A 114,759-nucleotide genomic window follows, 5' to 3' on the forward strand; every position below is an offset into this window, starting at 1 on the left:
GCCATCGACTGTAGGTCTCGCCAATTAAGGACTTGTTAATGCTAGATCTTGATTTGTCGTGGAGGCAGCACGCCGCCGCATCGAGCGTGGGCGGATCCGCCGGATTGCATTTAAGACGCAGATGGTTAAGGCCTTGTTACACCCGCAAAACGGGTGCTGTCGCGATCGGCCGGTCTCACGGCACCCCATAGCGGGCAAAGGCTTCGCCGATTCCAGGGTCGATCCTCCTGGCCGCCAAGATATCGCTTTGGCTATCATCCGTATCGCCGAGCTTGGCTCTGGCAACCCCTCGCCCGTAGAGCGCGCTCGCCAGCTTGGGCGCGAACCGCAGCGCTGAGTTGTAGTCGTCCACGGCTGCGGAGAATTGCCCCATTTTCAGATTTATGAGGGCGCGCGAGTCGTACGTCGCGGCGTTGCCCGCTCCCGATCGAAGCGCCATGTCGCAATCTTCCAGCGCGGTCTGCAAGGCACCCAGAACGGCTCGGGCCCAACAACGTCCGCTCCACACCGCCTCCAGCTTCGGATCAAGGCGAATTGCCTGGTCATAGTCGTGCACTGCACGCTCGTACGCATTCTTCTTCAAGTAGGCTGCCGCGCGGTTGGCAAAAGCAGCGCCATAATTGGGATTGAGCCTGAGCGCCTCCTCAAATGCGCCGAGAGCAAGGTCGAGGGCGCCCGTTCTCAGATAGGCCACGCCGAGGTTATTGAAGGCTTTCGCATAATTCGGGTTGAGCTTGGTCGCTTCGACGAAATCCCCGATCGCGCGTTCGTAATCGGCATGAGCGCTATAGGCATTGCCCCTGTTGTTGTGGGCGACGGCGAAGCCGTTCGCGCTCCCCTCGCCGGCATCGATAAACGCCGTGCAACCTTCGATCCGGGCTTCGGGCAACAAGCGATCCGAGCCGTTACACAGTTCAACATTCTTGAGCGAACTGCTCTTCTTTGGCTTCTGCGCGAGGCTCGACGAGCAGGACAGTACGATGATGAGAATGAACATCACTGCGTTGATGACACCGGCTCTTGCGGTCATTTTCACACCGTGCGTCAGACTCCGAGACTGAAGCAGATCTAGTCCAAGTCTGTCTGTGCGGCCCAATTTGCGCGGGCATCACAGGCGAGTTCGGCCGAGCAAACTTCTCAGCATCCACGACAGATATTGAGCCGGCGGTTGCGGCTTCGATCGGGCTCCGCCGCCGCGGCAGCCCGTGGCTTCTTCAGGAGCTTGCTTTTGCCCTCTTCGATCAGCGTCGAAAATTTGACTGACCCATCATCTGAAATTTCGATATGCGGCGTTGTGCCCCGGATCCCCAGCGTGGCGACGGGAGTGTCGACCTTCATGTCCCCGGTCTTTGCGACATTGCCCGCAACAAAAGTGAACGTTCCTTTGGCGAGACTGAATAGAGTCGCATTGGCCTTGCCCTCCGGCTCATACACATAATGATCCAACGCCATACGGGCGTTGCTCGACAGGTTGAACGAGGTTCCGTCGGTAAAGTTGATCCCGACGCGACCGTCGGCCCCGGTCAGCACGACATCGCCAAGATATACGGGATCACCCGTCTTTGCCCGGTCGGGCTCGTTCGAGACATTGGCCTGAACGACCACTGCCCCCACATGTTCGATCGTGACCGAGCCTGTGACCGCCGTCACCTTCCCGATCGGTTTTGACGGCGTGCTCGCGACGGCAAGTTTGGCGGAATCGGTTTGCGCTCGAACCACGCTCGGCGAGAAATTGGTAAGCGCCAAAACAACGTAGGTCGCCAAAGTCGCTATTGCTGGTCTGCACATGATCCCCCCTTTCTGAGAAGATCTCGCTATCGGTGGCCCGCTTTCGAACCGCGTAGCGCCGCCACAATAAATAATAAGTGTTGTTTAATTCTATTTATCATTCTAATTTATATCCAGCGCTATGGAAGCGCCACAAATTAAATACGACTCGTTTGTCAATTTAGTCACATTGGCGGGAGGGGCACGGCGGAATGGCGGATACGCGGCGCCGTCCCGCGCGCAATGCGTCTCTCTCGATCAAACTTGATTATTTCGGCGGGCAAGCCTTCGGGCTGCCAGCGCTCAGGAAATTTTTCCCTTGGCGAGGGCCCGAGCAATATTATGGCAGCACGCCGAGCCTGAATCGATCACCCAGGCGAGGTTTGAGCCATGTTAGCTACATCCGACATCCAGGTTGGCACCGGGGCTCACACGGCCCTGCCCGTCGAACGCATCGGCCATATTCATACAGTGACCGGCTGCGTTGCGCTCACCCAGGCGAGCGGCGTCGCCGCACAGGCGGTAGCCGGTGCGCCTATCTGCCGCGGAGACGTGCTGGAGACCGATGCCGACGGACAGATCACGCTGCACTTCATCGACGGCACTCTGTTCAACATCTTCTGCGACGCTCACGTAGCGCTGAGCGAATTCATCTTCGCAGTCGAAGGCAGGACACCGACAGCCCTGTTCGACGTGACCCGTGGGAGCTTCAGTTTCGCACCCGGCCGGCTGACGGAAGCCGGATCGCTCCAGCTGAATACGCCAATCGCTGGCATTCGCACCAGGAGCCACGCTGGCGGTTTTGGGATGCTGACGCTTGCGGCATTGACCTTCTCGGTCGCGCAAGATGCCGAAGCCGCAGATCCGGATGTCACATTTCTGGATGACGACTCCATCACCTACAAGGACCTTGCGCACGGTGCATTTGAGCTCGTGACCAAGGAGCGGATCCCGCGACACATCATCGTCGAAGATCCCGGCGAGACAATCGTCCTCAAGAAGGTGGGATCGACGATCAGTGTCAATCAGGTCGCGAACACAGCTGGTCGCATGGAGGAGCTGCGTGCCGCGCAACAGGACGTGCTCGCCAATCTAGGAGAACAAGGGCCGCGTGGCTCGAGCACGCCTTTCTTCGTCAAATCCCAGCCACTGCAGCCGATCAATTTCATTCAGCCGGAGGCGCCCGCGCTGCAGATCTTGCCGAACACGTCGCCACTCATCACTTTCGCGCTGGTGGACCCTGTACCGCCGATTCTCAGCACCGGGGCTGGGCCAACCGAGCTCGACACGGTCGTGTTTGACACATTCACGGCGACGACGGGAACCTTCAGTGCCAGTAGCACCAGCGGCGGTGGCCAGCTGAGCTTCGGCGTCGTCGGGGCAAATCCTGGCAATACGGTCGTGGGCGGAGTGACGTACGATCTGTCGAAGGCGAGCCCCTACGGGGTGCTCTACGTCAACAGCACGAGCGGCGCCTACACGTTCGTGCCTGACAGCGCAGCAATCAACGCGCTGAAGGCGCCCACGACGGAGGGCTTCGTCATCACTGCCTCCGACGGACTAACCTCTGTCAATCAGACGTTTACGGTCATCATTAACGGTGTCAACGACGCCGCAATCATCGCTGGCACCACGACCGGCTCGACCATCGAGGCTGGCGGCATCGCCAACGGAACGCCCGGCATGCCGCTGGCGACCGGCACCCTCACCGACAACGATGTCGACGATCCGCCCAATACGTTCACCGCCGTGAGCTCGCCAACCGCGAGCACCAATGGCTATGGTACCTTCACGATGACCGCTGCCGGCGTGTGGAGCTACACTTTGGACAACGCCAATGCGGCCGTACAGGCACTCAATGCCGGCGAGACGCTGACCGACAGCTTTACGGTGACCTCCATCGGAGGCACCCCCCAGGTGGTGACAATCACCATCCACGGGACCAGCGACGCGGCGATCATCTCCGGCGAGACGACCGGCACCGTGATCGAAGCTGGCGGCACCGCCAATGCAAACCCCGGCACGCCGACCACGACTGGCACGCTCACCGACGTTGACGTCGACACCACCGCAAACACCTTTACGCCCGTCAGCTTGCCCAAGGCAAGCGAGGCGGGCTATGGCACTTTCACCATGACGGCAGCGGGCGTGTGGATCTATACGCTCGACAACGTCAACGGGGCAGTGCAGGCGCTCAATGCAGACGAGATACTGACCGACAGTTTTACGGTGACCACGCTGGACGGCACCGCTCAAGTGGTGACGGTCACCATCCACGGCACCAACGACGCTGCCGTCATTTCCGGCATGACCACCGGCTCGGTGACCGAAGCCGGAGGCGTTTCCAATGCGACACCCGGCGCTCCGAGCGCAAGCGGCACGCTCCTCGCGGCTGACCTCGATAATCCTTCCAATACCTTCACGGCAGTAACGTCGCCCAAGGCCAGCATCAGCGGTTATGGCACTTTTACGATAACCGCCGCCGGCGTGTGGACCTACACGCTGGACAACGCCAGTGGCGCGGTGCAGGCACTCAATGTCCGCGACACGCTCACCGACAGTTTTACGGTGACAACCGTCGACGGCACGCCGCAGGTGGTAACGGTCACCATCAACGGCACCAATGACGCAGCCATCATTTCCGGCGCCACGACCGGCTCGGTGAACGAGGCAGGAACTTTCTCACCCGGCACCCCCATCGCGACCGGCACGCTCACCGATACAGACGTCGATAACTCGCCGAATACTTTCACCGCGGTCTCTTCGCCGACGGCCAGCGACGACGGATACGGCACCTTCACGATGACCGCGAGCGGCGTATGGACTTACACGCTCGACAACAACAATAGCGTGGTTCAGGCACTCGAGCCCGGTGACACGTTGACCGACACTTTCACCGTGACTTCGATCGATGGCACGACGCAGGCGGTGACCATCGCCATTCATGGTGCCAGCGACGCAGATCCCAACGATTTCGATAATTTGGCTACCGGATCCGCCGTGATTTCCGATCCTCCCTACGTGTATGGAACGCCGGGAAGCGAAACCATCGCGGGCGGCGGCGACACAGGTCAGATCATCTACGCGGGAGCCGGCAGCGATGTCGTTAACGGCACCGGCAAAGGCGACGTTCTCTACAGCGGATCAGGCAATGACACCATCAAAGGCAACGATGGGGACGACACGATCTTCGGCGGCTCGGGCAACGATACAATCAACGGCAACAACGGCGCCGACACCATAACCGGTGGATTTGGTGCGGACCAGCTCACTGGCAGCAATGGGAACGACCGTTTCGCTTATTTGTTCGTCGCGGATTCCAACACAAACCAATTCGACACCATCACCGACTTCGCATCGGGAGCGGACAAGATCGACTTGACCGCGTTTGGCGCGCTCGGGTTCGCCATCCTGGCGTTGAGCTCAACCAGCACCGCGGTGCCGGCACATACGATTGCCTGGTTCTATGACAGCGCGGCGAATGAAACGATCGTGTACGTCAATCCAACGGACCAGACCCTGCACGTCGGCGATTCCAGTCTGCTCGAAATCCATTTGCAGGGCATCGCAACCATCGACGCGTCGGACTTCATCCTGGCGCCGGCGGCACCACCTGTCATGGCGGCTGCCAGCGAGCTCATCGACCCCACCGCAACCGTGCAGAGTGATGCGGCTGCTGTGATGACCGACATATCCGGGACCTCGTCCGATTCGGGAACCGGCGCCAGCACGCTCCTTGCCGACGCGAGTTTGCCCATTGAGGCAAGCGAGCCGGCCCACAGCCTGGACCCAAGCTGGGACATGATCGAACAAACTGAATATTCGAGCCTCTCCAGTTCAGCCGCGGTGCAAACGCCAACGACCGAAGCGCAGCACACTGATCCGGCAACGGCCTCGGCCAGCGGCCTGTCTGCGATCTCGCAACATACCGCCGCACCGGCGGATGTCCACTTCGTCTTCGACCACTTGACGGTACTCGACACAGCCTCGACGGCTGGCAAGGACGGCGCGGTTGCCGGCAGCGGCCAGCTGGCTGACATCGCGATCTCTGCGCTGAATTTTGGCCACGTTGTCGCCGAACAGCACGTCGGGCACGGACTTGCGCTGGGGAGCGAGGCCGGAAGCCACGACGTCCCGCCACCGGGAATCGCCTACCAGGCGGGCGCGCCTCGTGCCCACGGTCGCAGCAGCGATGAAACGGCAGACACGACGTCCAATCCAAGCCTTGTGAAGTCATCGACCGGAGGTGCCAGCCATACGCTTGCAGGCGAGACGCTACCGTTGGGCGAGTCATTTCATTTCAAGGATGATGCTTCGCAGGGCTCACAGCACAGCACGGTGCTGGATCATCTCTCAGACTTCGTCGGTCATCACGACCAGGCCGGGGAATTGCATGGGTCCGAGGCGGCGTTCATGGCTGAAACATCGCCGCCCAATATCGATCATCTTCATGGGGCGAGTACAGCTCACGGCCATGTGTCGCACGATCTGATCGTGTGACAGCCTCGAGCCGATGGCGTCTTCAATGTTTGCTTGCCGGCGCTTTCCGGCGCCGAGGAGCTTGCTTCGTCGAGAGAAGATTGATCATCGTCACCGCCGTCGCCTTCCGGCGGCGCGGCATGCTGATGGTTGAGGGCGGAGATCCATGCGGATGTCATCGCCGCGATGAGCAGCCGGTTGACGGCGTCGATGACGCACGCTGCTGCGGACGAGTAGTTCATGGCCTCCTCCTGCGCTGCCGATTGCGGATGGCCAAAGCGTAGGACCGTGCCTTGAGCGCCACTGTACGCCACTTCACACCTGCGCGCGTCAACTCATCGCAGTCCCAGAGGATGCCGCCAGTTTCGACTTCATCCGGCACGGGAGTTTGATCCGCCGCCTTGACGAGTTGCCGAGAGAGAGCGCACGCACAACCTTCGGGGCGTTGCGGTTCGCGCGCGACTCTGAATCAGATGTCTCGGCGATGCGAATCGCATTGGTTAGCTTTGGGGGTAATCAACGAGCGGAGAAGCCGGTTGCATTGTGTGTAGCAGCGCAAGAGCGGTCGTAGCGATCGTTCCGATCGCCAGAGGATATGCCCTGAAGACGTATGAATGCTCCTGTTGCCACAGCACCCTGCAGCTGTACTCGCGTCACGAAGGCAGCGCTGATCAAGCAGCAGGTCGATACCCTTTCCCGGGGTGCATAAGCAGTTGCGCCCGTCTGTTGTCGGGGCGCAGCAGGCCTTGGCAAACTAGCACGCTAGGACCTTGCCAAACTCCAACTGAACGACCACGCGGCAACGCGCAAGCACGCTTCGCCGCGAGCCATCAATTCGGCTTTTGCGTCGGCTTGCCCTCGATCTTGGGAAGATCGCCGGCCGAGGCCGACTGATCGCCGCCGCCATTGGCGCGGCGGGCCATCTCGACGGTCAGCCGCTCGGCGGCCTCCGACGACATCAGCCCCAGGATGTCCGACATCTTGCGTGGCGCGATGGCCGAGGCGATCTCGATCAGCACGCCCATCTCGAGCCGGTCGAACACCCGCGCGGCATCCTTGGGCTTCATCCCCTCGTACATGGTCACGAGGCCCTTCATGCGCTGGGCTTCGGCGGCCTTCTGCTCGGCCTGCGTTGCGGAGATGCGGGTTTCCACCGCCTTCATCTCCTCGACCTTGTTCTCGATGCGCTTCTCGGCCGACTTGAGCAGGCTTTCGCGAATGTCGATCTCGCGCTGGCGAGCCTCGATCTCCTGCCGCCGCGCCTGCAACCGTTCCAGGATCGCACGCTCCGAGGCCGAAACTTGCGGCTGGCCTTCCTCGATCTTGACCACGGTGCCCTCGGGCTTGGTCTCGGGCGCGGCAGGCTTCGGCGCCTCCTTCGGCGCACCATGGGTCGAGCCGGTGATGTCGGAGTCCTCGCGGCCGGTCGGGAAATTCAGGTTCTCCTCCGCCCAGGATTTCTTGCCCTGGTTCGGCTTGTACTCGAAGACGTAGCCGCCGTTGATCGCGAGGCCCGCCACCTTCAGCGTGGCAAGGCCTGCGACGGCGACCAGGACGACCGGAATGACGCGGATGTTACGAAAGGACTTCATGCCCGGGCTTCATGCGGCAAGGCCGTTGGATCGTCGGCGCTCGGAAAAGGCTTCGGCCGCCGCCGCGACCGCTTTTGCCGACGAGGGCTTGGCCGCAGGCGCAGCAACAGTCTCGGGGTTTGTCACCGGACGCGCGGCGCTCGCGATCTTGGACAGGCGCCGCACCACATTGTCGGCCTCGCCAAGCTGCTTGTAGAGCTGATCCGACATCTGCGTCGCGGCGGCGAGCTGGCTGCCCAGGTTCTCGTTGACGTCGCGCACGGCGAGCTTCAGCCCGCCGATCGCGCGCTCGGCGATCTCCGTCGCTGTGATCAGCTCGCCGATGACCGCCTTCAGCGAATGCTCGTCCGCCTTCAGTCGCGTCAGCCTTTTGTTGAGCATGACGCAGTAGACGATCGTCAGCATCAGCAGGATAGCCACCAGCGTCTCGATCGCCATTCCCAGGGAGTGGTTCATGGGGCCTCCATCATCTTGTTCTGCTCGTCGACCTTCTCGAACATCGCAAGTGTCGTACTTGGCTTGCGCAAGGGTTTCGTCACGCGGATCGCGACGCGGTCGCCGACCCGGCCCATCCGCCCCTCGGTCAGCGTGACGTCGCCGCAGCGCACGGTGACGTTGGCGTCGGCGCGCATGTCCAACGGCAGCGTGTCGCCGACCTTGAGCCGCATCAGCTGCTTGAGCGGAATGTCGGCCTCATAGAGCACCGCATCGACGGCGATCTCGGCCTGCACGATCTCGGTGGCGAAATGGCCCTCCCAGACCGGGTCGCGGCCGAACTTTTCGCCCATGAACATCTGGAGCAGGACGCCCCGGATCGGCTCGATGGTCGCGTAAGGCAGCAGCAGCTCGATATTGCCGCCGCGGTCTTCCATGTCGATGCGCAGGCGGACCAGGATCGCGGCGTTGGCGGGACGGCTTATCGCGGCGAAACGCGGGTTGGTCTCGAGCCGGTCGATCGTGAAGGTCACCGGCGACAGCGGCCGGAATGCCTGCTCGGCATCGGCCAGCACCACCTCGACCAGCCGCTTGACCAGCTCGGTCTCGATCGTGGTGTAGGGCCGGCCCTCGATGCGGAGCTGGCTGGTGCCGCGGCGGCCGCCGAGCAGCACGTCGATCATCGAATAGATCAGGTTGGAATCGACCGTCGCCATGCCGAAGTTCTCCCACTCCTCGGCCTTGAAGACAGTGAGGACGGCGGGCAGCGGGATCGAATTCATGTAGTCGCCGAAGCGCACCGAGGTAATGCGGTCGAGCGAGACTTCGACGTTGTCCGAGGTGAAGTTGCGCAAAGACGTCGTCATCAGCCGCACCAGGCGGTCGAAGACGATTTCGAGCATCGGCAGACGCTCGTAGGAGACCATCGCCGAATCGATGATCGCGCGAATGCCGGAATGGTCGTCGAGCGTGACGTCGCCGACAGTGAAGCCGAGGAGATTGTCGATCTCCTCCTGCGACAGCACCCGCTCGCCGGAGTTCTTGCCGGTGCCGAGATCGCGGCTGCCGTCCTCGACCATGGCCGCCCATTGCAGCGCCATGGTTTCCGACAGCTCGTTCTCGGCGGCAGCCTTCGCGGCCTCGGCGGGATCCTCGGAATCGAGCGAGGCCTCCCACTGGGCGGCAATTGCATCCTGGTCGACCTGGTCGTTGCCCGCCATGATCCCTAGTCCGCCATGCTCACTGGACCACGACTTCCTTGAACAGCACCGCGCTGACCTGGATCGGGGCGACCGCCGCGTTGACGCGCTTGGTCAGCTCCTCCTTGAGGCGGAAGATGCCGGCGGAGCCGTTGAGGTCGGAGGGGCGCAGTTCGCGCACATAGGTCTGGAAGATGTCGGTGACGCGCGGCATCGTCGGCTTGATCGCCTCGATCTGCTTCTCTTCCTTCAGCTCCAGCACGATCTTCAGCCGCAGATATTGCACGCGCTCGCCGGGCGAGCCGGCGAGGTTGACCATCAGGTCGGGGACGTCGACAAAGGCCGGCGGCTTCGGCGGCGGCGCGGCCTCGGCATGGTGCTCGCCCTCGCCGTGACGGAAGAAGAAGAACCAGGTCGCCGCACCGCCTCCGAGGACGGCGAGCAGACCGACGGCCATGATGATGAGCTTGAGCTTGTTCTTCGGCGGAGCGGCTTCCGTGCCGTCGGCGGCTGCGCCGCCTTCCTCATTCTCTGCCATGATTGCCGCGCTCGTTCATCTCTCAAAGGGGTCGAAAGAGCGAAGTCTCCTGGCAGACAGTGACGCGATACAAATGCCCCAGCGCAATGCGCTCCTCTTATGCGCAAACGCTACGGTAATAATGGTTAACGGAACCTTTCGATTGGGCCTCCGCTAGGAAAAATCTGCCGGGCAAACATGGCTAACAGAACCTTTCTGCCGCCCTCCCGCGCCCATCAAAAATCGACAACAAGCTGAAACTACTTGGTTTTTTGAGTTGGCACGGCTTTCGCTGGGAGAAGGCCGAGACCTCACGGTTTGGGAGAACCTGATGTCTCGTTCACGGGATCCGCCAAGACGCTTGGGAGAGCGAGATGGCTGATCTCACTCAGGGGAGATTTCCGATGCAGAACGCGCTTCTGATCGGCTTGTCACGGCAGATGACGCTGGAACGGCAGATGGACGTCATCGCCAACAACGTCGCCAATGCCAACACCAACGGCTTCAAGGCCGACCATTCGCTGTTCGAGGAGTATCTCAACTCGAACGCACGTCATGACAATTTCATCGGTCGCGACCGCCGGATCTCCTATGTGCAGGATCGCGGCACCTTCCGCGACGTCGGCCAGGGGCCGATGGAGGCGACCAACAACCCGCTCGACATGGCGATCAACGGCACCGCCTATTTCGCGGTGCAGGCCAATGGCGGCGAGCTCTATACCCGCGACGGCAAGTTCTCGCTCAACAGCACCGGCCAGCTCGTCACCGCGAGCGGCAATCTCGTGCTCGGCAATGCCGGCCCGATTACCTTCCAGCCGACCGACCACGACATCAATGTCGCGCCCGACGGTACCGTCACGGTGCTCGAGGGGACGGCGCGCACCGACTCGATCCGCGGCAAGATCCGCATGGTGTCGTTCGACGATCCGGCCAAGCTGACCAAGCTCGGCGGCAACCTCTATGGCGCCGGCTCGGCCAACCAGCAGCCCGACACCAGGTCCACCCTGCAGCAGGGCTACGTCGAGAAGTCGAACGTGAATGCGGTCGGCGAGATGACCCGCATGGTCGAGGTGATGCGCAGCTACACCGCGATCGCCAGCCTGCTCCAGCAGCAGAGCGACCTGCACAAATCGGCGATCGACAAGCTCGCCGACGTTCCGGCCTGATTGAAGGAGAACTGACATGCAGGCGCTTCACACCGCTGCGACCGGAATGGCGGCACAGGAACTCAACGTTCAGGTAATCTCCAACAACATCGCCAACCTGCGCACCACCGGCTTCAAGAAGCAGACCGCGGCGTTCCAGGACCTGATCTATGAGCACGTCCGCCGCGTTGGCGCCCAGTCGTCCGACCAGGGCACCATCCTGCCGGTCGGCGTCGATATCGGCGGCGGCGTCAAGACCGTCGGCACCCCGCGCAGCATGACGCAGGGAACGCTCTCGCAGACCGGCAACGATCTCGATCTCGCGATCTCGGGCGAGGGATTCTTCAAGATCCTGATGCCCGACGGGACCTACCAGTACACCCGCGACGGCACCTTCCAGATGGACAATCAGGGCCGCGTCGTCACCGCACAGGGCAACCCGGTGCAGCCGACCATCACCATTCCGAACAACGCCTCGGGGATCTCCGTCAGCGAGCAGGGCCAGGTCTCGGTGACGCTACCGGGTTCAACGACATCGTCGATCATCGGCCAGATCGGCGTCACCCGCTTCATCAACAAGGCGGGCCTTCAGCCCGTCGGCAACAACCAATTCATCGAAACCCCCTCCTCCGGCGCGCCGCAGGACGGCACCGCCAACTCCGAGGGCTACGGCAAGCTCACACAGGGCAGCCTGGAGCAGGCCAATATCGACGTCGTCTCGGAGATGAGCGATCTGATCGCCGCGCAGCGCGCCTACGAGATGAACGCCAAGGTCATCAGCGCGGCCGACCAGATGATGCAGTCGACCACGGCGCTGTTCCGCTGAGGTGATGACGATGATCCGCACCACGCTCGCCTCGATCTCCACCCTTCTCGCGCTGGCATTGCCGGCAGTGGCCGCCGACGAATTCATCCCGCCACCGACGCTGCGCGCAAGCGTCACCGTCACCTCGGACGTGGTGCGGATCGGCGATCTCATCGACAATGCCGGATCAGCCGCGTCGATTCCGGTCTACCGCTCGCCCGATCTCGGCACCACCGGCACGCTGACGGTCGGCCAAGTGCTCTCGGTGCTGCGGGCAAAACAGGTGATCGGCGTCATGACCTCCGATCTCAAGGAGGTCCAGGTCACCCGCCTCGCCCGCACACTCGCGAGCAAGGATATCCAGAACGCGGTCACCGCTGCACTCGAGCGCCGCTTCGGGCTCGGAGAAGCCGCCAACATCACCGTCACGTTCGACCGCGGCGTCGCCGAGATGCGGCTCGATGCCTCCAACACCGGCGCGCTCGAGCCGGTCGCAACCCGCTACGACGCCCGCAGCGGCCGCTTCGACATCGCCTTCGAGATTGCCAACGACAGCAACTCTGCGCCGACCAAGCTGCGCTTCACCGGCACTGCGATCGAGACGGTTGAAGTGGCCGTGCTGACCCGCGACATCGACCGCGCCGAGCTTCTGAAATCCTCCGACGTCTCGCTGGAGCGCCGGCCGAAGGCCGAGGTCACCGGGGAACCGGCGGCGCGCGACCGCAGCATCGGCATGCAGCTGCGCCGGCCGATGCGCGCAGGCACGCCGCTCCGCATGGCCGACATCGTCAAGCCCGACTTCGTGCTGCGCGACCAGGCCGTCACCATCATCTACCAGGTGCCCGGCCTCTATCTCACCACGCGCGGCAAGGCGATCGAGAACGGCGCCGAGGGCGACACCGTCAGCGTGCTGAATTTACAGTCCAAGCGCACGCTGACCGGCGTCATCACCGGCCGCGGCCAGGTGACGGTCCAGGGCGCAAGTCAGTCCGCACCGATGACGCCTGCGGTCGAGCAGACCTCGTCGATCAAGCGTGACGACGTGCCGCCGGCCGCAGCCCTGGCGCAGAGCCTGATCCAGACACCCGCGTCTGCGGCCCAGATCGCCCAGGCACAGATCCCGCAGGCCCAGATTCCGCAAGTTCGCCTCTCGCAAGCTCCAGCCAAGTCAGAGTAAGTCATGTCCACGTTCAGTTCGGCTTTCCGCCTTCGTCGCATCGCGATCTCTGCCCTGCTGCTGGCAACTTGTACGCTGGCGAGCGGCTGCTCCTCGATCGACCGCCTGTCGCAGATCGGCGAGCAGCCGAAGCTGTCGGCGATCGACAATCCGACGACGCAGCCCGGCTACAAGCCGGTGCAGATGCCGATGCCGAAGCCGGAAGTTGCCTCCTACAATCCGAACTCGCTGTGGCGCAACGGCAGCCGCGCCTTCTTCAAGGACCAGCGCGCCCGCCAGGTCGGCGACCTCCTGACCGTGACCGTGAACATCACGGATAAGGCCAACATCGAGAACGATACTTCGCGCAGCCGCACCAACAAGGAAGATTCAGGAATCACCAACTTCATTGGTGCCCAAACAATCACCCAGGCCAACAAGATCCTGCCCGGCCGTATCCTGACCGCCGACTCGACCTCGACAAGCGAGGGCAAGGGCAGCGTCGACCGCAAGGAAGCCCTGCAAACCAACGTCGCCGCCGTGGTGACCCAGGTGCTGCCGAACGGCAACCTGGTCGTCGAAGGCAAGCAGGAGATCCGCGTCAACTTCGAGATTCGCGAGCTGATCGTGGCCGGCATCGTGCGCCCCGAGGACATCCAGAGCGACAACACCATCGACTCCACCAAGATTGCCCAGGCCCGCATCGCCTATGGCGGCCGCGGCCAGATCACCGACGTGCAGCAACCGCGCTACGGCCAGCAGGTCATGGACGTGCTGCTGCCCTTCTAACCTTCTTCAAGAGCTCCCACATCGTGTTCGCGAACCTAGGCGCGAGCGACGATGTACTACGCGGCCCTCGCTAGCTCCCCTGGCGAGGGCCGCACGTATTTTGGCAAACGGGCACTTGCGTGCAGCGTGTCGGGTCCGCGCATCTATTGCGATGCCGCCGTCTCAAACCCGCGTCATTGCGGGCGATCCAAACTGCCACCGCGGAGAGATTCTGGATCGCTTCGCGCGCGATGACGGCACGGAAGGGCTACGTAAACTCCGCCTCCACCGCGCCGAGCCCGTCCAGCTTCATCCGCACCTTGTCGCCGGCTTTCAGCCACAGCGTCTTGACCAGGCTGCCCGTCAGCACGAGCTGCCCCGCATGCAGTCCCTTGCCCTCGGCAGCGAGATGATTGGCGAGCCAGGCGAGGGCGTTGTGGGGATGGCCGAGCACGTCGGCGCCGGTACCCTGGCTCACCTCCTCGCCGTTGACGATGGCGCGGCCCTTGACCGCCTTCAGGTCCGGAACCGACGAGCGCGGCACCGAAGGTCCCAGCACGCAGCCGGCGGCGAAGAAATCGTCGGCGATCAAGGTGGGAGCGCCCATCGTTTCCCACTTCACGTAGCGATCGTCGACGATCTCGATCGCGGGATGATAGGCCTCGACGGCTTCGCCGACCCATTCGGCCGTGAACGGCGCCTCGCCGGCGGCGAGGTCGCGCTTGAGCCGCACCGCGATCTCGCATTCGACACCGACCCGGACATAATTGGAGGTGGCGAGCTTGGCGCCGCTGTCATGGACGCCCTTCTGGAACACGCCGCCGCCGCAGGGGTGCGGGATGCCGATATACTCCTGCATCACCTGGCTGGTGCAGCCGATCTTGTAGCCGACGAGCGGGCCGAGATGCGGCAGCAGGAGATCGTGCACGCCGCGCTGGACTTGATAGCCCTCGGCTTCATCGGCCGGAGGGCGCTCCAGCGTCGCAAGCGGCGCATGATTGCGCCGCGCCAGCGCGATCGCCTTTGCGGCTTGGAGAATCCTGTCCATCGGCGCCGCCTCCCACGCTACGCATTCGAAGGCGGCACTTGAGCATCCCGGCCCGCGCGTGACAAGCCAGGGGCAACCTCACGCCGTGACCAGGCCGAGCCGGATCAGGCTCTCGGCGGTCGCAAGGATTGCCTCGTGGTTGGAACGGGGCTCCCAGCCGAGCAGCGACCTCGCTTTGGCGCTGGTGGAATGCCGCACCCTGCCGAGCATCGGCACGACCGCACGCAGCAGGGGAATCCGGGTCGCGGCCAGTCGCACCAGCCAGTCGGGTGCCTGAAGCCGGGGAACCCGGCGTGCAGACGGCCCGAGTTCCCGCCGCAGCAGGTGTGCGATGTCGAGGATCGACATCGTTTCACCGGAGACCGCGATGAAGCGCTCGCCCTTGGCCTCGGGCGCCGTCATCGCCCGCAGGTGCAGATCGGCGACATCGCGCACGTCGACCACGCCGAAATAAACCCGCGGCACCGCCGGCATGGCGCCGTCGAGCAGCGATTTGACGATCTCGATCGAGCCGGAGAAGTCCGGTCCCACCACGGGACCAAAAATGCCGGCGGGATTGACCACCGACAGTTCGAGGCCATTGCCCTCGCGCGCGATGAAATCCCAGGCCGCCCGCTCGGCCAGCGCCTTGGATTTGATGTAGGGCTGCACGTCGGCACCATCGAGATTGGTCCAGTCGGTCTCGTCGAACGGCTTTTCACGCGGCTGATGGCCGTAGCTGATCGCGCCCAGCGATGAGGTGATGACGACGCGCCTGACGCCGGCCTCGCGGGCGGCACGCAGCACCCGCAGCGTGCCGTCGCGGGCCGGGACGATCATCTCGTTCTCATCGTTGGGCACGCTGGTCGACAGCGGCGAGGCGACGTGCAGGACGTAGTCGCACCCGGCGATCGCCTCGCGCCAGCCCGCGTCGGCCGTGAGGTCCGCCGTGAAGAAGGTCACAGTTTCCGGGGAAGCCGCCCCGCCCTCGCTCAGCATCGCCAGCACGTCGTCCCGACGATCAGGCCGGCGTACCGTCGTCCGCACGGCATGGCCCGCGGCCAGAAGTTGCAGGACGACATGAATACCGACGAAGCCCGACCCGCCGGTGACCAGAACAGTGCTCATTGCCAAATTCCCCTCGATGCGGGGGCCGGCGGATCGATCCCGCCGCGGCCCTGCTCAAGGCGGCATCTGGTCACTATCTCCAAGGGGACAAGTAGAATGGATTTCGAGACCGGTATGGAAAACCTGACCACCAACTGCGACGGCGACTGCGATTGCAGCCCGGATCCTGCCCTGCTCGGCGACTTCAAGCGGGCCATCCACGCCCTCGGCGGCAAGTGGAAACTGGAGATTCTGTTTACGCTGATGAACGGTGCGGTTCGCTTCGGTGCCTTGCGGCGATCGATCGGCGGCATCACCCAGCACATGCTGACCACGCAGCTTCGCGAGCTCGAGCAGGATGGCCTCGTATCGCGCATCGTCCTCGCGGAGAAACCCTTGAGGGTCGCGTACGAGCTGACCGATGCGGCTTACGGCCTCCTGCCGGCATTTAAGGAAATATTGAGCTGGTCCAGGCTTTATGGTGATGCGCGCCTCCTGGCGGCGCGGCAGACCTGATGGCAGCGATGCTGGATGCAGCTGGATCGGCGTCTCACCATTCGAGCCGATGTCGTTGACGCGACTCGCAAAACTCGCCCCACCTGAAGTGAAGGCTGTATCTCATCCGAACTCACGTGAGCTCGGAGAGAACGAGTATAGCCCATTGATCGTGATTCACTTTTCGCGATCACGCCTGCTCGTTGCCGCACACGGCTGCAGGCGACGGGCAAAATAGTGGTCGCGGCGCCGAACGGCACCTTGCGTCGCAAAAACAAAGAGCCGCACTTGGCGGCTCGGGCTCTATTCGTCGCGATAAACCTTCTCGCGTTTTTCGTGGCGCTCCTGCGCTTCCACCGAGAGCGTCGCGATGGGCCGGGCTTCGAGCCTCTTCAACGAGATCGGCTCGCCGGTCTCCTCGCAATAACCGTAGGTGTTGTCCTCGATGCGCTGGAGCGCGGCGTCGATCTTGGCGATCAACTTGCGCTGGCGGTCGCGGGCGCGGAGTTCGATGGCACGGTCAGTTTCGGACGATGCCCGATCGGCGAGATCGGGGTGGTTCACGTTCTCCTCCTGCAAAGCTTGCAGGGTGAGCTTGGACTCTTTGAGGATCTCATCCTTCCAGGCGAGGAGCTTCAAACGGAAGTACTCCTTCTGCCGGTCGTTCATGAAAGGCTCTTTGTCGGTCGGTCGGTAGTTTTTCAACTTTTCCAAGGGAGGCCTATCTTCTTAAGCAACGACTCGGGAACGGAACGGGGTCCGTTGAGCCGGCGGTTATATAGTGGCCTCCCGTGACAGACAATATTTCCCTGCCGCGCCAGTCGTCGCCTCCAAGCCCTTGCACAGGAAGGTTTATCCTTGAGGGCTCGGAGGCGGGTCGACCGCTTAATAGCCGACCGTGAAGCGCTGCTTCGGATGGGCGGGCCGTTCGATCTCGTCGGCGAGCGCGATGGCGTAGTCGGCGAAGGTGATCCAGCTCCTGCCGTTCGCATCTGCGAGAAGCTGGTCGGCCCCAAGCCGGAACTTGCCCGTGCGTTCCCCCTCGACGAACAAGGCCGACGGCGAGATGAAAGTCCAATTCAGGTGCTTTTCCTGCCGCAGCAGGTCGAGGAAGGCCGAGCCCGCCTCCGCCTCAGCCTTATATTCGGCAGGGAAATTGGGAGTTGTGACCAGCTTCACACCAGGGGCAACCTCGAGGCTGCCAGCGCCGCCGACCACGAGATAACGACCGACCTTGGAGTCCTTCGCCGCACCGATCAGCTTGAGTGGGTCACTGACCAGGAAGTGCACGGAACTGACGGCGACGTCGTGCCCGGCCCACAGCTTGGCGAGGCCGGCCTGGTCGAGCACATCCCCCTTGGTCGGGGTGACGTTGGGGAGGGCTGCGATCTTCTCGGGGTTCCGGGCGATGGCTGTGACGGCGTGGCCGCGGCGGGATAGTTCCCTGGTGATCTCCGACCCGGCCCGGCCCGAAGCGCCGGCGACTGCGATTTTCATGGAAGGCTCCTTTGCTCTATAGTAACCAATGGTGACTAGATATCGCAAAGAATGCTGGTGTTAAGAGAGCACTTTGTGCTTACCTGATTACGCAACGGTAACCTGGACGCGCAACCGATCACGCACAGCTGGCGTGCGCACCGCCAGCGGCGGAAATGAGGACCGACGATGAAACCGGACGTCTATGCAGCGAACTGCCCCACCCGTCAGATCCTCGATCGCGTCGGCGACAAATGGGCGGTGCTGATCCTCCTGTTGCTGCGCGAGGAGCCGATGCGCTTCAATCAGTTGCGCCGCACGATTGAAGGCATCTCGCAGAAGATGCTGAGCCAGGTCCTCAAGTCCCTAGAACGCGACGGCCTGATCAGGCGCCATGCCATCGCGACCGTGCCCGTGACGGTGGAGTATTCGATCACGCAGCTCGGTCTGACGCTGGCCGCGGCGGTCGATCCTCTGCGCGATTGGGCCGAGCAGAACCTGAAAGACGTGCTCGCTGCCCAGCGTCGCTATGACGCGCAGCAGAAGGCGGAAGCGGCGTAACGGGACGAGGAGCAGACCCGTCACCGTGAGATACGGATGACTATCAAGCCTGCCCGGCCTTGGCGAGCTCGACCTCGACGCGCAGCTCGATCTCGGAAAGCACCGTATCGAGACCTGGATCTCCCGAGGACGATTTCAGGTCCGCCGCAGCGTCCCGCAGGCGCATCACGGTCGACGCATCGAGATTGCCGGACAGCAGTCCCATCTTGAGATCGTCGAGCACGTCGAGTGCAGTCCTGCCGCGGGCGACCGAGCGCTTGCGGCGCTCGACCGGATCCTCCTCGACGCCCTGCAATGCCAGCAGCGCATCGATGTTGGCGGTGGCCTTCGGCGCGGAGGCGCTCCGCATCTCCTGCGCCAATGAGGTGTCGGGCAGCACGAAGGTGCCGGTGCCCGTCCGCCTGGCCTGACTGGCCGGCGCTCCAAGCGTGGTGCCGTTCGGTCCGTAGATGCGCATCGGAAGAATCCGGATGATCGATGCTCTCACCTTCGCCGTCTTATGGTTAACGGCGCGTAAACAGCCCGGCAAAATCTGCCGACAGGCGGCAGTTTCGCTCCTCAGGCACAACACCGGCTGACATCGGTCCAAACAGATTTATTCAACCTATTCAGCGACCTATCCGGAAGCCCCGGATTGGCACAGCGCTCGCAAGGAAAGCGCCGGACCAGCTCGTCATGGGAGTGTCGTGCAGGTCCGTCCGATTTGAGGAGCCTTTCTAGGAGCCTTGGGGAGCAGAGGATGCCAGGCGTTCGTTGGGTGAGGATTGTTGGGGTGGTGGCCTGCGCCGCGCTGTCAGCGCTGGCGCTCTCGGTCACGTCAGCGGCTGCGACCTCGCGCATCAAGGATCTCGCCAACATCGAAGGCGTGCGGCAAAACCAGCTCATCGGCTACGGCCTCGTCGTCGGCCTCAACGGCACCGGCGACACGCTCAACAACATCCCCTTCACCAAGCAATCGCTGCAAGCGATGCTCGAGCGCATGGGGGTCAACATTCGCGGCGCCACCATCCGCACCGGCAACGTCGCCGCAGTGATGGTCACAGGCAACCTGCCGGCCTTCGCCACCCAGGGCACGCGCATGGACGTCACCGTCTCCGCGCTCGGCGACGCCAAGAATCTCCAGGGCGGCACCCTGCTCGTGACCCCCCTGCTGGGCGCCGACGGCAATGTCTATGCGGTGGCGCAGGGTTCGCTCGCGATCTCCGGCTTCCAGGCCGAGGGCGAGGCGGCCAAGATCGTCCGCGGCGTTCCGACCGTGGGACGCATCGCCAACGGCGCCATCATCGAGCGCGAGATCGAGTTCGCGCTCAACCGGTTGCCGAACGTACGCCTGGCGCTGCGCAACGCCGATTTCACCACGGCCAAGCGGATCGCGGCTGCGGTCAACGACTATCTCGGCGTCAAGACCGCCGAGCCGATCGACCCCTCGACGGTGCAGCTGTCGGTCCCGCCGGAGTTCAAGGGCAACGTCGTCGCATTCCTCACGGAGATCGAACAGCTCCAGGTCGATCCCGATCTCGCCGCGAAGATCATCATCGACGAACGCAGCGGCATCATCGTGATGGGCCGCGACGTCCGCGTCGCCACCGTCGCTGTGGCGCAGGGCAACCTCACCGTCACCATCTCCGAAAGCCCGCAGGTCAGTCAGCCCAACCCGCTGTCGCGCGGCCGCACCGTGGTCGCGCCGCGCACCAGTGTCACCGTCACCGAGGACGGCAAGAAGCTGGCCGTCGTCAAGGACGGCGTCTCGCTCCAGCAGCTCGTCGACGGCCTCAACGGCCTCGGCATAGGTCCCCGGGACATGATCAGCATCCTCCAGGCGATCAAGGCCGCCGGCGCGATCGAAGCCGACATCGAGGTGATGTGATGCAGGCAGGCTCGATCAACACCCCGCGCGTCGCCACCTATTCGGCTTTCTCGGTGGAGAGCCGCAATGGCCGGCCGGACTTCGAGCTTGCCGCCGCGCTGCAGAAAGTCTCGCCGCAGCAGCAGGCCAAGGCGCAGAAGACCGCCACCGATTTCGAGGCGATGTTCCTCAACAGCATGTTCTCGCAGATGACCTCGAGCCTGAAGGGCGAAGGTCCGTTCGGCGATACGCCCGGCACCGGCGTGTGGCGCTCGATGCTGACCGAGCAATATTCCAAGAACTTCGCCCAGGCCGGCGGCGTCGGCGTCGCCAGCGATGTCTACCGTACCCTGATCCTGCAGCAGGCGAAAACGATCCGCACGGCATAAGGTCAAACGAGATGAACCATTTCAACGCCTCACGTCAGCCGATGCAAGCCCAGCGTCCGAACACCGCGCCCGGCAGTAGCGAGGCGCGCAAGCTTGCCGAAGGCCTGATGGACGCGATGAGCGCCCTGCTCGGACTGATCGAGCGCGAGACCGAGCTCGTTCGCGCCGGCAAGGTCCGCGAGGCGATGACGCTCGAGAGCAAGAAGCAGGAGCTGTCGCGCAACTACGTCGGCGCCGTCAGCCAGTTGAACGCGAACCAGGCCCAGCTCGCGAAATCCGCGCCGGAGTTGCTCTCCACGCTGCATCGCCATCACGATGCGTTTCGCGCGATGCTCCAGGTCAATCTCACCGTGCTCGCGACCGCGCACGCGGTTTCCGAGAGCGTCGTGCGCGGCGTCAACGCCGAGATCCAGAAGCGCAACGTGCCGAACACCTATACGGCCGCGGGGCGCCGCGCCGCGCCGGGTCCGCGCCACATCACCCCGCTCGCGGTCAGCCGCTCGCTCTGAGCGCGCAGGAACACGCGATAACTTTACGAAAATTTGCGCGGCGATATCGTCGCGCGATTAGGCACGTTTCCTTACCAGGTCTTCAAACCTGGTGTTCCATGGTTGCGCTATTGGAGGGGTTGGGATTTGACTCACGTAAGGCAACCAGGAGGCTGCCATGAGTACAGATTTCAGCATCAGGCCGGTGGGGATCCCGGCTCCCACGCAAATCGTACCGACGTCCAACGCGGCGGCGAACGAGGCTGTGCAAACCGATCTTCCGGTGAGCCAGACAGTCGCTGCGAGCGATACCGGCGCACCTGTGCGCAATGATTTGCCGAACCACGAGAACGTTTCGCGCCAGGTCGTGTTCGACCAGGCAGCCGCGTCCTTCGTCTTCCAGGTCGTCAACGCCAAGACCGACGTGGTGGTGAACCAATTCCCCGATGAGGCGATGCTGCGCCGGCGCGCCTATTTCCATGCGCTGGATATGCAGTCTGAGCCCTCGCGTCCGCTCAGCACCGACGTCAGCGCCTGACGGCCAGCTGTCGACCGTCACGGATCGGCAACAGCAGACCGGTCGCAAGTTCGGTGGCGTTGTCATTGATCCGGCCCCACCGGCATCCGTCAGCGTGAACCTGGTCCACGGAGGATGCTCGACCGCGATGGCTCTCCGTCACGGCCGTCCGGACAGACCCGCAGCGATATTGCGGTTGATCTCGATCAGCGGGCGGAAATGATCGAACTGCGGGCTCATCTGGAGCGCGGCAGTCTGGCTCAGCACGAACACGCTGATGTTGGCGATCTTCTGCCGGACGTCGATCGGCTGCGGATTGGTGTCACGCATCGCCTCGCTCAGGAAGATGGTCCAGAGCTTGCGGTTGAACATCAGGGCCTGCGTCGTCTGCTCGCTGAACGGATCGGCACTGTTGATCGCATCCTGAAGCTTGTTGGCGGCCTTGAGCAGGGTCTGCGCCTCGATGTCGCGAGGAGATGCGGTGGTCGTTGCGACACGCGCATAAGCCGAGGCAGCGGAATTCGACATCAATCACACCCTGGACGTTACCCAGCGCGTTGCACGCGCTTAAGGATTTCTTTCCCAACCCTAGGCAGCACCGCTTAAGATTTGCTTACGTGTGTGCTTGGAAGCGCTCCGGACAATTACGGGGCGCGGAGCTCTTCGTCAGCGCAACGCTAGATGCACGCACACACGATGTAAACTCGCCTCGCGTCATGCATGTCGATCTCAGCTAATCTTGTCTTAGCGATCTCCCTTAAAAGAACGGCGGAGCGTTAGCCCCGCCGCGAAATCTCGAGTAGCGAACCTGCGCTGCGAAATTAGCGGAGCAGCTGCAGCACGCTCTGTTGCGACTGGTTGGCCAGCGACAGCGCGGAGACCGCGATCGACTGGCGCGTCGAAAGCGCCTGGCTATTCGCTGCTTCCTCATTGGTGTCGGCGAGCGTCAGGTTGGCCGAGCCGGTCTGCAGCACATTGATCAGGTTCTTGGAGAAGTCCTGACGCACCTGCACGATCGACAAATTCGAACCGAGGGTGGATCCTTCCGAGCGCAACGTACTCGAGGCTGCGTTCAGGCTGGCCAGCACCTTGTTGGTGGCGCCGTTGTCGATGAAGTCGACACCGTTGACGAGATTGCTGAGACCGAGGCCCGCCGCATTGAACACCACGCCGTTGATGCTCAGCGTGGAGCTGCCGGTTTCGTTGAAGACGAGCTTCAGCGTGTCGCCATTGAGCAGGTTGACGCCGTTGAAGGAGGAGTCCTGCGACGTCGTATCGATCTGCGCCAGAATGTTGTTGAACTGGTTGACCAGGTTGGAGCGCGCGGTCTGCGCCACGGGATCCTGGACCGGCGGCTGCGCGGTGGTGAAGGCCAGCACGCCGGTGATCGTGCCGCCGACTGCGCCGCCCGCGAGGGTCGAACCGAGCGTCGAGGAGGCGTATTCGTTGACCGTGGTCACAGTGAGCACGCCGTTGGCATCGATCGTCGCCGTCAGGTGGTTGGCCTGCAGCTGCGCGTTGAGCTGGTCCAGCGTCTTGACGGTGCCGTTGGTGCCGTCGCCGAAGGTGACGTTCACCGGCGTGCCGCCGTTGAACGAGGTGAAGGTCAGCGTCTTGCCGCTGATGCCGCCGACGCCGGACGTGCGGGCCGCAGTGAAGGCGGTCGCCGTTCCCGTGTTGCCGCTGAGACCGAATGCACTGAGGGCATTGCCGGTGCCGGTGATCGAGAGATCGGCGTTGATGCCGGTGGAGAGCGCAAGCTGGCCGCTGCTGTTGACCGACGACGGGATCTGGCCCGCCGTGGTCGACAGCGTCGCCGCGCCGTTGAAGATGCTTGCGGTCTTGACGCCGGTCGCGAGGTCGACGGCATTGAGCAGGTCGCTCAGCGTCGCGCTCTGGATGTAGACGGTCGAGTTGCCGTTGCCGTCCGTGACGACGTTGCCGCTGACGCCACCCGACGTGACGCTCGCCGCCGATTGCGGCGTTTGCGCGTTCTTGAAGGTGATGGTGTGGCCGTCGATGTTCAGCGTCGAGCCGTCCTGAACCAGCGTGCCGAGCGAACCTGCGGTGGTCGACCGGGCCGCAGTGACGTTGGCATTGCCGGCGCCGGTTGCGGCCGTCAGACCGAGCGCCTTGAGGAAGTCGGCCTTTCCGGTCACGCTGAGATCGGCACCGGTCGAACTCTTCAGCGTGACCTGGCCGCCCGTGATGGACGATGCCACCTGCAGCGTGCCGACGGGACCGGCAGAGCCGCTGACCGAGATGGTCGCGGCGCCGGCGCTGATCGTCGCGCTCTTGACGCCGCTGGCCAGATCGATCGCACTCAACAGGTCGTTGACGGTACCGGTGGGCGCGGCGGCCGTCCCCATGTAGACGATCGAATTGCCGTTGCCGTCGGTGGCGATGTGGCCGCTGGCATCCAGACCCCAGCCGGTCGGCTGCGTCGCGGGCGCAGCGCCGGTCCGGAAGGTAATGGTCTTGCCGTTGACGGTGATCGAATCCCCGTCGGCAGGCGACGAGCCGAGGGTGCTGGCTGCCGTGGTGCCGATCAGCGTCGCGGTGCCGGTCAGTGCAGTGGTGCCGTCGGCGGCATTGGTGACGGCGCCGAGCAACGTGCCCGCGGTCGAGCCCAACGATGCACCGAGAGCGGCGGCGGCAGTCACCGGCGTCACGCCCCCGGGCGCACCGGTATAGAGCACGTTGCTGTTGGCGGTTGCGCTTGCATACGACGTCGTCCCGCGCAGATCGGCCGGCGTCGCACCGGGAATCGTGGTCGAGACGTTCGACTTGGTGGAATAGCCGACGGTGGTCTGCAGCGCCTGGTTGGCGATCGATTTCGCGCTGTCGATCAGCTTTTGCAGCGAGGTGATGCCGGTGTTGGCGGCCTGGAGCACCTGCACGCCGTTGTTGATGCCGTCGAGCAGGTTGCTGATGTCGCTCGCCCGGTTGTCCAACCCCTGCGCCGTGAAGAAGTTGGTGGGATTGTCGAGCGCCGTATTGACCTTTTTGCCGGTCGACAGCCGCTCCTGCGTCGTGGCCAGCAAGTCGGCCGTCGACTGCAGCGACAACAGGTTCTGGCGAACGGACGCCGAGAGAACGATGTTGGACATTGGCGAGTCTTCCTCTTGAACCGGATACGAATCGGCCGCGCCGTCTGCAAAGCGGGGCTTTGGTCCAGTTTTAGAAGGTGTCCTTTAAAGTATGGTTAACGCCGGTTTAAGGGATAGGGTTAATGGCGGGTGAAAGCCCCTGCCCGCCTCCAACTGCAAAAAGAGCGGCGGGGCAAATGGCCCCGCCGCTCGATTTTACCTTTTAATTTCAGCTGCTTACTAGCGGAGCAGCTGAAGCACGCTCTGCTGCGATTGGTTGGCCAGCGATAGCGCGGAGACCGCGATCGACTGGCGGGTCGAGAGCGCCTGGCTGTTGGCCGCTTCGACATTGGTGTCGGCCAGGGTGAGGTTGGACGAGCCGGTCTGCAGCACGTTGATCAGGTTCTTGTTGAAGTCCTGACGGATCTGCACCACCGAGAGGTTCGAGCCGAGGCTCGAAGCCTCCGAGCGCAGCGTGCTCGAGGCGGCGTTCAGATTGGTCAGCACCCTGTTGGCGGCGGCGTTGTCGATGAAGTCGACGCCGACGGTCAGCGCGGCGAGACCGAGGCCCTTCGAGTTGTAGGTCACCCCGGTGATGTTCAGGCTCGACTTGCCGGTCTCGTCGAACACCAGCTTGAGCTGGTCGCCGTTCAGGAGGTTGACGCCGTTGAACGAGGAGTCCTGCGCGGTCGTGTCGATCTGGTTCAGGATGTTGTTGTACTGAGATACCAGGTTCGCACGGGCCGTCTGTGCGACCGCGTCCTGAACGGGCGTGGAAGCCGTCGAGAAGGTCAGCGCCGAGGTCAGCGTGCCGCCGATCGCACCGCCCGCTGCGGTCGAGCCGAGCGTCGAGGAGGCATAGTCATTGGACGCCGTGATCGTCAGCAGGCCATTGGCGTCGATCGTCGCGGACAGGTTGTTGGCCTGAAGCTTCGAGTTGAGCTGGTCGAGCGTCTTGACCGTGCCGTTGGTGCCGTCGCCGAAGGTGACGTCGACCGCCGTGCCGCCGTTGAAGGAGGTGAAGGTCAGGCTCTTGCCGCTGATGCCGCCGATGCCGGAGGTGCGCGCCGCCGAGAACGCCGTCGCGTTGCCGGTGTTACCCGAAAGACCAAACACCGCCAGGGCATTGCCGGTGCCGGTGATCGACAGGTCGGCGTTGATGCCGGTCGAGAGCTGGAGCTGGCCGCTGGTGTTGATCGACGACTTGCTCTGGCCGGTTGCGGTATTCAGTGTCGCCGCACCGTTGGCGGCAATCGACGCGGTCTGCACGCCGGTGGCGAGGTCGATCGCGTTGAGCACGTCGGCGACGGTGCCGGCCTGCAGGTAGACCGTCGAGTTGCCGTTGCCGTCGGTGATCACGTTGCCGCTCTTGCCGAAGCCGGCTGGAATGGCCGGCGCACCTGTTGAGCCCGGAACTGGGGCGTTCTTGAAGGTAATGACGTGGCCGTCGACATTCAGGGATGCGCCATCGGAAATCAGCGATCCCAGCGAGCTCGCGGTCGTGGTCCGGTTGACGCTCAGCGACGCATTGCCGCCGCCCGTTGCGCCGGAGAGGCCCAGCGCCTTGAGCAGGTCGGCCTTGCCGGTCAAGGACAGATCCGCACCCGTCGAGCTCTTCAGCGCCACGATACCCGCGGCAATCGAGGAGGGTGTCTGGCCCGCGCTGTTCGCGATCGTCGCCAACCCGCTTGCTATGACCGAGGTGTTCACGCCGCTGGCGAGGTCGATCGCGGTCAGGAGGTCGTCGACGGTCGCGGCCGGGGTGCCGGCGGTGCCGAGATAGACGGTGGTGTTGCCGTTGCCGTCGGTCACGAGGTTGCCGCTGAGGCCCGAGCCGGCCGGGACGGCGGCCGCCAAGGGAGCCGAGCCGGAGCGGAAGGTGATGGTCTTGCCGTTCACCGTCAGCGTGTCGCCGTCGGCCGGAGCCGAACCGATCTTGGTGGCGGCGGTGGTGCCGATCAGGGTCATCGTGCCCGTCACAGCGGTCGTGCCGTCGGCGGCGTTCACGGCAACCGTGTTCGAGAACGTGCCCTGGGTCGCGCCGAGGGTGGTGGTTGCGACGGCCGCGGTAACGCCGCCCGCCGTGCCGTTATACAGCACGTTGCTGTAGGCGGTCGCGCTGGCATAGGAGGTCGTGCCGCGCAGATCGGCAGCGGTTGCGCCCGCGATCGTCGTGGAGACATTGGACTTGGTGGAGTAGCCGACGGTGGTCTGCAGCGCCTGGTTGGCGATCGACTTGGCGCTGTCGATCAGCTTCTGCAGCGAGGTCAGGCCGGTGTTCGCGGCCTGCAGCACCTGCACACCGTTGGCGATGCCGTCGAGCAGATTGTTGATGTCGCTGGCGCGGTTGTCGAGCGACTGGGCCGTGAAGAAGTTGGTGGGATTGTCCAGAGCCGAGTTGACGCTCTTGCCGGTCGACAGACGGTTCTGCGTGGTGGCGAGGAGGTCGGCGGTGGACTGGAGAGAGAGCAGGTTCTGACGAACCGATGCGGAGAGAACAATACCGGACATGACTCTTACCCTTCTGGCTTACGCGTCTTCGTTCGATCGCTTCGGATCGAGTGACGGGCACAGCCTGCGCGGACATGGCTAACAAAGAGTGAAACGGATCTCGCCGGCATAAGCCGCGGTTCACCATAAGCTGCCGGAAGGCGCGGATGGCATCGACAACCCGTCTGAAATAATTGGCGTTTCTCTGCGCTTACGCTCCATTAACCATAACCGCTGGTTACTATTCAGAGCGTCTCCTGGTTTCTCGAAAGGTCGAACGACATACGAAAAAGCGGCGGGGCCGAAGCCCCGCCGCCGGATCCTGCTTGCGATGTGGTCCGCGACTTAGCGGAGCAGCTGGAGCACGCTCTGCTGCGACTGGTTGGCCAGCGACAGCGCGGAGACCGCGATCGACTGGCGGGTCGACAGCGCCTGGCTGTTGGCCGCCTCGACGTTGGTGTCGGCCAGCGTCAGGTTGGACGAGCCGGTCTGCAGCACGTTGATCAGGTTCTTGTTGAAGTCCTGACGCACCTGCACGATGGTCAGATTCGAACCCAGAGCGGAGGCTTCCGAGCGCAGCGTGCTCGACGCAGCGTTCAGGTTGGTCAGCACCTTGTTGGTGGCCGCGTTGTCGATGAAGTCGACACCGCTGGTCAGCGCAGCAAGGCCCAGACCCTTGGAGTTGTAGGTCACACCGGTGATGCTCAGGCTCGACTTGGCGGTCTCGTCGAACACCAGCTTGAGCTGATCGCCGTTGAGCAGGTTGACACCGTTGAACGAGGAGTCCTGCGCGGTCGAGTCGATCTGCTGGAGGATGTTGTTGTACTGGTTGACCAGGTTGGCACGCGAGGTCTGCGCGACGACGTCCTGGACGGGGGTGGAAGCCGTCGAGAAGGTGAGCGACGAGGTCAGCGTACCGCCGATCGCACCACCTGCGGTGCTCGATCCGATGGTCGAGGACGCGTAGTCGTTGGTGGTCGAGATCGTCAGCAGGCCGTTGGCGTCGATCGTCGCGGACAGGTTGTTGGCCTGAAGCTTCGAGTTGAGCTGATCCAGCGTCTTGACCGTGCCGTTGGTGCCGTCGCCGAAGGTGACGTCAACCGCGGTGCCGCCGTTGAAGGAGGTGAAGGTCAGGGTCTTGCCGCTGATGCCGCCGATGCCGGAGGTGCGGGCCGCCGAGAATGCGCTGGCGGTGCCGGTGTTGCCGGCGAGGCCAAGCGCATTCAGCGCATTGCCGGTGCCGGTGATCGACAGGTCGGCATTGATGCCGGTCGAGAGCTTGAGCTGGCCGGAGGCGTTGATCGACGAGGCGATCTGGCCCGAGGCGGCCGCAAACGTCGCGGTGCCGTTGGCGGCAATGGTGGCGGTCTGCACGCCGGTGGCAAGGTCGATCGCGTTGAGCACGTCGGAGACATTGCCGGTCTGGAGATAGACCGTCGAGTTGCCGTTGCCGTCGGTGAGGACGTTACCGCTGACGCCGAAGCCGGTCGGGATCGCCGGGGCGTTGGCCGAGCCCGGGACCGGCGCGTTCTTGAAGGTGATGACCTTACCGTCGACATTCAGCGTCGAACCGTCCGTGATCAGAGCGCCCAGCGAGGTCGAGCTGGTCGTGCGGGTCGCCGTCGCCGTGGCGTTGCCGCCACCCGTCGCGGTGGTCAGGCCAAACGCCTTGAGCAGGTCGGCCTTGCCGGTCACGGACACGTCCGCACCCGCCGAGCTCTTCAGCGTCACGATGCCTGCGGCAATCGACGACGGCGTCGCAGCGGAGGCGGCGCCGATGGTCGCAGCACCGTTGGTGATCGTCGAGGTCTGCACGCCGCTGGCGAGGTCGATCGCCGTCAGCACGTCGTTGACGGTCGCAGCCGGGGTGCCGGCGGTGCCGAGGTAAACGGTCGTATTGCCGCTGCCGTCGGTCACGAGATTGCCGCTGACGCCCGAGCCGGTCGGGACCGCGGCCGCGAGCGGAGCCGAGCCGGCGCGGAAGGTGATGGTCTTGCCGTTGACGGTCAGCGTGTCGCCATCAGCGGGAGCCGTGCCGATCTTGGTGGCGGCGGTGGTGCCGATCAGGGTCATCGTGCCCGTCACAGCGGTGGTGCCGTCGGCGGCGTTCACGGCAACCGTGTTCGAGAACGTGCCCTGGGTCGCACCGAGAGTCGTCGTGCCCGTCGCAGCCGTCGTGCCGCCGGCAGCGCCGCTGTACAGCACGCTGCTGAGCGCCGTGTTGCTGGCATACGACGTCGTGCCGCGCAGGTCCGCCGCGGTCGCACCCGAGATCGTCGTGGAGACGTTGGACTTGGTGGAGTAGCCGACCGTGGTCTGCAGCGCCTGGTTGGCGATCGACTTGGCGCTGTCGATCAGCTTCTGCAGCGAGGTGATGCCGGTGTTGGCAGCCTGCAGCACCTGCACGCCATTGGCGATGCCGTCGAGCAAATTGTTGATGTCGCTGGCGCGGTTGTCGAGCGACTGGGCGGTGAAGAAGTTGGTGGGATTGTCCAGGGCCGAGTTGACGCTCTTGCCGGTCGACAGACGGCTTTGCGTGGTGGCGAGAAGGTCAGCGGTGGACTGGAGAGAGAGCAGGTTCTGACGAACCGACGCGGAGAGAACGATACCGGACATTGAGTGTTACCCTTCTGGTACGCAACGCAACAAAACTTCGATTAGGATTAATCGATGCCCGGGACGGTGAACGCAGACGGCTAACAAAGCATAAAGCGTGTCGCGCCAAACCTCGCGCGGGTTCACCATATGGCAGCGCGACGCCCGGTCGAGCTCGCACATATCGCTCTGATAAGACGGCGCTTTCTTGCCCAATGGGAAGGCATTTGCCACTCGTCAACCATAACTAAGAGTACGCAATTGGCTGCATTCAATGGGCGGCCTCCGTCTTGGCGAGCGGCATTCAGATGCCGACGCAAAAACAAAGCGGCGGGGCCAAAGCCCCGCCGCCGGATCCTGCTTGCGATGTGGTCCGCGACTTAGCGGAGCAGCTGGAGCACGCTCTGCTGCGACTGGTTGGCCAGCGACAGCGCGGAGACCGCGATCGACTGGCGGGTCGACAGCGCCTGGCTGTTGGCCGCCTCGACGTTGGTGTCGGCCAGCGTCAGGTTGGACGAACCGGTCTGCAGCACGTTGATCAGGCTCTTGTTGAAGTCCTGACGCACCTGCACCACCGAGAGGTTCGAACCGAGGCTCGAGGCCTCCGAGCGCAGCGTGCTCGACGCAGCGTTCAGGTTGGTCAGCACCTTGTTGGTGGCAGCGTTGTCGATGAAGTCGACACCGCTGGTCAGCGCAGCAAGGCCCAGACCCTTGGAGTTGTAGGTCACGCCGGTGATGCTCAGGTTCGACTTGCCGGTCTCGTCGAATACCAGCTTGAGCTGATCGCCGTTCAAGAGGTTGACGCCGTTGAACGAGGAGTCCTGCGCGGTCGTGTCGATCTGGTTCAGGATGTTGTTGTACTGAGACACCAGGTTGGCACGCGAGGTCTGCGCGACGACGTCCTGGACGGGGGTGGAAGCCGTCGAGAAGGTGAGCGACGAGGTCAGCGTGCCGCCGATCGCACCACCCGCGGCGCTCGATCCGATGGTCGAGGACGCGTAGTCGTTGGTGGTCGAGATCGTCAGCAGGCCGTTGGCGTCGATCGTCGCGGACAGGTTGTTGGCCTGAAGCTTCGAGTTGAGCTGGTCCAGCGTCTTGACCGTGCCGTTGGTGCCGTCGCCGAAGGTGACGTCAACCGCGGTGCCGCCGTTGAAGGAGGTGAAGGTCAGGGTCTTGCCGCTGATGCCGCCGATGCCGGAGGTGCGGGCCGCCGAGAATGCGCTGGCGGTGCCGGTGTTGCCGGCGAGGCCAAGCGCATTCAGCGCATTGCCGGTGCCGGTGATCGACAGGTCGGCATTGATGCCGGTCGAGAGCTTGAGCTGGCCGGAGGCGTTGATCGACGAGGCGATCTGGCCCGAGGCGGCCGCAAACGTCGCGGTGCCGTTGGCGGCAATGGTGGCGGTCTGCACGCCGGTGGCAAGGTCGATCGCGTTGAGCACGTCGGAGACATTGCCGGTCTGGAGATAGACCGTCGAGTTGCCGTTGCCGTCGGTGAGGACGTTACCGCTGACGCCGAAGCCGGTCGGGATCGCCGGGGCGTTGGCCGAGCCCGGGACCGGCGCGTTCTTGAAGGTGATGACCTTACCGTTGACGTTCAGCGTCGAACCGTCCGTGATCAGAGCGCCCAGCGAGGTCGAACTGGTCGTGCGGGTCGCCGTCGCCGTGGCGTTGCCGCCACCCGTCGCGGTGGTCAGGCCAAACGCCTTGAGCAGGTCGGCCTTGCCGGTCACGGACACGTCCGCACCCGCCGAGCTCTTCAGCGTCACGATGCCTGCGGCAATCGACGACGGCGTCGCAGCGGAGGCGGCGCCGATGGTCGCAGCACCGTTGGTGATCGTCGAGGTCTGCACGCCGCTGGCGAGGTCGATCGCCGTCAGCACGTCGTTGACGGTCGCAGCCGGGGTGCCGGCGGTGCCGAGGTAAACGGTCGTATTGCCGCTGCCGTCGGTCACGAGATTGCCGCTGACGCCCGAGCCGGTCGGGACCGCGGCCGCGAGCGGAGCCGAGCCGGCGCGGAAGGTGATGGTCTTGCCGTTGACGGTCAGCGTGTCGCCGTCGGCGGGAGCCGTGCCGATCTTGGTGGCGGCGGTGGTGCCGATCAGGGTCATCGTGCCCGTCACAGCGGTGGTGCCGTCGGCGGCGTTCACGGCAACCGTGTTCGAGAACGTGCCCTGGGTCGCACCGAGAGTCGTCGTGCCCGTCGCAGCCGTCGTGCCGCCGGCAGCGCCGCTGTACAGCACGCTGCTGAGCGCCGTGTTGCTGGCATACGACGTCGTGCCGCGCAGGTCCGCCGCGGTCGCACCCGAGATCGTGGTCGAGACGTTGGACTTGGTGGAGTAGCCGACCGTGGTCTGCAGCGCCTGGTTGGCGATCGACTTGGCGCTGTCGATCAGCTTCTGCAGCGAGGTGATGCCGGTGTTGGCAGCCTGCAGCACCTGCACGCCGTTGGCGATGCCGTCGAGCAAATTGTTGATGTCGCTGGCGCGGTTGTCGAGCGACTGGGCGGTGAAGAAGTTGGTGGGATTGTCCAGGGCCGAGTTGACGCTCTTGCCGGTCGACAGACGATTCTGCGTGGTGGCGAGGAGGTCAGCGGTGGACTGGAGGGAGAGCAGGTTCTGACGAACCGACGCGGAGAGAACGATACCGGACATGACTCTGTTACCTTTCTGGTAAACGACGCTACTGTTACGCGTCTGCTTGGATCGAGATTGACCCAGCGACCGGCGGACCGTGGCGCCGAGATTTCTAACGAAGCATGAAATGAAATCCGCGCTTTTGCCGGGTCACGCGTGATTCGGGGCGTGAAGCCGCGCACGCCGCGACACGGCCGCGCAGACATGACATTGGGAAGATTGAGCTTTTTCTTGCGAATGCCGGAGATTTACAGCTCGTTAACTATTTCCGGGCGAGAATCAGGCCTTGATGAGCCGCAACGAACGCTCGGTTACGAAAGCGTTGATGGAGAACAGGCATGGCCCTCAAGGTCGAGCTCAGACCGCACGAACGCATCATCGTCGGTAACTGCGTGATTACCAACACGGACCAGCGCGCCCGCCTCCTGATCGACGGCGACAACGTGCCGATCCTGCGCGAGCGCGACATCCTCACGCCGGAGACCGCCAACACGCCCGCCAAGCTCGTCTATCTCGCGGTCCAGCTCATGTACATCTCGCCGGATCCGCAGACCCAGCACGGCACCTATTTCAACCTGGTGCGCGACATCGTCACTGCGGTGCCGAGCTCCTGGCCGATCATCGAAGGCATCAACAACAACATCCTCAATGGCGACCTCTACCGCGCGCTGAAGGACGCCCGCAAGCTGATTGCCTATGAAGAGAAGCTGCGGGATCAGTACGCGGCCGCGCATCCCAAGGCCGAAGCGGACAAGGCCGACGTGAGCTCTGCCGCCTGACCACACGCTTTCGCGTCGCCCAAGCTGCCAACGACGACGGCCCCGGATCATCTCCGGGGCCGTCGTCGTTTCAGGCACGCATCGATGCTACTGCGCCGCGAGCGGCGGCGCCTCGACCTCGATCAGTTTGCCACGGCTCCGCCGTCCGCCGAACTCCAGCACGGCCGCGACCAGCGCATCGATGTCCGCCTCCTCGGTGCGGTGATTGACGATTGCGGCGCGGATCGCGAGCCTGCCATCAAGCGTCGTGCTCGACGGCGCTGCGACGCCGGACTCCTGGACATCGGCGACGATCTCGCGATTGACCGCATCATCGGCACGGTAGCGGAAGCAGACGATGTTGAGATTGACCGGCGCCAGCAATTCCAGCCGAGGTTCGGCCAACACGCGCGCCTCCAGATATTTCGCCAGCGCACAGCTTCGCGCAATCGCCGCACCAAGCCGATCGGTGCCGAACGTCTTGAGCGTGAACCACGTCTTCAGCGCACGGAAGCCGCGCGACAGATCGGGGCCGAGATCGCAGGGCCAGACCGCGCCCGCCGCAAGCCCCCTCGCCTCGCGGCGCAGATAGGCCGCCGGCTGCGCAAAGGCCTGCCGATGCTGCTCGCCGTCGCGCACCAGCAGGAAGCCTGCGTCGTAGGGCACCTGTCCCCATTTGTGGAAGTCGAGTGCGATGGAATCCGCGAACTCGATGCCGCCGAGCAGCGGCGCGAGCTCGGGCGACAGGATCGCCAGCGCACCAAAAGCGCCGTCGACGTGAAACCAGATTCCTTCCTCGCGGCACAGCTCGGCGATCGCCCTGAGATCGTCGATCGCGCCGATATCGACGGTGCCGGCGGACGCGACCACAAGGAACGGCTTGAAGCCGACCTCGCGATCAACAGCAATCTGCGCACGCAGCGCGGCAACGTCGATGCGATGTTCGGCATCGACAACGATCCTGCGCAACGCATCGGTGCCGAGCCCGGCAACGTCCATCGCCCTGGAGACGCAGCCATGCGCCGCCTGCGACGTGTAGGCCGTGAGCAGCGCACCGTCATTGCCGATGCCGTGCTGCCGCGCCAGAGTGCCGAGCATACTCGTGCGCGCCACCAGCACCGCCATCAGATTGGCCATTGACGTGCCCGTGACGAAGATACCGCTCGCGCTGTCGGGGAAGGCGAACAGGCGGCGCATCCAGTCGACGATCTGGCGCTCGACTTCGATCGGCATGTGATCGCGGCCGCCGAGATTGGCGTTGAGGCCTGCCGCAAGCATTTCCGCGAGCATGCCGACCGCGGTGCCGCCACCATGCACCCAGCCCATGAAGCCGGGATGGACGTTGCCGGTCGCATAGGGCGCGACATGCTCGGCGTATTCGCGATAGACCTCGGCGAGATCGCTCGCCTCGCGCGGCAGGTCGGCCCTGAATGCTGCACGAACGTCTTCTGGAATCGGCTGCCAGACGGGCCGCGCCCGAACGTTGGCGATGCCGTCGATCGTCTCGTCCAGCATGCGATGGGCCAGCGCGCGAAATTCGCTCCAGTCCTGCGGATCGAGCGAGGTGCCCGTGACGGACCTCTGCGTGTTGCGGATGATCTCGTTCATGTTGCGCTCTCCCTGCCCGCCTTTGCGTTCCGCGACAGCATGGCCGTGAACGCGGCAAAGATCTTGCGCATCTGCGGCGGCTTGTAGGGAAACACGGCTGGCGAATCCATGTTGTGCACGACGGCGGTGTTGTCGGCCTCGAACACCAGGAGCTCGCGCCTCTCGTTCTCGGCGCAATCGACGATGAAATAATCGAGGCCGACGCGGCGGCTCATCTCGTCGAGCGCGCTTCTGTGGCGCGCGGCGAAGTCGCGGTCGAAGTCGCGCATGAAGACGGCTTCTTCGGCCCGCTTCTCCTCGCTGAACGCCATGTAGGCGTTGAGATACCAGATGTCCCAGCGGTCGGCGATCGCCATGTGGCAGGCGTAGGGTTTGCCGTCGATCATGGCGAGGCGATATTTGCGGTAGAGCCCGTCGGGACTGACATAATCGACGAAGCGTGCGACAAAGAAGTTCTGCTCCTTCCGTTCGGCGAGATAAGCCGCGAGCGCCGCCGCATCGTCGAGCTTCGCGAGCCCGACACCGGCGTGCGAGCCGCGCGGCCGCGCGATGATCGGAAAGTGCAATCCGCCCGCGATGTCCTCACAGGCAATCCGGCTCAGGGCGAGATCGGACAATTGCGCACGCGTCGCATGGATGGTCGCGGGAATGTCCAGACCCGGCACATCGGCGAGCAGCCGATGCAGCTTGTCACGATCGAGATTGCCGATGCGATCGGGGCGATTGAGCAGCGGCCGCGGCCAGGCCGGTGCGGCCTTCTCGATCAGCGCGAGCGCCTCACGGCATTCCTCGGAATCGGACGCGACCACGATGGCGACGTCGTGCTCGGGCAAGGCTTCCGGCAGACCGACGCCCTTGACCACATAAAGTGTCAGCAACTCGATGTCGGAGCCTTCGAGCAGGAAATCGATCGGCGTGTTGCCGCCCATGTCGATGTCGGCCGCAAGCGCGAGTACGCGCAGGCCCGGCTGCGGGGCCGCGCCGGGCGTTCGGAACAATTGATGGAAGGCCAGCACCTCGGATTGGATCGCAAGCCCCTGATCCTTGTCGCCCAGAAGCTGGGTGACCAAGGACAGATCCAGCCCTTCGCCTGCCAGCGCGGTCCCCGCCGCGATCCGCGCCACGAGCTGGTCGCGCAGCGGATGTAGATCGACGCCCTCGAAGGCCTGGCGTGTCAGCTGCGCAAAGCCGATGCGGTCGGCATAGTTCGCCGCTGTCAAGCCGATCGGCGCGGAAACTGGATGCTGCATTTCACACCTCGGACGCGGACTTGACCGGCACGGCCGCGGCTGCACCACGGTCGAGCAGCAGCTCGATCTTGACCAGGACATGGGCGATGCGGTCGAGAACCTGCTGCACATTGCGTCGCGCCTTCGCCATGTCCGGCGACCAGGCTTCCGTCACGAGCCGTGCGCCGACGCAGAGGCGCAGCACGGCCTGCGGCGTCTCGTCCTGCCGCTCCAGCCGGACCGGCTGGCCGATCAGGCTGCGCTGCGCGGCAACGTCTCGGTCCGCCGTGCTCCCGCTGATCTCTTTGCTCATGTCACGCGCCAGCGCACGATGAACGGCCCGGGTCTCCGCGATCGAGACCGGCTTGCCGTCGCGCAGCAGCGTGAACGGAAAGATCGTGGCCCGAGCGAATTCCTCGTCGTCGGCGTCGTCGTCGGCGTCGGCCAAGTTGACCGCGGTTGGAACGGAGCGCAACGACGGCGACAAGGCGAGCATGCCATCGATGCCGGCGGCGAGCTCGGCGAGCATCTCGGCGCGGAAAACCGCGGGCACGGCGTAGTAGCTGCCGATCTCGGCCAGCGCCGCCTCCCAGCGCAGCCATTGACCGAAATTCGGGCGGCGCTCGAAGCGCGAACGCAGCGCCGTCCAGGCCACCGGCCAATCGCAACGGCCGGCGTAGTCGAAGATGCCGGGCGCGATCTCCTTGCCTCGGTCGAGCGAGCGCGAAAGACCCTTCGGCACCAGCAGCGCACCGCTGAAGGCAGGCCCGCCGAAAAATTTCGAGCCGGTGATCAGCACCATATAGCCGCGGTCGAGATAGGAGCGCAGCCGGCGGCGCCCGAGCCTGGCCTGGCAGGCATCGACGACGATCTGGACCTGGCGCGGCCAGCGCCGCGCGATCTCGTCGAGGCAGGCCGCACTCGGCGCACGCCATCCGAGCTTCGAGCAATCCATGATCTGGAGCAGCACGGGCGCGCCTTGCGCGATCGTAGCCTCGAGCGCATGCAGCACCGCGGCATCGGCGTCCGCGCGCATCGCGATCCCGGGGGCGGCCTCGCGCAGCGGCAGCGCAACACTGGTACCGGCGAGGCCCGGAACCGCGCCGTCCTTGCGAACCGCAACGCCGCTCGCCGTCATGGAGCTGAAATGGTGTCCGCGGGCGGTATGGGTCGTCCCGCTTCCGGTCTGGTCGGCGCCGACCACGATCGTCACCGGCCGCGCGCCGAGGATCGTGCGCGCCAGGAGCAGGGCGTGGAGCTGGGAGTCTGTGCCGGACGGCGAGAACACCACGTCGACGCGCGGCGAGAGCTGCAGATGGCCGCGCAGCTCGTCGCGCATGTCCTCACAGCGTGCGTCGAAGGCGACCTCGACCTCGTCGAACAGGCACTTGTGCATCAGCTCTTCGCGCGCCAGCGCAGCACGGTCATAGGCCGCCCGCGAGATCGTCGATGCCGTCGCGGAGGCGAAATTCCAGATCTCCGGCTCCGGCGAGGCCGCGCAGCCATAGGCGTTGACGCGGTCCTCGGGATCGAGCGCGAGCCGCGGATCTCCGCCGGAGCCGAGCAGCGTGTCGAGCGGCGTGAAGAGATCGCGCAGGCGATAGCGCGACCCGCCGTCGGACGCCCGTTCCCGTTCTGACCAGCGGGACGCGCCGCCGCTCATGCCGCAAACCTCACGCCGCGGCATCGGCCGCCGCCGCAGGCACGGCTGCGAATTGCGAGGCGATGTCGCCGTGGAACACCGAGGGCCCGACGTGATCGAGCGAGCTCTGGATATCGGCCCAGATCTCGCCGCCGATATCGGTCCAGCGCTTGCAGAAGGCGAAGTCCTCGGAAAGATAAGTGCCCGTCGCCGGATCGATCATGCATTCGAACAGCGCGAACCGGTTCCGGCTCGCCGCCAGCGTGTCGTGTGAATGCTCGCGAAAGAATTGCAGGCTCGCATAGTCCGGGTGACGACACATCGCCTCCAGCACGTGGCGCCGGATCATCAGGAAGCCGGTACCGGCATAGCGCACGCGGGTGAAGCCGTTGACCACGACGATGCGGTCGGGATCCTCGATCTCGAGCACGTAATCGAGCGAGGCGGCCGGCACGTCGGTCCGACCGGACTGGATCGCACGCGCGGCCTTGTCCCAGTTGACCCGCTTGATCGGATAGCAGCCGGCCACGACGTCCGCGCCGCATTCCATCAGCCGGAACACCTGCTCCGGCTTGAACCCGATATCGGCATCGATGAACAGGAAATGCGTCGCCTTGGGGTCGTCCAGGAACATCGCGACCAAATTGGCGCGCGCGCGGGTGATCAGCGCGTCGCCGTCGCGCAGGAGCACCTTGAGCTCGAGATTGGACATGCCGTGCACGGCGCGCTGCAGCGCGAAGATCGAGCTCGCATAGATGCTCGACACCTGCCCGCCGAAGCACGGCGTTGCCACCACCAGCTGCATCCTGTCCGACATCGACCGCCCCGCCCGCTCCAATCCTCACCAAGAGGTAAACAGGCATGGTTAACGGCGCCTTAACGCCCTCTTACAGGAACTTGACGAGCGACAGCTGCGCGAGGTTCGACGTCACCTGGTAGGACGCCTGGAGGGCGTTCTGGAGCGCCAGGATCTCGCTCGCGACCTGATCCGGCGAGGCCGATTCCGCCTGGTCGATGATGCCCTGGAGCTGCGCCTTGGCCTGAGTCTGGCGCGTGGTCGCGTCCTTCATCGTGTTCTGGGCCATCGCGATGTCGGTCTGGATGTCCTCGATCCGCTGCTGGCCGGGCTGCTGCGTCAGCGCCTGCGTCACCCGCAGGCTCAGCGCCGACACCTGCCCGCCCGAATACTGGCCGGTCGGCGAAGTCGAGAAGGTCCCGAACACCGCGATCGCCTGCAATTGCCGGCGGATCGCATCCTCGTTCGCCTGGGCGCCATATTGCACCGTGACGGCATCGTCGACCCGCGCCGTCGCCGTGGAGCGCGGCGACCCGGGACCGTCATTGCCCAGGTACCACTTCACGGTTGTGGCCGAGCCGTTCACCAGCGTCGTCGCCGAACTCGCGGGCGAAGAGCCGACGCGCAGCGGCGGTTGCGTGGCGGTCACGGGCGTCGCGCTGAAGCCGAGTGAACTCAGCGCTCCCGTATTCGAGGTCGTGATGTTGAGGCTTGCCGCATCGTCGGTGTTGATCGTGATCGAACCGCCATGGACCGTCGAGGGCTTCGACGTTCCCGTGATCTGGTCGATCTTGCTCAGCAGGGTCTGGATGCTGTCGGTGACGTTGAGCTGGTTGCCGGTCGCGCCCGAGGCCACGAAGGTCAACGTGGTGCCGTTGACGGTGATGGTGTCGCCGGCGACGAAGCCCGGCGAGATCGAGTCCGAGGGGCTCGCGCCCGATAGCGCCGTCGCGCCGGTCACGGGTGCCGGCGGTGCCGCCTGGTTGTTGACCGGCGCGCCGATCGCAGAGCTCGCAGTGTTGAAGAAGTTGTCGCCGGCGACGACCGCCGATGCCGCCACCAGCGAGGTGTTGGCGAGCTTGGTGATCGCGGTGTTCAGCGCGGCGTTGAGGTTGGTCGCGGTGTTGTTCGGATTGACAGGGGTGCTCGCATCGATGGCGAAGCTGCCGAGCGGCGTCGGCGTCGCCGTCGAGGCGGTCAGGTCGATCTGCTCTGTGGTGCCATCCGGCAGCGTGAACTGAATGCTGAGCTTGTCACCGTTGTTCGGATTGACGCCGTTGAGATCGACCGAGAACGACACCGGCGAGCCGCTCGGGCCGGAAACGGTCGCGCCCGTGAGCGTCGAGGACACCGCCTTGATCTTGAGCCCGAACGGCGAGCCGGCAACGTCCTCCGACACCTGCACGGAGCTCGGCGTCGGCTGCGTCTGCACCAGCCGCCCCATCCCGTTGGCCCCTAAGTCGGCGGCCTGGCGCTCCGCCATGACGGTCTTGAAGCCGGCCTGCGTCGTGGTGCCGTTGATGATGTCGCCGGCATCCGCAACCGATTGCGTGTTGACGGCCGTCCCGGAGAACAGATAGCGGCTGCCCGTCTGCGTGTTGAGGACGCCGACCATCGAGCCGAACTGGGCGGCGGCGGTGTTCTGCGCGATCGTCTGGCCGTTGACGTTGAGGTCCTGCGCCGTGTTGGCCGAGCCCGTTTGCACCGTGTTGCGGATCTTCGTCAGCGACTGCAGCGCGGTGTTGGCGAGATTGATGCTGACGTTGACGTTGGTGATCGTGTCGGTATAGCCGGCGATGTTGGAGAGCTGCGCGCGCCCTGCGATCGCAAAACCCTCGTTGGTGCCCATGCCGGCATAGTTCTGCGACAGCTTGCCGGTCGAAAGCTGGGTCGACAGGTCGGTGAGCTGCTGGTTGATGTTGCGGATCTGTGCGCCGAGAATCGACGAAGAATAGTTGATGCTGCTGATCGACATCTTTCAGAGCCCTGTTACTTGCTACACTTGAGCCTGGAGCAACGTGTTCATCATGCTCTGCACCACCGACATGACGTGGGCGTTGGCGGCATAGGCATTCTGAAGCTGGATCAGGTTCGACATCTCCGAGTCCAGATTGACGCTGGAGGTCGAGTCGAACTTGGCCTGTAGCGTCGAGACGACGACGCTCTGGCCCTGCTGGAGCTGGGTCGCCTGGGTGGCGGCGTTGGCCTGGACGCTCAGGAACTGCTGGAGGTAGTTCGAGACGCTGCCGGTGAAAGGCTGGTTCGCCGAGCCGAGGCCGGTCTGCGGTGAATAGGAGAACACCGCATTGGTGAGCTGCGAATAGAGATAGTCCGAACGCGTGGTGTCGCCCGCGGGCGTCACCGGCGAAGTGTTGTAGACCGACAGTCGGCTCGGATCGGAAACCAGCTGCGTGTTCACCGCGATGCGCCCGGCAAGGCCGGTCATCTGCGAGCCGGATGCCGTGATCGCGCCGGTGTAGAGCGCCTGGCCGCCGTCGGTGAACAGCGGCAATTGCGGATTGCCGGAGGTCAGCGACGAGATCGTCTTTGTAGTCGACGCCGAGCTCACCTTGGCAAGGCCGGTGTTGTCGTCGGTCACCCGCAACGTCGTGGCGGTCGCCGGCGCCGGGGCGGCGGAGAACGACAGATGCGTGCCCGACAGCGCGGTGTTGAGCGCGGAGGCGATCGCTCCCATGCCGCCGGAGAAGTTGACGCCGATCCGCATCGGGTTGGCGTTCGTCGCGTTCTGAAGCGGCAGCGCGGCGGGATCGGTCACGTTGATCAGCGTGATCTGGCGCTGCGTGTTGGTCGCCGTGTCCGTGTACGTGATGTTGACGGTGTTGCCCGGCAACGCGCCGGCAAGTTCCAGGTCGAAACCAGCAGGCGGGCCGGTGACCGTGCTTCCGGCCGTGGTCTTGTCGGACAGCGCGCTCGCCATCGTGGCGGCGAGCTGGTCGATCTGGTCCTGCGCCTGCACCAGGGTCTGGTCGCGCAGCTTCAGGTCGGCCGCGATCTGGCCGGACGACACCACGTTGTTGGCGACGACGTCGACCTGCGAGCCGTTCGGCAGCTTGATGTTGAACGCGCCAACGCCGGACTTGGCCGGGTCGATGTTGTAAAGCGAGGTCGCCGACAGTGCGCCGGCGGAGGCAAAGGAGAATTCCGAGGCGAGCCCGGCGCCGACCAGCTGAATGCCCGTCGTGGTGTAGATGTTGGTCTGGTTCGAACCGTCGGTGGTGACGCGGACGTCGACATATTTCGACAGCGTGTTGATGGCCTGGTCACGCTGATCCATCAGCGTGGCGGCCGAGGGATCGTTGGGCGACAGGCCCTGGAGCCTGGTGTTGATGTCGGCGATCTGCTGCATCGCCGCGTTGGCGGCTCGCGCCGAGTTGCCGAGATCCTGCTCGACGTTGGAGCGGAGCGACTGGATGCCGTTGGTGGTGATGTTGAGCTGCTGCGCCAGGGCCTGTGCCGCCCCGAGCGCGACGGTCTGCGCCGACGACGCCCCGGAACTGGTCGAGAGCGCCTGAAGCGCCGTGGTGAATTTGTTCAGCGCAGTTTCGAGCGTGCCGCTGTTGCCGGGCGTGCCATAGACATTCTGAAGCTGCTTCAGGATGTTGGCCATCTGGTCGGCGTAGCCGCTGCCGCCGACCTCCGTGCGCAACTGGTTCAGCACATAGGTGTCGAGTTGGCGGCTGACGCCGGTCGTCATCGCCGTCGAGCCGAAGTCGCCGGTGGTGACTTCGATCTGGTTCGGCGTCTGGACGACGTAGCCGGGCGTCTGCGAATTCGCGACGTTCGACGAGACGATCGAGAGCGCGGCCTGGTTGGCACGCAGGCCGCTCATCGCACTGGCGAGGGCTGAACTCAAACCCATGTTACTTGCCGCCTTTAGTTACGTTACGCGCCGATCAGCGCAACACGTTCAAGAGGTCCTGCACCATCGAATTCGCGGTCGTGATGACCTTGGTGTTGGCAGAATAGGCCTGCTGGGTCACGATCAGCTTGGTGAATTCGTCGGCGATGTCGGTGTTTGATCCCTCCAGGGACGAGCCGCTGATGGTGCCCGAGGCGCCGTCGATGGCGTCTCCCGACTGTTCAGTCGCGGCGTAGGCGCCGCCATCGAGCGCCTTCAGATAGTTGGTGCCGTTGAAATGCGACAGCTGCACCTGGGCGAGATTGAGGTTTTGGCCGTTCGAGAAGGTGCCGACCACGACGCCATTGTTGTTGACGGCAACCGAGCGGAGCTGACCGGCGGCGTAGCCGTTCTGCGTGATGGTGTTGATGGTCACCGCGCCGCTCGTGCTGGCATATTGCGTCAGCCCGCCCGAGGAGATGTTGAAGGCAACCGAGCCGAGCGACTGGCCGCTGACGGTGACGTTGTTGATGGTGATGCCCGAGCCGCTCGGCGAGGTCAGCGAGCCGTCGGCCGCGAAAGTGAAGGTCTGACCGGTGTTGACCCAGCCGACGGTCGTGCCGGTTGCGTTCGGATCGGTCTGGTAGAACAGGTTCCAGCTGTCCGAATGACCCGCGCCCAGCGAGGCACTGTCGGTCTTGGCCCAGCGCAATTGCAGGTTCACAGGCGTGCCGGCGGCGTTGTAGGCGGTCACCGCGCCACCGCTGATCGATTCCTTGGTGAAGGTGGCGATGTCGTTGCCGATCACGCCGCCGGTGCCGGCGGTGCCGCCGCCGTCACGATTCTTGGTGATCGTCGAGGTGAAGCCGAGCGCCGAGAATGCAGCGCTGTTGGAGCTGGACACCGAGAGGTTGGAGACGGTGCCGGTGTTCAGCGTGATAACGCCACCGCTGCTGACCGACGACCCCGAGGCGCCGGAGAGCGCGTCGATCTTGCCGAGCAGGGTCGTGACGTTGTCGGTGATGTTGATCTGGTTCGGTCCCGACGCACCCGAGTTCATGAAGGTCAGCGTCTGACCATTGACGGTGATGGTATCGCCCGCGGAGAAGCCGGATGTGAGCACCTGGGCACCGCCGGCGGTCGCAGTGCCGCTCAGCACTGTCGCGCCCGAGATCGCGGGCGAGGACAGCACGTTGCCGCCGCGCGTCACGCTGCTGATGCCGAGCGCGGTGGCGGCCGTGCCGCTGCCGATCGCCACGTCAGTGCCGGTGCCGGTCGAGATCTGGATATTGCCGCTGACCGAGAGCGAAGCGGTGACGCCGGCGCCGCCGGCAGTCTGGATCGCATTCAGGATGTCGGCCACGGTCGCCGTCGTGCCCGCACCGAGACCAATCGTCGTATTGCTGCCGACGGTCGAGACCGTGGTGCCGCCGTTGAACGTGACGGTGTTGCCGTTGATGGTCAGCGTCTGGCCGCTCAAGGCGGTCAGAATGCTGGAGGCGAGATGGGTGCCGGCGGTGTTGTCGAGCGACGTGGTTGTCGAGGCGACCGCCGACGAATTGTTCTGGAGCGCAACCGTGCCCGTCGCCGTCGTCGACGAATAGGCCGAGCGGATGTTGCCGGTTGCTGCCGCGCCTGACACCGTCGCGTTGGCATAGGGCGCCGGCGGCGTGCCGACCGGCAGCGGGTTGGCGGCGAAATCGGACGGATTGAGCCCACCGGCCGCCAGCAACGTACCGGTCGACGCCGTGGTTTTCGCGACCGTGTTCGGCTGGGTCGGCAGGTTCGCCGCGTACTGGATCGAGGTGGTCGCCTGCGCCGGGATGAAGTTGTTCTGGAACTGCAGCACGTTCGCCACGCTGCCGGTCGGATTGCCGGTCTTCGGGTCGACCGTGACGCCCATCAGGTAATAGCCGGCGCCGTTGACCAGATTGCCGTTGGCATTGAGCTGGAAGTCGCCGCGCCGCGTGTAATAGGTGACGCCGGTGAACACCGGCACGTTGTCGACGACGCCGCTCGCCTTCTGGATCGAGAAGAAGCCGTCACCGGTGATCGCCATGTTGGTGGCGACGGTGGAGGATGAGATCGTGCCCTGCGTGGTGATGGTGGCCTTCGCGTTGGCCTGCACGCCGCCTGCGACCTGCTTGCTCGGAACGGATGAGTCGGGAATGAGGTCGACGAAGCTGGTGCCGATGCCCTTGTAACCGGTGGTGGATGAGTTCGCGATGTTGCCGGAAATGTTCTGAAGCGCGAAGGACTGCGCCTGCAGGCCACCCACCGAGGTGTTCATTGCATCGAAGATACCCATAACTTTGTCTCCAAATCCGATCCCGGCGGCCGGTCGACCATGGCCGCAGTCGGGGGAGACAGTCGCAAAGGCTATGCCAATGCCGGTATTCTCAGAAAATCAATGACTTAATGAAAAAGCCCCGGCCTGACGACCGGGGCACATTTGCCGGGACCGGCAACAATTGCCGGGACGTGACGTCGTTCCGGGGCGAGGCGAAGCATCGAGCCCGGAACCTCGAGATTCCGGATTCGATGCTGCGCATCGCTCCGGAATGACTCTAGAAAGACCTACGTCGCCGACGCCGCCGCGGGATGGAAGACCAGCCCGAAACCATCGATGCAGTAGCGCAAGCCGGTCGGCTTCGGACCGTCGTCGAAGACGTGGCCGAGATGGCCGCCGCAGCGGCGGCAATGCACCTCGGTGCGGACCATGCCGTAGGTGCGGTCCTCTGTCTTGCCGACATTGCCCTCGATCGGCTGGTAGAAGCTCGGCCATCCCGTGCCGCTCTCGAACTTGGTTTCGGACGCAAACAGCGGCAGGTCGCAGCCGGCGCAGGCGAAGATGCCCTTGCGGTGCTCCTTCAGCAGCGGGCTTGAGCCGGGCCGCTCGGTACCGTGATTGCGCAGGATCTCGTATTGCTGCGGCGTGAGCTGGGCACGCCATTCGGCCTCCGTCTTCACAATCTCGAACTTTTCCGCGGCCTTCTCGCCGGCCTCGGCGGGGGATGCTCTCAGCCAGCGAAAGGCCGAAAGGCCAAACAGGCCGGCGACAGTCGTCAACAGGATGCGGCGGTCAACCATCTCATTCTCCGTGCGCGGGGAGTCCACGCCCTGAGATACGGGCTCTAACGGCCGACGTTACACTTCCGGGCGGGATTTTTCTCGGGTTTATCGCGAGATGCCGGCTTCGTGAGGAGCCGGTTCCGTGTCCTGTTCTAAGTTGCCTGTTCTGTGTCCTGCGCTGTGTCTTGCGCCGTGTCTTGGGTCGCGGGTTTCGGCGGCGGGGCCGGCCGCGGCCGAACGCCGGACGGTGGACGGCGCGGGCCGGTGCCGGCGGCTCGGTTGGCCTTGGCGAGGCGGGCCTCGCGTTCCCTGTCCTTGACTCTGGCACGTTCGCGATAGCGGGCGAGCGCGCCTGCCGCGGCGGAACTCGCCCTGCTCCAGATCCCGACCAGCTGGCCCGCGACGCGGCCCGTGGCGCCGCCCGCCCAGACCAGCTCGAACGGCGAGAACAGCCGCCAGCGCTGATCCCCCCGGAGAATGCTGCGTGCGATCATCTGTCCGGCCATGGCGGAAGTGTTCATACCCTGGCGGCCGAACCCGCTCGCCACCCACAGGCCTTTGCGCAACTCGCCGATCTGCGGCATGCCGTGCACGGTCTGGCCGGTGACGCCGGCGAACGTGTCGGCGATCTCGACTTTGCCGAGCTCGGGAAAAATCGTGCGGATCCGCCGCCTGACGGCGCCCGCGAAGCGCTGTGGACGCGCCGCCCAGGTGGTCTCCGGGCTCTCCCACATCAGCCGGTTGCCCTCGACGATCCTGAAATGATCGACGCCGTCGGAATCCATCACCGATCCCTTGAAGGCGATGATCTCATGAAGACGTTCGCCGAGCGGCCCGGTGACGCCGGCATAGCGCCAGACCGGCAGCAGCGTCTCCGAAAGGCGTTTCAGGGGCGCGCCGAGATGAATGTTGCCGGCGAGCACGATGTGGGTTGCGCGCAGCCGTGCCGAGGGCGTCACGATGCGTTTGCGAATGCCGGAATGATCGATGCTGACGACCGGCGTGTCCTCGAATATGCGGGCGCCTGACCGCCGCGCCAGCGCCGCAAGGCCGTGCACATATTTCCGGCCGTCGACCTGGAACGCCTTGGGATAGTACACGCCGTGGAAGTAGCGGTCGGTCTTGAGCAGCCCGCGAACGCGATCGGCCTGCCAGCCCTCGACCTCGGTATCAAAATCCTCGTTCAGCATCTGCAACCGGCTGATCAGCCGGTCGCCGGTATCGACGTTGGAGACCTCCAGCACGCCATCGCTGAGGCCGATTCCCGGCATGTTCTCTTCCGTGGCATTGGCGCGGACGAACTCGGCGCCTTCCTTCGACAGGGCCCACAACTCGCGCGCGTCCTCGAAGCCGATGCGCTCGATCAGGTCGGCGAGCGGCAGCGCGAAGCCTGGCATCACGGTGCCGAGCTGGTTGCCGGAGGCGTTCCAGCCGATATGACGGCCCTCCAGCACCGCGACGCTGGCCCCGAGCCGGGCCGCCTCCAGCGCGATGGAAAGGCCGGCAAGGCCCGCTCCGATGACGCAGATGTCGGCATCGAGATCGAACGTCAGCCGCTCGCGATCGCGAAAGCCGGCTTCTTCCTGGGATGCACTTGTGAAGGTCTCACTCATGTCGTTTTCTTAAAGGACCGATCCGGCGCTTGTCACCTTGTCCTCAACCCGCGCCCGTAGATTATTCTGGACACACAACGATTCGAGAATGCCATGCGCCGTTTGATGCTGCTGCGTCACGCCAAGACCGAGACCGACGCGCCGAGCGGCCGTGACCAGGACCGCCGGCTCGACGAGCGCGGCCACAAGGATGCTGCGCGGATGGGCGACTGGATCGCCGCCCATCCACCCTTCCCCGATACCGTGCTGGTATCGCACGCCGTGCGGGCCCGGCAGACCTGGGACATCGCCTGGGAGGCGATGAAGGACCGCGTCCCCGTGCCGCAGGTCGAGGTCCTGCCGGAACTCTACGGCGCCGATTCCGCGGAGATCCTGGAGGCCATTCGCACTGCAACCGCCCCGGCCGACCCAAAGCGGTTGCTGCTGATCGGGCACAATCCCGGCATGCATGAGGTCGCCCTGATGCTGATCGGCGGCGGCGATCCTGATGGCGCCAGGGCCCTCGCCCACAACCTGCCCACGGCGGGGCTTGCGATCTTCGACTTTGACGTCAAGGATTGGGGGGACGTGGCCTACCGCCGCGGCAAGCTGGTGCTGTTCGTCAGCCCCAAGCTGCTTCGATCGGAGTGATCGCGCGACGTACCAGCAAGACGTGCTGACCGAAAGATTTGGAGGCGCAGATGTTCAAGTCCATCCTCGTGCCCATCGACCTCGCCGACACCGATCTCGCCAAGCCGGCGATCGCAACGGCGGCGACGCTGTCGCAGACCTGGAGCGGCACGGTGCGCCTGCTCAACGTGCTGCCGATGACGCCGGTGATGCTGGCCGAATACGTCCCGGCCGATTTCGACGAGCAGCAGCGCCAGACTTCGGAGGAAGCCCTCGCCATCGTCGCGCGCGAGTCCGGCATCGAGCCGAGCCGCATCTCCAGCGTGGTGCGCCAGGGCGGCATCTACCACGAGATCCTGGAGGAAGCCGCGAATATGAAGGCCGACCTGATCGTGATGACCTCGCACCGGCCGGCGATGCGCACCTATTTCCTCGGCTCCAACGCCGGACACGTCGTGCGCTACGCGAAGTGCTCGGTGCTGGTCGTCAGGCACTGAACGGCGCACTGGGCTCCATTCGTAGCCCGGGTGAGCGAAGCGACACCCGGCACCTTCGTACCCGCTTGCACCGGTCCCGGATTACGCTTGCGCTCCATCCGGGCTACGAGAGTACGCGACTTCAAACTTCTCGGCGTAAATTCGTAAGAGGCTGCCCGTGGAAGACGTCTCCAGTTGATAGCAGCGCAGCATAGCCAGCGACACGCCGAGCGGCCTCCATCGATCTCGAATTGAGGTTAAGCCCGGATCATCTTCAATCATGGAGGCATTGAGAATTTGCTCTTCGGCGATGATGCCGAAGTTCATCTCGGCTGTCACGGCATAACAGTCGCGAAACAACAGTGTTGCACGGCCGCCGTCGGGCCATATAACTTGAAGGCGAACTTCGTCGCGCGTCCCGGGATTACGTCGATCAATCATCAGCTCCAGCAATACCGCATCATGCCACGGCAAAGAATTAAAGCTTTCGGCCATCCAAACCTCGAATACTTGTCTGCTTGGCCCTCGATTTAGCCTCGTAGCCCGGATGGAGCGAAGCGAAATCCGGGACCAGCGTGTCCGCCGGCACGAACCCCCGGATTACGCTTCGCTCCATCCGGGCTACCAGAGCTTGCGTTGCCCGACAGGCAAAACACGCGAGCCCTGGGTCAACGCGCCGCGGCGAAAATATTCCGCTTTCCCGAAATTCGGAAATCGCGTATGTGTCGGGCAACCCGGCCCAAGGAAGAGGGGCGTATCGCGATCGTCACGAACGCGGGCCGGGCGGCGGTGGACGCTGATGGCGTTGGCGCGAAAGGGTTTGCAGGGCGGAGAGCCGTGAGCAAAGACCTCGCGCATACGACCGGTGTCATCTGCGTACGGCAAAATCGTGTGGTCCTGGCGCCCGGGGTCTGTGCGCCAAGTCTTGCGGTGACGTGGTTGCCCGACCGGGCGATGCACATCAGCCGTCCGCAAGGCGACGGGGGCAATAGTGCATCGCTCCCCGGGGAGAGCACGACATAAGCCGTAAAGCCACTGCGCAGGGAAGGCCGGATGTTTGGCTTCACCTGTATGCCGCTGTGCAAATTCTTCGTTGCCACCTTTCGCACAGTGGACCGTGGGTGCCCGGCCGGCACCCGGTCTTCCCTGCGCCCTCTTCACAGAGGGCGAAGCCACCAGGCAAAGCTCGGGCGAGATGCGCCGCGAGGATGCGGCAGCGCGCCTGCGAGTGAGATGCGAATTGAAGAGCCGATGCCGTCGCAACACATTCCGTCATTGCGAGGAGCCCTTGCGACGAAGCAATCCAGAGCCTTTCCGCGGAAAGACTCTGGATTGCTTCGCTGCGCTCGCAATGATGACGCGGAAACGGTTGCGCCCGAAAAACTCCGCTCTCGTGCCCCGGACGCAGCGCAGCGTCTCTTCGACGATGCGCTGCAGAGCCGGGGCCCAGGCGTAAGTGCGATCCGCTGAGTCCCGGCTCTGCGCAGCGGCGTTCCACGCTGCAGCGCGTCCGGGACACGGAGTGATCACAGATATCGTGTCAACTCGGCCTTGAACTGCCCGTACACCGCATCCTCGATCTGGCTGCGCGTGATGCCGATGTCGCGCAGGGCGCGGTCGTCGAGCTCGTTCAGCGTCTTGACGGCGGAGCGGCGCTCGATGCGATCGAACAGCGCAGAGACACCGTGGGCGAGCGTGCTGAAAAATCCGCCCGACGAGGATGGGCGTAAACTCCGCCCGGCAGTTTGCGAAATCGTGGTCATTTTCTTTCTCCGGCGTGTCGTTCCGCGGCGAAGCCGATGCCGTTGGCGCGGACGCTGTCAGCGCCTGCACCTCATTTGCCGTCGGATTGCTCTCGCTCTCCTCGGCTCAATCGCGGATCTTGATGGAACTTAAATGCTCCGGTACATTCCTCGGAGCAAGAAAAACATTGCTCTCGGTGCAATAATGTCCAAGTTCGAGTACGTGAAGCTTGCCGATGCCATTGCGGCCGATATCACTAACGGCACGTTAAGGCCCGGCGATCGGCTGCCGCCGCAGCGCAATTTTGCCTATGACCGTGGCATCGCGGTCTCGACCGCGAGCCGGGTTTATACGGAATTGCTCCGCCGCGGCCTCGTGGTCGGCGAGGTCGGCCGCGGCACCTTCATCTCCGGCGACATCAGGCGCCAGGTCGAGACGACGCGCGAGCCGGCCGAGGCGCGCATCAATTTCGAGGTCAATTATCCGCTGCTGCCCCAGCAATGGGCGATGATCGCCAAGAGCCTTGCAGGGCTGGAGCGCGTCGACGCGCTGGAGTCCGCGCTGCGCGTTTCGACCAGCACCGGCACCAGGAGCGCGCGCGTTGCTGCCGCCGCCTATCTCGCACGCAAGGATTTTACGCCGCAGGCGGACCAGATCTTCTTCACCGCCAACGGCAAGCAATCGCTCGCGGCCGCGCTTGCGGCGCTCGTTCCCACCGGGGGCCGCTGCGGCGTCGAGGCGCTGACCTATCCATACGTCAAGAGCATCGCCGCGCGGCTGGGTGTGACGCTGGTCCCGATTGCGATGGACGAACACGGCGCGCGGCCGGACGCGATCCAGAAGGCGCATCGCGAGGCGCACCTGTCGGCCCTGTATCTCCAGCCCATCATCCAGAATCCGCTCGGCGTCACCATGAGCGCGACGCGGCGCGCCGACATCATGCGCGTCGCCGAAAAGCTCGATCTTCCCATCATCGAGGACGCCGTCTACGGCTTCCTCGCCGACGACACGCCGCTGGCCGCGCTCGGGCCGGACCGCTGCGTCGTGATCGACAGCCTGTCGAAGAAGGTCGCGCCCGGCCTCGCGCTCGGCATTCTGGTCGCGCCGCCTCACTTGCGCGAAAGCGTCATGAGCGCGGTCCGCACCGGCGGCTGGATCGCCTCCGGCCACGCGCTGGCGGCCGGGCAGCGGCTCATGGCCGACGGCACCGTCGCCGAGCTGACGCGCCTGAAGCGCATCGACGCGGCGCGCCGCCAGCAGACCGCCGCAAGGCTGCTCGCCGGCTACCAGCTCGCCGCGGACGCGCGCTCCTATCATCTCTGGCTGACGCTGCCGCCGCACTGGCGTTCGCAAACCTTCGTCGCCGCGGCGGCAAGGCGCGGCATCGCGCTGACGCCGTCCTCGACCTTCGCGATCGCGCATGGTCATGCACCAAACGCGGTGCGGCTCGCCCTCGCCCCGCCTTCACCCGAGCAGCTCGATGCCGGCCTGCGCACGATCGCCTCGCTGCTCGGCACCAAGGAGGAGGATTTCGACTCGACGGAGTAGCGCTCCATCTAAGGCAGCAGAGCCTTCGGCACGCGATCGAAACTGTAGCTCCGCGGCTTGTTGCGCCACACGAAGCCGCCCACCTGCCAGGCGAACAGCGCAGCGAAGCCGACGATGAACAGCGCGCCGGCGAACTCACCGATCAGAAGCGCGCGGATCAACAGCCCCGCCATCGCCACCGTCAGCACCGCCAGGAAAACCAGCGCCGCCGCATAGGTCTTGCGGCCAAGGCCGGCGGTCAATTCGGCCCGGCTGCCGGCCTGCGCCATTCGCGCATGCAGCGCGAGAATGAAATCGCGGAAGCCGCTGTCCTGCGGCGCCATCAGCGCCGCGGTCTGCCAGCTCGTCGAGAGGATCGCGATGCGCCCGCCGCCGGTGCGGCTGACATCGGCACGAAAGCGGTGCTGCTGCATCGAAACAGGGCGGAACGACAGCCGGATCGCCGAGATCTCGTCGTAACGCCACAGGCCGGAGCGTCCCGCGATGTGCCAGGACAGCCCCTGCTCCGTCAGTTCGAAACGATGCGCCGAGCCGATCAGCGAGGCCTTGTAGGCGTAGCTCGTGGCCGAACCGGCTTCAGCTCCCCGCATCTCGATCATCGATCCCATTCGCGATCGGCTTGCGCGATCGCCCTCGCCCATCCTACAAGCGGGGCATGGCTGAGACGACGTTTTTTCCGCGCCGGCTGATTCTCGGCGCCGCTATGATCTCCGGCGTGCTGCTCGCGCTCGCGGTGCACATGCTGGGCGCGCGCTATGGTCTCGATCTCGGCGGCCTCTGGCGCTCCGACACCCGTGAGTTCATGCCCGCGGGAGCGGCGATCGCCTGGTGGCTGATCGCCACGGTCGGCTTCTCCGGCGGCTATTTCACGGCGAGCCTGATGCAGAGCGCCGCCTCCGGACAGATCCCGCAGCGGATGCGGCAATTCCTGATCGCGGTCGGTGTGTTGCTGCTTGCGGGAGCGGGCCAGGCGGCCTCGGCGCCGAGCCCGATCCCGACCGTCTCGGGCGTGCTGGCCGGGCTCGCCGCGCTCTGCCTCGGTGCCGTGATGGCGTTTTGCGGTGCGCATTTCGCACTGCGCCGCGGCTGACGTGCTGCGCAGGCGCGCTCATAGCGCCGAATGATGCACGTGACAGGAAAGCGCCGCGCGTTGGCGCGCGGCGCTTTCTGGCTGCACTGTTGTTGCTAGCTCGCCGCGCGCAGATTCACCTTGCTCTCGGCGAGCGTCGTCAGCTTCTTATCGGTCGCCTTTTCCTCCTCGAGCGTCTTGGCGAGCACTGCCGCGCAGTCGTTGCGGCCGAGCTGCTTGGCCCAGGCGATCAGGCTGCCGTAGCGCACGATCTCGTAATGTTCGGCGGCCTGCGCCGCGTTGATCAGCGCGGCGTCGAGCACCGCCTTGTCGGCGACTTCGCCGGCGGTCTCGTCGGCTTCCTCGATGATGCCGTCGATGGCTGGGCAATCGACCGCCTTCACGGCGACGCCGTGCATCTTGAACACCTCCTCAAGTCGTGTGACGTGCTGCCTGGTTTCCTCGAGGTGCGTCAAAAAGCCCTGTTTCAGCTGCGGATCGGTGGCCTTGCTTGCCATCTTCGGCAGCGCCTTGGTGAGCTGCTGCTCGGCGTAATAGATGTCCTGGAGCTGATGCACGAACAGGTCGTTCATGGTCTTGATGTCTTTTGTGAACAGTCCCATCGTTCCGATCCTCTCGGGTTTCGGGGAACACGGAGGCGCCGGCTTGCACGAGAAATGCCGCTTATTCCGCCCATGTTCGATTGCTGATGGATGCTAACGAGCACGCAGCGTCGACGTTCCAAAAATGCCGATACCGCTTGCGCTGGAACAATGCGGACCGCGCCAGGATTTGAAATCATGTCGGTGCACCAAGCGCGCGAGCGGAGCCGGTTTCACGACTCATATGCTTAACGCGCATCCGATATGAACCGCGTATGACAGAAGTGGCCGGTCCAGCGCAGAACCTATTGTTGTCAAGGGCTGCACAAGCCGCTGATTTTGCCTTAAATGAGCTTGATCATGCCTAGCGATCGATGCCTGCCTTTGGCCATGATCGCGCCCGACCGGCCAAGCCTGGCTCGGCCGGTGTTGCCCCCGCCGGGAGGATGAATGCACGGACTGCTGCCCGCGTTGAAGCGCGGCTTCAAGAGATGGATCGGCTGGCGACGGCTGGGAATTGCCGCGAGCATCTTCATCATCGCCTTCGCGATCACCACGCTGGTGCGGACCCTCAAGGGCATCGATACCGGGGTCATCCTGACCGCGTTGACCGAGATCCCGCGCGGCAGCATCGGGCTGGCGGCGATCTGCGTCTTCTTCGCGTTCTGCACGCTGACCTTCTACGACTTTTTTGCGCTGCGAACGATCGGCAAGAAGCACGTGCCCTATCGCATCGCGGCGCTCTCGAGCTTCACGTCCTATTCGATCGGCCACAACATCGGCGCGACGGTATTCACCGGCGGTGCGATCCGTTTCCGGATCTATTCGGACTACGGGCTGAACGCCATCGACGTCGCCAAGATCTGCTTCCTGTCGGGTCTGACCTTCTGGCTCGGTAACATCTTCGTGCTCTCGATCGGCATGGCCATCCATCCGGATGCGGCCTCCTCGATGGATCAGCTCCCCTCGTCGCTCAACCGGTTGATCGCCCTCGGCGGCCTCGCCTCGATCGGCGCCTATCTGGTCTGGCTCTGCATGGGCGAGAAGCGCCGCGAGCTCGGCCAAAAGGGCTGGAAGGTGGTGCTGCCATCGGCACCGCTGACCCTGGTGCAGATCCTGATCGGCGTGGTCGATCTCGGCTTCTGCGCCACGGCCATGTACCTGTTGATGCCGACCAGCCCATCGATCGACTTCATGTCGCTCGCCGTCGTGTTCATTCTGGCGACCCTGATCGGCTTTGCCAGCCACGCGCCAGGCTCGATCGGCGTGTTCGATGCTGCCATGCTGGTGGCGCTGCCCCAGTTCGGCCGCGAGGAGCTTCTGGCCACGCTGCTGGTGTTCCGCATTCTCTATTTCGTGATCCCGTTCGGCCTCGCCATCTCCATCATGGGCACGCGCGAGCTCTGGATGAACGTGGTCGAGCCTTGGCAGGAGCGGCGGCGGCTGGCGGAGGCCTGCGCGCAGGCCAACCTGCCCAAGCAGGTGACACCGATGGAGCGGGAGCGGTTGCTGCGGCAGGCCAACAAGCGCTAAGGCAGCTGGCGCAGACAAACGTTGCGGGCGGCGGAGCAATGCTCTCTTATTTCCGCCTCAACTTTGCCGTTCAAGACCCGGGCCATGATCCCTTTATCCCTTCGTACTCTCGCCGCGGGCGCTCTGCTGCTCTCCGGGCTCTTGACCGCCTTGCCGTCCGAGCGCGCCGCCGGGCAGGATGCCGGCACCATGCAAATCGATTGGGAGGTGCGTAACCGCTTCCGGCTGTTCCGCGAGGAGCGCGACTTCCTGCTCCATGTCGAGAACGCGCGCAACCGCAGCATCCTCGCCGCCGAGCAATCGCTGGAGCTCCAGAGCGAAGGCCGCGGCTGGGCCCGCAACATGGTCAACCGGCTCTGCATCGACCTCCAGGGCCGGGTCAACCAGCCCTGTACCCGCGACAATGTCAAAGAGAACTACATCACTCCGATCGACCATCCGGTGACGGTACGTCTGACCGGCGCGGTGCCGGTAGGCGCCACCTGCGCCTGGTCGTTCGACGACGGGGACGGGCCGCAACAATCGACCTTCGACTGCGCCGAGCCGATCAATTTGCGAGTCCGCTACGGCAAGCAGACGGTCGCAACCGTCGATGTCTCGGCCGGCTCGGATCCGACCCAGCGCGTCCAGACCGAGATCCAGGTCCGCGACATTTTCGTCGCTGGCCTCGGGGACAGCATCGCCTCCGGCGAGGGCAATCCGGACCGGCCGCTGGCACTCTCGGACGAAGGATTTTGCTTCCGCTCCTATCTCGGTACCGCAGGTGCGCAGTACTACCGGCCGAGCCGCCACGGCTTCAAGGGAGGCCGCGCCTGCGAGGCGCCGGATACCCTCGCCAACTGGCAGCGCTACAGCGCGCTCTGGTTCAACGCACCCTGCCACCGCTCGCTCTACAGTTATCAAGCCCGCACCGCGCTGGCGCTCGCCGTGCGCTACACCCATATCGCCGTGACCTTCCTGCCGCTCGCCTGCACCGGCGCCAGCATTGCCGACGGACTGCTTGGCTCGCAGCGCGCCCGCGAATGCCCGCCCGGCAAGTCCGGCGTCTGCAACACCAGCGTGAACGCGCAGGTCGCCGAGCTGCGCGAAGCGCTCACCGCGGCGAAGAAGCGCCAGCCCGATCGGACGCTTGACCTCGTGCTGCTTTCGGTCGGCGCCAACGACGTCTACTTCTCCGGCCTCGTCGCCGACGTCATCGTCGACACCGCGACCGAGCGGACGCTGTTCCGCCGCTCCGGCGTGATGGCGAGCGTCGATGATTCCCGCGATGCGCTGACGCGTGAGCTGCCGCAAAGCTTCGTCAAGCTGCGCGAGGCGCTGAAGCCGCTCGTCGGCGGCGACCTCTCGCGCGTCGTCTATGTCTCCTACGCCAATCCTGCGCTCGCGGACGGCGGCGTGCCCTGTCGCGGCGGCCGCGCCGGGTTCGACATCCATCCGTCCTTCAACGCCGATCCGCAGCGGCTCGCCCGCGTCTCCACCTTCGTCGACACCGAATTCCTGCCGCAGCTGAAAGGGCTCGCCACCTGCACCCGCGGCGCGCTGTGCCGCGACCCCGAAGCCGACCGCATGACCTTCGTCGACGCGCACCAGGCCGCGTTCGCCGATCACGGCTTCTGCGCCCATTCGGGCAATGACCCCGAATTCGACCGGACCTGCTTTGCCGAGAACGGCCAGAGCTTCAATCCAGACATTGTCAGCGCAGCGAGCCAGCCCATGCTGTGCGGCCGCGGCGCCTCGGAATACCGCGCCTACCTGCCCCGCGCGCGCTGGATCCGCGACGCCAATGACAGCTACTTCGCTGCGATGACCTATCCGCAAGGCCTGCCGGCCGCGAGCCAGCCGACCGACATTCACGATGCCACCTGGGGCGTGCTCTCCGCCGTCTATGGCGGCGCCGTGCATCCGAGCGCCGAAGGCCACGCCGCGATGGCGGATGCGGCGCTGCCGGCCGCGAGCGCCGTGCTTGGTCTCGATGCCGTGCCGCCAAGCGTGACGCGCGGATTCTTGCCGCAGCTGCTGCCGAGCGCAAGTCAGTAGAAGCGAGAGCGAGCTCTCCACACCGTCATTGCGCCCTTGGGGTTGGCGTCCCGCCTTCCTCACAATCGTTCCCCCAACCTGCCGTCCCATCGATCCAAAGACGGCATCGATCGATACTCCCTTGAACTTGGACACTTTGCCGCGCGCGCCTCTAGGACTCGCCTCGAGGAAATGTTCGAGTTCTAAGGAGGCGCGTCATGAGCGCAATGGTGTCCGCAGCGGACGTGAGGAGGTCTCGCGTCAGGCTGTTCATCGTGACCATGTTGTTCCTGGTCACGACAGTCAATTATGCCGACCGCGCCACGCTCTCGATCGCAGGCCCGGCGCTCTCCAGGGAGCTGCATCTCGATCCCGTTGCCATGGGCTACATCTTCTCGGCCTTTGGCTGGTCCTATGTGATCGCCCAGGTGCCGGGCGGCTGGCTGCTCGACCGCTATGGTTCGCGCCTCGTCTATGCCTTCAGCATCATCGTCTGGTCGATCTTCACGATGTTGCAGGGCTGGGTCGGCTTCTTCAGCGCCGGCACCGCGGTCATCGTGCTGTTCGGCTTGCGCTTCCTGGTCGGCATTGCCGAGGCGCCCTCCTTCCCAGCCAACGCCCGCATCGTCGCGGCCTGGTTTCCGGGCAATGAGCGCGGCACCGCGTCGGCCTTCTTCAATTCGGGGCAGTACTTCGCGACCGTGATCTTCGCGCCGCTGATGGGCTGGATCGCGCACGCCTATGGCTGGCGCTTCGTGTTCTTGGTGATGGGTGCGCTCGGCATCGTCATGGGTCTCGCCTGGATCAAGACCGTCTACGGCCCGAAGGAGCATCCTTCGATTAACGAGGCCGAGTTCGACTACATCAAGGACGGCGGCGCGCTGGTCGATCTCGATGCGTCCAGGGACGATCTGAAGCAGAAGCGTGCACCGCAATCCGGCTCCGGGTGGGACCACATCCGCCAGCTTCTCTCCAACCGCATGATGCTCGGCGTCTATCTCGGCCAGTACTGCATCAACACGCTGACCTATTTCTTCCTGACCTGGTTTCCGGTCTACCTCGTCAAGGAACGGGGGCTGTCGATCCTGCAGGCCGGCTTCGTCGCGACGCTCCCCGCGCTATGCGGCTTCATCGGCGGCGTGCTCGGCGGCATCATCTCCGATGCGATCCTGCGCCGGACCGGCTCGCTGACCATGGCGCGCAAGATCCCGATCGTCGGCGGCATGCTGCTGTCGATGTCGATCATTGCCTGCAACTATGTCGACGGCCAGGCGCTCGTGGTGGGCTTCATGGCGCTCGCCTTCTTCGGCAAGGGCATCGGCGCGCTCGGCTGGGCCGTCGTCTCCGACACTTCGCCGAAGGAAGCCGGCGGCGTCTCCGGCGGCCTGTTCAACACCTTCGGCAATCTCTCCTCGATCACCACTCCGATCGTGATCGGCTACATCCTGGCTGCGACCGGCTCGTTCAACGGCGCGCTGGTTTTCGTCGGCCTCAACGCGCTGGTGGCGGCGTTCGCCTATCTCGTCATCGTCGGCAAGATCGAGCGGGTCGTGCTCGAACGTTCCTCCTGAGGGCTCCCACGGGAGCTTGACCAGGCAACTTACGGCGGCTCACCAGCCGCCGTCTTTGTATTGGTGGTGATCGATGTTAGAAGTGCCGGGGAAACGCCTTATCCATCTAAGGCATGTATCGATGTTCGACCTCAACCAGCTCCGCTGCTTCGTGACGGTGGCGGAGGAACTGCATTTCGGCCGCGCCGCCGCGCGGCTGAACATGACCCAGCCGCCGTTGTCCCGGCAGATCCAGGTGCTCGAGCACATCATCGATGCGCCGCTGCTGGAACGCACCAGCCGATCGGTACGCCTCACCCCTGCGGGGCGCAGCTTCCTGCCGGAGGCGCGGCGGATCCTCAAGCTTGCGGAAAGCGCCTCGCAGGTCGCCCGCCGCATCGCGCTCGGCAAGACCGGCTCGCTCAAGATCGGCTTCACCGCGGCCGCGGCCTACGGTTTCCTTCCCGAACTCGTCGCCGCCTGCCGCGCCAAGCTGCCCGAGGTCGATTTCTCGCTGAAGGAGATGGTGTCCGGCGACCAGTTCGAGGCGCTGACCTCCGGCCAGATCGACACCGGCCTGCTGAGGCCGCCGATCGCACGTCCCGAACTTGCCAGCCGCCGGGTCGTCGCCGAGCCGCTGCTCGCGGCGATCCCGAAGAAGCATCCGCTGGCCAGCGCCGACAGCATCACCATCAAGGATTTCGACGACCAGCCCTTCGTGATGTACTCGCCCTATGAGAGCCGCTACTTCCACGACCTCCTGGTGGCGCTGTTCACCCGCGCCGACGTGCTGCCACGTTACGTCCAGCACCTCAGCCAGATCCACTCGATCCTCGCGATGGTGCGCGCCGGCCTCGGCCTTGCCATCGTGCCGGCCGCAGCCGCCAGCCTGAAGATCTCCGACGTGCGCCTGCGTCCCCTGAAGCTGCGCACTCGCGTGCCCGTCGAACTGTTCATGGTGTGGCGCCGCGAGGACGAGAATCCGCTGCTGTCGGCGCTGGTCAAAATCGCCGGCGAATTGTCCTCCGCGGAGCCGACAGAGGATTGATGCTCAATCCGCATCGGTCGATATAGGCTTTGGCTTGGACGCGCATCGAACGGTCTTCTAAACCACGGCGCATGGACGCGCAGGCTTGCGTCCTCCGCAGCACGCACGAAGGGAGCAGCGCCCGTGAGCAAGATGACCCCGCAGGAAATGGCCCGAACGATCGGATCCGGCCTCCTGTCTTTCCCCGTCACGCCGTTCAGGGCTGACTACTCCTTCGACGAGGCGATCTACCGCGCCAACATGGACTGGCTGTGCGGCTACGACGTTGCCGGCCTGTTCGCCGCCGGCGGCACCGGCGAGTTCTTCTCACTGACGCCATCAGAGGTTCCGCAGATCGTCAAGGTCGCCGTCGAGGAGACCAAGGGCCGCGTGCCCGTGCTTGCCGGCACCGGCTACGGCACCGCAATCGCGCGCGAGATCGCGGTTGGTGCCGAGAAGGCCGGCGCCGACGGCCTCTTGCTGCTGCCGCCCTATCTCACCCATTCCGAGCAGGACGGCCTCGCCGCCCATGTCGAGGCAGTCTGTGCCGCCGTGAAGATCGGCGTCATCGTCTACAACCGCGACAACGCCATTCTCCAGCCCGACACGCTGGCGCGTCTCGCCGAGCGCTGCCCGAACCTCGTCGGCTACAAGGACGGCATCGGCGACATCGAGCTGATGACCCGCGTCTACACCAGGCTCGGCGACCGCCTCACCTATATCGGCGGCCTGCCGACCGCGGAGACGTTCGCGCTGCCCTATCTCGACATGGGCGTGACGACCTATTCCTCGGCGGTGTTCAACTTCGTTCCGGAGTTCGCCACCAACTTCTACGCCGCCGTGCGCAAGCGCGACCATGAGACGATCCAAGCCGGCCTGAAGAACTTCATCCTGCCGCTGATCGCGATCCGCAACCGCAAGAAGGGCTATGCGGTTTCGATCATCAAGGCCGGCATGAAGGTGATCGGCCGCGATTCCGGCCCGGTCCGGCCGCCGCTGACCGATCTCACCGAACCGGAGATCGCGGAGCTGACCACGCTGGTGAAGAAGCTGCCCGCCGCACGATCGTCACAACAGGCTGCAGAATAGCAGTCGACAACAGGGAGGAGCGTGCAATGGCCCGGACCGAGATTTCTGGCGCACCTGTTGTCACCGCGATGCAGGTGATCCCGGTCGCGGGCCGCGACAGCATGCTCCTCAATTTGAGCGGCGCGCATGCGCCGTTCTTCACTCGCAACATCGTCATCCTCACCGACAATGCCGGTCACACCGGCGTCGGCGAGGTGCCGGGCGGGCAGAAGATCTGGCAGACGCTGCACGACGCCCGCGATCTCGTCGTCGGCAAGGCCGTCGGCGCGATGAACAACATCCTCGCCGACGTCCGCACCGCCTTCGCCGACCGCGACGCCGACGGCCGCGGCAAGCAGACGTTCGACCTCCGCGTCATGATCCACGCGGTCACGGCGATCGAATCCGCGTTGCTCGATCTGCTCGGCCAGCATCTCGATCTTCCCGTTGCGGCGCTGCTCGGCGAAGGCCAGCAGCGCAAGAGCGTCGAGACTCTCGGCTATCTCTTCTTCGTCGGCGACCGGCGCAAGTCGAAGCTCGACTACGTCACCGGCGAGACCGGCAAGGCGGAATGGTTCAACCTCCGCCATCAGGAGGCGATGACGCCCGAGGCCGTGGTGCGGCTCGCGGAGGCCACCCACGACCATTACGGCTTCGCCGACTTCAAGCTGAAGGGCGGTGTGCTCCGCGGCGAGCAGGAGATCGAGGCCGTCACCGCCATCGCAAAACGCTTCCCCGGCGCGCGCGTCACGCTCGACCCTAACGGCGCCTGGTCGCTCGACGAGGCCGTCAGGCTCTGCAGGGGCATGCACGGCGTCCTCGCCTATGCCGAGGACCCCTGCGGCGCCGAGGCCGGCTTCTCGGGCCGCGAGATCATGGCCGAGTTTCGCCGCGCCACCGGCCTGCCGACCGCAACCAACATGATCGCCACAGACTGGCGGCAACTCTCCCACGCGTTGCGCTTGGGGTCGGTGGACATCCCGCTGGCCGATCCCCATTTCTGGACCATGCAAGGCTCGGTGCGCGTGGCCCAGACCTGCCGTGACAACGGCCTGACCTGGGGCTCGCACTCCAACAACCACTTTGACATCTCGCTCGCCATGTTCACTCATGTCGGCGCCGCCGCCCCCGGCAAGGTGACCGCGATCGACACCCACTGGATCTGGCAGGATGGCCAGGCGTTGACGAAGGAGCCGCTCCGGATCAGGGGCGGCAAGATCGCAGTGCCCGATCGCCCCGGCCTCGGCATCGACATCGACCGCGCGGCCATCGAGGCCGCGCACGAGCTTTACAAGAAGCATGGACTTGGCGCACGGAATGACGCTATGGCCATGCAGGACCTGATCCCCGGCTGGACCTTCGACGACAAGCGTCCGTGCCTCGTGCGTTAAAAAACTTCGGGAATGAACCGGCAAAAGTGGACACCGGTTTTCCGATGGGATCATGCCCTTGAACAGGGAGGAAAAAAGATGACAGCGATCCTGAAGAACTTCATCGGCGGCGAATGGGTCGACGGCTCCGGCGTCACCAGGAACATCAATCCTTCCAACACCAACGACCTCGTCGGCGAATACGCCAAGGCCGACAAGGCGCAGACCGAGAAGGCGATCGCCGCTGCAAAGGCCGCCTTCCCCGCCTGGGCGCGCTCGACGCCGCAGGAGCGCTATGACGCGCTGAACAAGATCTCCGCCGAGATCCTCTCCCGCAAGGAAGAGCTCGGCCGCCTGCTCGCGCGGGAGGAAGGCAAGACCCTGCCGGAAGGCATCGGCGAGGTCGCGCGCGCCGGCCAAATCTTCGCGTTCTTCGCCGGTGAAGCGCTGCGCCTGATCGGCGAGAAGGGCGCCTCCGTCCGCCCCGGCCTCGATGTCGAGCTCACGCGTGAGCCGGTCGGCGTCGTCGGCATGATCACGCCTTGGAATTTCCCGATCGCGATCCCGGCCTGGAAGATCGCCCCGGCGCTGTGCTATGGCAATACCGTCGTGTTCAAGCCGGCCGAGTTGGTGCCTGGCTCTGGACATGCGCTCGCCGAGATCATCACCCGTTCCGGCATTCCCGCCGGGGTGTTCAACCTCGTGGTCGGCTCCGGCTCCGTGGTCGGCCAGACGCTGCTCGAGCATCCCGATGTCGCCGCGATCTCCTTCACCGGCTCGGTGCAAACGGGCCGAAAGATCGCGCAGGCCTGCGTGCTGTCGAACCCCATGAAGAAATTCCAGCTCGAGATGGGCGGCAAGAATCCGCTGGTCGTGCTCGACGACGCCGACCTCAAGACCGCCGTCGAGGTCGCCGTCAACGGCGCCTATTTCTCCACCGGCCAGCGCTGCACCGCCTCCTCGCGCCTGATCGTCACCGAAGGCATCCATGACCGCTTCGTCGCGGCGATGGCCGAGCGGCTGAAGGGCCTGTCGGTGGACGACGCGCTCAAGGCCGGCGTGCATATCGGCCCGGTGGTCGACCAGAGCCAGCTCGACCAGGACCTGCGCTACATCAAGATCGGCCAGGACGAGGGCGCCAAGCTCGCTTTCGGCGGCGAGCTGCTCAAGCGCGACAATCCCGGTCATTATCTCCAACCGGCGCTGTTCACCGAAGCCAACAACAACATGCGCATCGCGCGCGAGGAGATTTTTGGCCCGGTCGCCGCCGTCATCCGCGCCAAGAACTACGAGGAGGCGCTCGCGATCTCCAACGACACCGAGTTCGGCCTTGCCTCCGGCATCTGCACCACCAGCCTGAAATACGCCTCGCACTACAAGCGCAACAGCGAGTCGGGCATGGTGATGGTCAATCTGCCGACCGCCGGCGTCGACTATCACGTGCCGTTCGGCGGCCGCAAGGGCTCGAGCTACGGCGCCCGCGAGCAGGGCTCCTATGCCCGCGAGTTCTACACGACGGTGAAGACGGCTTACACCTTCCCTGGCTGATAGGCCGATATCGTAGGGTGGGTTAGCGCAGCGTAACCCGCCTCTTCTGCTTCCGCGGACACAGACATTGGTGGGTTACGCTGCGCTAACCCACCCTATAAATCCGGAGTCCATCATGGACCAGGACGTCGCGGCGACAGAGCAGCCCCGCTACATCAAGCTCAACGAGCGCGACAATGTCGCGATCGTGGTCAATGATTTCGGGCTTCCCGCCGGCTCGCGCTTCGCCAGCGGCCTGACGCTGCGACACTTCGTGCCGCAGGGGCACAAGACCGCGCTGGTCGACATCGCGGAAGGTGAACCGATCATCCGTTATGGCGAGATCATCGGCTATGCGCTGTCGCCGATCGAGGCCGGCGAATGGGTGGACGAGGCGCGCATCCGCATGCCGGAGGCCCCCGCCCTCGACAAGCTCGAGATCTCCACCGCCGTCCCCGCCCCGCTGCCGCCGCTCGAAGGCTTCACCTTCGAAGGCTACCGCAATCCCGACGGTTCGGTCGGCACCAAGAACATTCTCGGCATCTCCTCCTCCGTGCAATGCGTCAAGGGCACGATGGAATATGCGGTCAAGCGCATTCGCGCCGAGCTGTTGCCGAAGTACCCGAACGTCGACGACGTCGTGCCGCTGACCCACGCTTATGGCTGCGGTGTCGCCATCAATGCGCCCGACGCGGTGGTGCCGATCCGCACCCTGCAGAACCTCGCGCTCAATCCGAATTTCGGCGGCGAGATCTTGGTTGTCGGCCTCGGCTGCGAGAAGCTGGCGCCGGAACGGCTGGTGCCGGAGGGCGTCGGCGATGCCATCGTGCGCATGCAGGACGAGGTCTTCGACGGGTTCGGCGCCATCGTCGATGCGATCATGAGCCAGGCCGAGGCCCGGCTAAAAGTGCTCGACACCCGCAAGCGCGAGACCTGCCCGGCGTCCGATCTCGTCATCGGGCTGCAATGCGGCGGCAGCGATGCCTTCTCCGGGGTCACCGCCAATCCCGCCGTCGGCTTCGCCGCGGACCTCCTGGTGCGTGCCGGCGCCACCGTGATGTTCTCGGAAGTGACGGAAGTGCGCGACGCGATCCAGCTCCTCACCCGCCGCGCCATCAACGAGGACGTCGGCCGCGCGCTGGTGCGCGAGATGGCCTGGTACGATTCCTATCTGGCTCGCGGCGGCGCCGACCGCAGCGCCAACACCACGCCCGGCAACAAGAAGGGCGGCCTTGCCAACATCGTCGAGAAATCATTGGGCTCGATCGTGAAGTCCGGGTCATCCGCCATCACCGGCGTGCTGTCGCCCGGCGAGAAGGCGACGCAGAAAGGCATGCTGTTCGCGGCAACCCCCGCCTCCGACTTCATCTGCGGCACGCTGCAGCTCGCCTCGGGCATGACGCTGCAGGTGTTCACCACCGGCCGCGGCACGCCATACGGTCTTGCGGCCGCGCCCGTGATCAAGGTCGCGACCCGCAGCGAGCTCGCGCGGCGCTGGAAGGATCTGATCGACTTCGACGCCGGCAGCATTGCCACTGGCGAGAAGACCATCGAGGAATGCGGCTGGGACCTGTTTCGCCTGATCCTCGACGTCGCCTCCGGCCGCACCAAGCCATGGTCGGACCGCTGGGGCATCCACAACGATCTGACGCTGTTCAATCCGGCGCCGGTGACCTGAGCGCGGCGAGCGACGAAACCATCCTGCAATAGAACCGCGAAGAGTGTCATCTTCGCTCTCATCGCGCTCGCTGCCGCGCCGCCCCTGAACGACATCGAAGATTGATGGCGTCTAGGTCATGCTGCCCGGCATGAAGCAGCGCACGCGCGGATGACCGTCGATATAGTGCTTCCAGACCATGGTGCGGCCGAACTTGTTCGGCACAGTGATCAGCGCACCGTCCGGCACCAGGACCCATTCGTCGTCAATCCGCACGCGGTAGCGGCCGCGATCCGATTCCCAATCGACGTCGGCAATGACGTAGCCGTCGGCATCCGAGCAGCACTGCCCGAATTCGCTGTGCAGACTCTCGAACCAGGGTTTTAGCGGCGAGTTGGCGTAGCGGCCGTCGTCGCGCGCCAGCGCCGAAGCCGCCAGCAGCGTCGTCAGCCCCAGCAGCGTGGCCGCACCTGATATAGCAGGTCTCATGTCGTCTCCGCGGTCGAAGTGATCGCCGCGAGGCAAACGCCACCGTCTGCCCGCAGCACCGCGCGCGACAGGCATGGAGACGGCGACTCGCTCCCCAGCGGCTTTGCCGACAGCTATGCAAATCCGGCGCCAGCACGCATTCCGGGGAACTACTGGAGCAGGCTCGGCACGCATTCGCCTTTCGGCGAACGTGGCCGCGCAGACCGTCTGCCCATGCGGGAATGACCGGGCCCGAAGCTACCGCCGATCAGGCAACACAGTGCTTTGCGGGCCTTACTGCTTCGGTGCCGGCGCCATCATGCCGCCGCCCTTCTTCGTCGCGGGCGCCGGCGGCTTCGCTGCGGCGGCTTGCGCAGGCAGATACTTCGCGACGATGGCGGGATCGACCTGGGCGATGTTGGCGTCAGGCAGGCGCGTCCAGGTCTCGTCCTTGCCGAGCAGCGCGATGCCGAGATAGCCGCGCAACGTCAGGGTCTGGCCGTCGGGGCTGATCCGCATGTTGGCCTTCCAGATCTGACCGTCGCGCGGATTAAGCACGTTGCCGCCTTCGTATTTCAATCCTTCGCGCTTCATGTTGCGGACGAAGGAGATGCCGAGCACCCGGGCGTTCTTGCGGTCGTCGGTGCATTTGCTGCAGACCTCGTTCGGGTCGTCGGTCGGCCGCGGAAAGGTCTTGGCGATCACGCCTTCGAAGACGCCGTTGTGGTCGATGAAGAGGAACCATCCGACCGTCCTGCCGTCTTCCACCTTCTGCCACAGGCCCGCCGCCGTGGGCTCGGTGGTCTGCGCCGCACACGGGCTCACCGTCGCGAGCGACAATGCCAGCGCGAGGAAGGAGAGCAGCCGAAAGCTGGAACAAATTCGCATTAGATCACCTTGCTATTCCACAACCGGAATGGCCGCAGACTACGGCGATTTCGCGAACGGTTCCAGCACCAGAAACATGGGGCATCGCCTCCCCACTGCGTTCCCTCAGTTGACACCGAGCTTCTTTTGCAGGCTGGAGGACGAAGTCGTGTACTGGAACACGAGCCGCTTCTCCGGATAGACGTAGCGATGGGCTTTTTGCGACATCAGTGCGCCCTCGTGGAAGCCGCACAGGATCAACTTGAGCTTGCCGGGATAGGTATTGATGTCGCCGATGGCGAAGATGCCCGACACGTTGGTCTCGAACGCGGATGTCTCGACCGGCACCAGATTGTTCTCCAGCGCAATGCCCCAGTTCGCGACCGGGCCGAGCTTCATGGTCAGCCCGAAGAACGGCAGCATGGTATCGCAGGCGATTTCGCTCACGCTGTTGTCATTGCCCTTGACGGTCGCACCGGTGAGCTTGCCGTCAGCGCCGGAGAGCGCGGTGACCTGGCCGAGCCGCAGATCCATCTTGCCGCCAGCGACCAGCGCGCGCATCTGCTCGACGCTGTGGGGTGCGGCGCGAAACTCGTCCCGTCGGTGCAACAGCGTGATGCGCTTGGCCAAGGGATGCAGGTTGAGCGTCCAGTCGAGCGCGGAGTCGCCGCCGCCGACGATCAGCACGTTCTTGTCGCGGAACGTCTCCATCTTGCGCACGGCGTAGTGGACTGACGTGCCTTCATAGGCCTCGATGCCCGGCACCGGCGGACGCTTGGGCTGGAACGAGCCGCCGCCGGCCGCGATCACCACCACCTTGCATTCGAACACCTTGCCGGTATCGGTGGTACAGCGGAAGGCGGGATCGCCGATCTTCTCCACGGTCTCGACCATCTCGCCGAGATGGAAGGTCGGGTGAAACGGCTTGATCTGCTCCATCAGCGCGTCGGTGAGGCCCTGCCCGGAGACCTGCGGAATGCCGGGAATGTCGTAGATCGGCTTTTCCGGATAGAGCTCGGCGCACTGTCCGCCGACCTTGTCGAGGATGTCGACGAAGTGCGTCTTCATGTCGAGAAGGCCGAGCTCGAAGGCGGCGAACAGACCGCAGGGGCCGGCGCCAATGATCAGCACATCGGTTTTGATCGCGTCGCTCATATCGTCTCTTTATCTATCGTTATCGGTTGGACGGCGCCCGGCGGGCAGAGGTGACCCTGCCTGTCTAGCCAACGGGGATGGATCAGGAAAGGCATAAAAGCAGGAGCGCCCCGCAGCCGCGCCCACTTGCCGCCGCAGAATAACTGGGTTGTAACGACCAAGGATATGACGGAGATCAACCGGTGAACGCACCAAGTCGCCTCGATACGACGCCACGCCTGGAGGACTATCCCTTCCGCCTCAGCGATAACGTTCGCTTCGGCGATCTCGATCCCAACCAGCACGTCAACAACGCGGTCTACGCCACCTATTTCGAGACCGGCCGTGTCACGCTGATGAAGCTTCCCGAATACGGGCTGACTCCGCCGGGTCTCGCCTGGATCATGGTCCGGCTCGACATGCATTTTCGCGCCGAGCTGCACTGGCCCAATGCGCTCGAGCTCGGCCTCGGCGTGGTGAAGCTTGGACGGACGTCCGTGACCTTCGAACAGGTCGTGTTCTCGAACGGGAAGTGCATTGCGTCAGCGACGTCGGTCGGCGTCCTGCTCGACGAGGCCACGCGGCGCCCCGCGCCGCTGACCGCAGAGGTGATCGAGAAGCTCAGACCCTGGCACAAGCGCGGCATCGACGTCGCGCCGCCGCGCACTTGATATATCGAGAGAGGATCAGGCCTGGCGTTCCGGCGTAGCCACCACGAGACCGTCGAGCTCGTCGGAAACCTTGATCTGGCAGGACAGGCGCGAGTTCGGGCGCACGTCGAAGCCGAAGTCCAGCATGTCCTCTTCCATCGGCGTCGGGCTGCCGACCTTCTCGCGCCAGGCTTCGTCGACATAGACATGGCAGGTCGCGCAGGCGCAGGCACCGCCGCACTCCGCTTCGATACCGGGAATGCTGTTGCGGATCGCGGCTTCCATCACGGTTGCGCCGTTCTCGATTTCTACCGTGCGGGTTTCGCCCTTGTGGTCGACAAAGTGAATCTTGGCCATGTGTGCTCGTGCTGCCGAGGTGCTGGGAATGAAGGAGGGTCCGGGCTGTCCTATAACGGGTCGGTTAGCCCGGCGCCATAGCGTTTTGATGCGAAATGAATCCCGCTTTGCGGGAAGAAAACGCGTCAAAACAAACGACTAGGGGCCCGGCTCCGACCGTATCGGCTTACGGCTTCAGGATCGCCGCGATGGCGGCGCGGGCCTCGGTCACGGCCTCTTTCAGAGCGGCGAAGGCATGGGACCGGCCATGGCCGGCCCGGATCGCACTCTCCAGGCTGGCGGCGGCATCGGCAACCGCAAAGGCGCCAATTCCGCGCGCCGAACCCTTGAGCTTGTGTGCGAGCGCGCCGGCCTCGGCCGGCCTCGCAGCCATCGCCGCGAGCAGGCGTCCGGCCTGCTCGCCGAACATCGCCAGCACTTCCTGTTCCAGTTCGGTGTCGCCGAGCGTCATCCGGGAGAGGTGATCGAGATCGAGCGGGCTGTCGATAGGTGCAAGCGGGGGCGAAGGCATCCAGTCCATCCGTTGCAGTTCAGGCGTCATCGCGCAGGCCCCGGCGTCGCGTGGCGACCGCCGTTCCGGCGGTCAGGTTCCTCTCAACCAAGCATGAAAATAGTTAACGAAATGTTTGGGCTGTTTGACGCAGATTCGTCCGTTTATTGACGCAAAGTTGACGCAATCAGCCGAGTTCGGTGGAGAATTCCATTGATTGCTAAGGCGTTACGGCGCGATCCTGTTAACGATGATTAAGATTGTCTTAATCGCAGGCATTTCATTCGCGACGCTCTGCCAATAGGATGTTGCGGAAATTGGCGGACAAGCCGTCCGGGTGGGGACGGCTCGGAGATCCGCGCAAGCGGCATGATCCGGTCTGTGGGCTTGCGCCGAGCGCAGGGCTCGCGGGGGGACGCGCACAAGTAACGAGGGCTCGGACTGAACATGGCGAACACTCCGAAAAAGGTCAAAGACCCCACAGAAGTTGCGCTTTCTGCGATCCAGGAAGCCCTGAACATCAGTGACACGGCTGCCGATACCAGCCGCAACGCCACAATGCGCGACGAAGCGGCGCCCCCGGTGCCGCCCGCGCCGCCGATCTTCGACGAGCCGAGCTTCGAGCCGCGACCGGCCGCCAATGAGCGGGCAACCGTGTTCGATACGGTCGAGGAGCCGCGCACCTCGCGCCGCGCCGCCAATGACGACCGCGAGACCATCGGCCAGCTGCTCCAGGCGCTTCAGAAGGGCCGCCCTGCCCGCAGCGTCTACACCTTCGCCACGATCTTCGCCGGCGTCTGGCTCGCCGCCTGCGCCGCGCTGACCGTCGGCTTCCTGCCTTCGATCCAGGCCGCCATGGGCCAGAGCGGCGGCGTGCTCGTCATCGCCGGTCTCGTCGCGATGTTGTTCGCGCCGATCATGCTGTTCTACTTCCTCGCCAGCCTCGTCTGGCGCGGCCAGGAAATGCGCATGATCGCGCAGGCGATGGCGCAGGTCGCGATCCGCTTCTCAGAGCCCGAAGGCTCGGCCTCCGATTCCATGGTCACGGTCGGCCAGGCCATCCGCCGCGAGGTCGCGGCGATGGGCGACGGCATCGAGCGCGCGATTGCGCGCGCCGGCGAGCTCGAGACGCTGGTCGCCAACGAGGTCGCCGCGCTGGAGCGCGCCTATAGCGACAACGAGGTGCGCATCCGCGCCCTGCTCCAGGACATCGCGCATCAGCGCGACAATCTGGTCGGCCAGGCCGAGCAGGTCCGCAGCGCCATCTCCGGCGTGCAGATCGATCTGCGCCACGACATCGCGCTGATCTCGGACGCGATCGCCTCCCGGGTCGACGAGGTTGCGAAGTCGATCACCGGCGCGCTCGAAGAGCGCGGCGCCCACATCACCCAGGCGCTGAGCAATGCCGGCGACAACATGATCCTGGCGCTCGGTGAGCGCGGCGGCGACCTGCTCGACCGCCTCGAGGAAGCCAGCAACGAGACCACACGCGCGGTGCTCGATGCCAGCGAGCGGCTGACCACCAGCCTCAACTTCAAGACCGGCCACGTCCACGACGAGTTCGTCGACCTCGCCGACCGCGTCCACGAGATGCTGAACGAGCGCATCGACCGCATCACCGGCGAATTCGAGCAGCGCTCCGCCGCAATCGTCGACGGCATCTCCGAGCGTACCGAGCAGGTGCACGATTCCCTGAAGAATTCGTCGGACTCGCTGCTGCTCGAGCTCGAGCTGCGCTCCAACGACCTCTCGGCCAAGATCGACGATGCCGGCAACCGGCTCGCCAACCACATCATGACGAGCGGCGACAAGGCGAGCGAGGCGCTCGACGCCACCGTCAACACGCTGGTCGCCAAGGTCGTCAGCCAGACCGAGACCGCACACGATTCGCTGTCGCTCCAGATGAGCGCCTTCGACGAGCTGGTGAAGAACCAGGGCACCGAGCTGGTCGAGAAATTCGCCCGCGACTCCGGCACGCTCGGCGCGCTGATCACGCGTCACATTTCCGAGTTCGACCGCACCGTGAAGACCTTCGGCGGCGAGATCGTCGAGCGCATGGGCCAGCGCACGCAGGACATCGCCGAGACGCTGAAGACCTATGTCGACAATTTCGACACTCGCTTCACGGCGAACGGCGGCGAGATCACGGCGGTGCTCGACCAGCGCCTCGTGCAATTCGAGACCACGGTCGGGGAACGCGTCAGCAATCTCGACGCCTCGCTGAACGGCAAGATCACCAGCCTCGACGGCACGATCGAAGGCCACATCAGGACCTTCGACGAGCAGCTCGTCGGCCGGGTCGCCGCACTCGAACAGTCGTTCGACAGCCGCGCGAAGTCCATGACCGAAACCATCGACGGACGCATCAGCACGCTGGCGATGTCGCTGACCGATGGCGCCGCGCAGGCGATCCACTCGATCGACTCCCGCCTCAACTATCTCACGACGTCGCTGACCGATGGCGCGTCCCAGGCGATCCAGTCGATCGATAGCCGCCTGACGCACCTCACCACGACGCTCACCGGCGGCGCGACGCAGGCGCTCGAATCCATCGACTCCCGCCTCACCTACCTGACCACCGCCGTGACGAACGGCGCGACGCAGGCCGTGCAGTCGATCGACACGCGCCTGACGCTGCTGAGCTCGACGCTCACGGACGGCACCGCGCAGGCGATCGAGGCGGTCGACCGCCGCATCACCGGCGTCACCGAGATCATCGACGGCCGCAGCACGCACCTGACCGACACGGTCACGGCGCGCTTCCAGGAGATCCATCAGGTCATCGAGACCAGGGTCGGCTCGGTCGCAAGCGACATCGACGTGCGCGTGGCGCAGTTCGAGGACCTGCTCGGCTCGCGCGTCGAGGCCGTCGCCGGCCGCATCGAGAGCAGCGGACGCCAGGCCAGCGAGGACATGATGTCCCGCGCCGAGATGATCTCGACCGCGATCCGCTCGCATGTCGAGGACGCCGAGCGCTCGCTCACCAACCTCGTCGTCAACACCAGCGAGACGATCCAGACCGGCGCTCGCACCGCTCAGCAGTCGCTGCTGACGGTCTCCTCCGACGTCAACGCCCAGCTCAAGATGACCTCGGCCGAGGTCGAGCAGGCGCTGACCGCGGTCGGCACCGGTGCGGCGAACTCGATCCTGACCAGCGCCCGCGAAGCGCAGTCGACGCTGGTCGCGGCATCGGGCGATGCCTCCAACCAGATCAAGGGGCTCGCGGCCGACGTCGAACGCACGCTGTCGGCGGCAGGCGCTGCCACCGCAGCCTCGATCCTGGCCGGCGCCCGCGAGGTGCAGACCACTCTCGTCACCGCCTCCTCGGACGCGGCCAACCAGGTCAAGACGCTCGCCGCCGACGTGCAGCGTTCGCTGTCGCTGGCCGGCACCACCACGGCGGAATCGATCACCGCCGGCGCCCGCGATGCGCAGGGTGCGCTGATCGCGGCTTCGACCGAGACCGCCAACCAGATCAAGGCGCTGTCCTCGGACGTGCAGCGCTCGCTCACGATGGCGGGCACCTCGACGGCCGAGACCATCATGAGCGGCGCCCGCGAGGCCCAGAGCACGCTGGTCACGGCATCCTCGGATGCGGCCGCGCAGGTCAAATCGCTCACGGCCGATGTGCAGCGTTCGCTCGCGATGGCCGGCACCTCGACCGCCGAGACCATCACCTCCGGCGCTCGCGAGGCGCAGAACATGCTGGTCACGGCATCCTCTGATGCGGCGAGCCAGGTCAAGTCGCTCGCGGCCGAAGTGCATCGTTCGCTCTCGCAGGTCGGCCAGTCGACCGCCGAGACGATCACCAGCAGCGCCCGCGACGCCCAGAGCACTCTTCTTGCTGTCTCCGCGGAACAAACCAGCCAGGTCCGCTCGCTCGCGGCCGAGATGCAGCGCGCGCTGGCGACCGCCGGCGGCGCCACCATCGAGGCGCTCACCAGCGGCGTTCGCGAGGCCCAGGGCTCGCTGATCTCCGCCTCGAGCGATGCGGCGAGCCAGATCAAGTCGCTGACGACGGACATCGAGCGCACGCTGACCTCGGTCGGCGCCGACACCGCCTCGACCATCCTCAGCAGCGCGCGTGAGGCGCAGATCTCGCTGACCTCGACCTCGGCCGACGCCGCGAGCCAGATCCGCACGATCTCCACCGAGATCGAGCGGACGCTGAGCGCGGCGGCCGCCAACGCGACCAACGACATCCAGACCAGCGCGCTCAACGCCCAGAACGCGCTGATATCGGCCTCCAACGAGGCGAGCTCGCGGGTCAAGTCGAGCTCGGCCGACGTCGAGCGCTCGGTGCTCGCCGCCAGCAGCAGCTTCGGCCAGGCCATGACCGGCAAGACCGACGAGATCGTCACCTATGTGCAGCAGCAGGCCGACCGCCTGTCGAACATGATCGACGCCAAGCGCGGTTCGCTGGTCGATGCGATCGGCTCGAAGACCAGCCAGCTCACGCTCGACATCGATCGTGTCACCTCCGATGCGCTGAAGTCGATCGAGACGCGCGGCCAGGCCTTCTCGCAGACCATGATGGGCAACGGCTCGGAAGTCGCCCGCACCATCAACGCGGCGAGCGAGATCGCCACCAGCGCGGTCGGCAAGTCGCTCAAGGACCTCGAGCAGGCCTCGCGTTCCGCGATCGACCAGTCGCGCCAGGTCTCGATCGCGGCCGTCACCGAGATGCAGGAGACCAGCAAGATCCTGCGCACCGACACGGTGGCCCTGTTCGAGCGTCTGCGCGAAGGCAACATCCTGCTCCAGGAGGTGCTGACCGGTGCGCACGACAACCTCAACTCGCTCGAGCGGGCGCTGGTGACGCGCGTCGCCGACTTCGTCTCGGCGATGAACGACGTGACCTCGCGCAACGGCGATGCGACGCAGAACCTGGAAGAGCAGCTCAACGTCTTCAACAGCAAGACCACCAAGGCGCTGCAGGATCTCGGCGAGCTGTCGATCCAGTTCGACAAGCACGGCCAGGCGCTGGTCGAGGCCGCGCAGGTCGTCGAGCAGAGCAACAAGAACACCACCGCCTCGCTCGCCGAACGCAAGCAGGCGCTGGAATCGCTCGTCACCACGATCGACCTGCGCACGGCCGATCTCGATCAGCGGCTGTCGCGCTTCACCGGACTGCTCGATGAATCTTTGGCCGCAGCCGAAGAGCGCGCCCGCGACATCGCCCGCGTCGTCGCCGAGACCGCCGGCGCAGGCTCGGCCGCGATTACCCGCCAGTTCGAGGCGGTGCGCGCGGCGTCCGAGGAGGAGCACCGGCAGACGATCGAGGCCATGCACGACATCTACCGCCAGACCACCGACGAGGCGGATGCGATGTTCAAGCAGTCGACCGAGAAGTTCACCAATCTCGTCTCCAGCATGAAGCAGATGGCCTTCGAGATGCACAACGAGCTCGAAGCCACCCGCAACGAGCTGCGCCGCGGCGTGCTCGAGATGCCGCAGGAGGCTGCCGAGAGCACGGCGCAGATGCGCAAGGTGATCGTCGACCAGATCGAGGCCCTCGCCGAGCTCAACCGCATCGTGGCCCAGCATGGCCGCGGCCTCGATGTCACCACGGCGGGCCGCGCCAGCGTGCAGCGCCAGGAGGAGCCGGTGCTGGCAGCCGTCGGCGGCCGGGCTCCCGAGACCCGCATGCGCGACACCGGCAGCGCCTCGACGCTGCCGCCGCCGGACCTCGGCATGCCGGCTCCCTCGCGCCGCACCGAGGCCCCGCCGGTCGCGCCCGCAGGGAGCGACCAGGGCCGTGACGGCTGGCTGTCGGATCTGCTCAACCGGACGGATGCCAACCAGGGCGCTCCGACCGGACGTGAGGCGCCGCGCGGCCGCCCTGCGCCCGCTCCGCAGCCCCCGGCGCCGCAGGCTGGCGCCAATCCGCTGGAATCGCTGTCGCTCGACATCGGCCGGCTGATGGACCGCAACCTCGCGGCCGAGATGTGGGACCGCTACCAGCGCGGCGAGAACAAGGCCTTCACCAAGCGCCTCTACACGCCCGCCGGCCAGAAGGCCTTCGACGAGGTCGCCCGCAAGTACCGCGCCGACCGCAACTTCAAGGGCACGGTCGACCGCTATGTCGCCGAGTTCGAACGCCTGCTCGACGAAGTCGCCCGCGACGGCCGCGGCCCGCAGGAGCTGCGCAGCCACCTGATCTCGGAGACGGGCCTGGTGTACACGCTGCTCGCGCATGCGGCGGGCCGGCTGGGGTGAGCGGAAGCTCGCCAATGGCGGATAGCGAATAGCGAATGAAAACGGAGGCCCCACGGCCTCCGTTTTTGTTTGGGTGCATCATCCGCGCTCTCGTGCCCCGGACGCGGCGCAGCGCTTTCTTCAGCGGTGCGCTGCAGAGCCGGGGCCCATCTCTCAACGTGTGCCGTGTTGCCTTCTGGATGATCCCGGCTCTGCGCGGCAACGCTTATGCGTTGCCGCTTGTCCGGGACACGAACTCACTCGCCGCCTACCGCCTCGGCGCTGCCGCCGGTCTCGGCGGCTCGGGCGGCGGGGCGGGCTGCGACGAGTTGCTGGCGCCAAACAGCACGCGGGTCGGGTTGCGGTCGAAATTGTTCACAGCGCGGCTGATGTCGCCGAGGGTGCGGCGGCCGTCGGCCATCAGCGCGCCGGAGCGCTTGTCGAAATCGTCGGCGAGTTCGCGGATCGACTTTACCGCCTGGAACAGCTCGCCGCCATCCTTGCCGCCAGCCAGCGTGTTGAGGCCGAGCATGAGATTGTCGGCCTTGAGCATCACGCCGTCGACCTTGGCCATGATGGCGTCGATCTTCTCGGAATTGCGCGCCAGCGAGTTGGTGAAGGTCTCGAGGTTCTTCAGCGAGTTCTTCACCGATTCCTGATTGTCGGCGACGATCCTGTTGACGTTCTGCAGCGTGGCGCGGATCGCCTCGGTGACGTCCTGGAGCTTGTTGGGATCGGCGGTGAGCGTCGGGATGCCGTCCTGGTCGAGCGGCGGCGGGGCCGCCGCCTCGTCGCCGCCCTTGAGCGAGATTGCGGCGACCCCGGTGAGGCCCTGGAATTCGAGGCCGACCAGAGTGTCCTTGCGGATCGGTGCGTTGTTCTCGATCATGGCGAGTGCGACAACCCGCCGCGGGTTGTCCAGCTTCACCGAGACCACCTCGCCCACCCTGATACCGTTGAAATTGACGCTCCCGCCGTTGCGCAGGCCCGCCGCCGGCCCCTCGAACACGACGCGCAGAGGGCTGCGCTGCTTGGTGGCGTGCAGCGACTGGAACCACAGCACGAAGCCGATCGCCGCGGCGATCACTGCCAGCGTGAACGAGCCGATCAATACGTAATTCGCCCGCGTTTCCATCAGGTGCTCCGGCTACTCGACCCAGCTATTCAACCCATGACCGCGCGGGCGCGCTTGCCATGAAAATACTGCCTCAGCCAGGGATGCTGCGAGGCCTGCATGTCGGCGATCGACCCTGCCGCAATGATCTTACCGTTCCCTAAAACGGCGATGCGATCACATGCTGTGTATAGGCTGTCGAGATCGTGAGTTACCATGAAAACTGTCAGCCCCAAAGTGCGCTGGAGGGTCCTGACCAGCTCGTCGAAGTCGCCGGCGCCGATCGGGTCGAGGCCGGAGGTCGGCTCGTCCAGGAAGACGAGGTCCGGATCGAGCGACAGCGCGCGTGCCAGCGCCACGCGCTTGATCATGCCGCCGGAGAGCTCGGACGGAAAACGCTCGGCGACTTCCGGCTTGAGCCCGACCATGGTGAGCTTGGCCATGGTGATCTCGTCCATCAGGCGCTGCGAGACGTGCAAATATTCGCGCATCGGAAACTGGATGTTCTGCCCGACGGTGAGCGAGGAGAACAGCGCGCCCTGCTGGAACAGCACGCCCCAGCGCCGCTCCACGTTGCGCCGCTGCGACGTGCTGGAGGAATCGAGGTCGACGCCGAACACCTCGATCGAGCCCGCGACCTTCGGCACGAGGCCGATGATGGTGCGCGTCAGCACCGACTTGCCCGCACCCGATGGGCCGACAAATCCCAAAATCTCGCCGCGCTTGACGTCGAGATTGAGCCCATCGAGCACGCGCGTCGTGCCGAACTGCACGGTGATGTCGCGAACGCGGATGATGGGATCCTGAATCTCGCTTTGAGCTTCTTTTGCCATCGTCACATCCCGATCGAGGCGAAGAAGATGGCGAACACCCCGTCCATGACGATGACGAAGAAGATGCCCTTCACCACCGATGCCGTGGTGTGCTGTCCCAGCGATTCCGCGCTGCCCTGCACGGCGAGCCCTTCGACACAGGCGACGATGCCGATCACGGCGGCCATGACGGGCGCCTTCACCATGCCGACGATGAAATGATCGATCGAGATGGCGTCGCGCAGGCGCAGCAGGAAGGCCTCGGGTTCGACCCCGCCATAGAGCCAGGCGACCAGACCACCGCCATAGAGCGCAGCCATGGCGCCGAGGAAAGCGAGAATCGGCAGCGCCAGCACCAGCGCCAGCATGCGCGGCAGCACCAGAACCTCGATCGGGTCGAAGCCCATGGTGCGCAGCGCGTCGATCTCCTCGCGCATCTTCATCGAGCCGAGCTCGGCGGTGTAGGCGCTGCCCGAACGTCCCGCGACCATGATCGCGACCAGCAAGACGCCGATCTCGCGCAGCACCAGCACGCCGAGCATGTCGACAACGAAGATGTCGGCGCCGAAGCGGCGGAAATGGAAGATGCCTTGTTGCGCGATGATGCAACCGATCAGGAAGGTGATCAGCACGATGATCGGCACCGCGCGCCAGCAGACCTGCTCCATGTGGTGCACGGTCGAGGTCAGGCGGAACGAGCGCGGGTGGATCAGGACGCGAAACCCCGCCGCGAGCACGGCGCCGAGCATGTCGACGAGGCCCGCCACGGTCCCGGCCACACCGGCCACGGCCCGGCCGATCTGCTCCATCATGCCGGAGATGGTGATCGTGCTGCCGTCGACCACAGGGGTCGCCCTGACCCGCCGCACCTCGTCGACGAGGCTGGAATAATTGGCGGAGAGGCCCGCGATCTGCGCTTCGACGGTGCCTTGGGTCAGGCTGCGGCGCAGGCGCTCGATCAGCCAGGCCCCGAACGTGTCGAGCTTGGCGACTTCGGAGACGTCGATGAAGATGCTTTGCGGGGTGCCGGCGAGCTTCTCGGCGTCAGCCACCATCCGCTCCAGGACCGGCGCGAAGCTCGCGGTCCAGGTCCCGGTAGCGCAAAGTGCCAGCGCGTTGCCCTTGGCAATCCGTTCGAGCTTCGGATCGCTATTCAAGATGTCCGCTCCCGTGCCGGGGCGGAGAAAATCAGATGGTTGCGCACGCGCCCTTACCCAGAGAAGGTATCCCCAAGTGGTTAATGTTAGTTCCTACAGGTAACTAGCAGGTTCAGATTTCGCCAGAGTTCAAAATGACTTCCATGAAATTTGCAACTTTGGCGGCGCGAATCGAGCGCTTCCCGATCGCCGGCAGCTTTACCATCAGCCGGGGCGCCAAAACCGAGGCGGTGACCGTCGTGGCGGAGGTAAGCCGGGACGGCCTGACCGGCCGCGGCGAGTGCGTGCCCTATCCCCGCTACGGCGAGACACCGGAGGCGACCCTTGCCGCCATCCAGGCCATGCAGCAGGCCGTCGCGGGCGGGCTGACGCGGCAGGCCCTCCAGGCCGCCATGCCCCCCGGTGCGGCCCGCAACGCCCTGGATTGCGCCCTGATTGACCTCGAGGCCAAGGCGGTGGGCCTGCGGGCCTGGAACCTGCTCGGCCGCCCGGAGCCCGGCGAGCGCACCACCGCCTACACGATCTCGTTAGGTGCCCCCGAGGACATGGCCGCGGCGACCGCCAAAGCGGCGCACCGGCCCCTGCTCAAGATCAAGCTCGGCGGCGACGGCGACCCGGAGCGAATCGCAGCCGTGCGCAAGGCCGCCCCCAAATCGGAGCTGATCGTCGACGCCAACGAGGCCTGGACCGAGGCCAATCTGGAGCACAATCTTGCCGCCTGCGCCGCGGCGGGCGTCACCCTGGTGGAGCAGCCGCTGCCATCAGGCAAGGACGAGGCGCTGGCGCGGATCAAGCGGCCGCTCGCGGTCTGCGCCGACGAGAGCGTGCATGACCGCTCATCGCTCGCGCCCCTGCGCGAACGCTATGATGCCGTGAACATCAAGCTCGACAAGACCGGCGGCCTCACCGAGGCGCTTGCCATGGCCGATGCCGCGCAGGCGCTCGGCTTCGAGATCATGATCGGCTGCATGGTCGCAACCTCTCTGTCGATGGCGCCTGCGATGCTGGTGACGCCGCAGGCGCGTTTCGTCGATCTCGACGGCCCCTTGCTGCTGGCGCGCGACCGCGATCACGGACTGCGCTATGACGGCAGCCTGGTTTATCCGCCTGATTCCTCGCTGTGGGGATGAGCCGTGAACCGGTGCCGCGCCGACCAGATGACGAGCGCCCCGAGGCCGGCCATCGCGGCCATCACGTAATATAGACCGTCGCCGATGCGGGCGTAGATCGCGCCTGACGCGATCGAGGTCGCCGCGCCGAGCAGTCCGTTGCAAGCGGCATAATAGCCCTGCCCCCGCGCGATCTGATGCGCCGGGACGCGCTGCACCAGGAGATTCATTGTCCCGACAATGGTCATGCCGAAGGTGAGGCCATGTCCGAGCTGCACGATCGCGAGCAGCGCGAGCGGCGGTTCATGCGCGGTGACGATCCAGCGCACCACCGCGCTGAGCCCCCCGATCGCGATCATCGTGGACGGGTGGAGCGAAAAGCGCGGCGACAGCGCGAACACGAAAATCTCGGCGATCACGCCCAGCGTCCACAGGCCCGCGATCGTCAGCCCACTGATCCCATGGAGCTGCCAGTTGATGGCCGAGAAGGTGTAATAGGCGACATGGCTGCCCTGGATCAGCGCGGCCGAGGCGATGACCGCGCAGAAGCCGGCATCGCGCAGCAGCGCCTTGCCGGCATGTCTCTCCGTCGTCCTGTGCCTGACATCGTCGAGCGGCTGAAGCAGCAAGCTGGCGAGAACCGCGACGACCGCCCAGGCCACGATGACCCAGATCAGATCGCGCGCCGCGATGACGTCGACGAGATAGCCGCAGGCGAGCGAGCCGGCGGCGAACGCCGCCGAGCCCCACAGCCGCAGGGGTCCGTAGTCGAGCCCGTAGCGGGCGACACCGCGCAGCGCATAGGCATCGGTCAGCGGCATCGTCGGCGTCCACATCATGCAGGTCAGCGCATAGATCAGGAACAGTGCCAGCGGCTGCTGCTGCAAGCCCACCGCCGTGAAGCCGATCGCGGTCGCCAGCACCGACACCATCATCGCAGCGCGAATGGCATGCCGCTTCTCGGCGATCGCCGTGACCTGCGGCAGCGTCGTGAAGCGCGTGATCGCCGGCAGCGCGTTGATGAGGCCGATCCAGGCCGCGTCGATGCCGATCGCCTTGAGCCAGACCGGGAAGAACGGCAGATGCGTTCCCGAGACCGCGAACACGGCCGAATAGAACAGGGCGATGCTCACGGCGAATCGCCGCTTCTTCGCTGCCGCGATGGGAATTTGTGATTCGGACTGCATCAAACCAATTGCGATTCGGTCGATATCGTGGTGATCGTTACAGTAGCGCGCACTGATTTGCGCGACGAGATTGTCATGGCCAACGAAGCATTCGCCCTCTCGCCCATGTCTGCCCGCGCGGCCGAGCCGAACGAGCAGGATTACGACGCGATCCGCGAAGCCTTCATGGAGACCGCGCGCGGCCGCTGGTTCCTCGGCGAATACGCCAAGCGCAACCGCAATGCCGACACAAGCATGGTCCTGGATGCGGTCGCCAGAATCGAAGAAACCCTTGCGGCGCAGCGACAACCCGTCGTCGAGGACCGCCTGCCCGAAGCGCTGGTCGAGATCCGCCGCGCCATTCGCGAGGCCGAGACGATCGCGATCGCGGCGTTCGATCCCGCGGCAATCGAGGCGAGCCTCGCGCCGATCCCGCGCGGGGTGCGCATCATCAAGGAGATCTCCTGGCGCTGGCGCGAGATCGGCGCCGACGGGCGAATCTGCGACCTCATTGATTCGCAGCTCGCCTCGATCGAGGCCGCCTGCGGGCAGATCTCGACCCTTGATCCTCGCGTCGAGCTCAAGGCTGCGTTCGATCTGCTGAAGGATCGGGTCGAGCAGCTCGACGGCGGCGCAACGCCGCAGGCCGCGTCGGCTCCGGCGCAGGAGGCGCCACCATCGGTCGCAGAAGCCTCGCCCGTCGAGACGGCGCCGGCCGCGATGGCGGGCGATGCCCCCGTGGCTTTTACGGAGACGCGCGAAGAGATCGCAGCAGCTCCGGAACTCGATGCAGCCGTCGAAGCAACGGCGGTCCCTGAAGCCGCCGCCATAGCCGAGCAGGCGATGGACGCGGCTGTCACACAGGAGATCGCGGCCGAAAGCCAGATTCCTGTCGAAAGCGCAGCGCTCGAAAACATCGCGCCTGATGATGCCGAGCTCGAAGCCGTCGCGTTTGAAGAGCCGGCCGCTGAGCCGGTGGCATTGACGGAAGCAAGCGAGGAGTTCTCGCTCGACGCCGCTGCCGAGGCCGAGGACGAAGCCATCCTCGAGGCCATCGCGATGGAGATGGCCGCGCCCGATCCCGACTTCGACGAGATCATCGAGCCGGTGGAGATGGCAGCCGCGACGCCGGAGCCGGCGCCCTCGGATGTCGTGGCGCCGATTGCTACCGCGCATCCGGAGTCGGTCGCAGCCGAGCCGGTCATCGCAGCCATCGCCGAAGAGCCCGCCGCGGACGCGCCGATCGCGCCGGACTCGCTCGCGCGTCTCACCGACGCCATCGCGGAAGCCGCCGCCGAAGTGATGGAGCAGCAGGCTCCGGCCATGGCGGCCGCCGCATCAATGGCGGCAGCCCCGACCTCGAAGCTGCCGATGCCCTCGCCCCTGCCCGCATCCATGTCCGACGCCTCGCTGGGCGCCACCATCCTCGCCAGCGGCATCCTGCAAAAACCCCGCGCACCGGCCAACGACCCGCTCGCTCCGATCCGCCGCATGACCCAGGCCGAGAAGATCGCGTTCTTCTCGTAAGGAGCGCGCACTCCCCCCACACCGTCATTGCGAGCGGAGCGAAGCAATCCAGGCTGTCTCCGCGGAAGGATTCCGGATTGCTTCGCTGCGCTCGCAACGACGACGCTCGATTCTTGGACCTCACGCCCATGTCCCCCACCGAAGACACCCTCACCCTTTGGCGGCCCGTCGGTCCAAAAGAGCTGGAATTGATCCAGCAATCCGGCATGCGCGCGTTTCCGCCGCGCCTGCCCGACCAGCCGATCTTCTATCCGGTGCTGACCGAAGACTACGCCATCAAGATCGCGCGGGACTGGAATGTCCCGGCGAGCGGATCGGGCTTCGTGACCCGTTTTGCAGTCAAGCGCAGCTTCATCGAAAAATACGACATGCAGGAAGCGGGCGGGCGCTCACATCTGGAGTACTGGATTCCGGCCGAGGACCTCGATGCGTTCAATGCCGCAATCGTCGGCTTGATCGAGGTCGTCCGCAGCTTTCCCTAGCCGCCCCGCCTCACCCGCAATTCCACACCGCCCCGATCGGCGTGCGCGTCCAGCACGGACCGAAACTGCCGCCGTTGTAGCGGCCGCCGTTGAATCCCGGGCGGCCGAAATAGTGCCACTCGCCGTCCCAGCGGTAATATTGCGGAACCGGGTCGATGTACCAATGGCGCCGGTCGGCGCGCGACAGGCGCCGCATCGCGTCTTTCTGCTTGTAGAGCGGGATGCTGTTGCTGAGCGGCTGCCGATAACCCGGCAGGAAGCCGTAGCCCTTCCAGACCGGCTTGGGACGCTTTTGCACGGGCTCGGCGGGCGCGACGGCGGGCAGCAGAGACAGGATGACAGCAACGAAGAGACACATGAGACGGGACATGAATCGACGATAGACGCTCGCCTGTCGGAAGACCATTCAAATTCGAGTGGGAGGCTTTTTGCCGCTTCGACATGTCGGCCTGTCCCGTTAAGCTTGCCAGCACAGCAGCAGCTGCGCGAATAATTTGCGGAGTGAACGCATGTCTGAAACACCGCACATCGGCGCTTTCGCCATCGTTCCAAGCAACGATCTTGCTGCTGCAATTCCGTTCTGGGAACGCCTCGGCTTCGCGCGCACGGGCGGCGATACCGGCTATGTCATCGTGACGGGCTGGGGATGCGAGGTGCATCTCACGCCAGCCGGGGACGGCCCGTGGCGCGTGCCGGAGCACAACCCCTTTGGCGTCTTCATTCGCACGCCGGAGGTCGAGGCCATCGCGGCGCGCGTGGACGATCTGATCATCCGCCCCGGCGGCGTGCTGCGTCACCGCGAATGGGGCATGTATGAAGTCGGCATCAACGGCCCTGACGGCCTCCTCGTTCGGATCGGCTGGCCCTCGGAGCTGATGAGGCCCGCTAGCTGATCACGCCCTTCCGGATCAGGAAGCAGCCATAGGCTCGGCTGTCGCCGACCTGCACGACGCCAAAGCCTGCCGCCGCCGCCCGATAGAAATCCGCCCGTGAGAGCTTGCCGGGTGTGACGGGGTGACCGGCCGCGCGCGCGATCTCCGCCAGTACCGCATGCTGCACCTCGGGCACCCTACCTGGATCGTCGACCGGCATCATCACGCGCACCGGATCGGGATCGAAATCGTCGAGCGGATAGACCGACATGATGGCGCGGATGGCGACCTCCATCATCATGCCCGGCAATTGGATCAGGCGCTGCGACGAGGTGCTCTGCGCGATCCGGGTGGCCGGGTGATTGGCATCGACCAAAACGAGGTCGTCGCCATGGCCCATCGCGGCGAGCAGCCAGAGCAAATCGGGGGTGAGGATCGGATCGATCGATTTCAGCATGTGGCGGACTTCCTCCCAATCGATCGTCAACCATAGCAGGTTCCGAGCGTGATCCAGATCACGTACGCAGCCACGGTGATAGGGATCACGGACCGCAAGGCTCGAACGCGGTCACGCTTCCTCGCAACCAATCTCGCATCGAGATAAGTGCCAGAGGAGCACGCCATGTTCCGCCTAAAGCCTTTCCTGATGACGGCCAGCCTCGTGGGAAGCCTGTTCGGCTTCGCCTGCGGGCCCGTTTCCGCGCAGGTCGCCCCGGTCCAGCCTGCCCCCACCGTGCTGCAAGGCCCGGAGCAGCGGGTGGCGCTGGTGATCGGCAATGCGAACTACCAGAACGCGCCGCAACTTGCGAATCCCGACGATGACGCGCAATCGATGGCGCAGTTCCTGAACTCCGCCGGCTTCGAAGTGGTCGCCGCGACCGATCTGACCCAGAACGACATGCTCCGCGTGGTCCAGGACTTTTCCGCCAAGGTCGCCTCGCGCGGTCCCAACACGGTGGCGATGGTCTATTACGCCGGTCACGGCGTGCAGCTCGCCGGCGAGAACTATCTCGTTCCCGTCGACGCCAAGGTCTCCAGCCCCGCCGAGCTCGTCAACAATTCGGTGCGTCTCGTCGACGTGATGTCGACGCTGGAGACGATCCCGAGCCGGATGCGCATCGTCATCCTCGATGCCTGCCGCAACAACCCGTTCCCAGAAGTCAACGACGCCGGCCGGGGCCTCGCCATCGTCGACGCACCGAACGGCTCCATCGTCGGCTACTCGACCGCGCCGGGCGCCGAGGCGCTCGACGGCACGGGCGGCCACAGCCCCTATACGCAGGCCTTCCTGAACATCGCGCGCGAGCCCAACGTGCCGATCGAGCAGCTGTTCAAGCGCGTGCGCCTGCAGGTCAACCAGACCACGAGCGGCGGGCAGATCCCGTGGGAGAGCTCCTCGCTCACGAGCGACTTCACCTTCTTCGGTGACACCGCGGTTGCCGCCAACCGCGCGCCGGTGAGGGCACCTGTCGTGCAGATGGTCTCCAACCTGCCGAGCCGTTCGACACGCCAGGCTTATGATTACGTGGTGTCCGAGGGCCGTCCGGAATACTATCAGGAGTTCATCCAGATGTATCCGCACGACCCGCTGTGCGACCACGTCCGTTGGCTGCTCAAGAACCTCCTGATCTCGGAGGCCTGGCACAAGAGCGGTGCTCGCGAACTCGCCGCTTGCCTACAAGAGCTTCTACGACAACTACGGCAACAGCCCCTATGCGCAGGTCGCGCTGAAGCTGCAGGCCCAGCCCAAGCAGATCCCCCTGATGCAGGCGACCAAGTTCCTGGCGCCGCAGAACATTGCGCCGGCCCTCAAGATCGGCAATCTCGGCCAGCCCAAATACATGCCGCTGCAGCAGGGCAATGGCGTGCAGGTGAACAGCAATCTCCCGGTCGTGCAGAAGCCGATCGACGGCAAGGTGATCGGCAAGCTCGGCCATGGCGGCCAGATCGTCACCCTGCCTGCGCCGACCAACACGAGCAAGAGCAATGGCAGCATCGGCAAGATCGTGACGCTGCCCGCGACCAACACCAAGCCGGACGCCGGCAACCGAACCCCGAGCAAGATCGTGAGCATGCCGGTGAATATCGCCAAGGGCGGATCGAAGATCGACGCGAAGCCAGTCAATGTTCAGACGCAGAACCAGCCGGTCCGCATCAACAACGGCAACACCGGCATCGTGAAGCCCAACACCACCCCGGTCAACAAGGTGCAGGTGCAGACCAACGTGCAAAACAGCCGTCCGCAGCTCAACACGGTGCCGAACCGCGTGGTCAGCAACAACAACTTCCGGCAGTCGATGAACCAGGCGCCGAGCATGAACGGCGGCGGCAACCGTCGCGGCGGCTTCATGCGCTGATCGCGCAAGAAAGAAGGTGCGCTCCCTCCCCCGCCTGCGGGGGAGGGTTGGGAAGAGGGTGCTTCCAAAATCGAGGGCCCCCCAAGAGGAAAGAGCCCCCACCCGGCGCTTCGCGCCGATCTCCCCCGCAAGCGGGAGAGGTTGCACCGAGCAAGCCGCGAGTTCGAACCACGAAATGAGCAAAGCGAAAGGGCAGAACGGCGACGCTCTGCCCCTTCTTCATGTCAGCTCTTGAGCATCGTCATTCCGAGATGCGCCGCAAGGCGCAGGCCCGGAACGACGGCTAAGCCACCAGCTTCGCGAACAATTCCGCATCGACATTGCCGCCGGAGAGCACGATGACGACGTTCTTCCCTGCGACGTCGAGACGTCCCGCCAGCAGCGCGGCGAGGCCGACGGCGCCGCCGGGCTCCACCACGAGCTTGAGCTCGCGATAGGCGAACGAGACGGCCGCGCCGACTTCCTTGTCCGATGCAGTGACACCCCGCGCGAGCAGCTTGCTGTTGATCGCAAAGGTCATCTCGCCGGGCATCAGGGCCATCAGCGCATCGCAGATGGTGCGGCCCGCGGGTGCATGCGGCTCGCGGTGGCCGGCGGTGAGCGAAATGCCGTGATCGTCGAAGGCCTCGGGCTCGGCCACCACGATCTCGGCGAGCGGATAGCGCGCCTTCACCGCCGTCGCGACGCCCGCGATCAGGCCGCCGCCTGAGGCCGGCGCCACCACGATATCGGGGGCGAGACCGAGCGCCGCCATGTCCTCCGCGATCTCGCGGCCGGCGGTGCCCTGCCCCGCCGATCACGAACGGATCGTCATAGGGCTTGACCAGCGTCGCACCGCGCTTCTCGGCGATGCCGCGTGAGATCGCCTCGCGGTCGTCCTTGTCGCGATCATAGAGCACGACCTCGGCGCCGTAGGACTTTGTGCGCTCGCGCTTCGACAGCGGCGCATCCGCCGGCATCACGATGGTTGCCTGCATGTCGAGGATTTTTGCCGCGGCCGCCACGCCCTGGGCATGGTTGCCGGAGGAGAACGCAACCACGCCGCCGGCGCGCTTGTCCTGCGGGATCGAGAACACCTTGTTGAAGGCGCCGCGGAACTTGAACGAGCCGGTGCGCTGGAGCATCTCCGGCTTCAAGAACACTTTCGCGCCGACGCGCTCGTTGAGCACAGGGAAGGACAACAGCGGGGTGCGGATGGCGAAGGGTGCGATCACGCGCGCGGCGGCATCGATGTCGGCAGGGCCGACCGGGAGGAGCTGTTCTGTCATGGCGGGATGTTATCGCGGCCGATGAGGCCCCTGCAAGACACCTCCGCGCGAGGCTTCTCCGGATCAGGCCACGAAGCGCGGCTGTTCCGCCCCGGGCAGCACCGCGCCAACCGCCCTGATGCTGTCGATAAAGACCTTCGCCGAGGCTTCCCAGGTGTAGTTGGCGGCGAACGCGACGCAGTCCTGCCGACAGACGTCGAGCGCGGCGAAGCAGGCACTGCCCAGATCGTGGTCTAGCGCGCCGACCGGCGCATCGCCGATCACGTCGCGGGGCCCTTTCACCGGAAACGCCGCCACCGGCAGGCCGCTGGCGAGCGCCTCCAGCAGGACCAGGCCGAAAGTGTCGGTCTTGCTAGGGAACACGAACACGTCGGCGGCTGCGTAGATTTCCGCCAGCGCCTCGCCGTGCTTCTCGCCGAGGAAGATCGCATCGGGATAGGCCTCTTCCAGCGAGGCACGTGCCGGGCCGTCACCGACGATGACCTTGGTGCCGGGCAGATCGAGGTCGAGGAAAGCCTCGAGATTCTTCTCCACCGCGACCCGGCCGACCGACAGGAACACCGGTGCCGGCAGGCAGAGATCGATGGCACGGGGATGGAACAGGCTGGTATCGACCCCGCGCGGCCACAGCACGACATTGTCGAAACCGCGGTCGGTCAGCTCGCCGGCCAGCGCCGGGGTTGCCGCCATCACGGCGCGGCTGGGCGCATGGAAACGGCGCAGCGCGCGCCAGATCAGCGAGCCCGGCACCGGCACGCGGGCGCGGACATATTCGGGGAAACGGGTGTGGAAGCTGGTCGTGAACGGCAGCTTGCGCTGGCGGCAATAGCGGCGGACCATCAGTCCGATCGGACCTTCCGTCGCGATGTGGATGCTGTCGGGACGCGCTTCCTCGATCAGCCTTGCGATCCGGGCCGGGCGCGGCATGGCCAGCCTCACGTCGCGATAGCTCGGCATGGCGAAAGTGCGGAACGATTGCGGCGTCAGGAACGAGAATTCGACGCCAAGGCCTTCAACGCCAAGACCTTCAATGCCAAGACTTTCAACGCTAAGCCCTTTGGCGGCGTCGGCAAGCTTGGTCAGCGTCCGAACCACACCGTTAACTTGCGGGTGCCAGGCGTCGGTCGCGACCAGGATGCGCATCATGCGGCTCTTGTCATGCAGCTCTTGTCATGCAGCTCTTGCCGCGACCTGCGGGACGGCTGCCGGCCTTTGCAAATGATCCGCCCAGGTGATGATCTCGAAATGGCCGTCGTCATGCTCGACCAGGGCCGTGCAGCTCTCGACCCAGTCGCCGCAATTCATGTAGCGGATGCCGGCCTCGTCGCGGATCACGGCGTAGTGGATGTGGCCGCAGATCACGCCGTCGGCATCGTGGCGCCGCGCCTCGGCGGCGAGCGCCTGCTCGAACGCGCCGATATAGTTGACGGCGTTCTTGACCTTCTGCTTGGCCCATTGCGACAGCGACCAGTAGGGCACGCCGAACAGGCGGCGGAAGAAGTTGACGAGGCGATTCATCTGGATCGCGAAGTCGTAGGCCTTGTCGCCGAGATGGGCGAGCCAGCGCGCGTTCTGCACCACGAGATCGAAGATGTCGCCGTGGATGACGAGATAGCGCTTGCCGTCGGTGCCGGTGTGAACTGTGTTCTCGACGACGTCGATGCCGCCGAAATGCGTGCCGTAATAGTTGCGCAGGAACTCGTCGTGATTGCCGGGGATGTAGATGATCTTGGCGCCCTTGCGCGCCTTGCGCAACAGCTTCTGGACGAGGTCGTTGTGCGATTGCGGCCAGTGCCAGCTCGATTTCAGCGCCCAGCCGTCGACGATGTCGCCGACGAGATAGATCGTGTCGGCATCGTGGTAGCGCAGGAAGTCGAGCAGGAGATCGGCTTGAGAACCGCGGGCTCCGAGATGAACGTCGGAGATGAACAAGGTGCGAAAGCGCCGCTCCGGGCTCTCGTCGCTCACAGCGTAACTTCCCATGCGCCAGCCTGTAACAATGTCCCGTGACAGGGGGATGACCGATTGAACCTTGAGGCACCTCAGCTACGAATCAAACTTCGCCTCGCCCTCCCCGCGAATATCAGTCGCATGCGACAATCAGGCGACATGGCGCCGCAGGGGGGCTCAAATACGGATTGCCGCTGGCAACCCAGGAGGTCGGTGCGCTCCTCCCCCGCATGCGGGGGAGGGTTGGGGAGAGGGTGTTTCCCCGGTGGGATTCGCCATGAGGAGAAAGCCCTCACCCGTCGCGCGGGATGATGCTTCGCATCGCTCGGACGCGCCGACCTCTCCCGCAAGCGGGAGAGGTGAACGAGCCCGTGTCAGTAGAACCTGTGGAAATGATGGATCGGCCCATGGCCGTGGCCGACGCTGAAACGGTCGGCGGCGGCGATCGCGGCGCTGATCCAGGCCTTGGCATTGCGCACGGCGTTTTCCAGGTTCTCGCCCCTGGCCAGTCCCGCCGCGATCGCCGAGGACAGTGAGCAGCCGGTGCCATGGGTGTTGCGGGTGGCGATGCGCGGCGCCGCGAGCGCGATCCTGCTGTCCGCATCGACCAGATAGTCGATGCTCTCGGCACCCTCGCCGTGCCCGCCCTTGACCAGGACGGCGCCGCAGCCGAGCGCCAGCAGGCGGCGCCCCTGGCTTTCGATCTCGGCCTCGCTTGCCGCGACCGGCTCGTCGAGCAGAGCCGCGGCCTCCGGCAGGTTCGGCGTGATCACGGCGGCCAGCGGTATCAGCCTGGTGCGCAGGGCGTCGACGGCCTCAGAGGCCAGCAGGCGGTCGCCGGAGGTCGCGACCATGACGGGATCGAGCACGACGTGCCGGGGCGACCAGCGCGAGAGCGCGGTCGCGATGGCATCGATGCTGGCGGCCTGGGCCACCATGCCGATCTTCACCGCGCCGATGTCCAGGTCGGAGAACACCGCGTCGATCTGCTCGGCGACGAACCCGGCGGGCACCGCGTGGATGCCGGTGACGCCGCGCGTGTTCTGCGCCGTCAGCGCCGTGATCACGGAGGCGCCGTAGACGCCGAGCGCGGCAAAGGTCTTCAGGTCCGCCTGGATGCCCGCGCCGCCGCTCGAATCGGAGCCGGCGATGGTGAGTGCGACCGGGGTCGTCATGACGATTTTCCGCGTTTTCGAGCCATGTGCCGTCTTAGCAAGCTCGCGCCGAACCCAGCAAGTTCGCTTGCTAAATCCGGCCGGTTTTGGCCTATTAGCCGGAAGAATACGCTTTCGGAGTGCCCGCGATGGTTCCTTTCTTCGTCCAGATCAAATGCAAGCTCGGCCAGTCCTACACGGTGGCCAATGCGCTTGCCGAAGCCGAGATCGCCTCCGAGATCTACTCCACGGCCGGCCAATACGACCTGCTGGTGAAGTTCTACGTCGACAAGGACACCGACATCGGCCACTTCGTGAACGAGAAGGTGCAGGTGCTGCCGGGCATCCAGGACACCCTCACCATCATCACCTTCAAGGCGTTCGGCACTGGTTAGCTTGAGCCGTACTAGCTGCCCTGCTTGCGCTTCGGCGGCGTCGGCCCGTCCACCGGCGGCAGCGATTTGAGGTACTCCGCCATCGCCGCGAGATCCTGATCCGGCAATTGCGAGATGTTCTTGATCACGCGCGTCATCGCGCCGCCGGCGCTGTCGCCATCCGGCAATTCGCCGGTCTTGAGGAAATAGGCGAGATCCTTCGTGCTCCACTCGCCAAGGCGCTTTTGGGTGATGTTCGGAACCCATCCCTCGCCTTCCGGATTGGGCCCGCCGGCAAAGCGCTCGCCGGAAATGATGCCGCCGAGCGCATTGCGCGGGCTATGGCACTCGGCGCAATGGCCGAAGCCGTTGACGAGATAGGCGCCGCGATTCCATTGCGGCGACTTGCTCGCGTCGGCGACGAAGGGCTTGCCGTCCATGAACAGGAACTTCCAGATCCCGATGTTGCGCCGGATGTCGAAGGGAAAGCCGACGTCGTGGTCACGCACCTTGCCCGCAACGGCCGGCAGCGTCTTCAGATACGCAAAGAGATCGAGCACGTCCTCGCGCCTGGCGTGCTGGTAGGAGGTGTAGGGAAAGGCCGGAAAATAGTGTTGGCCCGACGGCGAGACCCCGTGCATCACCGCGTTGACGAAATCGGCGTCCGTCCATTTGCCGATGCCGTCGTTGGGATCGGGCGAGATATTCGGCGCGTAGAACGTTCCGAACGGCGAGTTGATCGCGACGCCGCCGCCGAGCCTGAGACGATCTGGCTGATTGGGAACGGCATGGCAGGACGCGCAGCCGCCTGCGTCGAACATCACCTGGCCATTGGCGAGATCGGGCGTGCGGGCCGGGATGGCGCTCGCAGCCGCCACCACCGGCGCACTGAGCCACCAGTAAAAGCCGGCAGCGACGACCGCGACGAGCAGCGCCGCGACAATTGTTCGTTGCAACATGCGCACCCATTCACTCGTTGCGGCGAACTTACGACCGATGCCGTCGCGGCTCCAGCCACAAAGAATTTAGCCCGCCCTGGCCGGAGACCGGAATAAACTGAAATGCCGGCTGTTGAAAGTTTGGCAGCCCCTTCGGGTTCAACAGGGAGAATGTCATGAACAAGTCCGTCATTGCCGTGTTCGCGCTCGGTGCCGTTGCCTTTGCAGGGTCCGCCAACGCCGAAAAGCTGAAAGCAACGCTCGACGCCAAGTCCGAGGTGCCGGCGACGACCAGCAGCGCCACCGGAACGGCCGATCTGAACTACGATGCCGCCAGCAAGAAACTGTCTTGGACCGTCACCTATTCCGGGCTCTCCGGGCCTGCCACTGCGGCGCATTTCCACGGGCCTGCCGAGGCAGGCAAGAACGCAGGCGTTGCTGTCCCGATCCCGAACGCGGCCTCGAGCCCGGTCAAGGGCGAAGCGACCCTGACCGACGCGCAGGCCGCCGATTTGCTCGGCGGCAAGTACTACATTAACATCCACACGGCAGCCAATCCGGGCGGCGAGATCCGGGGACAGGTGACGAAGTAAGCCTCGAGGCTGCTTCGTCGGCGAAGGCCGGGCGCTGGAGGGGGCGTCCGGCCTTTTCGATTCCGGCGGACGTCAAGCCGCGTTCAGCGCCTGCGCGAGGTCGGCAATCAGGTCCGACGGGTTCTCGATGCCGATCGACAGCCGGATCGTGGAATCGAGGACGCCGATCTTGCGGCGGATGTCGGCCGGGACGCCGGAATGGGTCATGGTTGCAGGCAGGCTCGCAAGCGATTCCGTTCCGCCAAGGCTCACCGCCAGCTTGAGGATCTGCAACGCGTTGAGGAACCTGACCGCCGCCTCCTTGCCGCCTGCGATGTCGAAGGAAAAGGTGGATCCGGCACCGAGACACTGCCTCGCGAACGCGCGCCCGGCCGGCGAGTCCTCCTCATGATGACCGAGGTAATGGACCTTGGCGACCTTCGGATGATCGCGCAGGAAATCCGCCACAATGCGCGCATTGTCGTTGGCCTTCTCCATCCGCAGGCTCAGCGTCTCCAGCGAGCGGTTGATCATCCAGCAGGAATGCGGATCGAGCTGGGTCCCGATGGCGCCGCGCAAGGCCTTGATGCCTTTCATGATCGCCTTCGAGCCGAGCGCGGCACCCGCGATCAGGTCGGAATGACCGCCGACATATTTGGTCAGCGAATACAGCGAGAGGTCCGCACCATGCTCGATCGGCCGCTGAAACACCGGTCCGAGCAGCGTGTTGTCGCAGGCGATGACCGGTGTGTGTCCCTGCGCCTTTCCGATCGCATCGGCAACGCGGCGGATCATCGCGATGTCGACGAGGCCGTTGGTCGGATTGGCCGGCGTCTCGATCAGGATCATCGATACCCGACCCTTGCCAATGGCCTCCTCCGCGGCCTGCTTGACCGCCGTCTCGTCGATGCCGTCGGCAAAGCCGACGGCGCCGATCGACAGGCGCGCAAGCGTGTTCGTCAGCAGGGTTTCCGTCCCGCCATAGAGCGGCTGCGAGTGCAGGATGACGTCACCGGGGCGAACGAAGGCCAGGATGGTGGTTGAGATGGCCGCCATGCCGGATGAGAATAGCGCACAACTCTCCGTGCGCTCGTAGATCGCGAGCCTGTCCTCGACGATTTCGCTGTTGGGATGATTGAAGCGCGAATAGACGAGGCCTGCGCCCATGCCTTCCGGCGGCTCGCGCCGGCCGGCGACGTAGTCGAAGAAGTCCTGCCCGTCCTCGGCGGTCTTGAACACGAAGGTGGAAGTCAGGAACACCGGCGGCTTGATGGCGCCTTCGGACAGTTGCGGATCATAGCCATAGGTCAGCATCAAGGTTTCCGGATGCAGCATATGGTTGCCGATATGGGTCTTCGACGGGAACGGTTTTGCCATGACCTGTCTCGCTGTTGATTCAATTCCGCGCCGGGCGTTGGAACCTCCGGATGCCGTGAGACATCGATGCCGCATCGGCATCACCATAGATAACCTCTTTGACAGCGATCCGTCAGGCCATGCGAACGGAATTCGTGGCGGGCTCGTGGCCAGTCGCGATCAGACGCCAAGCGTGCCGATGGAGCGCTGGCAATCCGGAACAGACCTATCGGCGTCGACCGGCTGGCGCGGCGATCGCAGCAACCGTAGGTCGCTTGAGCTCAGCGAGATATGCTTCCACCCCGGGTGTCGTTGCGCTCGTCCGGGCTACGAACTTCGGGCCACGAACCGCGCCGTCACTTCAGCTTCACACGATACGTCTCGTGGCAATCGTTGCAGCGATCGTTGATTGCGGTATAGGCCGCCTTCAGGCTCGCGACATCCTTGATCTTGCCCTTGACGTCGGCGATCGCCTTCTGCACCGGAGGAATCTTGGAGTCGAAATCGGCCTTGTTCTGCCAGATCTTTTGCGAGCTGCCGTAGGTCGCGTTCACCACGTCCTGCTTGGGATTGATCTCGAAGGTCTTGGCGATCTTGGCAACATCGGCCTCGATGCTGGCGATGGCTTCATCGGCAGCTTTCTTGTCGAAGGGGATGTCACCCTTGGTCATCTTCTGGATGACACCATACTGGTTCTTCGCGATCGAGCGCATCAGATTGTCCTGCTGGACGGCAATCTCCTGCTGCGCCATCACGGCACCCACGCCCAGCACAAGGGCGCCCGCGACAATCAGCGTCCGTTTCATTGGCTCGTTTCTCCGGCTCTCGAGACGTTCAAGGAATGAGCTTCACGGGCTTCAGGCGAAGCCGGGACCCATCATGGATAGAACCCCGCGCGGCGCGTTTATTCCCGTCCGCGCGGGGATCTTGGCCTAGAGGCTGTGGCGCCGGTGATGCTCGTTGATTGCGATCCACACCCGCTCCGGCGTTGCAGGCATGTCGATGTGGTCGATCTTGTATTCGCGCCAGAGCGCGTCGACGATGGCGTTGACGATCGCCGGGCAGGAGCCGATCGCGCCGGCCTCGCCCGCCCCCTTCACCCCCATCGGATTGGTCTTGCAGGGGATATTGTTGGTCTCGAACACGAAGGCCGGCCCGTCCGCCGCGCGCGGCAGCGCGTAGTCCATGAAGGTTGCGGTGATGAGCTGGCCGTCGGTGGCGCCATACACCACCTGCTCCATCAGCGCCTGGCCGATGCCCTGCATCGCGCCGCCATGCACCTGTCCGGCCAGAAGCAGCGGATTGAGCGTCTTGCCGAAATCGTCGACGATCACGTAGTTGACGATCTTGATGATGCCGGTGGCCGGATCGATCTCGACCTCCGCGACATGGGTGCCGTTCGGATAGGTGCCGTCGGCGCTGGCAAAGGTCGCGCTGCCGTTCAGCTTCGATGGATCGACGCCGGGCCGCTTGGCGAGATCGGCGAACGAGATCGAGCGGTCGGTGCCGGCGATGCGCACCACGCCCTCGGAGATTTCGAGGTCGCCCGCGCTGGCTTCCAGCGCCTGCGCCGCAATCTCCTTCAGCCTCGAACCGAGCTCGCGCGTGGCACGTTCGACGCTGACGCCGCCCGAGGGAATCGAGGCCGAGCCGCCGGTGCCGAGGCCCGTTGCGATCTCGTCGGTGTCGCCCTGGTGGATGTGGACGCGCTCGGGCGCAACGCCGAACTGCTCGGCAACGATCTGCGCATAGGCGGTCTGGTGCCCCTGCCCGCTCGATTGCGTGCCGATCAGGACGGTGACGTCACCATTGGGATCGAGCCGCACATTGGCGGTCTCCTCACCCATGGTGCCGCATACCTCGACATAGCTCGCAAGGCCGATGCCGCGGATCAGGCCATGCTTCTTGGCGAGCTTCGCGCGCTTGGGAAACTCCTTCCACTCGGCGATCTCCATCGCGCGCTTCAGATGCGCGGCGAAGTCGCCGGAATCGTAGACCTTGCCGGTGGCGGTCTTGTACGGCAGCGCCTTCGGCTGGATGAAGTTCTTGCGGCGGATCGCGTCCGGCGTCATGTCGAGCTTTCGCGCGCAGGCATCGACCAGACGCTCGATGACATAGGCCGCCTCGGGCCGCCCGGCACCGCGATAGGCGTCGACCGGAACGCTGTTGGTGAAGATGGTGCGCACCCGGCAGTGGAACGCCTGGATGTCATAGAGGCCCGGCAGCATGCCGGCGCCGCCATGCGGGATGTAGGGCCCGAAGGTGGACAGGTACGCGCCCATGTCGCCCATCAGGTCGCAATCCATGGCCAGGAACTTGCCGTCCTCGGCCAGCGCCATCTTTGCGGTGGTGACGTTGTCGCGGCCCTGCGCATCGCCCATGAAATGCTCGGTGCGGTCGGCCGCCCATTTCACGGCTTTCTTCAGTTTCTTGGCCGCGACCGCCATCAAGGCGTATTCGCGGTACGGGAACAACTTCGTGCCGAAGCCGCCGCCGACATCGGGACAAATCACCCGCATCTTTTCGGTCGGGATCTTGAGCACGTTCTGGCACAGGATGTCGCGGAGCCGGTGGCTGCCCTGGCTGCCGATGGTGAGCGTCAGATGGTCGCGCTTGGCGTCGTATTCGCAGACGGCCGCGCGCGTCTCCATGAAGCTAGCGACCACGCGCGGATTGACGATCGAGATTTCGGCCACCGCATGCGCCTTGGCGAAGGCGGCTTCCGTCGCCGCCTTGTCTCCGATCGAGACGTCGAACAGCACGTTGCCGGGCTTGTCGGGCCAGACCTGCGGCGCGCCTTTCTTCACGGCGTTGACGACGCCGGTCACCGCCGGCAGCGGGCTCCATTTGACATCGATCGCCTCGATGGCGTCGCGGGCCTGGTCGATGGTCTCGGCGACCACGAAGGCGACGGCATCGCCGACATGGCGCACTTCGTCCTTGGCCAGGATCGGGTAAGGCGGGCCGGTGAACGGATCGGTCTCGAGGTTGAACAGGCAGGGCAGATTGCCGAGATCCGCAACGTCCTCGGCGGTCAGGATCAGCGCGACGCCGGGCAAGCCGCGGGCGCGGCTCACGTCGATCGTGTATTTGGCATGCGCGTGCGGCGAACGCAGCATCAAGCACCGAAGCGCAGCCTGCGGCGCGTAATCGTCGGTATAGCGGCCCTTGCCGCGTATGAGCGCGTCATCCTCCTTGCGCAGCACGCTTTGGCCAACGCCGAACTTGATGGGAGCCGCCATTTTATTTTCCCGTTCTCATGGTTGTTTTGCCAGCATATTGCCGTGGAAAAACTGGCAAGGCAAATGGGCATTAGGCTCGCGCGGCGAGCAGGGAATCACCCGGGGCTGGCCTGCGAGCCGGGGTAATCGCATCCAATCTCCGTCTGGCCGTCCTTCGAGACGCCGCCGCTGAGCGCGGCCCGGCGACAGGCTCAACGGTCATCTCGAAGCAAAGGCGTCACATCCCACCGCGGCCCCACAGAGTCCTCGCGTTGTCTCTCACCCTGTCGATGGCACGCTCAGGTGCGATTGCGTCGATCTCGCCGCGCGTCAGGCCGATGTCCATCAGCTCCCTGTCGCTGAGGTCATGCAAGGTGACCCGTACGCGGGACCGCCGCGCCTGAAATGCAAGCCAGTATCGCTTGAGCAGGCTCAAGACGATGGAGAGGTCGAGGCCGTGACTTGCGGCATCGACCTCAAGTTCGGGTGAGATGTGCGTCAATTGCGGTGGCATCGGATGCTCCTGCTGTTGAGCCGGCAGGGAGCGTGGCCAAAGAAAAGGCCCCGTCCGATGCCGGCGGGGCCCTTGTGAAAAGATGTCGTCGTCGAAATCCTAGCGCACGACTCCTTCCACGGCCCAGCCGAAGCGGGTCATGTGGTTGAGGTTGAAGGTGCGCGACGATTTGATCATGCAACGCGATTACCACGGCAAGCGGGTTTAATCAAGAGATGTACCGATGATGGTTGCAGCCTGGAAGCGAACGCCGCGCTCGCCTAGCCGCGCACCAGTGAGATCAGCCAGCTGCGGCCGAACAGGATGAGGATCGCGAGCGCGTAGACGATGGTGCCACCGGCCGCGAGCAGGACCAGCATCAACTCATCGTGGAAATGCATCGAGGCAAGAAATGGAGCGCCGAAGCGCGCGATCAGCCAGAAGGCAGCGGCGAGGATCAGTCCGGTGACGAGGAATTTGACGAGCGACATCAGCCAGGCGCGGTCCGGCACGAGGAAGCCCCGCCGCACGGCGAAGAACAGCACGAGGAGCAGATTGGTCCAGACGCCGATGGCGGTCGCCAGTGCAAGCCCGATCTGGGCGAGCGAGCCCATCAGGGCGACCTTCAGTGCGACGTTGACGGCCATGCCGGTCAGCGCCGCCCGCACCGGCGTCGCGGTATCCTTGCGGGCATAGAAGGTCGCAACCGCGCTGCGGATCAGCACGAAAGGAATCAGGCCAATGGCATAGGCCGCGAGCGTGCCGCCGGCGGCGACGGCATCGGCTTTCGAGAACGCGCCGCGGGCGAACAGCGCACGCATGATCTCGTCGGGCACAGTGAGGAAGGCCGCCACGAACGGGATCGAGAACAGCAGCGTGAAGTCGAAGGCGCGGCGCTGCGCCTTCAACGCGCCGTCATGGTCGTTGGCCGTGATGCGCCGCGACATCTCCGGCAGCAGCACGGTGCCGATGGCGATGCCGATGACGCCGATCGGCAGCTGGTTGAGTCGGTCGGCATAATAGAGCGCCGACAGCGCGCCAGCGGGCAGGAACGTCGCGATGATGGTGTCGGCGAACAGCGCGACCTGCGTGCCCATCGAGCCCAGCGTGGCGGGTCCGAGCGCCTTGAAGAAGCTGCGGACGTCTTCGTCGAGCTTGAGCGGCGCAAAGCGCGGCAAGCCGCCATGGCGGGCGAGATCGCCGGCAAGCAGGAAATATTGCAGGAAGCCCGAGATCAGCACGCCCCAGGCCGCGGCGTGGCCCGCGGTCGGGAACCAGGCGGCGAGCGCCAGCGTCATCATCATCGCGACGTTGAGAAAGATCGACGCCGCCGCCGCGCTGGCGAAGCGCTGCATCACGTTGAGCATGCCGCCATAGAGCGTCACCAGCGTGATCAGCAGGAGGTAGGGAAAGGTGATCCGGGTCAGCTCGATCGCGAGCTTGCGCTGCTCGGCGTCCTCACTGAAGCCCGGTGCGAGAATGCTCATGGCCTGCGGCATGAACAGCCAGGCGACGATCAGCAGCACCACCTGCGAGGCCAGCAGCAGCGTGAAGATGCGGTCGGCGAACAGGTGAGCTGCCGCCTCGCCCTTCTCGCCATGGACATGGGCATAGGCGGGCACCCAGGCCGCGTTGAAAGCGCCCTCGGCGAAGATCGCACGGAAATGATTGGGCAGCCGCAGCGCCACGAAAAAGGCATCGGCGACAGGGCCGGCGCCAAGGATCGCCGCGAGCATGATGTCGCGGGCAAATCCCGTGACCCGCGAGAGCAGCGTGTATCCGCCAACCGTGAAGATGCGTCCGAGCATGCGTCTGTTCTAGAGCATGTAAGGAATAGGTCTAGGTGCAAACCACGGCGCAGGTGCGCTCCCTCCCCCGCTTCGGGGGAGGGCTAGGGAGAGGGTTGTCTCAACAACGAAGACTCTCCCAGAGGAGAGAACCCTCACCCGGCGCTTCGCGCCACCCTCTCCCGCAAGCGGGAGAGGGGAAGAAAGCAAGATCAGCCCGCGAGCGCGCCGCGGACGGCGGCAATGATTCGCTCCTGGTCGGCTTCGGTCACATAGGCGTGCATCGGCAGGCTGATGACGTCCTGCGACAGGCTCTCGCAACCCGGCAGCCCGCCTTCCGCGACCGGATAGTGCTTGTAGGCGGTCTGCTGATGCATCGACTTGCCGTAGTAGATCGCGGTCGGCACGCCCTGCGCCTTCAGCGCGGCGGCAAAGCCGTCGCGGTCGGTCCCCTCGGGCAAACGGATGGTGTACTGCGCCCAGACCGAGGTATTGCCGGGGCTGAGGCGCGGCACGGTGACCACATTGGACAGACCGCGCTCATAGCGCGCCGCGACCTTGTTGCGGGCGGCGATCTCGTCGTCGAAAATCTTCAGCTTCTCGATCAGGATCGCGGCCTGCATGGTGTCGATCCGGCCGGTCAGGCCGAGACGGACATTGTCGTATTTGTCCATGCCCTGCCCGTGCACGCGGATGCTGCGCAGCGTGGCGGCGAGCTCGTCGTCATCGGTGAAGATCGCCCCGCCGTCGCCGAAGCAGCCGAGCGGTTTTGCCGGGAAGAAGCTGGTCGCCGTCGCATGCGCGAGCGTGCCGAGCTTGCGGCCCTTGTAGCTCGCGCCAAATGCTTGCGCGGCGTCGTCGAGAACGAACAGGCCCTCGGCCTTGGCGATCTCGGCGATGGAATCGTGATCGGCCGGCTGGCCGAACAGGTCGACCGGAATCACCGCGACGGGCTTCAGGCCGGCCTTGCGGGCGGTCGCGATGCCGCGCTTCAGCGACTCCGGGCTCATGTTGAAGGTCGCCTCGTCCACGTCGACATAAACCGGCGTCGCGCCGGTCCGCGCCACCGGCGAGGCGGTCGCGATGAAGGTGAAGGACGGACACAGCACGGCATCGCCGGGCCCGACATTCTTCGCCATCATCACCATCAGGATCGCGTCGGTGCCGCTGGCGCAGCCGATCACGTGCTTGGCGCCGCAATAGGCCGCGAGCTGCTTCTCGAGCTCGAAGACCTCGGGTCCGTTGACGAACTGGCAATGATCGAGCACGCGCTTGACGGCCGCATCGAGCGAGGCCCCGAGCCGGCGCCGCTGCGCGCCGACGTCGATGAAGGGAATGGGGTCGGAACGCAGATGCTGGTTCATGGTCTGGTTCTTGGCGCCTTGCACTTTTGAAATCGTCGACATGGAGAGGGATCAGACGGCGACGCGACGCGGAGCCTTCCGGACGGGCGCGGTGGCCGCAGGCCGCGACGGTGTCTCCAGGCATTGCGTGGCGATCTCGAGGCTGGCGACGCCCTCGTCGCCGGTCACCGCCGGCGTCTCGCCGTTGCGCACGGCCTTCAGGAACGCGATCAGCTCGGCGCGCAGCGGCTCGTCGTGGCCGACAGGCAGATGCCGCATCGAGTAGCTGCCGTCCGGCTTGAAGCCGAAGCATTCGGTGACCTGGCGCGTGAGCAGATCGCCCATCACGTATTTGCCGCGGGTGGCGACCGTGACGCTGCGTGCCTTGAACGGCGTCAGCCAGTTGGTGTTGATGTGGGCGAGCACGCCGCTCTCGGTGCGGAACTGCAACAGCGCGATGTCCTCGCGCTCGGCGACGGCGCTCGACAATTGCGGCTGCACCTCGACGATGTCGGATTCGGTGAACCAGCGGATCAGATCGATGTCGTGCACGGCGAGGTCGATGACGACGCCGACATTGGACATGCGCGGCGGGAACGGGCCGACGCGCGTGATGGCGATGGAGAGAATGTCCTCGCCCGCGATGGCCTGCTTGACCGCGGCGACCGCCGGATTGAAGCGCTCGACATGGCCGACCATGAGCGTCACGCCGGCCTTCTGCGCCGCGGCGACGATCTCGCGGCCCTCTTCCACGGTGGAGGCGATCGGCTTCTCGACCAGCACGTGGATGTTCTTGGCGATGCAGGCGAGCGCGACCTCGTGATGCAGATGGGTGGGAGCCGCGATGGTCACGGCATCGACGCCTTCGGCGAAGAGCTGGTCGAGCGTCTCGAAGCTTTCGCAATCGGTCAGTTCCGTTGCCCGCGCACGATGCGCCGGCGAGGGATCGACGACGCCGACGAGGCTGACGCCGGGAAGTCCCGCAAGCACGCGCGCGTGGTTGCTGCCCATCACGCCGGCACCAATGACGCCGACGCGCAAGCCGGCCCTCGCCGGTGCAGATCCTTTGGAACTCATCTGAGCAAACCCCGATTCAACCCAAATCCCCGGCGCCTCTCCTAGCACGGCCGCCACATTTGTGGCGAATACGGAGCTGGCAGCCCGGACACGATTTGATTCAAAAAGTTACACGTTCCCCGGGCCTTAAGCCGCAAAAGATACCGCCTTCGCGGCCCGGGTCGCGTGATTCGGAGCTTGCTGGTTACGACCTTTGATAGTCGTCTTCAATCCGGATGATGTCGTCTTCCCCGAGATAAGAGCCGGTCTGCACCTCGATCAGCTCCAGCTGGATCTTGCCGGGGTTCTCCATCCGGTGGACGGCGCCCATCGGGATGTAGATCGATTCGTTCTCGTGCACCGTTTTCACGGCCTCGTTGACGGTGACCTGGGCCGTGCCCCGCACCACGATCCAGTGCTCGGCACGATGGTGGTGTTTCTGCAGCGACAGGCGCCCGCCCGGCTTCACCACGATGCGCTTGACCTGGTGGCGCTCGCCATTGTCGACGGACTGATAGCTGCCCCAGGGCCGGTGCACCTTGAGATGCTCCTCGGTGACCTTGGGTGCGACCGCCTTCAGCTTGGTCACCAGGCGCTTCAGGCCGTTGGCATCCTTCTGGCGCGAGACCAGGATCGCGTCCGCAGTGGCGACCACGACGAGATCGTCGACGCCTTCGAGCGCGACCAGCGCGGAATCGGTGGTGACGTTGCAGTTGCGGGAGTCCTCGAACACGGCAGCACCATGCGCCGCATTGCCTTGCGCATCCTTCTCCGACAACTCCCACACCGCGAGCCAGGAGCCGACGTCGGACCAGCCGCACGACACCGGCACAACGGCGGCGCGCGCGGTCTTCTCCATCACCGCATAGTCGATCGAGATCGCCTTCGCCGCGCCGAACGCCTCGGGCTCCAGCGTGACGAAGCCGAGATCGCGGCCGGCATTGGTGACGGCATTGGTGACGGCCTCGACGCTTGCCGCATCGACCTTGCGATATTCGTCGAGCAGCACAGCGGCCGGGAACATGAAGTTGCCGCTGTTCCAGAGATAGCCCGAATTGACGTAGTCGGATGCCTTCACCGCGTCCGGCTTCTCGACGAAGCGGGCGACCGCATGCACTTCGCCGGAGATCACCTCACCCGGATTGATGTAGCCGTATTCGGTCGCCGGCCGCTCCGGCTTGACGCCGAAGGTGACGATGCGCCCGGCGTTCGCGGCGGTGAGACCCTCGCGGCAGGCGGCGACGAAGGCGGCGTTGTCCTGCACCACGTGGTCGGCGGCGAGCGCGAGCACGATCGCTTCACTGTCGCGGTTCTGCGCGAACACCGCGCCCGCCGCGATCGCGGGGCCGGAATCGCGCCGCATCGGCTCGAGTATCACGTCGGCCTCGATGCCGATCTCGGCGAGCTGCTCCAGCACCATGAAGCGATAGGACGCATTGGTGATGACGATCGGACGATCGAACAGCGAGGGATCCGACACGCGCAGCAGCGTGTCCTGGAAGGTCGAGCGCGTGCCGAACAGCGGCAGGAATTGCTTGGGGCGAACCTCGCGCGAAGCGGGCCACAGCCGCGTGCCGGCACCGCCGCACATGATCAGGGGGATTATGCGTTTGTCCATCGTGATTTCAAACCTTGAAGTAGTCCCGATACCAGGTGACGAAATTATGGACCCCATGCTCGATCGGCGTTGACGGTGCAAAGCCGGTGTCGCGCATCAAATCCTCGACATCCGCGAACGTTTCCCGCACATCTCCCGGCTGCATCGGCAGCAATTCTTTGATCGCCGTCCGGCCCAGTTCCCGCTCCAGAAGACCGACGACGTGCATCAGTTCCTCGGGATGGTGATTGCCGACATTGTAGAGCTTAAACGGCGCATTTGCGGCAGCCGGATCGTCCGCAGGCACAAGATCGATCAGCTTGGATACGACACGGGTCACATCATCGATATAGGTGAAGTCGCGGCGCATCTTGCCGTGGTTGAAGAGCCGGATCGGCTTGCCCGCCATGATGGCGTTCGCGAACAGAAACATGGCCATGTCGGGCCGGCCCCACGGGCCGTAAATGGTGAAGAAGCGCAGCCCCGTGACCGGCAGACGATAGAGATGGCTGTAGGACTGCGCCATCACCTCGTTCGCCTTCTTGGTCGCCGCATAGAAGCTCACGGGATGATCGGTGCGGTCCGCAACCGCAAATGGCAATTTTGTGTTGGCGCCGTAAACGGACGATGACGAGGCGTAGACGAGATGACGACAGCGATTGTTGCGACAGCCCTCCAGCACGTTGACAAAGCCCTGGAGATTGGAATCGGCATAGGCGTGCGGCTGCTCGATCGAGTAGCGCACGCCGGCCTGCGCCGCGAGATGCACGACTTTGGCAAAACGATGTTGCGCAAACAGCGCCGCCATCGCCTCGCGGTCGGCGAGGTCGGCCTCGACGAAGGAGAAGCCGGAGCATTCCCTGAGCAGCGCCAGGCGCGCTTTCTTCAGCGCCGGATCGTAATAGCTGTTGAGATTGTCGAGCCCGACGACGGGACGGCCTTCGCCCAGGAGCTGCCTGGCGACGTGAAAGCCGATGAAGCCGGCTGCACCCGTGACCAAAATCGCCTGATCCGTCATCCTGTTCCCCGGGGTCCCTGGCCCCGTCCTGTTTAGCCGCCAGCTCGTTCGGATCGCAATAGGCCCGCCGCTGTCCGGACAAGGGCCCAACGACGGCTATTGCAAGATCGGCGCCAAGACCATACCAAAGCGGCCGAATTCGGCGCCTCGCGTCGGGTTGCCTCAAATCTTCGCAAACCCTGTTCATGCGGACGAGATGCGCCGAATCCTGTTGTCGACGGCCAAGGTCATGATTTCCGCGGCGCTGCTCTATCTGGCGCTGCGCAAGGTCGACCTGTCCGAATTGTTTTCGCGCTTCACCGCGACCAGCCTGTTCTGGATCGGCGTCGCGATCGCGGTCGCGTTCCTGCAGATCTTCGTCGGCGTGCTGCGCTGGCGCGAGATCAGCGCCGTCTGCGGCGCGCCGCTCGAGCTCAGCCGCGCCATGCGCTACAACGTGATCGGCTCGTTCTTCAACCAGACGCTGCCGTCGGCGATCGGCGGCGATGCGGTCCGGCTGTGGCTGGTCGCGCGAGCCGGAGCCGGCTGGCGTGCGGCGACCTACTCGATCTTCGTCGACCGCGCGATCGGCCTGATCGCGCTCGCGATCGTGATCGTTGCCAGCCTGCCCTGGAGCTACACCCTGATCACCGATCCGCACGGGCGCTCGGCGCTGTTGCTCATCGATCTCCTGGCGCTCGCCGGCGGCCTCGGCTTTCTGATTTTCGGCATGCTGAAATGGCCCTGGCTGAAGACCTGGTGGGCCACGCATCACATTCACGCCTGCGCCGTGCTCGCCAATCGCGTGATCTTCAGCCGCGCCCGCGGGCCGATCGTCGCAATCCTGTCGGTCCTCGTTCACGTGCTGGCCGTCGTCATCGCCTGGTGCGTCGTGCAGTCGATCGCGGCCCCGGTTCGCTTCAGCGATGTCTTTCTGCTGGTGCCGCCGGTGATGCTGATCACGATGATGCCGATCTCGATCGCCGGCTGGGGCGTGCGTGAAGCCACGATGAGCCTTGCGTTCGGCTTCGCGGGACTTGCCGCCAACGAGGGCGTCAACGTCTCGCTGCTGTTCGGCGCCGTGTACTTCATCGTCGGCGCAGTCGGCGGCCTGGTCTGGATCCTCAGCGCGGAGAAGGCCGCGCAAGGGTCGGCCCCGATTGGAGTGCCGGAGTGAGCTCGGCCGCCGATTCGCTCGCCGTCGCGCCCTTGCTGCTTGCCGTTGCGATCGCCGCACTGATCTCGGCGCTCGTCACCTGGACCAGCCGTCCCCTGCTCCAGCGCTATGCACTGGCTCGACCGAACGCGCGGTCCTCACATCGCATCCCGACCCCGCAGGGCGCGGGCATCGCGGTGATCGCCGCGACTCTGATCGTCGCCTCGCTCTGGGCCGTCTGGGCGAACGTCGCCATCCCGCCGGCACTGATCGGCGCGACGGTGCTGATCGCGCTGGTCGGGTTTGCCGACGACATAAAGTCGCTGCCGGTGATCGTGCGGCTGGCGCTGCAGGCAGCCTGCGTCGGCGCCGTGGTGTTCACCGCGCCCGAGACCGCGCGGATCGTGCCGGCGCTGCCGCTTCCGCTCGAGCGCGGCCTCATCGTCCTTGCAGGAGTCTGGTTCGTGAACCTCGTCAACTTCATGGACGGGCTCGACCTGATGATGGTGGCGGAAGTCGTGCCGGTCACCGCTGCGCTGCTGCTGCTGGGAATCCTCGGGGATCTCTCGTGGCCGGCGGCGCTGATCGCCACCGCGCTGTGCGGCGCCATGCTCGGCTTTGCGCCGTTCAACCGTCCGGTCGCAAAAGTCTTCCTGGGCGATGTCGGCAGCCTGCCGATCGGCCTCCTGCTCGGCTGGTGCCTGCTGGAGCTCGCCTTTCGGGGACAGACGGCCGCGGCGCTGCTGTTGCCCGCCTACTATCTCGCGGATTCCACCATCACGCTGTTCCGGCGCATCATCAGGCGCGAACCGTTCTGGTCGGCACACCGCACGCACTTCTATCAGCGCGCAACCGACAACGGGTTCACGGTCAAGCAGGTGGTCGGCGAGGCATTCGCGCTCAATCTCGTGCTGGCATTGCTCGCCATCGCCACCGTTCGCGCCGGTTCGATGGCGACCACGATCCTCGCCTTGTTCGCCGGCGCGGGCGGGGTCGCACTCGTGCTGCGGCGTTTCTCCCGCGCTCAGGCGTCCTGAGTAGACAGCGCGAGCCGCAACCCCTCGTCCAGAGAGACCGGCGGCTGCCAGCCGGTGGCGAGCGCCTTGGAGATGTCGAGCTCGAGCGAGCCGATCAGGCCGTCATGAACATCCTGCCGGCCCATCACGCGGAGCACCGCGCTGAGCAGCTTTGGCGGTATGGCGAACAGCCGGGCGCGCTTGCCGGAGGCTCGCGCCAGGCGTTCGATGAATTCAGGCGTCGAGATCCGCTCCCGGTCGGCCAGCAGGAAGATCTCGAAATTGCTCCCCGGTTCGGAATGGCCGAGCCGGTGCAGGATGAACGACGACAGGTTCTGCACGGAGAGAAAGTTGCGGCGATTGTTGATCGCCGCGAGGGGCAGCGGCAGTCCCAGCCTCACCGCGCGCGTCAGCAGCGCGAAGTTGCCCTTGGCGCCCCTGCCATAGATCAGAGGCGGCCTGATCACCGAGATTTTCATGTCGCTGTCGCGCGCCAGCGTCCGCAAGCCCGCCTCGGCCTCCGCCTTGGAGGTGCCGTAGAGACCACGCGGCGTCGGAACATCGTTCTCGCGGAACGGCGCACGGCCTTCATTGGTGCGGCCGTGAACGAGAACGGTGCTGATGAAGATGAACTGGCGTACGCCGGCCGTCGCCGCACAGCGCGCCAAATGAAGTGTGCCCTCGACATTGACGTCGCGATAGAGCTGGACCGCGTGTTCCTCGTTCTTGTAGTGCACGCGCGCGGCGAGATGGACGACGGCGTCGACGCCTTCAAGCGCGGCCTGCCAGTCGGTCTCGGGGCCGATCGATCCGATCAGAACCTCGCCGTCGGTCCCATCCGCGCTGCGCACCGCGCGGCGGACCGACCACCCCGCCCGCGTCAGCGCAGGCACGATATGGCGGCCAAGGAAGCCGCTCGCCCCCGTCACCAGCGCGACCGGCTTTGTCTCGCTCATCGTTGCTCCGCCAGAGCCGCGTTGCGCGACAATCCGCCGACCGGAGCGGCACAGGCGGCGACGATCTTGTCTCGGGGCTGCATGGTCAGGCCGCGGTCGACCCGAATTCGGGCACCGCATCCTTCAGGATCGTCCTGATGGTGGCGCGATCGTCGCGGGCGATCGCCTGCTCCAGCGCAGCAATCCATTTGCGCAGCGTCTGCATCGGCGGCTCTTTCGGCTGCGCGGCCATGATGCCGGCAACGCCGATCTCGCGGGTCGGCTCCTCGGAGGCGAACAGGATCTCGTGCAGCCGCTCGCCCGGCCGCATGCCGGTGAACACGATCTCGATGTCGTAGCCCGGCTGCAGTCCGGAAAGACGGATCATGCGCTCGGCGAGATCGACGATCTTGACCGGCCGGCCCATGTTGAGCACGTAGACCGAGACGTCGGGACGCTGCGTTCCGAGCGCATGCGTGGCCGCGGTGATGACGAGATCGCAGGCCTCGCGGATGGTCATGAAGTAGCGGACCATGTCGGGATGCGTCACCGTCACCGGGCCGCCAGCCTCGATCTGGGCCTTGAACTTCGGCACCACCGAACCGTTCGAGGCCAGCACGTTGCCGAACCGGACCGAGATCAGCCGCATCGGCGGCTTGGCGCCGCCGCTGCCTGCGGCCAGCTCGTGATCGAGCGCCTGGCAGTACATCTCCGCAAAACGCTTGGTCAGGCCGAGCATCGACACCGGCTCGATCGCCTTGTCGGTCGAGATCATCACCATCGCCCCGGCGCCGGCCGCCACGGCGGCATCCGCAACGTTGATCGAGCCGAAGATGTTGGTCTTGACGCCTTCGCTCCAGTCGCGTTCGAGGATCGGAACGTGCTTGAGCGCCGCGGCGTGGAACACGATGTCCGGCTTGAACTCCGCCATCAGGCGCATGATCCGCTCGCGGTCGCGAATGTCGGCGATCCGCCCTTCGATCGCGGCTGCCGCCCCCCGCGCGGCGAGCGCTTCCGTGATCGCGTAGAGCGCCGGCTCGGAGTTCTCCACGATCAGGAGCCGCGCGGCGCCGAAGGCGACGACACGCTCGCAGATCTCTGAGCCGATCGAGCCGCCGCCGCCGGTGACGATCACGGCCTTGCCGTTGATCAGCGCCTCCAGGCGCCCATAGTCGATCGTCTCGCTAGGCCGCAGCAGGAGGTCCTCGACCGCGACCGCGGTGAGCCGCGGCGTGTCGCCGCTCTCCAGCGAGGGCATGCGGTTGACGATCACCCCCAGCTTGCGTGCCCGCATCAGGATCGATTCCGGGTGCGCTTCCGGCTCGAATGCCGACGGCGTCATGATGAGGCGCGCGATCGCCTTGTTGCGCTTGGCGAAGTCCGCGATGACGTCCTCGACGTCGTCGATGCCGCCCAGCACCGGCAGGTTGCGGATGATCTGGCCGCGATCCGCCATCGAGGGCGACAATACGCCAACAGGCCAGATGTGCTTGATGGCCCCGCTCTCGATGCCGCGCAGCAGCACCTCCGCATCGGCAGCGCGGCCGATCAGCAGCGTCGGGGCGGCATCGCTGCCCTTCGCGTGACGCCGTACCCGCGTATAGCGAAAGTAGCGATAGGCCATGCGCAGCGCGCTGAGGAAGGTGATCTCCAGGAACCAGTAGAGAACGATCGTCACCTTGCCGAGGAAAAAGGCGCCGCGGACGTTGGGGGCGACGAAGATGTAGTCGAGCACGAGGAGGGCGACGGTGAGCACGGTCGCCGCGCGGATGATGTTCAGCGCATCCGGCAGCGAGATGAAGCGCCACTTCGTCGTGGTCAGGTTCAGGGCGAAGAACACGACCACGCTGAAGACAAGAAAATAGGGCAGGATCTGGAACAGCAGCGGCAAGCGCTCGAAGAAGTCGTCGCTACCCTCGAATCGCAGATAGAAGGCGGCAAAAAGCGCGGCCGTGGTCGCCAGCAGGTCGTGGAGCGCGATCAGGAAATTGCGCGAGGTAAGATGCGAAAGACGCGTCATCCGCCGACCGATGAAAACCCAACTAGTTGCAACCTGACCGCGCTGATACTCCATCTGGACAAGACTTGCCAGCCGCGCGACCGCTCAGGAACCGGCTTCCCTCATCTTCGCCTCGACCTGTTGTGCCCGGATCACCATGCCGCCGGCAACGCCGACGCCGATGACGTACATCCAGCCCTCATGAAAGTCGAACAGATGCGAGTTGAACAGCGAGGTGAAGACGTTCTGCACCACGACCAGTAGCCCGATCCAATTCGTAAGCCCGTCGCCGCGAAACAACCGCAGATGCAGGATCCAGATCGCGTAGAGGACTGCGACGCCAATCATGCCCCATTGCACGGCGACGTTCAATGTCTGGTTGTGCGGATTGCCGATCACCTCGGCGGAGGCCTGGTTGTGGCCCGGGGCCGTCGCGACCCGCTCGAACAATCCGCGCGTCGAGCCTGTTCCGTGGCCGACGATCGGTGCTTCCGCGAAGAAGCCGAGCGACTTCCGCCAGAATTCAAGTCGCATGCCCATTGAGGTCGACTCGCCTCTTTCCACATACCCCGTGTAATCGCTGGCGAACCTCTCGGCGGTCTGGCGCAGATGCGGCGAGGCCTGCCAGGCCAGAACGGCGCCGGCGAGCAGCGCGGCGACCACGATCGCGATGCTGCGCCACTTCAGGTGCAGCAACGCGAACACGCCGAACATGATCGGAATGGTGACGAGCGCGGTGCGCGACACCACCACGAAGGCCATGTTGACGAAGAAGCTGAGCGCGACCGCCGTGAGCAGCCCGGCGAACCAGTATCGCTTCTCGCGCAGCAGCATCACGATCGGATAGGCGAGCGCGACGGCGCAGAGGGTGAATTCCTGGCTCTGGTCGATGTAGTTCTTGACGAAGATGCCGCGCTCGATGTTGTCGGTCTTGAGCGTGAGGTTCGGATAGAACGCGACCAGCCAGGACATCACCGATAATAGGGCACAGGACACCAGGAAGGCGGCGAAGACCCACGGACCGCGCGGCGAGCGCTCGAAATGATAGAGCAGGACCGGCAGCACGAGCAGCTTGACGGTGGGGTTGACGGCATAGAAGCGCGCGCCCCAGGCCGCATCCGACCATAGCGTCCCGACCAGCGCGAGCAGCACCAGCGCGATCGGCGCCACGCAGATCGGACGCTGCAGCGATTGCAGGAAGGCGCGGACGTCGAGGAACGGCACCATGCAGAGCAGCATCAGCGCGTTGAATATCCCCGCAAGCGACGTCGACCAGGGCAGCGAGGCCGCCGTCAGGATCGCAAACAGATCGACCGTCTCGCGCCAGGCTACCGGACTGCGCAGGCGCCGCCGCAACACATCAACGGGAGTCTCGCGGGCAAGCGCCGTCACTTGCTCCCTCCCCGGGCGCGATGAACCAGCGCCGTCGTGCTGAAGCCCTGGAGGACGTCGACCAGCACGACCGTTCCGCCCGCGGCCTCGACGACCTCGTGGCCGACGACCTGCTCGCGGGTGTAGTCGCCGCCCTTCACCAGCACGCCGGGCTTGATCCTCGTGATCAGATCGATCGGCGTGTCCTCCGCGAAGACGACGACGAGATCGACGGCCTCCAACGCGGCGAGCACCTCGGCGCGCGCGCGCTCGTCCTGCACCGGACGATCGACGCCCTTCAGCCGCCGCACCGAGGCGTCGCTGTTGAGCCCCACGATCAGGCGATCGCAGGCCGCGCGCGCCGCGGTCAGCACCTTGACGTGACCGGGATGGAGGATGTCGAAACAGCCATTGGTGAAGCCGACGCGCTGGCCCTGCCTCTTCCATTCTGCGAGCTGGGCATCGAGTGCGGCCGGATCGAGCACGATCTTCTCCTCGGCCGCGAGAGTGGCGTGCGGCAGGATCTTTCGCCGCAGCTCGGCCGCGTTCACGCTAGCGGTGCCCTGCTTGCCGACGGCGACTGCGGCGGCGGCATTGGCCACGCGCAGCGCCGTATCCCAGTCCGCGCCGGCCGCGAGCGATACCGCGAGCGCGGCGGCGACGGTGTCGCCGGCGCCGGAGACGTCGCGCACCTTCACCGGGAAGGCCGGAACGTGAACGGCCCCGCCACCCCGCGGCACCAGCGTCATGCCGTGCTCGCCCTGCGTGACCAGGATCGCCTCGCAATCGGCGAGCCGCATCACGTCCTCGCTGGCCTCGACGATGCTCTGGGGGGTGTCGGCGCGGCTGCGGGTCGCCTCCGAGAATTCCTTGCGGTTGGGCGTGAGCAGCGTGGCGCCGCGATAGATCGCCCAGTTCAGGCTCTTGGGATCGACGACCACGGGCCTGCCGAGCTTGCGCGCGGCATCGATGGTGTGGCGGATCACGCGCGCGGTCAGCACGCCCTTGGCGTAGTCGGACAGCAGCACGATGTCGGCGCGCGCGATCTGCGGCAGGATCGCGTCGATCAGTTTCGTTTCGATGTCATCGGAAGCAGGCGCCGCCTGCTCCCAATCCGCGCGCAGCATGTGCGTGGAAAAATGCTCGGAGACGAAGCGGGCCTTTCGTGTGGTCGGCCGCGACGGATCGCACACCAGCACGCTTTCGATGCCGGCCTGCTCACCCAGCGCCGAGGCCAGCCGCTTGCCCGCATCGTCCTCGCCGACGAGCCCGACGAAGATGCAGCGCGCGCCGAGCGAAGCGACATTGCGCGCGACGTTGCCGGCGCCGCCGATGTGAATCTCGCTGCGTTGGGCGGCGATGACCGGCGTCGGCGCTTCCGGCGAGATCCGCGACACCTCGCCGTAGACGAACTCGTCCAGCATGATGTCGCCGATGCAGAGCACCGTGCGGCCTGAGATCGTTTGCGCGAGTGCGTCGAAATCGAGAATTGGCGTCGCCATGATCAAAGGCCTCAGCGGAAGCGGTCGGGCCGGTCGAGAAAATCCCCGACATAGGCTTTCACCGCGTCCTCGAGCGTCGTGAAGCCGCCGTTATAGCCGGCGCGGCAGAGACGATCGACCTCGCTCTGGGTGAAGTACTGGTAGCTGTTGCGGATGCTCTCGGGCATGTCGATGTATTCGATGTTGGGCCTCGTGCCGAGCGCTGTGTAGGCAGCCAGCATCAGATCCTTGAAGCTGCGCGCCTTGCCGGTGCCGACGTTGAAGATGCCGGACACCGACGGCGTCGCCAGCAGCCACATGACGACGCGCACGACGTCGTCGACATAGATGAAGTCGCGGCGCTGGTCGCCGTCTTCGATGCCGTCGCGATGCGACTTGAACAGCTGCACGAGGCGGCCCGCCTTGACGTCGTCGAAGCGCCGCGCCAGCACGCTCATCATCGAGCCCTTATGGTATTCGTTGGGGCCGAACACGTTGAAGAACTTCAGCCCGGCCCATTGCGGCGGCAGCGGATCGCCGTTCGCCACGCGCCCGGCGACCGCGAGATCGAACATGTGCTTGCTCCAGCCGTAGAGATTCATCGGCCGCAGTTTCTTCAGTGCCGGCAGCGAAGCGTCGTCGCCAAAGCCGGCCTCGCCGTCGCCATAGGTCGCCGCCGAGGATGCATAGATGAACGGCACCGCGTTCATCGTGCACCAGTCCAGAAGGCGGATCGACAGGCGGAAATTGGTCTCGAACACGAGATCGCCGTCGGTCGCGGTGGTCGCGGAGATCGCCCCGAGATGGATCATGGCCTCCAGCTTGCGGCCCTTCAGCCAGTCGGGCAGTTCGGCCGGAGGAACGATATCCACAAGCTGCCGCTTGGCGAGGTTGCGCCACTTGCCCTCGGTGCCGAGCAGGTCGCAGACCACGACGTCGCTGCGGCCGGCCGCGTTCAGCGCGGCCACGACATTCGATCCGATAAAACCGGCCCCGCCGGTCACCAGCAACATTCCAACTACCTGCCCGATTTTCTTAATGCCCGGTCCTGCCGTAGCGCATGATCCGCCAAAGTGTAAGCGGTTTTGGGATTGGCGGTCTGCCGGCTTTACCTGCCGGCCCGGAGCGGCTACCGAACCGCCAACATCGGCACGTCTTCGGTCCTAATAACGAATGAATATTGATTCGCAATTTGCGGGGGATCCAGATCGGAACGACACCCGCCCGATTCTGATCGTTCCGTATATGTGGATCGGCGATTTCGTCCGGAATCACACCGTGGTGCGGGTCCTGAAGGAGCGCTGGCCGAACCGGCCGGTCGATCTGCTCACGACGTCTCTGTGCGCCCCGCTGGTCGACTACATGCCCGGCGTGCGCGCCGGGATCATCTGGGACATGCCGCGCGGCCGTCTCGCCGTGGCCCGCCAGTTCGGTCTGGCAAAGCTCCTTCGGGAGCGAAACTACGGCACCGCCCTGGTGCTGCCCCGGACCTGGAAAGCGGCGATCGCGCCGGCGCTGGCCGGTATTCCTGAACGGGTCGGCTTCGTCGGCGAGTTTCGGTTCGGCCTGATCAACCGCTGGCGCTGGGGCGAGAGGAAGCTGCCCCGCTTCGTCGACAAGAACGCCGCCCTGGCCCAGCCCGACGGCGCGCCCCTGCCTCCGGAATGGCCGGTTCCGCAACTGCGTGTCCCGGCCGAGGAGATCGTGCGCTGGCGCCAGGCCAATGGCCTCGGCGCCGGAGCCGCCGTGGCGCTCGCCCCCGGCTCGGTCGGGGCCTCAAAGCGCTGGACCTACTATCCGGAGGCCGCCCGCCTGCTGGTCGAGCGCGGCCTGGAGGTCTGGGTGGTCGGTGGCCCCGCCGAAAAGGGCCTCGCCCAGGAGATCGTCGCCGCGGGCGGCCCGGCCGTGCGCGACCTCACCGGCACCGATCTGCGCAACGGCGTGCTGGCCATGGCCGCGGCCGGCGTCGCCATCTCCAACGATTCCGGCCTGATGCACATCGCAGCCGCCCTCGACACGCCCACCATGGGCATCTTCGGCCCCACCAGCCCCTACCTCTGGGCCCCCCTCAACAGCCTTGCGGCAACGGTCGTGCAAGACAAGGAAGAGCTGTCCTGCCAGCCCTGCCAGAGTACGATCTGCAAGATGAACGACCACCGCTGCATGCGGGATCTCACGGCAAGCGAGGTGGCGGGGATTGCGCAGCGGGTGCTGCGGGAGGCGCGGGCGAAGGCACTGACCTGAGGCAATCGAGGCTCGCGCGATGGTGGCATCATGCCAGTGTTTTGCCCGACAAGTCAAATTGATTTCGTAAAATCCGTAAAAGGCCGTCGCACTGAGCCAAGCCATTGATTTAGCTACCGCCGGGTACTGTGCATGGGGTTGTTTTCGCGGCTTTTGTTTGCGACCGGAGAAAATCGCCTCAGAGCAGCGGCCGATAGACCTCGCCGATCCGCGCTGCTTCGGCATCGAGGCTGAACCGTTCGAGCACCCGCGCCCGCCCGCGCTCACCCATCGCGGTCGCTGCAGCCACGTCGCGCATCAGCGGCTCCAGCGCCGCGACTAGCGCGTCGGCATCACCCGTCGGGATCAGCACGCCGCTTACGCCATCCTCGACGACAAGCTCGGCCGCGCCGGCACGTGCGGCAACGAGCGCGCTGCCGGCCGCCATCGCCTCGATCAGCGTCAGGCCAAAGCCCTCGTTGCGCGAGGTGAAGGCGTAGATCGTCAACCGCTGATACCAGCGCTGCACCGCTTCGATCGGCAGCTCGCCGGTGATGACGATGCGCGCTTGCAGGCCGGCTGCCTCGATCCGCTTCCTCAGGTCATTGGCAAAGGGCGCCTGCTCGGGCGTGACCTGGCCGACGATGACGGCGGTGAAATCCGGATAGCGCGGCAAGAGGCGGCACATCGCATCGACGAACACATCCGTGCCCTTCTGCGCGCGAACGCGGCCGAAGCAGCCGATGGCGTAGCGGCCCGGCAGC

General features: G+C 65.1%; 95 protein-coding genes and 2 pseudogenes (1 of these 97 only partly in view). 36 read left to right on the top strand and 61 right to left on the bottom strand.

Going from position 1 to position 114,759, the window contains the following annotated elements:
- Nucleotides 1-175 precede the first annotated feature (175 nt).
- Together ABIG06_RS00005 and ABIG06_RS00010 are read right to left on the bottom strand one after the other, a co-directional pair.
- Nucleotides 176-1,030: a tetratricopeptide repeat protein gene (locus tag ABIG06_RS00005; protein WP_370140561.1), complete on the bottom strand. Its 855-nt coding sequence runs from the start codon at nt 1,028-1,030 to the stop codon at nt 176-178.
- Nucleotides 1,031-1,137: 107 nt separating this feature from the next.
- Complete coding sequence (locus ABIG06_RS00010; protein WP_370140562.1) at nt 1,138-1,764, bottom strand: FecR family protein; 627 nt, start codon at nt 1,762-1,764, stop codon at nt 1,138-1,140.
- 393 nt (nt 1,765-2,157) lie between these two features.
- On the opposite strand from ABIG06_RS00010, the gene ABIG06_RS00015 reads away from it, so the two are divergent.
- Entirely contained in the window at nt 2,158-6,267 is a 4,110-nt protein-coding gene (locus tag ABIG06_RS00015) for a VCBS domain-containing protein (RefSeq protein WP_370140563.1), read from the top strand.
- Here ABIG06_RS00015 and ABIG06_RS00020 read toward each other — a convergent pair.
- The 5 genes from ABIG06_RS00020 to fliL form a co-directional block, all read right to left on the bottom strand.
- On the bottom strand, nt 6,234-6,488 hold the full coding sequence (locus ABIG06_RS00020; RefSeq protein ID WP_424578053.1) for a hypothetical protein: 255 nt from the start codon (nt 6,486-6,488) through the stop codon (nt 6,234-6,236). The two genes, ABIG06_RS00015 and ABIG06_RS00020, sit on opposite strands and share 34 nt — an antisense overlap.
- A 588-nt stretch (nt 6,489-7,076) precedes the next feature.
- Complete coding sequence (locus tag ABIG06_RS00025) at nt 7,077-7,838, bottom strand: MotE family protein (protein WP_124163132.1); 762 nt, start codon at nt 7,836-7,838, stop codon at nt 7,077-7,079.
- A gap of 9 nt (nt 7,839-7,847) precedes the next feature.
- Complete coding sequence (locus ABIG06_RS00030; RefSeq protein WP_024341021.1) at nt 7,848-8,294, bottom strand: DUF6468 domain-containing protein; 447 nt, start codon at nt 8,292-8,294, stop codon at nt 7,848-7,850.
- Entirely contained in the window at nt 8,291-9,493 is a 1,203-nt protein-coding gene (gene fliM, locus ABIG06_RS00035; protein WP_061883026.1) for a flagellar motor switch protein FliM, read from the bottom strand. The genes ABIG06_RS00030 and fliM overlap by 4 nt, the downstream gene beginning before the upstream one ends.
- 19 nt (nt 9,494-9,512) lie before the next feature.
- Nucleotides 9,513-10,010, bottom strand: coding sequence for a flagellar basal body-associated protein FliL (gene fliL / locus ABIG06_RS00040; protein WP_124163131.1), 498 nt, complete (start codon nt 10,008-10,010; stop codon nt 9,513-9,515).
- A gap of 383 nt (nt 10,011-10,393) precedes the next feature.
- Here fliL and flgF point away from each other — a divergent pair, with 383 nt between their 5' ends.
- From flgF to flgH, 4 genes are read left to right on the top strand one after another with little or no spacing between them, the layout of a single operon-like run.
- Entirely contained in the window at nt 10,394-11,155 is a 762-nt protein-coding gene (gene flgF, locus ABIG06_RS00045) for a flagellar basal-body rod protein FlgF (protein ID WP_124163207.1), read from the top strand.
- Between the two features lie 16 nt (nt 11,156-11,171).
- Nucleotides 11,172-11,960 carry a flagellar basal-body rod protein FlgG gene (gene flgG, locus ABIG06_RS00050; protein ID WP_124163130.1) on the top strand — a complete coding sequence of 263 codons (789 nt, stop codon included), beginning with the start codon at nt 11,172-11,174 and terminating at the stop codon, nt 11,958-11,960.
- 10 nt (nt 11,961-11,970) lie between these two features.
- Nucleotides 11,971-13,116 (top strand): flagellar basal body P-ring formation chaperone FlgA, encoded by a 1,146-nt coding sequence (gene flgA / locus ABIG06_RS00055; protein WP_370140565.1) that lies wholly within the window; start codon nt 11,971-11,973, stop codon nt 13,114-13,116.
- Between the two features lie 3 nt (nt 13,117-13,119).
- Nucleotides 13,120-13,884 (top strand): flagellar basal body L-ring protein FlgH, encoded by a 765-nt coding sequence (gene flgH, locus ABIG06_RS00060; RefSeq protein WP_124163128.1) that lies wholly within the window; start codon nt 13,120-13,122, stop codon nt 13,882-13,884.
- Between the two features lie 247 nt (nt 13,885-14,131).
- Here flgH and ABIG06_RS00065 read toward each other — a convergent pair whose 3' ends face one another.
- Both ABIG06_RS00065 and ABIG06_RS00070 read right to left on the bottom strand, forming a co-directional pair.
- Complete coding sequence (locus ABIG06_RS00065; RefSeq protein WP_370140566.1) at nt 14,132-14,911, bottom strand: 2-keto-4-pentenoate hydratase; 780 nt, start codon at nt 14,909-14,911, stop codon at nt 14,132-14,134.
- A gap of 78 nt (nt 14,912-14,989) precedes the next feature.
- Complete coding sequence (locus ABIG06_RS00070) at nt 14,990-16,018, bottom strand: SDR family oxidoreductase (RefSeq protein ID WP_370140567.1); 1,029 nt, start codon at nt 16,016-16,018, stop codon at nt 14,990-14,992.
- Nucleotides 16,019-16,114: 96 nt separating this feature from the next.
- Here ABIG06_RS00070 and ABIG06_RS00075 point away from each other — a divergent pair, with 96 nt between their 5' ends.
- Nucleotides 16,115-16,513 (top strand): winged helix-turn-helix transcriptional regulator, encoded by a 399-nt coding sequence (locus ABIG06_RS00075; protein ID WP_370140568.1) that lies wholly within the window; start codon nt 16,115-16,117, stop codon nt 16,511-16,513.
- 282 nt (nt 16,514-16,795) lie between these two features.
- Here ABIG06_RS00075 and dksA read toward each other — a convergent pair whose 3' ends face one another.
- Both dksA and ABIG06_RS00085 read right to left on the bottom strand, forming a co-directional pair.
- Nucleotides 16,796-17,161: an RNA polymerase-binding protein DksA gene (gene dksA, locus ABIG06_RS00080; RefSeq protein WP_085966600.1), complete on the bottom strand. Its 366-nt coding sequence runs from the start codon at nt 17,159-17,161 to the stop codon at nt 16,796-16,798.
- Between the two features lie 216 nt (nt 17,162-17,377).
- The gene (locus ABIG06_RS00085) at nt 17,378-17,989 is read right to left on the bottom strand and encodes an NAD(P)-dependent oxidoreductase (protein WP_370140569.1); all 612 of its coding nucleotides are present in this window, start codon (nt 17,987-17,989) and stop codon (nt 17,378-17,380) included.
- Between the two features lie 168 nt (nt 17,990-18,157).
- On the opposite strand from ABIG06_RS00085, the gene ABIG06_RS00090 reads away from it, so the two are divergent.
- On the top strand, nt 18,158-18,529 hold the full coding sequence (locus tag ABIG06_RS00090) for a winged helix-turn-helix transcriptional regulator (RefSeq protein WP_124163124.1): 372 nt from the start codon (nt 18,158-18,160) through the stop codon (nt 18,527-18,529).
- Between the two features lie 43 nt (nt 18,530-18,572).
- Here the strand turns inward: ABIG06_RS00090 and ABIG06_RS00095 are convergent, their stop codons facing one another.
- Complete coding sequence (locus tag ABIG06_RS00095; protein WP_124163123.1) at nt 18,573-18,986, bottom strand: flagellar assembly protein FliX; 414 nt, start codon at nt 18,984-18,986, stop codon at nt 18,573-18,575.
- 282 nt (nt 18,987-19,268) lie between these two features.
- On the opposite strand from ABIG06_RS00095, the gene ABIG06_RS00100 reads away from it, so the two are divergent.
- The 4 genes from ABIG06_RS00100 (at nt 19,269) to ABIG06_RS00115 (ending at nt 21,790) form a co-directional block, all read left to right on the top strand.
- Nucleotides 19,269-20,396 (top strand): flagellar basal body P-ring protein FlgI, encoded by a 1,128-nt coding sequence (locus ABIG06_RS00100; protein WP_124163122.1) that lies wholly within the window; start codon nt 19,269-19,271, stop codon nt 20,394-20,396.
- The gene (gene flgJ / locus ABIG06_RS00105) at nt 20,396-20,764 is read left to right on the top strand and encodes a flagellar assembly peptidoglycan hydrolase FlgJ (protein ID WP_370140570.1); all 369 of its coding nucleotides are present in this window, start codon (nt 20,396-20,398) and stop codon (nt 20,762-20,764) included. The genes ABIG06_RS00100 and flgJ overlap by 1 nt, the downstream gene beginning before the upstream one ends.
- Before the next feature lie 11 nt (nt 20,765-20,775).
- Complete coding sequence (locus tag ABIG06_RS00110) at nt 20,776-21,273, top strand: hypothetical protein (RefSeq protein ID WP_370140571.1); 498 nt, start codon at nt 20,776-20,778, stop codon at nt 21,271-21,273.
- Between the two features lie 157 nt (nt 21,274-21,430).
- Nucleotides 21,431-21,790: a hypothetical protein gene (locus ABIG06_RS00115; protein WP_124163119.1), complete on the top strand. Its 360-nt coding sequence runs from the start codon at nt 21,431-21,433 to the stop codon at nt 21,788-21,790.
- A 138-nt stretch (nt 21,791-21,928) separates the two neighbouring features.
- Here ABIG06_RS00115 and flaF read toward each other — a convergent pair whose 3' ends face one another.
- The 5 genes from flaF to ABIG06_RS00140 form a co-directional block, all read right to left on the bottom strand.
- A complete protein-coding gene (flaF, locus tag ABIG06_RS00120; RefSeq protein WP_024341037.1) occupies nt 21,929-22,297 on the bottom strand; it encodes a flagellar biosynthesis regulator FlaF in 369 nt (122 codons plus the stop codon).
- Nucleotides 22,298-22,590: 293 nt separating this feature from the next.
- Complete coding sequence (locus ABIG06_RS00125; protein ID WP_124163118.1) at nt 22,591-24,879, bottom strand: DUF1522 domain-containing protein; 2,289 nt, start codon at nt 24,877-24,879, stop codon at nt 22,591-22,593.
- 219 nt (nt 24,880-25,098) lie between these two features.
- Nucleotides 25,099-27,369, bottom strand: a complete 2,271-nt coding sequence (locus ABIG06_RS00130) for a DUF1522 domain-containing protein (RefSeq protein ID WP_370140572.1) — start codon at nt 27,367-27,369, stop codon at nt 25,099-25,101.
- Between the two features lie 324 nt (nt 27,370-27,693).
- Nucleotides 27,694-29,964, bottom strand: a complete 2,271-nt coding sequence (locus ABIG06_RS00135) for a DUF1522 domain-containing protein (RefSeq protein WP_370140573.1) — start codon at nt 29,962-29,964, stop codon at nt 27,694-27,696.
- 359 nt (nt 29,965-30,323) lie between these two features.
- Nucleotides 30,324-32,594 (bottom strand): DUF1522 domain-containing protein, encoded by a 2,271-nt coding sequence (locus ABIG06_RS00140; protein WP_370140574.1) that lies wholly within the window; start codon nt 32,592-32,594, stop codon nt 30,324-30,326.
- A gap of 320 nt (nt 32,595-32,914) precedes the next feature.
- On the opposite strand from ABIG06_RS00140, the gene flbT reads away from it, so the two are divergent.
- Nucleotides 32,915-33,355 carry a flagellar biosynthesis repressor FlbT gene (flbT, locus tag ABIG06_RS00145; RefSeq protein WP_035671936.1) on the top strand — a complete coding sequence of 147 codons (441 nt, stop codon included), beginning with the start codon at nt 32,915-32,917 and terminating at the stop codon, nt 33,353-33,355.
- A gap of 87 nt (nt 33,356-33,442) precedes the next feature.
- Here the strand turns inward: flbT and ABIG06_RS00150 are convergent, their stop codons facing one another.
- The 9 genes from ABIG06_RS00150 to ABIG06_RS00190 all read right to left on the bottom strand — a co-directional run bounded on the left by ABIG06_RS00150 (nt 33,443) and on the right by ABIG06_RS00190 (nt 47,153).
- Complete coding sequence (locus ABIG06_RS00150) at nt 33,443-34,942, bottom strand: pyridoxal phosphate-dependent decarboxylase family protein (protein ID WP_124163724.1); 1,500 nt, start codon at nt 34,940-34,942, stop codon at nt 33,443-33,445.
- On the bottom strand, nt 34,939-36,192 hold the full coding sequence (locus ABIG06_RS00155; RefSeq protein WP_124163725.1) for a hypothetical protein: 1,254 nt from the start codon (nt 36,190-36,192) through the stop codon (nt 34,939-34,941). Before ABIG06_RS00155 ends, ABIG06_RS00150 begins: the two co-directional genes overlap by 4 nt.
- A 1-nt stretch (nt 36,193) precedes the next feature.
- Nucleotides 36,194-37,834, bottom strand: a complete 1,641-nt coding sequence (locus ABIG06_RS00160) for a hypothetical protein (RefSeq protein WP_199752414.1) — start codon at nt 37,832-37,834, stop codon at nt 36,194-36,196.
- A 10-nt stretch (nt 37,835-37,844) separates the two neighbouring features.
- Nucleotides 37,845-38,630: a hypothetical protein gene (locus tag ABIG06_RS00165; RefSeq protein ID WP_124163727.1), complete on the bottom strand. Its 786-nt coding sequence runs from the start codon at nt 38,628-38,630 to the stop codon at nt 37,845-37,847.
- Between the two features lie 70 nt (nt 38,631-38,700).
- A complete protein-coding gene (locus ABIG06_RS00170; RefSeq protein WP_124163728.1) occupies nt 38,701-40,584 on the bottom strand; it encodes a flagellar protein in 1,884 nt (627 codons plus the stop codon).
- A 21-nt stretch (nt 40,585-40,605) separates the two neighbouring features.
- The gene (flgK, locus tag ABIG06_RS00175) at nt 40,606-42,489 is read right to left on the bottom strand and encodes a flagellar hook-associated protein FlgK (protein WP_370140575.1); all 1,884 of its coding nucleotides are present in this window, start codon (nt 42,487-42,489) and stop codon (nt 40,606-40,608) included.
- Nucleotides 42,490-42,523: 34 nt separating this feature from the next.
- The gene (locus ABIG06_RS00180) at nt 42,524-44,776 is read right to left on the bottom strand and encodes a flagellar hook-basal body complex protein (RefSeq protein WP_370140576.1); all 2,253 of its coding nucleotides are present in this window, start codon (nt 44,774-44,776) and stop codon (nt 42,524-42,526) included.
- Nucleotides 44,777-45,045: 269 nt separating this feature from the next.
- The gene (msrB, locus tag ABIG06_RS00185; protein WP_035671899.1) at nt 45,046-45,558 is read right to left on the bottom strand and encodes a peptide-methionine (R)-S-oxide reductase MsrB; all 513 of its coding nucleotides are present in this window, start codon (nt 45,556-45,558) and stop codon (nt 45,046-45,048) included.
- A 134-nt stretch (nt 45,559-45,692) separates the two neighbouring features.
- Nucleotides 45,693-47,153 (bottom strand): NAD(P)/FAD-dependent oxidoreductase, encoded by a 1,461-nt coding sequence (locus ABIG06_RS00190; RefSeq protein ID WP_124163731.1) that lies wholly within the window; start codon nt 47,151-47,153, stop codon nt 45,693-45,695.
- A gap of 93 nt (nt 47,154-47,246) precedes the next feature.
- On the opposite strand from ABIG06_RS00190, the gene ABIG06_RS00195 reads away from it, so the two are divergent.
- Entirely contained in the window at nt 47,247-47,783 is a 537-nt protein-coding gene (locus tag ABIG06_RS00195) for a SixA phosphatase family protein (protein ID WP_124163732.1), read from the top strand.
- Nucleotides 47,784-47,833: 50 nt separating this feature from the next.
- On the top strand, nt 47,834-48,259 hold the full coding sequence (locus tag ABIG06_RS00200; RefSeq protein ID WP_061883091.1) for a universal stress protein: 426 nt from the start codon (nt 47,834-47,836) through the stop codon (nt 48,257-48,259).
- Between the two features lie 81 nt (nt 48,260-48,340).
- On the opposite strand, the gene ABIG06_RS00205 is transcribed toward ABIG06_RS00200, so the two are convergent.
- Both ABIG06_RS00205 and ABIG06_RS00210 read right to left on the bottom strand, forming a co-directional pair.
- Entirely contained in the window at nt 48,341-48,733 is a 393-nt protein-coding gene (locus tag ABIG06_RS00205) for a hypothetical protein (protein ID WP_370140578.1), read from the bottom strand.
- A 1,031-nt stretch (nt 48,734-49,764) separates the two neighbouring features.
- The gene (locus ABIG06_RS00210; RefSeq protein ID WP_124163733.1) at nt 49,765-50,001 is read right to left on the bottom strand and encodes a DUF1127 domain-containing protein; all 237 of its coding nucleotides are present in this window, start codon (nt 49,999-50,001) and stop codon (nt 49,765-49,767) included.
- A gap of 184 nt (nt 50,002-50,185) precedes the next feature.
- Here ABIG06_RS00210 and ABIG06_RS00215 point away from each other — a divergent pair, with 184 nt between their 5' ends.
- Nucleotides 50,186-51,529: a PLP-dependent aminotransferase family protein gene (locus ABIG06_RS00215; protein WP_370140579.1), complete on the top strand. Its 1,344-nt coding sequence runs from the start codon at nt 50,186-50,188 to the stop codon at nt 51,527-51,529.
- An 8-nt stretch (nt 51,530-51,537) separates the two neighbouring features.
- Here the strand turns inward: ABIG06_RS00215 and ABIG06_RS00220 are convergent, their stop codons facing one another.
- Nucleotides 51,538-52,128, bottom strand: a complete 591-nt coding sequence (locus ABIG06_RS00220; protein WP_370140580.1) for a hypothetical protein — start codon at nt 52,126-52,128, stop codon at nt 51,538-51,540.
- A 56-nt stretch (nt 52,129-52,184) separates the two neighbouring features.
- On the opposite strand from ABIG06_RS00220, the gene ABIG06_RS00225 reads away from it, so the two are divergent.
- Nucleotides 52,185-52,619, top strand: coding sequence for a hypothetical protein (locus ABIG06_RS00225; RefSeq protein ID WP_370140581.1), 435 nt, complete (start codon nt 52,185-52,187; stop codon nt 52,617-52,619).
- A gap of 95 nt (nt 52,620-52,714) precedes the next feature.
- On the opposite strand, the gene ABIG06_RS00230 is transcribed toward ABIG06_RS00225, so the two are convergent.
- Nucleotides 52,715-53,221: a ferritin-like domain-containing protein gene (locus tag ABIG06_RS00230; protein WP_124163736.1), complete on the bottom strand. Its 507-nt coding sequence runs from the start codon at nt 53,219-53,221 to the stop codon at nt 52,715-52,717.
- Nucleotides 53,222-53,650: 429 nt separating this feature from the next.
- Between ABIG06_RS00230 and ABIG06_RS00235 the strand changes: the two genes are divergently transcribed.
- From ABIG06_RS00235 to garD, 8 genes are all read left to right on the top strand, one after another.
- Entirely contained in the window at nt 53,651-54,733 is a 1,083-nt protein-coding gene (locus ABIG06_RS00235; protein WP_124163737.1) for a lysylphosphatidylglycerol synthase transmembrane domain-containing protein, read from the top strand.
- Nucleotides 54,734-54,817: 84 nt separating this feature from the next.
- Nucleotides 54,818-56,770, top strand: a complete 1,953-nt coding sequence (locus ABIG06_RS00240) for a hypothetical protein (protein WP_124163738.1) — start codon at nt 54,818-54,820, stop codon at nt 56,768-56,770.
- Between the two features lie 197 nt (nt 56,771-56,967).
- Nucleotides 56,968-58,320: an MFS transporter gene (locus tag ABIG06_RS00245; protein ID WP_370140583.1), complete on the top strand. Its 1,353-nt coding sequence runs from the start codon at nt 56,968-56,970 to the stop codon at nt 58,318-58,320.
- Nucleotides 58,321-58,441: 121 nt separating this feature from the next.
- The gene (locus tag ABIG06_RS00250; RefSeq protein WP_124163740.1) at nt 58,442-59,347 is read left to right on the top strand and encodes a LysR substrate-binding domain-containing protein; all 906 of its coding nucleotides are present in this window, start codon (nt 58,442-58,444) and stop codon (nt 59,345-59,347) included.
- Nucleotides 59,348-59,470: 123 nt separating this feature from the next.
- Nucleotides 59,471-60,415, top strand: coding sequence for a 5-dehydro-4-deoxyglucarate dehydratase (gene kdgD / locus ABIG06_RS00255; protein WP_124163741.1), 945 nt, complete (start codon nt 59,471-59,473; stop codon nt 60,413-60,415).
- A 26-nt stretch (nt 60,416-60,441) separates the two neighbouring features.
- Nucleotides 60,442-61,785 (top strand): glucarate dehydratase, encoded by a 1,344-nt coding sequence (gene gudD, locus ABIG06_RS00260; protein ID WP_370140584.1) that lies wholly within the window; start codon nt 60,442-60,444, stop codon nt 61,783-61,785.
- A gap of 78 nt (nt 61,786-61,863) precedes the next feature.
- Nucleotides 61,864-63,312 carry an aldehyde dehydrogenase family protein gene (locus ABIG06_RS00265; protein WP_370140585.1) on the top strand — a complete coding sequence of 483 codons (1,449 nt, stop codon included), beginning with the start codon at nt 61,864-61,866 and terminating at the stop codon, nt 63,310-63,312.
- Nucleotides 63,313-63,427: 115 nt separating this feature from the next.
- Nucleotides 63,428-64,969 (top strand): galactarate dehydratase, encoded by a 1,542-nt coding sequence (garD, locus tag ABIG06_RS00270; RefSeq protein WP_370140586.1) that lies wholly within the window; start codon nt 63,428-63,430, stop codon nt 64,967-64,969.
- A gap of 111 nt (nt 64,970-65,080) precedes the next feature.
- Here the strand turns inward: garD and ABIG06_RS00275 are convergent, their stop codons facing one another.
- The 3 genes from ABIG06_RS00275 to ABIG06_RS00285 all read right to left on the bottom strand — a co-directional run bounded on the left by ABIG06_RS00275 (nt 65,081) and on the right by ABIG06_RS00285 (nt 67,438).
- Entirely contained in the window at nt 65,081-65,437 is a 357-nt protein-coding gene (locus tag ABIG06_RS00275; protein WP_370140587.1) for a hypothetical protein, read from the bottom strand.
- Nucleotides 65,438-65,710: 273 nt separating this feature from the next.
- Nucleotides 65,711-66,304 carry a DUF2147 domain-containing protein gene (locus ABIG06_RS00280; protein WP_370140588.1) on the bottom strand — a complete coding sequence of 198 codons (594 nt, stop codon included), beginning with the start codon at nt 66,302-66,304 and terminating at the stop codon, nt 65,711-65,713.
- A 105-nt stretch (nt 66,305-66,409) separates the two neighbouring features.
- Entirely contained in the window at nt 66,410-67,438 is a 1,029-nt protein-coding gene (locus ABIG06_RS00285) for an NAD(P)/FAD-dependent oxidoreductase (protein ID WP_124163746.1), read from the bottom strand.
- Nucleotides 67,439-67,620: 182 nt separating this feature from the next.
- On the opposite strand from ABIG06_RS00285, the gene ABIG06_RS00290 reads away from it, so the two are divergent.
- Nucleotides 67,621-68,088, top strand: coding sequence for an acyl-CoA thioesterase (locus ABIG06_RS00290; RefSeq protein ID WP_370140590.1), 468 nt, complete (start codon nt 67,621-67,623; stop codon nt 68,086-68,088).
- Nucleotides 68,089-68,103: 15 nt separating this feature from the next.
- On the opposite strand, the gene ABIG06_RS00295 is transcribed toward ABIG06_RS00290, so the two are convergent.
- Nucleotides 68,104-68,424 (bottom strand): 2Fe-2S iron-sulfur cluster-binding protein, encoded by a 321-nt coding sequence (locus tag ABIG06_RS00295; RefSeq protein ID WP_008143731.1) that lies wholly within the window; start codon nt 68,422-68,424, stop codon nt 68,104-68,106.
- Between the two features lie 166 nt (nt 68,425-68,590).
- A complete protein-coding gene (locus ABIG06_RS00300; RefSeq protein ID WP_370140591.1) occupies nt 68,591-68,935 on the bottom strand; it encodes an Hpt domain-containing protein in 345 nt (114 codons plus the stop codon).
- A gap of 426 nt (nt 68,936-69,361) precedes the next feature.
- Between ABIG06_RS00300 and ABIG06_RS00305 the strand changes: the two genes are divergently transcribed.
- Nucleotides 69,362-75,133: a negative regulator of septation ring formation gene (locus tag ABIG06_RS00305; protein WP_370140592.1), complete on the top strand. Its 5,772-nt coding sequence runs from the start codon at nt 69,362-69,364 to the stop codon at nt 75,131-75,133.
- A gap of 247 nt (nt 75,134-75,380) precedes the next feature.
- Here the strand turns inward: ABIG06_RS00305 and ABIG06_RS00310 are convergent, their stop codons facing one another.
- The 3 genes from ABIG06_RS00310 to ABIG06_RS00320 are packed head-to-tail and all read right to left on the bottom strand — an operon-like array spanning nt 75,381 to nt 78,195.
- A complete protein-coding gene (locus ABIG06_RS00310; RefSeq protein WP_370140593.1) occupies nt 75,381-76,247 on the bottom strand; it encodes an MlaD family protein in 867 nt (288 codons plus the stop codon).
- 29 nt (nt 76,248-76,276) lie between these two features.
- Complete coding sequence (locus ABIG06_RS00315; protein WP_370140594.1) at nt 76,277-77,059, bottom strand: ABC transporter ATP-binding protein; 783 nt, start codon at nt 77,057-77,059, stop codon at nt 76,277-76,279.
- A 2-nt stretch (nt 77,060-77,061) separates the two neighbouring features.
- Complete coding sequence (locus ABIG06_RS00320) at nt 77,062-78,195, bottom strand: MlaE family ABC transporter permease (protein WP_424578054.1); 1,134 nt, start codon at nt 78,193-78,195, stop codon at nt 77,062-77,064.
- A 134-nt stretch (nt 78,196-78,329) separates the two neighbouring features.
- Between ABIG06_RS00320 and dgcA the strand changes: the two genes are divergently transcribed.
- Complete coding sequence (dgcA, locus tag ABIG06_RS00325; protein WP_370140596.1) at nt 78,330-79,325, top strand: N-acetyl-D-Glu racemase DgcA; 996 nt, start codon at nt 78,330-78,332, stop codon at nt 79,323-79,325.
- Here dgcA and ABIG06_RS00330 read toward each other — a convergent pair.
- Entirely contained in the window at nt 79,295-80,491 is a 1,197-nt protein-coding gene (locus tag ABIG06_RS00330; RefSeq protein ID WP_370140597.1) for an MFS transporter, read from the bottom strand. The genes dgcA and ABIG06_RS00330 overlap by 31 nt on opposite strands.
- A 75-nt stretch (nt 80,492-80,566) precedes the next feature.
- Between ABIG06_RS00330 and ABIG06_RS00335 the strand changes: the two genes are divergently transcribed.
- Both ABIG06_RS00335 and ABIG06_RS00340 read left to right on the top strand, forming a co-directional pair.
- Entirely contained in the window at nt 80,567-81,997 is a 1,431-nt protein-coding gene (locus tag ABIG06_RS00335; RefSeq protein ID WP_370140598.1) for a hypothetical protein, read from the top strand.
- A gap of 128 nt (nt 81,998-82,125) precedes the next feature.
- Entirely contained in the window at nt 82,126-82,479 is a 354-nt protein-coding gene (locus ABIG06_RS00340) for an ADP-ribosylation/crystallin J1 (protein WP_370140599.1), read from the top strand.
- 10 nt (nt 82,480-82,489) lie between these two features.
- On the opposite strand, the gene ABIG06_RS00345 is transcribed toward ABIG06_RS00340, so the two are convergent.
- The gene (locus ABIG06_RS00345; RefSeq protein ID WP_370140600.1) at nt 82,490-82,849 is read right to left on the bottom strand and encodes a hypothetical protein; all 360 of its coding nucleotides are present in this window, start codon (nt 82,847-82,849) and stop codon (nt 82,490-82,492) included.
- 139 nt (nt 82,850-82,988) lie between these two features.
- On the opposite strand from ABIG06_RS00345, the gene ABIG06_RS00350 reads away from it, so the two are divergent.
- Nucleotides 82,989-83,372 carry a VOC family protein gene (locus ABIG06_RS00350; RefSeq protein WP_124163758.1) on the top strand — a complete coding sequence of 128 codons (384 nt, stop codon included), beginning with the start codon at nt 82,989-82,991 and terminating at the stop codon, nt 83,370-83,372.
- On the opposite strand, the gene ABIG06_RS00355 is transcribed toward ABIG06_RS00350, so the two are convergent.
- On the bottom strand, nt 83,365-83,808 hold the full coding sequence (locus tag ABIG06_RS00355; RefSeq protein WP_424578055.1) for an RbsD/FucU family protein: 444 nt from the start codon (nt 83,806-83,808) through the stop codon (nt 83,365-83,367). The two genes, ABIG06_RS00350 and ABIG06_RS00355, sit on opposite strands and share 8 nt — an antisense overlap.
- 165 nt (nt 83,809-83,973) lie before the next feature.
- Here ABIG06_RS00355 and ABIG06_RS00360 point away from each other — a divergent pair.
- Nucleotides 83,974-85,708 (top strand): annotated as a pseudogene (locus ABIG06_RS00360) (caspase family protein).
- 283 nt (nt 85,709-85,991) lie between these two features.
- On the opposite strand, the pseudogene ABIG06_RS00365 reads toward ABIG06_RS00360, so the two are convergent.
- The 4 genes and pseudogenes from ABIG06_RS00365 to thiD all read right to left on the bottom strand — a co-directional run bounded on the left by ABIG06_RS00365 (nt 85,992) and on the right by thiD (nt 90,101).
- Nucleotides 85,992-86,976, bottom strand: a pseudogene (locus tag ABIG06_RS00365) (threonine/serine dehydratase).
- 63 nt (nt 86,977-87,039) lie between these two features.
- Nucleotides 87,040-88,119, bottom strand: coding sequence for a glycosyltransferase family 4 protein (locus ABIG06_RS00370; protein WP_370140987.1), 1,080 nt, complete (start codon nt 88,117-88,119; stop codon nt 87,040-87,042).
- A gap of 27 nt (nt 88,120-88,146) precedes the next feature.
- Complete coding sequence (locus tag ABIG06_RS00375) at nt 88,147-88,959, bottom strand: UDP-2,3-diacylglucosamine diphosphatase (protein WP_124163966.1); 813 nt, start codon at nt 88,957-88,959, stop codon at nt 88,147-88,149.
- Between the two features lie 341 nt (nt 88,960-89,300).
- On the bottom strand, nt 89,301-90,101 hold the full coding sequence (thiD, locus tag ABIG06_RS00380) for a bifunctional hydroxymethylpyrimidine kinase/phosphomethylpyrimidine kinase (RefSeq protein WP_370140603.1): 801 nt from the start codon (nt 90,099-90,101) through the stop codon (nt 89,301-89,303).
- Nucleotides 90,102-90,229: 128 nt separating this feature from the next.
- Between thiD and ABIG06_RS00385 the strand changes: the two genes are divergently transcribed.
- Entirely contained in the window at nt 90,230-90,475 is a 246-nt protein-coding gene (locus ABIG06_RS00385) for an Lrp/AsnC ligand binding domain-containing protein (RefSeq protein WP_018642903.1), read from the top strand.
- Nucleotides 90,476-90,486: 11 nt separating this feature from the next.
- On the opposite strand, the gene ABIG06_RS00390 is transcribed toward ABIG06_RS00385, so the two are convergent.
- On the bottom strand, nt 90,487-91,413 hold the full coding sequence (locus ABIG06_RS00390; protein WP_370140604.1) for a c-type cytochrome: 927 nt from the start codon (nt 91,411-91,413) through the stop codon (nt 90,487-90,489).
- 155 nt (nt 91,414-91,568) lie between these two features.
- Here ABIG06_RS00390 and ABIG06_RS00395 point away from each other — a divergent pair, with 155 nt between their 5' ends.
- Complete coding sequence (locus ABIG06_RS00395) at nt 91,569-91,985, top strand: CHRD domain-containing protein (RefSeq protein WP_124163963.1); 417 nt, start codon at nt 91,569-91,571, stop codon at nt 91,983-91,985.
- 72 nt (nt 91,986-92,057) lie between these two features.
- On the opposite strand, the gene ABIG06_RS00400 is transcribed toward ABIG06_RS00395, so the two are convergent.
- The 9 genes from ABIG06_RS00400 to ABIG06_RS00440 all read right to left on the bottom strand — a co-directional run bounded on the left by ABIG06_RS00400 (nt 92,058) and on the right by ABIG06_RS00440 (nt 103,835).
- Nucleotides 92,058-93,341 carry a cystathionine gamma-synthase family protein gene (locus ABIG06_RS00400; RefSeq protein ID WP_370140605.1) on the bottom strand — a complete coding sequence of 428 codons (1,284 nt, stop codon included), beginning with the start codon at nt 93,339-93,341 and terminating at the stop codon, nt 92,058-92,060.
- Nucleotides 93,342-93,676: 335 nt separating this feature from the next.
- Nucleotides 93,677-94,126 carry a cytochrome c gene (locus tag ABIG06_RS00405; protein ID WP_370140606.1) on the bottom strand — a complete coding sequence of 150 codons (450 nt, stop codon included), beginning with the start codon at nt 94,124-94,126 and terminating at the stop codon, nt 93,677-93,679.
- A 126-nt stretch (nt 94,127-94,252) separates the two neighbouring features.
- Entirely contained in the window at nt 94,253-96,562 is a 2,310-nt protein-coding gene (locus ABIG06_RS00410) for a xanthine dehydrogenase family protein molybdopterin-binding subunit (protein ID WP_370140607.1), read from the bottom strand.
- Between the two features lie 217 nt (nt 96,563-96,779).
- Nucleotides 96,780-97,055 (bottom strand): DUF1127 domain-containing protein, encoded by a 276-nt coding sequence (locus ABIG06_RS00415; RefSeq protein WP_370140608.1) that lies wholly within the window; start codon nt 97,053-97,055, stop codon nt 96,780-96,782.
- Between the two features lie 260 nt (nt 97,056-97,315).
- Complete coding sequence (gene murJ, locus ABIG06_RS00420) at nt 97,316-98,842, bottom strand: murein biosynthesis integral membrane protein MurJ (RefSeq protein ID WP_370140609.1); 1,527 nt, start codon at nt 98,840-98,842, stop codon at nt 97,316-97,318.
- A 191-nt stretch (nt 98,843-99,033) separates the two neighbouring features.
- The gene (locus ABIG06_RS00425) at nt 99,034-100,185 is read right to left on the bottom strand and encodes a DegT/DnrJ/EryC1/StrS family aminotransferase (RefSeq protein ID WP_370140988.1); all 1,152 of its coding nucleotides are present in this window, start codon (nt 100,183-100,185) and stop codon (nt 99,034-99,036) included.
- A 51-nt stretch (nt 100,186-100,236) separates the two neighbouring features.
- Nucleotides 100,237-101,241 (bottom strand): Gfo/Idh/MocA family protein, encoded by a 1,005-nt coding sequence (locus ABIG06_RS00430; protein ID WP_124163512.1) that lies wholly within the window; start codon nt 101,239-101,241, stop codon nt 100,237-100,239.
- A 184-nt stretch (nt 101,242-101,425) separates the two neighbouring features.
- A complete protein-coding gene (locus ABIG06_RS00435) occupies nt 101,426-102,838 on the bottom strand; it encodes a mannose-1-phosphate guanylyltransferase/mannose-6-phosphate isomerase (RefSeq protein WP_199752345.1) in 1,413 nt (470 codons plus the stop codon).
- 7 nt (nt 102,839-102,845) lie between these two features.
- The gene (locus ABIG06_RS00440) at nt 102,846-103,835 is read right to left on the bottom strand and encodes an SDR family NAD(P)-dependent oxidoreductase (RefSeq protein ID WP_370140610.1); all 990 of its coding nucleotides are present in this window, start codon (nt 103,833-103,835) and stop codon (nt 102,846-102,848) included.
- 196 nt (nt 103,836-104,031) lie between these two features.
- On the opposite strand from ABIG06_RS00440, the gene ABIG06_RS00445 reads away from it, so the two are divergent.
- Both ABIG06_RS00445 and ABIG06_RS00450 read left to right on the top strand, forming a co-directional pair.
- Nucleotides 104,032-104,991, top strand: coding sequence for a lysylphosphatidylglycerol synthase transmembrane domain-containing protein (locus ABIG06_RS00445; RefSeq protein WP_370140611.1), 960 nt, complete (start codon nt 104,032-104,034; stop codon nt 104,989-104,991).
- A complete protein-coding gene (locus ABIG06_RS00450; RefSeq protein WP_370140612.1) occupies nt 104,988-106,007 on the top strand; it encodes an MraY family glycosyltransferase in 1,020 nt (339 codons plus the stop codon). Before ABIG06_RS00445 ends, ABIG06_RS00450 begins: the two co-directional genes overlap by 4 nt.
- On the opposite strand, the gene ABIG06_RS00455 is transcribed toward ABIG06_RS00450, so the two are convergent.
- From ABIG06_RS00455 to rfaD, 5 genes are all read right to left on the bottom strand, one after another.
- The gene (locus tag ABIG06_RS00455) at nt 105,995-106,942 is read right to left on the bottom strand and encodes an NAD-dependent epimerase/dehydratase family protein (RefSeq protein ID WP_370140613.1); all 948 of its coding nucleotides are present in this window, start codon (nt 106,940-106,942) and stop codon (nt 105,995-105,997) included. The genes ABIG06_RS00450 and ABIG06_RS00455 overlap by 13 nt on opposite strands.
- 85 nt (nt 106,943-107,027) lie before the next feature.
- Nucleotides 107,028-108,941 carry an SDR family NAD(P)-dependent oxidoreductase gene (locus ABIG06_RS00460; protein WP_370140614.1) on the bottom strand — a complete coding sequence of 638 codons (1,914 nt, stop codon included), beginning with the start codon at nt 108,939-108,941 and terminating at the stop codon, nt 107,028-107,030.
- Nucleotides 108,942-109,025: 84 nt separating this feature from the next.
- The gene (locus ABIG06_RS00465; RefSeq protein WP_370140615.1) at nt 109,026-110,312 is read right to left on the bottom strand and encodes an O-antigen ligase family protein; all 1,287 of its coding nucleotides are present in this window, start codon (nt 110,310-110,312) and stop codon (nt 109,026-109,028) included.
- Entirely contained in the window at nt 110,309-111,781 is a 1,473-nt protein-coding gene (gene rfaE1 / locus ABIG06_RS00470; protein ID WP_370140989.1) for a D-glycero-beta-D-manno-heptose-7-phosphate kinase, read from the bottom strand. The genes ABIG06_RS00465 and rfaE1 overlap by 4 nt, the downstream gene beginning before the upstream one ends.
- A gap of 23 nt (nt 111,782-111,804) precedes the next feature.
- The gene (gene rfaD, locus ABIG06_RS00475; RefSeq protein WP_370140616.1) at nt 111,805-112,785 is read right to left on the bottom strand and encodes an ADP-glyceromanno-heptose 6-epimerase; all 981 of its coding nucleotides are present in this window, start codon (nt 112,783-112,785) and stop codon (nt 111,805-111,807) included.
- Nucleotides 112,786-112,945: 160 nt separating this feature from the next.
- Here rfaD and waaF point away from each other — a divergent pair, with 160 nt between their 5' ends.
- A complete protein-coding gene (gene waaF / locus ABIG06_RS00480; RefSeq protein ID WP_370140617.1) occupies nt 112,946-114,016 on the top strand; it encodes a lipopolysaccharide heptosyltransferase II in 1,071 nt (356 codons plus the stop codon).
- Nucleotides 114,017-114,194: 178 nt separating this feature from the next.
- Here the strand turns inward: waaF and ABIG06_RS00485 are convergent, their stop codons facing one another.
- A protein-coding gene (locus ABIG06_RS00485; protein WP_370140618.1) for a glycosyltransferase family 4 protein crosses the window boundary here: on the bottom strand, nt 114,195-114,759 show its 3' portion. It continues 473 nt past the right edge of the window; the window shows 565 of its 1,038 coding nt (coding positions 474-1,038); its start codon lies off the right edge, out of view — the gene reads right to left on this strand; it ends in the stop codon at nt 114,195-114,197.

Origin of the sequence: Bradyrhizobium sp. USDA 326, assembly GCF_049739485.1 — a bacterium.
Lineage (GTDB): Bacteria > Pseudomonadota > Alphaproteobacteria > Rhizobiales > Xanthobacteraceae > Bradyrhizobium.

Excerpts from the sequence above, each read along its gene's own strand:
- ABIG06_RS00005 (WP_370140561.1), bottom strand. The coding sequence starts at position 1,030 with ATGACCGCAAGAGCCGGTGTCATCAACGCAGTGATGTTCATTCTCATC.
- ABIG06_RS00015 (WP_370140563.1), top strand. The coding sequence starts at position 2,158 with ATGTTAGCTACATCCGACATCCAGGTTGGCACCGGGGCTCACACGGCC.
- ABIG06_RS00020 (WP_424578053.1), bottom strand. The coding sequence starts at position 6,488 with ATGAACTACTCGTCCGCAGCAGCGTGCGTCATCGACGCCGTCAACCGG.
- ABIG06_RS00025 (WP_124163132.1), bottom strand. The coding sequence starts at position 7,838 with ATGAAGTCCTTTCGTAACATCCGCGTCATTCCGGTCGTCCTGGTCGCC.
- ABIG06_RS00030 (WP_024341021.1), bottom strand. The coding sequence starts at position 8,294 with ATGAACCACTCCCTGGGAATGGCGATCGAGACGCTGGTGGCTATCCTG.
- fliM (WP_061883026.1), bottom strand. The coding sequence starts at position 9,493 with ATGGCGGGCAACGACCAGGTCGACCAGGATGCAATTGCCGCCCAGTGG.
- fliL (WP_124163131.1), bottom strand. The coding sequence starts at position 10,010 with ATGGCAGAGAATGAGGAAGGCGGCGCAGCCGCCGACGGCACGGAAGCC.
- flgF (WP_124163207.1), top strand. The coding sequence starts at position 10,394 with ATGCAGAACGCGCTTCTGATCGGCTTGTCACGGCAGATGACGCTGGAA.
- flgG (WP_124163130.1), top strand. The coding sequence starts at position 11,172 with ATGCAGGCGCTTCACACCGCTGCGACCGGAATGGCGGCACAGGAACTC.
- flgA (WP_370140565.1), top strand. The coding sequence starts at position 11,971 with ATGATCCGCACCACGCTCGCCTCGATCTCCACCCTTCTCGCGCTGGCA.
- flgH (WP_124163128.1), top strand. The coding sequence starts at position 13,120 with ATGTCCACGTTCAGTTCGGCTTTCCGCCTTCGTCGCATCGCGATCTCT.
- ABIG06_RS00065 (WP_370140566.1), bottom strand. The coding sequence starts at position 14,911 with ATGGACAGGATTCTCCAAGCCGCAAAGGCGATCGCGCTGGCGCGGCGC.
- ABIG06_RS00070 (WP_370140567.1), bottom strand. The coding sequence starts at position 16,018 with ATGAGCACTGTTCTGGTCACCGGCGGGTCGGGCTTCGTCGGTATTCAT.
- ABIG06_RS00075 (WP_370140568.1), top strand. The coding sequence starts at position 16,115 with ATGGATTTCGAGACCGGTATGGAAAACCTGACCACCAACTGCGACGGC.
- dksA (WP_085966600.1), bottom strand. The coding sequence starts at position 17,161 with ATGAACGACCGGCAGAAGGAGTACTTCCGTTTGAAGCTCCTCGCCTGG.
- ABIG06_RS00085 (WP_370140569.1), bottom strand. The coding sequence starts at position 17,989 with ATGAAAATCGCAGTCGCCGGCGCTTCGGGCCGGGCCGGGTCGGAGATC.
- ABIG06_RS00090 (WP_124163124.1), top strand. The coding sequence starts at position 18,158 with ATGAAACCGGACGTCTATGCAGCGAACTGCCCCACCCGTCAGATCCTC.
- ABIG06_RS00095 (WP_124163123.1), bottom strand. The coding sequence starts at position 18,986 with ATGCGCATCTACGGACCGAACGGCACCACGCTTGGAGCGCCGGCCAGT.
- ABIG06_RS00100 (WP_124163122.1), top strand. The coding sequence starts at position 19,269 with ATGCCAGGCGTTCGTTGGGTGAGGATTGTTGGGGTGGTGGCCTGCGCC.
- flgJ (WP_370140570.1), top strand. The coding sequence starts at position 20,396 with ATGCAGGCAGGCTCGATCAACACCCCGCGCGTCGCCACCTATTCGGCT.
- ABIG06_RS00110 (WP_370140571.1), top strand. The coding sequence starts at position 20,776 with ATGAACCATTTCAACGCCTCACGTCAGCCGATGCAAGCCCAGCGTCCG.
- ABIG06_RS00115 (WP_124163119.1), top strand. The coding sequence starts at position 21,431 with ATGAGTACAGATTTCAGCATCAGGCCGGTGGGGATCCCGGCTCCCACG.
- flaF (WP_024341037.1), bottom strand. The coding sequence starts at position 22,297 with ATGTCGAATTCCGCTGCCTCGGCTTATGCGCGTGTCGCAACGACCACC.
- ABIG06_RS00125 (WP_124163118.1), bottom strand. The coding sequence starts at position 24,879 with ATGTCCAACATCGTTCTCTCGGCGTCCGTTCGCCAGAACCTGTTGTCG.
- ABIG06_RS00130 (WP_370140572.1), bottom strand. The coding sequence starts at position 27,369 with ATGTCCGGTATTGTTCTCTCCGCATCGGTTCGTCAGAACCTGCTCTCT.
- ABIG06_RS00135 (WP_370140573.1), bottom strand. The coding sequence starts at position 29,964 with ATGTCCGGTATCGTTCTCTCCGCGTCGGTTCGTCAGAACCTGCTCTCT.
- ABIG06_RS00140 (WP_370140574.1), bottom strand. The coding sequence starts at position 32,594 with ATGTCCGGTATCGTTCTCTCCGCGTCGGTTCGTCAGAACCTGCTCTCC.
- flbT (WP_035671936.1), top strand. The coding sequence starts at position 32,915 with ATGGCCCTCAAGGTCGAGCTCAGACCGCACGAACGCATCATCGTCGGT.
- ABIG06_RS00150 (WP_124163724.1), bottom strand. The coding sequence starts at position 34,942 with ATGAACGAGATCATCCGCAACACGCAGAGGTCCGTCACGGGCACCTCG.
- ABIG06_RS00155 (WP_124163725.1), bottom strand. The coding sequence starts at position 36,192 with ATGCAGCATCCAGTTTCCGCGCCGATCGGCTTGACAGCGGCGAACTAT.
- ABIG06_RS00160 (WP_199752414.1), bottom strand. The coding sequence starts at position 37,834 with ATGAGCGGCGGCGCGTCCCGCTGGTCAGAACGGGAACGGGCGTCCGAC.
- ABIG06_RS00165 (WP_124163727.1), bottom strand. The coding sequence starts at position 38,630 with ATGTCGGACAGGATGCAGCTGGTGGTGGCAACGCCGTGCTTCGGCGGG.
- ABIG06_RS00170 (WP_124163728.1), bottom strand. The coding sequence starts at position 40,584 with ATGTCGATCAGCAGCATCAACTATTCTTCGTCGATTCTCGGCGCACAG.
- flgK (WP_370140575.1), bottom strand. The coding sequence starts at position 42,489 with ATGGGTTTGAGTTCAGCCCTCGCCAGTGCGATGAGCGGCCTGCGTGCC.
- ABIG06_RS00180 (WP_370140576.1), bottom strand. The coding sequence starts at position 44,776 with ATGGGTATCTTCGATGCAATGAACACCTCGGTGGGTGGCCTGCAGGCG.
- msrB (WP_035671899.1), bottom strand. The coding sequence starts at position 45,558 with ATGGTTGACCGCCGCATCCTGTTGACGACTGTCGCCGGCCTGTTTGGC.
- ABIG06_RS00190 (WP_124163731.1), bottom strand. The coding sequence starts at position 47,153 with ATGAGTGAGACCTTCACAAGTGCATCCCAGGAAGAAGCCGGCTTTCGC.
- ABIG06_RS00195 (WP_124163732.1), top strand. The coding sequence starts at position 47,247 with ATGCGCCGTTTGATGCTGCTGCGTCACGCCAAGACCGAGACCGACGCG.
- ABIG06_RS00200 (WP_061883091.1), top strand. The coding sequence starts at position 47,834 with ATGTTCAAGTCCATCCTCGTGCCCATCGACCTCGCCGACACCGATCTC.
- ABIG06_RS00205 (WP_370140578.1), bottom strand. The coding sequence starts at position 48,733 with ATGGCCGAAAGCTTTAATTCTTTGCCGTGGCATGATGCGGTATTGCTG.
- ABIG06_RS00210 (WP_124163733.1), bottom strand. The coding sequence starts at position 50,001 with ATGACCACGATTTCGCAAACTGCCGGGCGGAGTTTACGCCCATCCTCG.
- ABIG06_RS00215 (WP_370140579.1), top strand. The coding sequence starts at position 50,186 with ATGTCCAAGTTCGAGTACGTGAAGCTTGCCGATGCCATTGCGGCCGAT.
- ABIG06_RS00220 (WP_370140580.1), bottom strand. The coding sequence starts at position 52,128 with ATGATCGAGATGCGGGGAGCTGAAGCCGGTTCGGCCACGAGCTACGCC.
- ABIG06_RS00225 (WP_370140581.1), top strand. The coding sequence starts at position 52,185 with ATGGCTGAGACGACGTTTTTTCCGCGCCGGCTGATTCTCGGCGCCGCT.
- ABIG06_RS00230 (WP_124163736.1), bottom strand. The coding sequence starts at position 53,221 with ATGGGACTGTTCACAAAAGACATCAAGACCATGAACGACCTGTTCGTG.
- ABIG06_RS00235 (WP_124163737.1), top strand. The coding sequence starts at position 53,651 with ATGCACGGACTGCTGCCCGCGTTGAAGCGCGGCTTCAAGAGATGGATC.
- ABIG06_RS00240 (WP_124163738.1), top strand. The coding sequence starts at position 54,818 with ATGATCCCTTTATCCCTTCGTACTCTCGCCGCGGGCGCTCTGCTGCTC.
- ABIG06_RS00245 (WP_370140583.1), top strand. The coding sequence starts at position 56,968 with ATGAGCGCAATGGTGTCCGCAGCGGACGTGAGGAGGTCTCGCGTCAGG.
- ABIG06_RS00250 (WP_124163740.1), top strand. The coding sequence starts at position 58,442 with ATGTTCGACCTCAACCAGCTCCGCTGCTTCGTGACGGTGGCGGAGGAA.
- gudD (WP_370140584.1), top strand. The coding sequence starts at position 60,442 with ATGGCCCGGACCGAGATTTCTGGCGCACCTGTTGTCACCGCGATGCAG.
- ABIG06_RS00265 (WP_370140585.1), top strand. The coding sequence starts at position 61,864 with ATGACAGCGATCCTGAAGAACTTCATCGGCGGCGAATGGGTCGACGGC.
- garD (WP_370140586.1), top strand. The coding sequence starts at position 63,428 with ATGGACCAGGACGTCGCGGCGACAGAGCAGCCCCGCTACATCAAGCTC.
- ABIG06_RS00275 (WP_370140587.1), bottom strand. The coding sequence starts at position 65,437 with ATGAGACCTGCTATATCAGGTGCGGCCACGCTGCTGGGGCTGACGACG.
- ABIG06_RS00280 (WP_370140588.1), bottom strand. The coding sequence starts at position 66,304 with ATGCGAATTTGTTCCAGCTTTCGGCTGCTCTCCTTCCTCGCGCTGGCA.
- ABIG06_RS00285 (WP_124163746.1), bottom strand. The coding sequence starts at position 67,438 with ATGAGCGACGCGATCAAAACCGATGTGCTGATCATTGGCGCCGGCCCC.
- ABIG06_RS00295 (WP_008143731.1), bottom strand. The coding sequence starts at position 68,424 with ATGGCCAAGATTCACTTTGTCGACCACAAGGGCGAAACCCGCACGGTA.
- ABIG06_RS00300 (WP_370140591.1), bottom strand. The coding sequence starts at position 68,935 with ATGCCTTCGCCCCCGCTTGCACCTATCGACAGCCCGCTCGATCTCGAT.
- ABIG06_RS00305 (WP_370140592.1), top strand. The coding sequence starts at position 69,362 with ATGGCGAACACTCCGAAAAAGGTCAAAGACCCCACAGAAGTTGCGCTT.
- ABIG06_RS00310 (WP_370140593.1), bottom strand. The coding sequence starts at position 76,247 with ATGGAAACGCGGGCGAATTACGTATTGATCGGCTCGTTCACGCTGGCA.
- ABIG06_RS00315 (WP_370140594.1), bottom strand. The coding sequence starts at position 77,059 with ATGGCAAAAGAAGCTCAAAGCGAGATTCAGGATCCCATCATCCGCGTT.
- dgcA (WP_370140596.1), top strand. The coding sequence starts at position 78,330 with ATGACTTCCATGAAATTTGCAACTTTGGCGGCGCGAATCGAGCGCTTC.
- ABIG06_RS00330 (WP_370140597.1), bottom strand. The coding sequence starts at position 80,491 with ATGCAGTCCGAATCACAAATTCCCATCGCGGCAGCGAAGAAGCGGCGA.
- ABIG06_RS00335 (WP_370140598.1), top strand. The coding sequence starts at position 80,567 with ATGGCCAACGAAGCATTCGCCCTCTCGCCCATGTCTGCCCGCGCGGCC.
- ABIG06_RS00340 (WP_370140599.1), top strand. The coding sequence starts at position 82,126 with ATGTCCCCCACCGAAGACACCCTCACCCTTTGGCGGCCCGTCGGTCCA.
- ABIG06_RS00345 (WP_370140600.1), bottom strand. The coding sequence starts at position 82,849 with ATGTCCCGTCTCATGTGTCTCTTCGTTGCTGTCATCCTGTCTCTGCTG.
- ABIG06_RS00350 (WP_124163758.1), top strand. The coding sequence starts at position 82,989 with ATGTCTGAAACACCGCACATCGGCGCTTTCGCCATCGTTCCAAGCAAC.
- ABIG06_RS00355 (WP_424578055.1), bottom strand. The coding sequence starts at position 83,808 with ATGCTGAAATCGATCGATCCGATCCTCACCCCCGATTTGCTCTGGCTG.
- ABIG06_RS00370 (WP_370140987.1), bottom strand. The coding sequence starts at position 88,119 with ATGCGCATCCTGGTCGCGACCGACGCCTGGCACCCGCAAGTTAACGGT.
- ABIG06_RS00375 (WP_124163966.1), bottom strand. The coding sequence starts at position 88,959 with ATGGGAAGTTACGCTGTGAGCGACGAGAGCCCGGAGCGGCGCTTTCGC.
- thiD (WP_370140603.1), bottom strand. The coding sequence starts at position 90,101 with ATGACGACCCCGGTCGCACTCACCATCGCCGGCTCCGATTCGAGCGGC.
- ABIG06_RS00385 (WP_018642903.1), top strand. The coding sequence starts at position 90,230 with ATGGTTCCTTTCTTCGTCCAGATCAAATGCAAGCTCGGCCAGTCCTAC.
- ABIG06_RS00390 (WP_370140604.1), bottom strand. The coding sequence starts at position 91,413 with ATGTTGCAACGAACAATTGTCGCGGCGCTGCTCGTCGCGGTCGTCGCT.
- ABIG06_RS00395 (WP_124163963.1), top strand. The coding sequence starts at position 91,569 with ATGAACAAGTCCGTCATTGCCGTGTTCGCGCTCGGTGCCGTTGCCTTT.
- ABIG06_RS00400 (WP_370140605.1), bottom strand. The coding sequence starts at position 93,341 with ATGGCAAAACCGTTCCCGTCGAAGACCCATATCGGCAACCATATGCTG.
- ABIG06_RS00405 (WP_370140606.1), bottom strand. The coding sequence starts at position 94,126 with ATGAAACGGACGCTGATTGTCGCGGGCGCCCTTGTGCTGGGCGTGGGT.
- ABIG06_RS00410 (WP_370140607.1), bottom strand. The coding sequence starts at position 96,562 with ATGGCGGCTCCCATCAAGTTCGGCGTTGGCCAAAGCGTGCTGCGCAAG.
- ABIG06_RS00415 (WP_370140608.1), bottom strand. The coding sequence starts at position 97,055 with ATGCCACCGCAATTGACGCACATCTCACCCGAACTTGAGGTCGATGCC.
- murJ (WP_370140609.1), bottom strand. The coding sequence starts at position 98,842 with ATGCTCGGACGCATCTTCACGGTTGGCGGATACACGCTGCTCTCGCGG.
- ABIG06_RS00425 (WP_370140988.1), bottom strand. The coding sequence starts at position 100,185 with ATGAACCAGCATCTGCGTTCCGACCCCATTCCCTTCATCGACGTCGGC.
- ABIG06_RS00430 (WP_124163512.1), bottom strand. The coding sequence starts at position 101,241 with ATGAGTTCCAAAGGATCTGCACCGGCGAGGGCCGGCTTGCGCGTCGGC.
- ABIG06_RS00435 (WP_199752345.1), bottom strand. The coding sequence starts at position 102,838 with ATGGACAAACGCATAATCCCCCTGATCATGTGCGGCGGTGCCGGCACG.
- ABIG06_RS00440 (WP_370140610.1), bottom strand. The coding sequence starts at position 103,835 with ATGACGGATCAGGCGATTTTGGTCACGGGTGCAGCCGGCTTCATCGGC.
- ABIG06_RS00445 (WP_370140611.1), top strand. The coding sequence starts at position 104,032 with ATGCGCCGAATCCTGTTGTCGACGGCCAAGGTCATGATTTCCGCGGCG.
- ABIG06_RS00455 (WP_370140613.1), bottom strand. The coding sequence starts at position 106,942 with ATGAGCGAGACAAAGCCGGTCGCGCTGGTGACGGGGGCGAGCGGCTTC.
- ABIG06_RS00460 (WP_370140614.1), bottom strand. The coding sequence starts at position 108,941 with ATGACGCGTCTTTCGCATCTTACCTCGCGCAATTTCCTGATCGCGCTC.
- rfaD (WP_370140616.1), bottom strand. The coding sequence starts at position 112,785 with ATGTTGCTGGTGACCGGCGGGGCCGGTTTTATCGGATCGAATGTCGTG.
- waaF (WP_370140617.1), top strand. The coding sequence starts at position 112,946 with ATGAATATTGATTCGCAATTTGCGGGGGATCCAGATCGGAACGACACC.